The organism is Citrobacter sp. Marseille-Q3906 (genome assembly GCF_916618775.1).
GTDB lineage: Bacteria > Pseudomonadota > Gammaproteobacteria > Enterobacterales > Enterobacteriaceae > Citrobacter > Citrobacter murliniae.
Genome location: NZ_CAKAKA010000002.1, coordinates 2,473,312 through 2,588,654, shown reverse-complemented (window position 1 = coordinate 2,588,654; position 115,343 = coordinate 2,473,312). Strand labels below are relative to the sequence as shown.

At 50.3% G+C, this 115,343-nt stretch carries 106 protein-coding genes and 7 tRNA genes (2 of these 113 only partly in view); 68 read left to right on the top strand and 45 right to left on the bottom strand.

The genetic code is table 11. The features are described 5' to 3' along the window. Together pdxK and LG384_RS16610 are read left to right on the top strand one after the other, a co-directional pair. A protein-coding gene (gene pdxK, locus LG384_RS16615; protein ID WP_048220855.1) for a pyridoxine/pyridoxal/pyridoxamine kinase crosses the window boundary here: on the top strand, positions 1-382 show its end. It extends 485 nt beyond the left edge of the window; only the last 382 of its 867 coding nucleotides appear in the window; its start codon lies beyond the left edge, outside the window; the stop codon is at positions 380-382. Then, entirely contained in the window at positions 379-618 is a 240-nt protein-coding gene (locus tag LG384_RS16610) for a hypothetical protein (RefSeq protein WP_048220856.1), read from the top strand. The genes pdxK and LG384_RS16610 overlap by 4 nt, the downstream gene beginning before the upstream one ends. Positions 619-679: 61 nt before the next feature. Here the strand turns inward: LG384_RS16610 and crr are convergent, their stop codons facing one another. From crr to cysZ, 5 genes are all read right to left on the bottom strand, one after another. After that, positions 680-1,189, bottom strand: a complete 510-nt coding sequence (gene crr / locus LG384_RS16605; protein ID WP_000522253.1) for a PTS glucose transporter subunit IIA — start codon at positions 1,187-1,189, stop codon at positions 680-682. Between the two features lie 40 nt (positions 1,190-1,229). Beyond that, on the bottom strand, positions 1,230-2,957 hold the full coding sequence (gene ptsI / locus LG384_RS16600) for a phosphoenolpyruvate-protein phosphotransferase PtsI (RefSeq protein WP_045445911.1): 1,728 nt from the start codon (positions 2,955-2,957) through the stop codon (positions 1,230-1,232). Between the two features lie 45 nt (positions 2,958-3,002). Next, positions 3,003-3,260 carry a phosphocarrier protein Hpr gene (ptsH, locus tag LG384_RS16595; RefSeq protein ID WP_002913505.1) on the bottom strand — a complete coding sequence of 86 codons (258 nt, stop codon included), beginning with the start codon at positions 3,258-3,260 and terminating at the stop codon, positions 3,003-3,005. 383 nt (positions 3,261-3,643) lie between these two features. Continuing rightward, complete coding sequence (gene cysK / locus LG384_RS16590; RefSeq protein ID WP_045445901.1) at positions 3,644-4,615, bottom strand: cysteine synthase A; 972 nt, start codon at positions 4,613-4,615, stop codon at positions 3,644-3,646. Between the two features lie 163 nt (positions 4,616-4,778). Next, positions 4,779-5,540 carry a sulfate transporter CysZ gene (gene cysZ, locus LG384_RS16585; protein ID WP_045445898.1) on the bottom strand — a complete coding sequence of 254 codons (762 nt, stop codon included), beginning with the start codon at positions 5,538-5,540 and terminating at the stop codon, positions 4,779-4,781. A gap of 231 nt (positions 5,541-5,771) precedes the next feature. Between cysZ and zipA the strand changes: the two genes are divergently transcribed. From zipA to LG384_RS16570, 3 genes are all read left to right on the top strand, one after another. Further along, positions 5,772-6,758, top strand: coding sequence for a cell division protein ZipA (gene zipA, locus LG384_RS16580; RefSeq protein WP_048220858.1), 987 nt, complete (start codon positions 5,772-5,774; stop codon positions 6,756-6,758). A 71-nt stretch (positions 6,759-6,829) separates the two neighbouring features. Beyond that, a complete protein-coding gene (ligA, locus tag LG384_RS16575) occupies positions 6,830-8,845 on the top strand; it encodes an NAD-dependent DNA ligase LigA (RefSeq protein WP_048220859.1) in 2,016 nt (671 codons plus the stop codon). Between the two features lies 1 nt (position 8,846). Beyond that, complete coding sequence (locus LG384_RS16570) at positions 8,847-9,065, top strand: DUF3820 family protein (RefSeq protein WP_045445890.1); 219 nt, start codon at positions 8,847-8,849, stop codon at positions 9,063-9,065. On the opposite strand, the gene LG384_RS16565 is transcribed toward LG384_RS16570, so the two are convergent. Beyond that, positions 9,062-10,060 (bottom strand): bile acid:sodium symporter family protein, encoded by a 999-nt coding sequence (locus LG384_RS16565; RefSeq protein ID WP_045445888.1) that lies wholly within the window; start codon positions 10,058-10,060, stop codon positions 9,062-9,064. The two genes, LG384_RS16570 and LG384_RS16565, sit on opposite strands and share 4 nt — an antisense overlap. A gap of 89 nt (positions 10,061-10,149) precedes the next feature. On the opposite strand from LG384_RS16565, the gene LG384_RS16560 reads away from it, so the two are divergent. The 4 genes from LG384_RS16560 (at position 10,150) to LG384_RS16545 (ending at position 14,428) form a co-directional block, all read left to right on the top strand. Continuing rightward, positions 10,150-11,076 carry a LysR family transcriptional regulator gene (locus tag LG384_RS16560; protein ID WP_048220860.1) on the top strand — a complete coding sequence of 309 codons (927 nt, stop codon included), beginning with the start codon at positions 10,150-10,152 and terminating at the stop codon, positions 11,074-11,076. Positions 11,077-11,295: 219 nt separating this feature from the next. Then, positions 11,296-12,129, top strand: a complete 834-nt coding sequence (xapA, locus tag LG384_RS16555) for a xanthosine phosphorylase (protein ID WP_045445882.1) — start codon at positions 11,296-11,298, stop codon at positions 12,127-12,129. 60 nt (positions 12,130-12,189) lie between these two features. Next, the gene (locus LG384_RS16550) at positions 12,190-13,446 is read left to right on the top strand and encodes a nucleoside permease (RefSeq protein ID WP_225761244.1); all 1,257 of its coding nucleotides are present in this window, start codon (positions 12,190-12,192) and stop codon (positions 13,444-13,446) included. A 97-nt stretch (positions 13,447-13,543) separates the two neighbouring features. Then, complete coding sequence (locus LG384_RS16545) at positions 13,544-14,428, top strand: LysR family transcriptional regulator (RefSeq protein ID WP_045445875.1); 885 nt, start codon at positions 13,544-13,546, stop codon at positions 14,426-14,428. 200 nt (positions 14,429-14,628) lie between these two features. Here LG384_RS16545 and LG384_RS16540 read toward each other — a convergent pair. From LG384_RS16540 to LG384_RS16525, 4 genes are all read right to left on the bottom strand, one after another. Further along, positions 14,629-14,704 (bottom strand) — tRNA-Lys (locus tag LG384_RS16540). 4 nt (positions 14,705-14,708) lie between these two features. Continuing rightward, positions 14,709-14,784 (bottom strand) — tRNA-Val (locus tag LG384_RS16535). 46 nt (positions 14,785-14,830) lie between these two features. Continuing rightward, a tRNA-Val gene (locus tag LG384_RS16530) sits at positions 14,831-14,906 on the bottom strand. 46 nt (positions 14,907-14,952) lie between these two features. After that, positions 14,953-15,028: transfer RNA gene (locus LG384_RS16525), tRNA-Val, on the bottom strand. 257 nt (positions 15,029-15,285) lie between these two features. On the opposite strand from LG384_RS16525, the gene gltX reads away from it, so the two are divergent. Continuing rightward, positions 15,286-16,701 (top strand): glutamate--tRNA ligase, encoded by a 1,416-nt coding sequence (gene gltX / locus LG384_RS16520; protein WP_045445872.1) that lies wholly within the window; start codon positions 15,286-15,288, stop codon positions 16,699-16,701. Between the two features lie 56 nt (positions 16,702-16,757). On the opposite strand, the gene LG384_RS16515 is transcribed toward gltX, so the two are convergent. Together LG384_RS16515 and LG384_RS16510 are read right to left on the bottom strand one after the other, a co-directional pair. Further along, the gene (locus LG384_RS16515; RefSeq protein WP_045445869.1) at positions 16,758-17,150 is read right to left on the bottom strand and encodes a YfeC-like transcriptional regulator; all 393 of its coding nucleotides are present in this window, start codon (positions 17,148-17,150) and stop codon (positions 16,758-16,760) included. Position 17,151: 1 nt separating this feature from the next. Further along, the gene (locus tag LG384_RS16510; RefSeq protein WP_045445867.1) at positions 17,152-17,514 is read right to left on the bottom strand and encodes a YfeC-like transcriptional regulator; all 363 of its coding nucleotides are present in this window, start codon (positions 17,512-17,514) and stop codon (positions 17,152-17,154) included. A 221-nt stretch (positions 17,515-17,735) separates the two neighbouring features. Between LG384_RS16510 and LG384_RS16505 the strand changes: the two genes are divergently transcribed. Both LG384_RS16505 and LG384_RS16500 read left to right on the top strand, forming a co-directional pair. Next, positions 17,736-17,811, top strand: a tRNA-Ala gene (locus LG384_RS16505). 38 nt (positions 17,812-17,849) lie between these two features. After that, positions 17,850-17,925: transfer RNA gene (locus LG384_RS16500), tRNA-Ala, on the top strand. Between the two features lie 140 nt (positions 17,926-18,065). Here the strand turns inward: LG384_RS16500 and nupC are convergent. Further along, positions 18,066-19,268 carry a nucleoside permease NupC gene (gene nupC / locus LG384_RS16495; protein ID WP_045445864.1) on the bottom strand — a complete coding sequence of 401 codons (1,203 nt, stop codon included), beginning with the start codon at positions 19,266-19,268 and terminating at the stop codon, positions 18,066-18,068. 344 nt (positions 19,269-19,612) lie between these two features. On the opposite strand from nupC, the gene LG384_RS16490 reads away from it, so the two are divergent. After that, complete coding sequence (locus LG384_RS16490) at positions 19,613-20,851, top strand: Nramp family divalent metal transporter (protein WP_048220863.1); 1,239 nt, start codon at positions 19,613-19,615, stop codon at positions 20,849-20,851. Positions 20,852-20,900: 49 nt separating this feature from the next. On the opposite strand, the gene LG384_RS16485 is transcribed toward LG384_RS16490, so the two are convergent. The 6 genes from LG384_RS16485 to mgrA all read right to left on the bottom strand — a co-directional run bounded on the left by LG384_RS16485 (position 20,901) and on the right by mgrA (position 27,458). After that, complete coding sequence (locus LG384_RS16485) at positions 20,901-21,893, bottom strand: ABC transporter permease (protein ID WP_045445858.1); 993 nt, start codon at positions 21,891-21,893, stop codon at positions 20,901-20,903. Positions 21,894-21,906: 13 nt separating this feature from the next. Next, positions 21,907-23,433 (bottom strand): sugar ABC transporter ATP-binding protein, encoded by a 1,527-nt coding sequence (locus LG384_RS16480; RefSeq protein WP_225761243.1) that lies wholly within the window; start codon positions 23,431-23,433, stop codon positions 21,907-21,909. Positions 23,434-23,514: 81 nt separating this feature from the next. Further along, positions 23,515-24,465 (bottom strand): sugar ABC transporter substrate-binding protein, encoded by a 951-nt coding sequence (locus tag LG384_RS16475; protein WP_225761314.1) that lies wholly within the window; start codon positions 24,463-24,465, stop codon positions 23,515-23,517. 57 nt (positions 24,466-24,522) lie between these two features. After that, the gene (locus tag LG384_RS16470; protein ID WP_045445849.1) at positions 24,523-25,728 is read right to left on the bottom strand and encodes a PfkB family carbohydrate kinase; all 1,206 of its coding nucleotides are present in this window, start codon (positions 25,726-25,728) and stop codon (positions 24,523-24,525) included. 276 nt (positions 25,729-26,004) lie between these two features. Further along, positions 26,005-26,331: a DUF2502 domain-containing protein YpeC gene (gene ypeC / locus LG384_RS16465; RefSeq protein WP_045445847.1), complete on the bottom strand. Its 327-nt coding sequence runs from the start codon at positions 26,329-26,331 to the stop codon at positions 26,005-26,007. A 128-nt stretch (positions 26,332-26,459) separates the two neighbouring features. Further along, positions 26,460-27,458 carry an L-glyceraldehyde 3-phosphate reductase gene (gene mgrA / locus LG384_RS16460; protein WP_225761242.1) on the bottom strand — a complete coding sequence of 333 codons (999 nt, stop codon included), beginning with the start codon at positions 27,456-27,458 and terminating at the stop codon, positions 26,460-26,462. Between the two features lie 181 nt (positions 27,459-27,639). Here mgrA and LG384_RS16455 point away from each other — a divergent pair, with 181 nt between their 5' ends. Further along, a complete protein-coding gene (locus LG384_RS16455; RefSeq protein WP_225761241.1) occupies positions 27,640-29,292 on the top strand; it encodes an alpha-keto acid decarboxylase family protein in 1,653 nt (550 codons plus the stop codon). On the opposite strand, the gene LG384_RS16450 is transcribed toward LG384_RS16455, so the two are convergent. Further along, a complete protein-coding gene (locus LG384_RS16450) occupies positions 29,293-30,528 on the bottom strand; it encodes an ion channel protein (protein WP_045445838.1) in 1,236 nt (411 codons plus the stop codon). A 204-nt stretch (positions 30,529-30,732) separates the two neighbouring features. Here LG384_RS16450 and glk point away from each other — a divergent pair, with 204 nt between their 5' ends. From glk to LG384_RS16395, 11 genes are all read left to right on the top strand, one after another. Further along, complete coding sequence (gene glk / locus LG384_RS16445) at positions 30,733-31,698, top strand: glucokinase (protein WP_045445835.1); 966 nt, start codon at positions 30,733-30,735, stop codon at positions 31,696-31,698. 190 nt (positions 31,699-31,888) lie between these two features. Continuing rightward, a complete protein-coding gene (locus tag LG384_RS16440) occupies positions 31,889-32,215 on the top strand; it encodes a PTS fructose transporter subunit IIB (RefSeq protein ID WP_045445832.1) in 327 nt (108 codons plus the stop codon). 19 nt (positions 32,216-32,234) lie between these two features. Next, the gene (locus LG384_RS16435) at positions 32,235-33,482 is read left to right on the top strand and encodes a PTS fructose transporter subunit IIC (RefSeq protein WP_225761240.1); all 1,248 of its coding nucleotides are present in this window, start codon (positions 32,235-32,237) and stop codon (positions 33,480-33,482) included. Between the two features lie 17 nt (positions 33,483-33,499). Beyond that, positions 33,500-34,582 carry an aminopeptidase gene (gene ypdF, locus LG384_RS16430; protein ID WP_045445826.1) on the top strand — a complete coding sequence of 361 codons (1,083 nt, stop codon included), beginning with the start codon at positions 33,500-33,502 and terminating at the stop codon, positions 34,580-34,582. Further along, positions 34,582-35,622, top strand: a complete 1,041-nt coding sequence (gene ypdE / locus LG384_RS16425; RefSeq protein ID WP_225761239.1) for an aminopeptidase — start codon at positions 34,582-34,584, stop codon at positions 35,620-35,622. The genes ypdF and ypdE overlap by 1 nt, the downstream gene beginning before the upstream one ends. Positions 35,623-35,645: 23 nt before the next feature. Further along, positions 35,646-38,141 carry a phosphoenolpyruvate--protein phosphotransferase gene (gene ptsP, locus LG384_RS16420; protein ID WP_225761238.1) on the top strand — a complete coding sequence of 832 codons (2,496 nt, stop codon included), beginning with the start codon at positions 35,646-35,648 and terminating at the stop codon, positions 38,139-38,141. Between the two features lie 287 nt (positions 38,142-38,428). Continuing rightward, positions 38,429-41,479, top strand: coding sequence for a formate dehydrogenase-N subunit alpha (fdnG, locus tag LG384_RS16415; RefSeq protein WP_225761237.1), 3,051 nt, complete (start codon positions 38,429-38,431; stop codon positions 41,477-41,479). Between the two features lie 12 nt (positions 41,480-41,491). Further along, positions 41,492-42,376, top strand: a complete 885-nt coding sequence (gene fdxH, locus LG384_RS16410) for a formate dehydrogenase subunit beta (protein ID WP_225761236.1) — start codon at positions 41,492-41,494, stop codon at positions 42,374-42,376. Next, positions 42,369-43,016 carry a formate dehydrogenase-N subunit gamma gene (gene fdnI / locus LG384_RS16405; RefSeq protein WP_225761235.1) on the top strand — a complete coding sequence of 216 codons (648 nt, stop codon included), beginning with the start codon at positions 42,369-42,371 and terminating at the stop codon, positions 43,014-43,016. Before fdxH ends, fdnI begins: the two co-directional genes overlap by 8 nt. 785 nt (positions 43,017-43,801) lie before the next feature. Next, complete coding sequence (locus tag LG384_RS16400; protein WP_225761234.1) at positions 43,802-44,290, top strand: TrmO family methyltransferase; 489 nt, start codon at positions 43,802-43,804, stop codon at positions 44,288-44,290. 69 nt (positions 44,291-44,359) lie between these two features. Continuing rightward, a complete protein-coding gene (locus LG384_RS16395; RefSeq protein WP_045445807.1) occupies positions 44,360-44,956 on the top strand; it encodes a dienelactone hydrolase family protein in 597 nt (198 codons plus the stop codon). A 30-nt stretch (positions 44,957-44,986) separates the two neighbouring features. On the opposite strand, the gene LG384_RS16390 is transcribed toward LG384_RS16395, so the two are convergent. From LG384_RS16390 to LG384_RS16380, 3 genes are read right to left on the bottom strand one after another with little or no spacing between them, the layout of a single operon-like run. Then, the gene (locus tag LG384_RS16390; RefSeq protein ID WP_048220876.1) at positions 44,987-45,841 is read right to left on the bottom strand and encodes an AraC family transcriptional regulator; all 855 of its coding nucleotides are present in this window, start codon (positions 45,839-45,841) and stop codon (positions 44,987-44,989) included. 24 nt (positions 45,842-45,865) lie between these two features. Continuing rightward, positions 45,866-46,600, bottom strand: coding sequence for a two-component system response regulator YpdB (gene ypdB / locus LG384_RS16385; RefSeq protein ID WP_045445801.1), 735 nt, complete (start codon positions 46,598-46,600; stop codon positions 45,866-45,868). A gap of 14 nt (positions 46,601-46,614) precedes the next feature. After that, complete coding sequence (locus LG384_RS16380) at positions 46,615-48,312, bottom strand: sensor histidine kinase (protein ID WP_136345336.1); 1,698 nt, start codon at positions 48,310-48,312, stop codon at positions 46,615-46,617. 388 nt (positions 48,313-48,700) lie between these two features. On the opposite strand from LG384_RS16380, the gene alaC reads away from it, so the two are divergent. Further along, positions 48,701-49,939: an alanine transaminase gene (alaC, locus tag LG384_RS16375; RefSeq protein ID WP_045449736.1), complete on the top strand. Its 1,239-nt coding sequence runs from the start codon at positions 48,701-48,703 to the stop codon at positions 49,937-49,939. Between the two features lie 66 nt (positions 49,940-50,005). Here the strand turns inward: alaC and ypdK are convergent, their stop codons facing one another. Continuing rightward, entirely contained in the window at positions 50,006-50,077 is a 72-nt protein-coding gene (ypdK, locus tag LG384_RS16370; protein ID WP_010723117.1) for a membrane protein YpdK, read from the bottom strand. Between the two features lie 357 nt (positions 50,078-50,434). Between ypdK and LG384_RS16365 the strand changes: the two genes are divergently transcribed. Next, positions 50,435-51,034 carry a lysozyme inhibitor LprI family protein gene (locus LG384_RS16365; protein WP_048220877.1) on the top strand — a complete coding sequence of 200 codons (600 nt, stop codon included), beginning with the start codon at positions 50,435-50,437 and terminating at the stop codon, positions 51,032-51,034. 41 nt (positions 51,035-51,075) lie between these two features. Here LG384_RS16365 and lpxP read toward each other — a convergent pair whose 3' ends face one another. Next, on the bottom strand, positions 51,076-51,996 hold the full coding sequence (gene lpxP, locus LG384_RS16360; RefSeq protein ID WP_045445791.1) for a kdo(2)-lipid IV(A) palmitoleoyltransferase: 921 nt from the start codon (positions 51,994-51,996) through the stop codon (positions 51,076-51,078). Between the two features lie 439 nt (positions 51,997-52,435). Between lpxP and LG384_RS16355 the strand changes: the two genes are divergently transcribed. Further along, positions 52,436-52,678, top strand: coding sequence for a YfdY family protein (locus LG384_RS16355; RefSeq protein WP_048220878.1), 243 nt, complete (start codon positions 52,436-52,438; stop codon positions 52,676-52,678). A gap of 117 nt (positions 52,679-52,795) precedes the next feature. Here the strand turns inward: LG384_RS16355 and pgtP are convergent, their stop codons facing one another. After that, positions 52,796-54,187, bottom strand: a complete 1,392-nt coding sequence (gene pgtP / locus LG384_RS16350) for a phosphoglycerate transporter PgtP (protein WP_045445785.1) — start codon at positions 54,185-54,187, stop codon at positions 52,796-52,798. A gap of 461 nt (positions 54,188-54,648) precedes the next feature. Between pgtP and pgtC the strand changes: the two genes are divergently transcribed. The 3 genes from pgtC to pgtA are packed head-to-tail and all read left to right on the top strand — an operon-like array spanning position 54,649 to position 59,046. Beyond that, complete coding sequence (pgtC, locus tag LG384_RS16345) at positions 54,649-55,803, top strand: phosphoglycerate transport regulator PgtC (RefSeq protein WP_190284579.1); 1,155 nt, start codon at positions 54,649-54,651, stop codon at positions 55,801-55,803. A gap of 11 nt (positions 55,804-55,814) precedes the next feature. Continuing rightward, entirely contained in the window at positions 55,815-57,809 is a 1,995-nt protein-coding gene (pgtB, locus tag LG384_RS16340) for a two-component system sensor histidine kinase PgtB (RefSeq protein WP_167493947.1), read from the top strand. Further along, complete coding sequence (gene pgtA / locus LG384_RS16335) at positions 57,799-59,046, top strand: two-component system response regulator PgtA (protein WP_200010254.1); 1,248 nt, start codon at positions 57,799-57,801, stop codon at positions 59,044-59,046. Before pgtB ends, pgtA begins: the two co-directional genes overlap by 11 nt. A gap of 115 nt (positions 59,047-59,161) precedes the next feature. Here pgtA and LG384_RS16330 read toward each other — a convergent pair whose 3' ends face one another. From LG384_RS16330 to LG384_RS16275, 12 genes are all read right to left on the bottom strand, one after another. Further along, positions 59,162-59,701, bottom strand: a complete 540-nt coding sequence (locus LG384_RS16330; protein ID WP_048220880.1) for a DUF2058 domain-containing protein — start codon at positions 59,699-59,701, stop codon at positions 59,162-59,164. A gap of 293 nt (positions 59,702-59,994) precedes the next feature. After that, positions 59,995-60,501: a 4-hydroxyphenylacetate 3-monooxygenase reductase subunit gene (locus LG384_RS16325; protein ID WP_225761233.1), complete on the bottom strand. Its 507-nt coding sequence runs from the start codon at positions 60,499-60,501 to the stop codon at positions 59,995-59,997. Positions 60,502-60,520: 19 nt separating this feature from the next. Then, entirely contained in the window at positions 60,521-62,083 is a 1,563-nt protein-coding gene (gene hpaB / locus LG384_RS16320; RefSeq protein ID WP_045445771.1) for a 4-hydroxyphenylacetate 3-monooxygenase, oxygenase component, read from the bottom strand. Positions 62,084-62,257: 174 nt separating this feature from the next. After that, complete coding sequence (gene hpaA, locus LG384_RS16315; protein WP_045445768.1) at positions 62,258-63,148, bottom strand: 4-hydroxyphenylacetate catabolism regulatory protein HpaA; 891 nt, start codon at positions 63,146-63,148, stop codon at positions 62,258-62,260. 9 nt (positions 63,149-63,157) lie between these two features. Next, entirely contained in the window at positions 63,158-64,534 is a 1,377-nt protein-coding gene (gene hpaX / locus LG384_RS16310) for a 4-hydroxyphenylacetate permease (RefSeq protein WP_045445765.1), read from the bottom strand. 68 nt (positions 64,535-64,602) lie between these two features. Beyond that, the gene (gene hpaI, locus LG384_RS16305) at positions 64,603-65,394 is read right to left on the bottom strand and encodes a 4-hydroxy-2-oxoheptanedioate aldolase (RefSeq protein WP_045445762.1); all 792 of its coding nucleotides are present in this window, start codon (positions 65,392-65,394) and stop codon (positions 64,603-64,605) included. Positions 65,395-65,404: 10 nt separating this feature from the next. Then, on the bottom strand, positions 65,405-66,208 hold the full coding sequence (gene hpaH / locus LG384_RS16300; protein ID WP_045445759.1) for a 2-oxo-hept-4-ene-1,7-dioate hydratase: 804 nt from the start codon (positions 66,206-66,208) through the stop codon (positions 65,405-65,407). Positions 66,209-66,352: 144 nt separating this feature from the next. Next, entirely contained in the window at positions 66,353-66,733 is a 381-nt protein-coding gene (locus LG384_RS16295) for a 5-carboxymethyl-2-hydroxymuconate Delta-isomerase (protein ID WP_225761232.1), read from the bottom strand. A 12-nt stretch (positions 66,734-66,745) separates the two neighbouring features. Continuing rightward, complete coding sequence (gene hpaD, locus LG384_RS16290; protein ID WP_225761231.1) at positions 66,746-67,603, bottom strand: 3,4-dihydroxyphenylacetate 2,3-dioxygenase; 858 nt, start codon at positions 67,601-67,603, stop codon at positions 66,746-66,748. Between the two features lies 1 nt (position 67,604). Continuing rightward, complete coding sequence (gene hpaE, locus LG384_RS16285; protein ID WP_225761230.1) at positions 67,605-69,071, bottom strand: 5-carboxymethyl-2-hydroxymuconate semialdehyde dehydrogenase; 1,467 nt, start codon at positions 69,069-69,071, stop codon at positions 67,605-67,607. After that, positions 69,068-69,832: a fumarylacetoacetate hydrolase family protein gene (locus LG384_RS16280; RefSeq protein WP_045445747.1), complete on the bottom strand. Its 765-nt coding sequence runs from the start codon at positions 69,830-69,832 to the stop codon at positions 69,068-69,070. The genes hpaE and LG384_RS16280 overlap by 4 nt, the downstream gene beginning before the upstream one ends. After that, complete coding sequence (locus tag LG384_RS16275) at positions 69,829-70,461, bottom strand: fumarylacetoacetate hydrolase family protein (RefSeq protein WP_225761229.1); 633 nt, start codon at positions 70,459-70,461, stop codon at positions 69,829-69,831. The genes LG384_RS16280 and LG384_RS16275 overlap by 4 nt, the downstream gene beginning before the upstream one ends. A 283-nt stretch (positions 70,462-70,744) precedes the next feature. Between LG384_RS16275 and hpaR the strand changes: the two genes are divergently transcribed. From hpaR to LG384_RS16220, 11 genes are all read left to right on the top strand, one after another. Beyond that, a complete protein-coding gene (gene hpaR / locus LG384_RS16270) occupies positions 70,745-71,209 on the top strand; it encodes a homoprotocatechuate degradation operon regulator HpaR (RefSeq protein ID WP_225761228.1) in 465 nt (154 codons plus the stop codon). Between the two features lie 474 nt (positions 71,210-71,683). Beyond that, a complete protein-coding gene (locus LG384_RS16265; protein WP_031602044.1) occupies positions 71,684-71,911 on the top strand; it encodes an AlpA family transcriptional regulator in 228 nt (75 codons plus the stop codon). A 17-nt stretch (positions 71,912-71,928) separates the two neighbouring features. Then, positions 71,929-72,789, top strand: a complete 861-nt coding sequence (locus LG384_RS16260) for a hypothetical protein (RefSeq protein WP_052892888.1) — start codon at positions 71,929-71,931, stop codon at positions 72,787-72,789. Positions 72,790-72,811: 22 nt separating this feature from the next. Continuing rightward, positions 72,812-73,816, top strand: coding sequence for a P2 family phage major capsid protein (locus LG384_RS16255; RefSeq protein ID WP_052892887.1), 1,005 nt, complete (start codon positions 72,812-72,814; stop codon positions 73,814-73,816). A gap of 87 nt (positions 73,817-73,903) precedes the next feature. Beyond that, positions 73,904-74,476 (top strand): host cell division inhibitor Icd-like protein, encoded by a 573-nt coding sequence (locus tag LG384_RS16250; RefSeq protein WP_077764170.1) that lies wholly within the window; start codon positions 73,904-73,906, stop codon positions 74,474-74,476. Continuing rightward, positions 74,473-74,709, top strand: a complete 237-nt coding sequence (locus tag LG384_RS16245; RefSeq protein WP_003838756.1) for a hypothetical protein — start codon at positions 74,473-74,475, stop codon at positions 74,707-74,709. Before LG384_RS16250 ends, LG384_RS16245 begins: the two co-directional genes overlap by 4 nt. Beyond that, positions 74,702-75,112, top strand: a complete 411-nt coding sequence (locus LG384_RS16240; RefSeq protein ID WP_031602040.1) for a hypothetical protein — start codon at positions 74,702-74,704, stop codon at positions 75,110-75,112. The genes LG384_RS16245 and LG384_RS16240 overlap by 8 nt, the downstream gene beginning before the upstream one ends. Beyond that, on the top strand, positions 75,109-77,796 hold the full coding sequence (locus LG384_RS16235) for a DUF927 domain-containing protein (RefSeq protein ID WP_052892886.1): 2,688 nt from the start codon (positions 75,109-75,111) through the stop codon (positions 77,794-77,796). The genes LG384_RS16240 and LG384_RS16235 overlap by 4 nt, the downstream gene beginning before the upstream one ends. A gap of 282 nt (positions 77,797-78,078) precedes the next feature. Beyond that, positions 78,079-78,351 carry an ogr/Delta-like zinc finger family protein gene (locus LG384_RS16230; RefSeq protein ID WP_000783295.1) on the top strand — a complete coding sequence of 91 codons (273 nt, stop codon included), beginning with the start codon at positions 78,079-78,081 and terminating at the stop codon, positions 78,349-78,351. 814 nt (positions 78,352-79,165) lie between these two features. After that, entirely contained in the window at positions 79,166-80,146 is a 981-nt protein-coding gene (locus LG384_RS16225; RefSeq protein WP_052892885.1) for a DNA-processing protein DprA, read from the top strand. A gap of 10 nt (positions 80,147-80,156) precedes the next feature. After that, positions 80,157-81,386 carry an HAD family hydrolase gene (locus tag LG384_RS16220; protein ID WP_052892884.1) on the top strand — a complete coding sequence of 410 codons (1,230 nt, stop codon included), beginning with the start codon at positions 80,157-80,159 and terminating at the stop codon, positions 81,384-81,386. On the opposite strand, the gene LG384_RS16215 is transcribed toward LG384_RS16220, so the two are convergent. From LG384_RS16215 to LG384_RS16205, 3 genes are all read right to left on the bottom strand, one after another. Then, positions 81,387-82,553, bottom strand: coding sequence for a tyrosine-type recombinase/integrase (locus LG384_RS16215; RefSeq protein ID WP_052892883.1), 1,167 nt, complete (start codon positions 82,551-82,553; stop codon positions 81,387-81,389). It abuts the gene before it with no gap. 160 nt (positions 82,554-82,713) lie between these two features. Then, positions 82,714-82,788, bottom strand: a tRNA-Arg gene (locus LG384_RS16210). A gap of 74 nt (positions 82,789-82,862) precedes the next feature. Then, positions 82,863-83,804: a formate/nitrite transporter family protein gene (locus LG384_RS16205; protein WP_225761227.1), complete on the bottom strand. Its 942-nt coding sequence runs from the start codon at positions 83,802-83,804 to the stop codon at positions 82,863-82,865. A 285-nt stretch (positions 83,805-84,089) separates the two neighbouring features. On the opposite strand from LG384_RS16205, the gene mlaA reads away from it, so the two are divergent. Then, positions 84,090-84,845 (top strand): phospholipid-binding lipoprotein MlaA, encoded by a 756-nt coding sequence (gene mlaA / locus LG384_RS16200; RefSeq protein WP_045445738.1) that lies wholly within the window; start codon positions 84,090-84,092, stop codon positions 84,843-84,845. Positions 84,846-84,903: 58 nt separating this feature from the next. Here the strand turns inward: mlaA and fadL are convergent, their stop codons facing one another. Further along, entirely contained in the window at positions 84,904-86,184 is a 1,281-nt protein-coding gene (fadL, locus tag LG384_RS16195; protein ID WP_045445736.1) for a long-chain fatty acid transporter FadL, read from the bottom strand. A 371-nt stretch (positions 86,185-86,555) separates the two neighbouring features. On the opposite strand from fadL, the gene LG384_RS16190 reads away from it, so the two are divergent. From LG384_RS16190 to sixA, 4 genes are all read left to right on the top strand, one after another. Continuing rightward, complete coding sequence (locus LG384_RS16190; RefSeq protein WP_045445733.1) at positions 86,556-86,840, top strand: YfcZ/YiiS family protein; 285 nt, start codon at positions 86,556-86,558, stop codon at positions 86,838-86,840. A 176-nt stretch (positions 86,841-87,016) separates the two neighbouring features. Then, entirely contained in the window at positions 87,017-88,327 is a 1,311-nt protein-coding gene (gene fadI / locus LG384_RS16185; protein WP_045445730.1) for an acetyl-CoA C-acyltransferase FadI, read from the top strand. Next, a complete protein-coding gene (fadJ, locus tag LG384_RS16180) occupies positions 88,327-90,474 on the top strand; it encodes a fatty acid oxidation complex subunit alpha FadJ (RefSeq protein ID WP_225761226.1) in 2,148 nt (715 codons plus the stop codon). Before fadI ends, fadJ begins: the two co-directional genes overlap by 1 nt. A gap of 208 nt (positions 90,475-90,682) precedes the next feature. Further along, positions 90,683-91,168, top strand: a complete 486-nt coding sequence (gene sixA, locus LG384_RS16175; RefSeq protein ID WP_045445723.1) for a phosphohistidine phosphatase SixA — start codon at positions 90,683-90,685, stop codon at positions 91,166-91,168. Positions 91,169-91,264: 96 nt separating this feature from the next. Here the strand turns inward: sixA and smrB are convergent, their stop codons facing one another. Continuing rightward, a complete protein-coding gene (gene smrB / locus LG384_RS16170) occupies positions 91,265-91,816 on the bottom strand; it encodes an endonuclease SmrB (protein ID WP_225761225.1) in 552 nt (183 codons plus the stop codon). A 166-nt stretch (positions 91,817-91,982) separates the two neighbouring features. Here smrB and prmB point away from each other — a divergent pair, with 166 nt between their 5' ends. The 6 genes from prmB to LG384_RS16140 are packed head-to-tail and all read left to right on the top strand — an operon-like array spanning position 91,983 to position 96,535. Continuing rightward, the gene (prmB, locus tag LG384_RS16165; protein WP_200010225.1) at positions 91,983-92,915 is read left to right on the top strand and encodes a 50S ribosomal protein L3 N(5)-glutamine methyltransferase; all 933 of its coding nucleotides are present in this window, start codon (positions 91,983-91,985) and stop codon (positions 92,913-92,915) included. 38 nt (positions 92,916-92,953) lie between these two features. Next, positions 92,954-94,039 carry a chorismate synthase gene (gene aroC, locus LG384_RS16160; RefSeq protein ID WP_045445717.1) on the top strand — a complete coding sequence of 362 codons (1,086 nt, stop codon included), beginning with the start codon at positions 92,954-92,956 and terminating at the stop codon, positions 94,037-94,039. Between the two features lie 3 nt (positions 94,040-94,042). Further along, positions 94,043-94,867, top strand: coding sequence for a penicillin-insensitive murein endopeptidase (mepA, locus tag LG384_RS16155; protein ID WP_045445715.1), 825 nt, complete (start codon positions 94,043-94,045; stop codon positions 94,865-94,867). Next, positions 94,867-95,676 carry a sulfite exporter TauE/SafE family protein gene (locus LG384_RS16150; protein ID WP_045445713.1) on the top strand — a complete coding sequence of 270 codons (810 nt, stop codon included), beginning with the start codon at positions 94,867-94,869 and terminating at the stop codon, positions 95,674-95,676. The genes mepA and LG384_RS16150 overlap by 1 nt, the downstream gene beginning before the upstream one ends. After that, positions 95,676-96,224 (top strand): elongation factor P hydroxylase, encoded by a 549-nt coding sequence (locus tag LG384_RS16145; protein WP_045445711.1) that lies wholly within the window; start codon positions 95,676-95,678, stop codon positions 96,222-96,224. The genes LG384_RS16150 and LG384_RS16145 overlap by 1 nt, the downstream gene beginning before the upstream one ends. A 32-nt stretch (positions 96,225-96,256) precedes the next feature. Next, positions 96,257-96,535: a YfcL family protein gene (locus tag LG384_RS16140; protein ID WP_045445709.1), complete on the top strand. Its 279-nt coding sequence runs from the start codon at positions 96,257-96,259 to the stop codon at positions 96,533-96,535. A gap of 60 nt (positions 96,536-96,595) precedes the next feature. Here LG384_RS16140 and mnmC read toward each other — a convergent pair whose 3' ends face one another. Continuing rightward, positions 96,596-98,599, bottom strand: a complete 2,004-nt coding sequence (mnmC, locus tag LG384_RS16135; RefSeq protein WP_225761224.1) for a bifunctional tRNA (5-methylaminomethyl-2-thiouridine)(34)-methyltransferase MnmD/FAD-dependent 5-carboxymethylaminomethyl-2-thiouridine(34) oxidoreductase MnmC — start codon at positions 98,597-98,599, stop codon at positions 96,596-96,598. A 159-nt stretch (positions 98,600-98,758) separates the two neighbouring features. Here mnmC and fabB point away from each other — a divergent pair, with 159 nt between their 5' ends. Continuing rightward, complete coding sequence (fabB, locus tag LG384_RS16130) at positions 98,759-99,979, top strand: beta-ketoacyl-ACP synthase I (RefSeq protein ID WP_045445705.1); 1,221 nt, start codon at positions 98,759-98,761, stop codon at positions 99,977-99,979. A 240-nt stretch (positions 99,980-100,219) separates the two neighbouring features. Next, positions 100,220-101,398, top strand: a complete 1,179-nt coding sequence (locus tag LG384_RS16125; RefSeq protein WP_045445703.1) for an MFS transporter — start codon at positions 100,220-100,222, stop codon at positions 101,396-101,398. On the opposite strand, the gene flk is transcribed toward LG384_RS16125, so the two are convergent. Continuing rightward, positions 101,395-102,396: a flagella biosynthesis regulator Flk gene (flk, locus tag LG384_RS16120; RefSeq protein ID WP_048222582.1), complete on the bottom strand. Its 1,002-nt coding sequence runs from the start codon at positions 102,394-102,396 to the stop codon at positions 101,395-101,397. The genes LG384_RS16125 and flk overlap by 4 nt on opposite strands. Before the next feature lie 108 nt (positions 102,397-102,504). Here flk and pdxB point away from each other — a divergent pair, with 108 nt between their 5' ends. The 13 genes from pdxB to LG384_RS16055 form a co-directional block, all read left to right on the top strand. Beyond that, positions 102,505-103,641 (top strand): 4-phosphoerythronate dehydrogenase PdxB, encoded by a 1,137-nt coding sequence (gene pdxB, locus LG384_RS16115; protein ID WP_225761223.1) that lies wholly within the window; start codon positions 102,505-102,507, stop codon positions 103,639-103,641. A 67-nt stretch (positions 103,642-103,708) separates the two neighbouring features. Further along, the gene (locus LG384_RS16110; protein WP_045445697.1) at positions 103,709-104,722 is read left to right on the top strand and encodes an aspartate-semialdehyde dehydrogenase; all 1,014 of its coding nucleotides are present in this window, start codon (positions 103,709-103,711) and stop codon (positions 104,720-104,722) included. Then, complete coding sequence (gene truA / locus LG384_RS16105) at positions 104,722-105,534, top strand: tRNA pseudouridine(38-40) synthase TruA (protein ID WP_045445694.1); 813 nt, start codon at positions 104,722-104,724, stop codon at positions 105,532-105,534. Before LG384_RS16110 ends, truA begins: the two co-directional genes overlap by 1 nt. Before the next feature lie 23 nt (positions 105,535-105,557). Further along, positions 105,558-106,217 carry a DedA family protein gene (locus LG384_RS16100; protein ID WP_045445690.1) on the top strand — a complete coding sequence of 220 codons (660 nt, stop codon included), beginning with the start codon at positions 105,558-105,560 and terminating at the stop codon, positions 106,215-106,217. 149 nt (positions 106,218-106,366) lie between these two features. Beyond that, the gene (gene accD, locus LG384_RS16095) at positions 106,367-107,281 is read left to right on the top strand and encodes an acetyl-CoA carboxylase, carboxyltransferase subunit beta (protein ID WP_045445687.1); all 915 of its coding nucleotides are present in this window, start codon (positions 106,367-106,369) and stop codon (positions 107,279-107,281) included. A 191-nt stretch (positions 107,282-107,472) separates the two neighbouring features. Next, on the top strand, positions 107,473-108,741 hold the full coding sequence (gene folC / locus LG384_RS16090) for a bifunctional tetrahydrofolate synthase/dihydrofolate synthase (protein ID WP_048220975.1): 1,269 nt from the start codon (positions 107,473-107,475) through the stop codon (positions 108,739-108,741). After that, complete coding sequence (dedD, locus tag LG384_RS16085) at positions 108,731-109,423, top strand: cell division protein DedD (RefSeq protein ID WP_225761222.1); 693 nt, start codon at positions 108,731-108,733, stop codon at positions 109,421-109,423. Before folC ends, dedD begins: the two co-directional genes overlap by 11 nt. A gap of 269 nt (positions 109,424-109,692) precedes the next feature. Further along, entirely contained in the window at positions 109,693-110,181 is a 489-nt protein-coding gene (cvpA, locus tag LG384_RS16080) for a colicin V production protein (RefSeq protein ID WP_045445679.1), read from the top strand. 35 nt (positions 110,182-110,216) lie between these two features. Then, positions 110,217-111,734, top strand: coding sequence for an amidophosphoribosyltransferase (purF, locus tag LG384_RS16075; RefSeq protein WP_045445676.1), 1,518 nt, complete (start codon positions 110,217-110,219; stop codon positions 111,732-111,734). 95 nt (positions 111,735-111,829) lie between these two features. Beyond that, positions 111,830-112,399, top strand: coding sequence for a UbiX family flavin prenyltransferase (locus LG384_RS16070; protein WP_045445673.1), 570 nt, complete (start codon positions 111,830-111,832; stop codon positions 112,397-112,399). A gap of 287 nt (positions 112,400-112,686) precedes the next feature. Next, a complete protein-coding gene (argT, locus tag LG384_RS16065) occupies positions 112,687-113,469 on the top strand; it encodes a lysine/arginine/ornithine ABC transporter substrate-binding protein ArgT (protein WP_225761221.1) in 783 nt (260 codons plus the stop codon). A 246-nt stretch (positions 113,470-113,715) separates the two neighbouring features. Next, entirely contained in the window at positions 113,716-114,498 is a 783-nt protein-coding gene (gene hisJ / locus LG384_RS16060) for a histidine ABC transporter substrate-binding protein HisJ (protein ID WP_045445667.1), read from the top strand. Between the two features lie 187 nt (positions 114,499-114,685). Beyond that, positions 114,686-115,343, top strand: the 5' portion of a protein-coding gene (locus LG384_RS16055; RefSeq protein ID WP_045445664.1) for a histidine ABC transporter permease HisQ. It continues 29 nt past the right edge of the window; the window shows 658 of its 687 coding nt (coding positions 1-658); the start codon lies at positions 114,686-114,688; its stop codon lies off the right edge, out of view.

Sequence of the window (115,343 nt, the reverse complement as noted above, 5' to 3'; positions counted from 1 at the left end):
GCCAAATGTGTTTGAGCTGCAAATGTTGAGTGGAAAACCGTGTCGTACGCTGGATGAAGCGATAACTGCGGCAAAATCTTTGCTCACCGAGACGCTAAAATGGGTTGTGATCACCAGCGCACCGGGCGAAACCCCGGAGGTTATCAATGTTGCAGTGGTAACGGCTGATACGGTGGAAGTGTTAACCCACCCCAGAGTAAAGACGGATCTAAAGGGAACTGGCGATTTGTTTTGCGCTGAACTGGTGAGCGGTATTGTTTTAGGGAAACCCCTCACCGCTGCGACACACGATGCCGCACAGCGCGTACTGGAAGTGATGACATGGACGCAACGGTGCGGTTGTGACGAATTAATTCTGCCACCAGCAGGGGAGGCGCGATGAAGAGTTATCGGCTGGTGGTTCGCCAGCATGGACGTATGATTGGACATTTTGATACCAGCGGGACGGAAGCACTGGAAAATATTTGTGTGGCTCGTGCAATGTTCGGTATTGCTGGTGGGTATGATTGCGAATTGCTGGTGTCAGATTCAGAAAGACGCATGCTGGAAAGTGGTCCGGAAGGGATGAAAATCCTGATGCGCGAGGCGTGTTACCGACCGGTGACCTCTGTATTGTAATGCCGGATGAAGTGTATAAAAAAATGGCGCCATCAGGCGCCATTCTTCACTGCCGTAAGAATTACTTCTTGATGCGGATAACCGGGGTTTCACCCACGGTTACGCTACCGGACAGTTTGATCAGTTCTTTGATTTCGTCCATGTTGGAGATAACAACCGGAGTCAGGGTAGACTTGGCTTTCTCTTCCAGCAGAGGCAGATCGAATTCAATAACCGGGTCGCCCACTTTAACGCGTTGACCTTCTTCAGCGATACGCTTGAAGCCTTCGCCTTTCAGTTCAACGGTATCGATACCGAAGTGAACGAACAGCTCAATGCCGCTATCAGATTCGATAGAGAACGCATGGTTGGTTTCAAAGATTTTGCCGATGGTGCCGTCTACCGGGGCAACCATTTTATTACCGGTTGGTTTGATAGCGATGCCATCACCAACGATTTTTTCAGCAAAAACTACATCCGGCACGTCTTCGATGTTGACGATCTCGCCAGAGAGCGGAGCAACAATCTCAATAGTTCCGGTGTCTTTCTTATCATCAGAAACCAGAGATTTCAGTTTATCGAACAAACCCATGATCTTCTCCTAAGCAGTAAATTGGGCCGCATCTCGTGGATTAGCAGATTGTTTTTTCTTCAATGAACTTGTTAACTAAAGCCATTAACTCGTCCGTTGTCGGTTGAGCAAGAGCCTGCTCTGCTAACACCTTCGCATCTTCGAAGTTCGTGTTACGGATAATCTTCTTAATGCGCGGGATAGAAATGGCGCTCATAGAGAATTCGTCCAGACCCATCCCCAGCAACAGAAGTGTAGCACGTTCGTCGCCTGCAAGCTCACCACACATGCCGGTCCATTTGCCTTCAGCATGAGAAGCATCAATAACTTGCTTGATCAGCGTCAGAACAGATGGCGACATCGGTTGGTAAAGGTGTGAAATCATATCATTACCACGGTCAACTGCCAGGGTGTACTGCGTTAAATCATTGGTGCCGATACTAAAGAAATCAACTTCTTTGGCTAAATGACGCGCAATCGTTGCCGCAGCTGGTGTTTCCACCATTACGCCAATCTCGATGCTTTCGTCAAATGCTTTACCTTCGTCGCGCAGTTCCTGTTTATAGATTTCAATCTCTTTACGCAGTGCACGCACTTCTTCAACAGAGATGATCATCGGGAACATGATGCGCAGTTTACCGAAAGCAGAAGCACGCAGGATAGCGCGAACCTGGTCACGCAGGATCTCTTTACGATCCATAGCGATACGCACGGCACGCCAGCCCAGGAATGGGTTCTCTTCTTTCGGGAAGTTCATGTACGGCAGTTCTTTATCACCGCCAATGTCCATGGTACGTACGATGACAGCCTGAGAGCCACATGCTTCTGCAACGGCTTTATACGCGGCAAACTGTTCTTCTTCAGTCGGCAGCGAGTCACGGTCCATGAACAGGAATTCGGTACGATACAGACCAACACCTTCAGCGCCATTACGCTCAGCGCCTTCAACGTCACGAACGGTACCGATATTGGCGCAAACTTCCACCTGATGTCCATCCAGCGTGATAGCTGGCAGATCTTTCAGCTTAGCGAGTTCCGCTTTTTCGGTCGCCACCTGCTCCTGAACGGCACGCAGTTGCTCGATAACGTCGTTAGTTGGATTGACGTAAACCTGGTTGTTTACGGCATCCAGAATCAGATAGTCGTCGTTTTTAACCTGAGAGGTAACACTACCGGTACCCACGATGGCAGGCAGTTCGAGGGAACGCGCCATAATTGAGGTGTGGGAAGTACGGCCACCTGCGTCAGTAATGAAACCCAGCACCTTGTTCAGGTTCAGCTGTGCGGTTTCTGACGGAGTCAGATCGGCGGCAACCAGGATAACTTCTTCCTGAATGGCGCTCAGGTCGATAATTGCCAGACCCAGGATGTTACGCAGCAGGCGTTTACCGATATCACGTACGTCAGCCGCACGTTCTTTCAGGTATTCATCATCCAGCTCTTCCAGGGCTGTGGCCTGACCTTCGATAATTTCATGCGCAGCTGCGTCAGCCGTCATGTGCTTATCTTTAATCAGGGCTATGATTTCCTGCTCCAGCTCCTCATCTTCGAGCAGCATGATATGCCCTTCAAAGATGGCTTCTTTTTCTTCACCGAACGTTTCACCAGCTTTAGTTTTGATCGCTTCCAGTTGCGCAGATGCCTTGGCACGACCGCTCAGAAAACGTTCAACTTCCTGATCAACCTTGTCGGCAGAAATTTTTTTCCGGTCAATGACGATCTCGTCTTCTTTCAGCAGCAGTGCCTTGCCAAAAGCGATACCCGGGGATGCTAAAATGCCTGAAATCATAACCCTACCTTACTTGTGACTGATATTGAAAAGAACTCGTTGAACTTACTCGAGTTCAGCCATCAGTTTAACCAGATGCTCAACTGCTTTCTGCTCGTCTTCGCCTTCTGCGGAAAGGGTAACAACGGTGCCCTGAGTCAGGCCCAGAGTCTGCAGTTTAAACAGGCTTTTTGCGCTGGCGCTTTTGCCGTTGGAAGTCACAGTAATTTCAGAAGTAAAGCCTTTTGCTTCTTTAACAAACTGAGCAGCAGGGCGAGTATGCAGACCGTTCGGAGCGGTAATGGTAACTTCTTGCTGGAACATTATATTTCCCCAACTTATAGGTTTAGTGTTGTGGAACTAAAGTCTAGCCTGGCGGTTCAACTTTAGCCTGTATTGTTAGCGTCGGCGTAAACAGGACGCGACACAAAAGGAGTTCGGTGCAATCCGTTGCTGGCAACTTCTTGCCGCTGACGTTTCGTTCGTCATTAAACATTATGCCGCGAAAGGAAGAGTTGAACCAAATCATAAAATCGATTCAGCTAGCGCTTTTCCTGTAACGATTAATTTCGCGCATCAAAATAATTAGTTTGGTTAAATACCAGTTCCGGCAGGCTGAATCAATGCCAGGTGGGTTGAAACTTTGAAGCAGGCCACAAAAAAGCACCCAAAAGGGTGCTTTTTTACGCGTTTTTAACATGCTGGCATTACTGTTGCAGTTCTTTCTCAGTAAAGAGATCGGCAAACAGTGCAGTGCTCAGATAACGCTCACCCGATGACGGTAGAATAACCACTATATTCTTATTGGTAAAGGCTTCATCTTCCTGGAGCTTAAGTGCAGCAGCAACCGCAGCACCCGAAGAGATACCTGCCAGAATACCTTCTTCTTCCATCAGGCGGCGCGCTGTAGAGATGGCTTCTTCATTAGTGATCGCCACGACTTTATCGATTAGCTTCAGGTCAAGGTTACCCGGAATGAAGCCTGCGCCAATACCCTGAATTTTGTGCGGACCAGGTTTAAGTTCTTCACCTGCCAGAGCCTGGGCGATAACTGGAGAATCTGTAGGTTCAACAGCAACGGTGATGAGGTCCGTTTTGCCCTTGGTCCCTTTAATGTAGCGTGTTACCCCGGTCAATGTACCGCCGGTACCCACGCCAGAGATAAACACATCAACCTGACCATCGGTGTCTTCCCAGATTTCCGGGCCGGTGGTTTTTTCATGGATTTCCGGGTTTGCCGGGTTGCTGAACTGCTGAAGCAACAGGAATTTTTCCGGATCGCTGGCGACAATTTCTTCCGCTTTCTGAATGGCGCCTTTCATACCTTTTGCGCCTTCGGTCAGTACCAGGTTCGCACCCAGTGCTTTCAGCAGCTTACGACGCTCAATGCTCATGGTTTCCGGCATCGTCAGAGTCAGTTTGTAACCGCGAGCGGCGGCGACATAGGCCAGCGCAATCCCGGTATTACCACTGGTTGGTTCGACCAGCTCAACGCCCGGTTTCAGTACCCCGCGTTTTTCGGCATCCCAAATCATATTGGCACCGATACGGCATTTGACACTAAAGCTTGGGTTACGTGATTCCACCTTCGCCAGAATGCGTCCGTTACCGATACGGTTCAGTCGAACCAGCGGCGTATGACCGATAGTCAGCGAGTTGTCTTCAAAAATCTTACTCATGGCCTGTCCTTAACTGTATGAAATTGGGATACCGCTTCAGCATACCTGTTGAAAAAGTATGGGGAAGTAAGGAATTCGCATATCTATATGCTGATGAGAAATAATGCGTTCCAGTATGGAATAAGAGTGGATCTAAGCCACTCGTGTTTTACACATATTTGCATTATTTCCATAACGCGTGTTTATCACGATAGCAATCTACCCACATCGCCGTGGCTCCACAAACCGCGACTGGCATGATCACCAGATTCAGTACCGGGATCAGTGTGAACAGACTGGTCAGCGCGCCAAACTGCATATTAGTGACTTTGCGCGTGCGCAGGGCGGTGCGCATCTCTTTGAAAGGAACTTTGTGGTTATCAAAAGGATAGTCGCAGTACTGAATAGCCAGCATCCACGCGCTGAACAAAAACCACAGCACCGGCGCGACAGTCTGACCAATCCCGGGAATGAAATAGAGAAGCAGAAGCACAACGGCGCGCGGAAGATACCATGCCAGCTTTTGCCATTCGCGTTTCATAATGCGCGGCACATCTTTCATTATGCCGAGCACCCCGGTGTCTGGCGGGGTTGCGCCGGTCAGGCGCGCTTCCAGTTGTTCTGCCAGCAATCCGTTAAAGGGGGCGGCGATCCAGTTAGCAATCGTGGAGAAAAAGTAGCCAAATACCAACAGTACGGAAATGGTCACAATAGGCCAGAGTAAATAACTGAGCCACTGTAGCCACTGCGGGACATGGCTCATCAGTGCGGGGATCCAGCTATCCAGTTGCGTAAATAACCACCAGAATGCTCCCCCCATCAGCAGAATATTCACCAGCAAAGGCAGGAGAACAAAACGACGGATCCCCGGTTGGGTGATGAGTTTCCATCCCTGAGAAAAGTAATAAAAACCGCTGCGTGATATAACTGCAGATGATGAAACCATAGTCAGGACGTACTCCGTATTATATAAACCCTGGGTAAACTTTACCTATCTTACTCGGTTGTTGAGCGTAGACCAGTTCGGAAATGTTCGAAAAAACAGCAAAAAGCACGATTTTGTTCATCTTTATGCTGTGAAAGTTGAGAGCGCACTTGCACTTGGCGTAATCGACAAATACTCTTAGTAAGTAAATGTTTGCCGTGGTGGCAAGGTGTTAGAACAACAGAGAATATAATGATGCAGGATTTGCGTCTGATATTAATCATTGTTGGCGCGATCGCCATAATCGCTTTACTGGTACATGGTTTCTGGACTAGCCGTAAAGAGCGGTCTTCTATATTCCGCGATCGCCCACTTAAACGCATGAAGTCTAAACGTGACGATGAGGATTCGTTCGACGATAACGTCGAGGAAGACGAAGGTGTGGGCGAAGTTCGCGTTCATCGTGTAAATCATGCTCCCGGCAACGCTCAGGAACATGGGGTTCCTCCTCAGCCGCCGCAACACCAGTACCAGCCGCCTTATGCGTCTGCTCAGCCGCGTCAACCCGCGCAGCAGCCCGCTGAAGCGCCGGTGCCGCCGCCGCATGTTCAGCATCCGCCGCAGCCTGTACAACAGCAACAGCCTGTACAACACCAGCCGGTTCAGCCTCAGCCAGTGGCCCCGCAGGTTCAGCAACCCGTGCAGCAAGCCCCGCAACCTGCACCGCAGACCTTCCAGCCTGTGGAGCCAGCCGTGGAGCATCAACCGCAGCCTGAACCCGTTGTTGAAAAAGAGCCTGTTGCTGAAAAACCGCAGCGTAAAGAAGCGGTCATCATTATGAACGTCGCGGCTCATCATGGCAGCGAGCTTAATGGTGAAGTGCTGCTCAACAGCATTCAGCAGGCCGGCTTCAAGTTTGGCGATATGAATATTTTCCATCGTCATCTGAGCCCGGACGGCAGCGGTCCGTCGCTGTTCAGCCTTGCGAATATGGTGAACCCCGGAACGTTTGATCCTGAAATGACCGGCGATTTTACCACCCCTGGCGTCACCATCTTTATGCAGGTGCCTTCTTATGGGGACGAGCTGCAAAACTTTAAGCTGATGTTGCAGTCCGCACAGCACATTGCTGATGAAGTCGGCGGTGTGGTGCTTGATGATCAGCGTCGAATGATGACGCCGCAGAAACTGCGTGAGTATCAGGACCGCATCCGCGAAGTTAAAGAATCACACGCCTGATCTTCTTCTGGCGTGACATCTCCTTTCTGAACCCCCGCCTGTCGGGGGTTTTTTATCATTGATGGTGCGATATGGAATCAATCGAACAACAACTGACAGAACTGCGAACCACGCTTCGCCATCATGAGTATCTTTACCATGTGATGGACGCGCCGGAAATTCCCGATGCGGAATATGACCGCTTGATGCGTGAACTGCGTGAACTGGAAGCGCAGCATCCGGAGCTGGTTACGCCCGACTCGCCAACTCAACGCGTAGGAGCAGCCCCGCTGGCGGCGTTTAGCCAGATACGCCATGAAGTCCCAATGCTGTCGCTGGATAACGTCTTTGATGAAGAGAGTTTTCTGGCCTTCAATAAACGCGTGCAGGACAGGCTGAAGAGTACCGACAAACTGACCTGGTGCTGCGAGCTGAAGCTGGACGGTCTGGCGGTAAGTATCTTGTATGAAAATGGTGTGCTGGTGAGTGCTGCGACACGCGGTGATGGTACGACTGGCGAAGATATTACCTCTAATGTGCGCACCATTCGCGCTATCCCGCTAAAATTGCGTGGCGAAAATATTCCAGCCCGTCTGGAAGTGCGTGGTGAGGTGTTCCTGCCACAGGCCGGGTTTGAAAAAATCAATGAAGAAGCGCGTCGTACTGGCAATAAAGTGTTTGCTAACCCGCGTAATGCGGCGGCGGGTTCGTTGCGCCAGCTTGATCCACGTATTACGGCGAAGCGACCACTTACTTTCTTCTGTTATGGCGTCGGCGTGCTTGAAGGAGGCGAACTGCCTGATACCCATCTGGGCCGCTTGTTGCAATTTAAAGCATGGGGGCTTCCGGTCAGCGACAGAGTGACGCTATGCGATTCACCAGAAGCTGTTCTGGCGTTCTACCACAAGGTGGAGGAGGACCGTCCGTCGCTTGGTTTTGACATTGACGGTGTGGTCATTAAGGTCAACTCAATGGCGCTGCAGGAGCAACTGGGCTTCGTTGCCCGCGCACCGCGCTGGGCTGTGGCGTTTAAATTCCCTGCGCAGGAACAGATGACCTTTGTGCGCGATGTCGAATTCCAGGTTGGACGTACCGGTGCGATTACGCCCGTTGCCCGTCTTGAGCCAGTACAGGTCGCCGGCGTGCTGGTCAGTAACGCCACACTACATAATGCCGATGAAATCGAGCGTCTTGGTTTGCGCATCGGTGACAAAGTAGTGATTCGCCGTGCAGGTGATGTGATCCCGCAGGTCGTGAACGTGGTACTTTCCGAGCGCCCGGAAGAGACGCGTGAAATAGAATTCCCTACCCAATGCCCGGTATGTGGATCTGACGTTGAGCGTGTTGAAGGTGAGGCTGTTACCCGCTGCACCGGTGGTTTAATTTGTGGTGCACAGCGTAAAGAATCTCTCAAACATTTTGTTTCGCGCCGGGCGCTGGATGTTGACGGCATGGGCGATAAAATTATCGACCAACTGGTTGAGAAAGAGTATGTCCATACGCCAGCCGATCTGTTCCAGTTAACTGCTGGTAAGCTGACCGGACTGGATCGTATGGGGCCAAAGTCGGCGCAAAATGTGGTGAATGCACTGGAGAAAGCGAAAGAAACGACGTTTGCCCGTTTCCTCTATGCGCTTGGTATTCGTGAGGTTGGTGAAGCGACTGCTGCGGGACTGGCTGCTTATTTCGGTACCCTGGATGCGCTGGAAGCAGCGTCCATTGACGAACTGCAAAAAGTACCGGATGTTGGCATCGTGGTGGCCACGCACGTGTTTAACTTCTTTGCGGAAGAGAGTAACCGCGAGGTCATTGGCCAACTGCTGGCACAAGGCATTCACTGGCCCGCTCCTGTTGTTATCAATGCAGAGGAGATAGACAGTCCCTTCGCCGGTAAGACGGTGGTGCTGACCGGAAGTCTGAGCCAGATGTCTCGTGATGATGCTAAAGCCAGACTGAGCGAACTCGGTGCGAAAGTTGCGGGAAGCGTATCGAAGAAAACCGACCTGGTGATTGCTGGCGAAGCGGCAGGATCGAAGCTGGCGAAGGCCCAGGAACTGGGCATTGCCGTGATTGATGAAGCCGAAATGATTCGTTTACTGGGTGCCTGAAATGGAAAAAGAGCAGCTGATTGACATCGCCAATACCGTGATGCCCTTTGGTAAATACAAAGGGCGGCGATTGATTGATGTGCCGGAAGAGTATCTGTTGTGGTTTGCCCGTAAGGATGAGTTTCCACCGGGCAAACTGGGTGAACTGATGCAAATCACGCTGCTGATTAAAACTGAGGGGCTGACGCAGTTGGTGCAGCCCCTGAAACGTCCGCTTTAAGCCTTTGCTGCGCGGCTTTCCCGCTGCGCCTGTAATTCGTCAGTTTGTCGTTTATAGCGACGCGCCAGCACGGCACACACCATGAGCTGAATTTGATGGAAGATCATCAACGGCAGCACCATCATTCCTATCACTGACGTCGGGAACAGGATATTCGCCATCGGGATCCCGTTCGCCAGGCTCTTTTTCGATCCGCAGAAAACAATGGTGATTTCATCGGCTTTGTTGAAGCCGCATTTACGCGCAACAAAGACGTTGATGCCAATCACAATTGCCAGCAATACGATGCTGACCACAACGATAAACAGCAGTGAGCCGACTCCAACTTTGTGCCAGATACCGTTAACGACCGCTTCGCTGAATGCAGAGTAAACCACCAGCAGAATGGAGGACTGGTCGGTTTTAGCGATCCATTTTTTATGGCGTGACACCCAGGCACCAATCCATGGACGCGAGAGATGTCCCAGTACGAAAGGTAACAGCAATTGCAGCATGATCTTACCAACTTGCTCCAGGCTGCCTTCTGCACCATGCATATTCATTACCAGGCCTACCAGTAACGGAGAGAGGAAAATACCCAACAGACTGGAGGCCGAGGCGGAGCAAACTGCGGCAGCTACGTTACCGCCTGCCAGCGATGTAAAGGCGATAGCCGACTGCACTGTGGCCGGCAAAATGCACAGATACAGGAAGCCTGTGTATAGCATCGGATCAACGTTGACCGGTGCCCACCAGGCGAACAAGACACCCAGCACAGGGAAGACCACAAAGGTGCTGCACATTACCCACAGATGTAAACGCCAGTGGCTACCGCCCGCAATAATGGCTTCACGCGAAAGCTTTGCTCCGTGCATAAAAAACAGCAGGGCAATAGCGGCGGTGGTTAGACCTTCAAAGAAGGGCACAAAACCGCCTTCGGCTGGAAAAAAGGATGCCAGTAAAACGACCGTAATAAGCGTCAGGGTGAACGGATCAAGGATACGAAAAAGTTTCATAAAAGCTCCTGGGATTCGGTATCAACATTTTGCGTTTTTCTGTTTGAGAAATAAAATTGATTTATTGCATCCATATATGAATTGAATAAATGAATTACTCACTACGTCAGCTACGCATCTTTGTCACCGTCGCTCAGGCTAAAAGCTTCAGTCGGGCGGGGGAAATTATTGGCTTAAGTCAGTCGGCGGTCAGCCACAGCGTTAAAGAGCTGGAAGGGCAGACAGGTGTCAGGCTATTGGATCGCACAACACGAGAGGTTGTGTTGACGGAAGCCGGGCAACAGCTGGCGACACGACTGGAGCGCATCCTGGATGAGCTGCACAGCACGCTGCGCGAAGCCGGACGTATGGGGCAGCAGTTGAGTGGTAAAGTTCGGGTTGCCGCCAGCCAGACCATCTCTGCGCATTTAATTCCACAGTGCATTGCTGAAAGCCACCGGCGCTACCCTGATATCCAGTTTGTTCTGCACGATCGCCCACAGCAATGGGTGATGGAAAGCATTCGGCAGGGCGATGTTGATTTTGGGATCGTTATCGATCCTGGTGCGGCGAGCGATCTTCAGTGTGAGTCGATCCTCTCCGAGCCCTTCTTTCTCTTGTGTCACCGCGAACATCCATTTGCAGCGCAGGATTATGTGCCCTGGCAGGCGTTACAGGGCGCGAAGCTTGTATTACAGGATTATGCGTCCGGTAGCCGGCCATTGATTGATGCAGCGCTGGCCCATTTTTCCATAGATGCCAATATTGTGCAGGAGATTGGCCATCCGGCGACGCTCTTTCCGATGGTCGAAGCGGGGATTGGTATTAGTGTGTTGCCCGCGCTGGCGTTACCCTTGCCGCAGGGGAGTCATCTGCAGGTCAAACGTTTGACACCCGTGGTTGAACGACAGTTGATGCTGGCTCGACGCAAAAATCGGTCGTTATCGACCGCCGCTCAGGCTTTGTGGGACGTGGTACGTACACAGGCCAGTGAACTAACCGCGGGTCGAGTCCGCGATCCGCTCTATCAGATATAAACCTCACCTTATAAAAGGGCTGCTGTTGCTCGTGCTTGAGCGCTGTCTGCCATTTCTGGCGGGGAAATAATGTGAGTTCGCACCGATTTAGCCCACGTTATCAATACAGATTTGCTATCGATAGTCGGGGAAAAGTGTATTGGTAATCGATTGCGTAGTCTCGCTATAACATCACAGCACCCTACGATATTTTCGATTACTCAGTTTTAAGGATATCCCATGAACGCCTCACTTTTTTCACAGAATCCCTGGTATAGCGCCGATATCATTCGTGGTTACAAACCTGATTTCACGCCGCGCGTGGCTTTTATCCTCGGTTCTGGCCTTGGCGCGCTGGCAGATCAAATTGAGGACGCGGTGGCGATCTCTTACGAGAAGCTGCCGGGATTCCCGGTTAGTACCGTACATGGCCATGCTGGTGAGCTGGTGCTGGGGAATCTGGCGGGGATTCCCGTTGCGTGTATGAAAGGGCGTGGGCACTTCTACGAAGGTCGCGGCATGACGGTGATGACCGATGCTATTCGCACTCTGAAACTGCTTGGTTGCGAACTGTTGTTTTGCACTAATGCCGCAGGTTCTCTTCGTCCCGAAGTAGGACCAGGTAGTCTGGTTGCGCTTAGCGATCACATCAATACTATGCCGGGTACGCCAATGGTTGGGCTTAACGATGAGCGTTTTGGAGAGCGCTTCTTCTCGCTGGCGAATGCATATGACGCAGACTATCGTGCAATCCTGCAAACCGTCGCGACAGAAGAGGGTTTCCCGCTTAGTGAAGGCGTATTTGTTTCCTATCCGGGACCAAACTTTGAAACAGCAGCAGAAATTCGCATGATGCAAATCATTGGAGGTCATGTCGTCGGGATGTCAGTCGTGCCCGAAGTTATCACTGCGCGTCACTGTGGCCTGAAAGTGGTTGCGGTTGCAGCCATTACGAATCTGGCTGAAGGACTGGGGGATGTGAAATTATCTCACGCGCAGACACTGGCTGCCGCTGAGCTATCCCGGCAGAACTTCATCAATCTGATCTGCGGTTTCTTACGCAAACTGGCCTGAATAAATAATAAAAATGACCCCGCTTGCGGGGTCTTACTTTGAGTGGCAAGGAACGGAAATATGGGTATCGCATCTCGCTTAAAGCTCATGTCGTTTTTGCAATACTTCATCTGGGGAAGCTGGCTAGTGACCCTGGGTTCTTACATGATTAACACCCTGGATTTCACTGGGGCTAATGTCGGTATGGTCTACAGTTCGAAAGGGTTGGCTGCGATTATTATGCCAGGCATTATGGGGATTATCGCTGATAAATGGCTTCGTGCAGAACGTGCCTACATGCTTTGCCATCTGGTTTGCGCAGGTGTGTTGTTATACGCGACAACCGTGACTGACCCTGAGACCATGTTCTGGGTTATGTTAGCTAACGCGATGGCTTATATGCCGACGATTGCGTTATCGAACAGCGTTTCATACTCCTGCCTTGCACAGTCAGGTCAGGATCCAGTAACCGCTTTCCCGCCGATTCGCGTATTTGGCACTATTGGTTTTATTGTTGCCATGTGGACAGTAAGTTTGATGGGCCTGGAACTCAGTAGTGCACAACTGTATATCGCGGCTGGTGCATCGTTGTTGCTGGCAATGTACGCTTTTACATTACCGAAAATTCCTGTTGCAGAGAAGAAAACCGCCACGACGCTCGCCGGTAAATTGGGGCTGGATGCTTTCGTCCTGTTTAAAAATCCGCGAATGGCGATTTTCTTTTTGTTTGCGATGATGCTTGGCGCTGTGCTGCAAATCACTAATGTTTTTGGCAATCCATTCCTGCATGATTTTGCTCGTAGCCCCGAGTTTGCTGACAGCTTTGTCGTTAAGTATCCGTCTATTTTGCTTTCGGTTTCACAGATGGCGGAAGTGGGTTTTATCCTCACCATCCCGTACTTCCTGAAACGCTTTGGCATTAAAACGGTGATGTTGATGAGTATGCTGGCGTGGACGCTGCGCTTTGGTTTCTTTGCTTTTGGCGATCCGTCACCGTTTGGTTTTGTTCTACTGCTGATGTCGATGATCGTGTACGGCTGTGCGTTCGATTTCTTCAACATCTCAGGATCAGTGTTCGTTGAGCAGGAGGTGAGTTCCAATATTCGTGCCAGTGCGCAGGGCCTGTTTATGACAATGGTGAACGGTGTTGGGGCGTGGGTTGGCTCAATCCTGAGCGGTATGGCAGTGGATTATTTCTCTGTTGATGGTATCAAGGATTGGCAGACTATCTGGCTGGTATTTGCTGCTTATTCTCTGCTATTAGCTGTTATCTTTGCGTTGTTCTTCCGCTATAAACATCAGCCGGAAAAACCAGTGCAGAAATCGCTGGCACATTGACCATCATAACGGCAGGCGCTCATGCCTGCCGTTTCATGTTCTGCGATGCAATGTGGTAACTTTGCGCATTATCCTTCGCTTCAGGAGCGCATTACACATGGAACGCACGCACCGTATCGATCTGAAGTTACTGCGTTATTTTCTTGCTGTCGCAGAAGAACTGCATTTTGGACGTGCTGCTGCTCGCCTGAATATGTCACAACCTCCGCTCAGTACTCATATTAAAGAGCTGGAACAGCAACTTGGTACGCTTTTATTTATCCGCCATTCCCGGAGTGTGGCGTTAACCCATGCCGGAAAAATTTTGATGGAAGAGTCACGCCGTCTGTTATCCAGTGCGAATCAGGCGCTGGCAAGAGTTGAACAGATTGGTCGTGGCGAGGCAGGGCGGATCGAGCTCGGCGTTATTGGCACCGCAATGTGGGGAAAAATGCGTCCGGTGATGCGGTGTTTTTTGAAGGATAACCCTAACGTCGAAGTACTGTTTCGTGAAAACATGCCTGCAATGCAAATGACCATGCTGGAGCGGCGTGAACTGGATGCGGGTGTTTGGCGGATGGCAACTGAGCCTTCTCCCGGATTTACCAGCCTGCGTTTACATGAATCTTCTTTTCTGGTGGCTATGCCGGAAGAGCATCCACTTACTGCTTATGATGCAGTACCGCTGGAAGCGCTGCGTAACGAATATTTTGTCACTATGCCTTCAGTTCATACTGACTGGGCATTTCTGCAACGTGTTTGCCAGAGTGCTGGATTCTCTCCGATGATAATTCGTGAAGTGCGGGAACCGCAAACGGTGCTGGCGATGATTAGCATGGGAATTGGTATTACGTTAATTGCAGATAGCTACGCTCAGATGAACTGGCCGGGTGTTGTATTTCGGGCGTTAGAAGAACGTATTCCGGCAGATTTGTATATTGTGTATGACCAACAACAAGCGACGCCTGCGCTGGAGAAACTGGTGGGGGCACTGACGATGTGATATTTCTGCCGGATGGTAGTACGAATGTCTTATCCGGCTTAAAACATATCATTTAGTAGGGATGACTCGCTTCGCTCACCCTCCGGGCCGTCGCCGAAAACGGCTCCGTTGTCTCACTACGTGAGACCCGAACCTGCTGCAGGTTCGAATCTTATAAATCGCAGATAGCAAAAAGGCGCCTTTAGGGCGCCTTTTTACATTGGTGGGGCGTGCAGGATTCGAACCTGCGACCAATTGATTAAAAGTCAACTGCTCTACCAACTGAGCTAACGCCCCGAAGTGGTGGGTGATGACGGGATCGAACCGCCGACCCCCTCCTTGTAAGGGAGGTGCTCTCCCAGCTGAGCTAATCACCCACTTCGGTACTTCATTTTGTTGTAAGAAATCCAGCTGGCGAGAAAGTGGTGGGTGATGACGGGATCGAACCGCCGACCCCCTCCTTGTAAGGGAGGTGCTCTCCCAGCTGAGCTAATCACCCACTTCTCAATTTCTTACATTACACGGCGGAGACTACATAAAGTAGTTGGTGGGTGATGACGGGTTCGAACCGCCGACCCCCTCCTTGTAAGGGAGGTGCTCTCCCAGCTGAGCTAATCACCCCCGCTGTGTGGAGTCGCATTATAGGGAGAGTTGAAAATGAGTCAACGCATTTTCAAAAGAAATTGTTCGTTCGTCGTAAATTTAAACAAAACGATCGCAAAACAGGCCATGCGGCATGATTTGTATACGAAAATGGTAAAGCGTGATGTTCCAACCTGATCAACATTGAGGAATCAGACCACGGTGATAGAATACCACCCTGATAATCTTCCCAGGTTTGCCGGTTGTCGGCATCTTTATAAACGTAAGGCCATTTCATGAAAATCAAAACTCGCTTCGCGCCAAGCCCGACAGGTTACCTGCACGTCGGCGGTGCGCGTACTGCTCTTTATTCCTGGCTTTTTGCACGTAACCATGGCGGTGAGTTTGTGCTGCGTATTGAAGACACCGATCTCGAACGCTCCACACCGGAAGCTATCGAAGCCATTATGGATGGCATGAACTGGCTGAACCTTGAGTGGGATGAAGGTCCGTACTTCCAGACCAAACGTTTTGATCGCTACAACGCAGTTATCGATGAGATGCTGGAAGCGGGTACAGCCTATAAATGCTACTGCTCCAGAGAGCGTCTGGAGCAACTGCGTGAAGAGCAGATGGCGAAAGGTGAAAAGCCGCGTTACGACGGTCGCTGCCGTCATGGTCACGAACATCATGCGGACGATGAGCCTTGCGTGGTACGTTTTGCTAACCCGCAGGACGGTTCCGTTATTTTTGACGACCAGATCCGTGGGCCGATCGAATTCAGTAACCAGGAGCTGGACGATCTGATCATTCGCCGTACCGACGGTTCTCCGACTTATAACTTCTGTGTTGTGGTCGATGACTGGGATATGGAAATCACCCACGTTATTCGTGGTGAAGACCATATCAACAACACCCCGCGTCAGATCAACATCCTGAAAGCGCTGAACGCGCCAGTGCCGGTTTACGCACACGTTTCGATGATCAACGGCGACGACGGTAAAAAGCTCTCCAAACGTCACGGAGCAGTCAGCGTAATGCAGTATCGCGATGATGGCTACCTGCCGGAAGCGCTGCTGAACTACCTGGTGCGTCTGGGCTGGTCCAGCGGCGATCAGGAAATCTTTACCCGCGAAGAGATGATCAAGCTGTTCTCCCTTGGCGCGGTGAGCAAGTCTGCGAGTGCATTCAACACTGAGAAACTGCAGTGGCTGAACCATCACTATATTAACGCCCTGGCTCCGGAATATGTGGCAACGCATCTGCAATGGCACATTGAGCAGGAAAATATCGACACTCGCGTTGGTCCGCAACTTTCCGAACTGGTGAAACTGCTGGGTGAGCGTTGCAAAACACTGAAAGAGATGGCGCAGAGCTGCCGCTATTTCTACGAAGACTTTGCCGAGTTCGATGCTGATGCGGCGAAGAAACACCTGCGTCCGGTTGCACGTCAGCCACTGGAAGTGGTTCGCGACAAGCTGGCTGAAATTAGCGAATGGACGGCAGAAAATGTCCACCACGCGATTCAGGCAACCGCTGATGAGCTGGAAGTGGGTATGGGTAAAGTGGGTATGCCACTGCGCGTTGCAGTAACCGGCGCAGGCCAGTCTCCGGCGTTAGACGTAACGGTGCATGCGATTGGAAAATCTCGCAGCATTGAACGTATTAACAAAGCCCTGGCGTTTATTGCTGAGCGTGAAAGTCAGCAGTAAGGCGGGTTGATACATAGAAAAACGGCAGGAAAATATCCTGCCGTTTTTTTTTGTGCTTATTCCGATTCATCAATGCCGAGACGGGCGAGAAAACTGCGGATGCCTTCACGTGAAAGAAAAAGCGCCAGCTTTTCTTGTTCCGTCGGGGACATGTTTTCTACTGCACCAATTATCTGGCGAAATGCAGGGCTGCGAGTAACGTGTGTGTATTCAGCAATGGGTTCTTCTGCCTGATAAAACTCAGGGACTTTGCGAAATGCAGGAATATTGAGAAGAAATTCTCGCACACCGCCATCAATATGAATAAGCCTTGCGCGGCCACCCTTCACGCCGGGAAACTTTTCGGTTTTCCAGTTTTGTTCTCTGATCCAGCGATTGACGGTTTGTTTGGCGACCCCGAGACATTCAGCCAGTTCTTCGGTGGTCATTTTGCTGCGTAATTTTTTCATATTATTTACTGTCGCGGATCCCTAAGCGTTGTAATAAACCCGTAATGCCTTCACGCAGGATCAGTGACGTAAACATTTTCTGTTCTGATGGCGTCATTTCTTTAGCCAGCCTTATCAGCAGTGCTTCGATAGAGGTGTCACCTGATAAAGATAAATTATCTGATAAGCCTTCAGCTGAACGCTCGGCACTGCGGATGTATTCACGAACTTGTTCGGTAACGTGAACCAGACGGGCTTTACCACCCTGAACGCCTGGTTTGGGTGATGTAGCCCAGCCTTCCTTGCGCACCCATTTATTGATGGTTTGTCGGCTGTAACCGGTCAGATTAGCAAGTTCTTCTGGCGTCATCCGTTCCTTGAACATAACGATTCCCTGAATAGTCGTGGGGTTAATTAGTGGTTCATTTTATAGCACCATTTTAGTCGAAACCGTGACGCGTTTAACTACTGAATGCGAGTTGTTGCGCAATGTTCTTCATTTGACTGCTTTTTCAGCGATTGAATTCTGTGAATTGATTTTGCCGTTGACACATGCGAAGGGAATTCATATGATGCCGCCCGTCAACTCGACAAGCTTTACGTGACGGGGCTATAGCTCAGCTGGGAGAGCGCTTGCATGGCATGCAAGAGGTCAGCGGTTCGATCCCGCTTAGCTCCACCAAATTTAATCCCAATAAGTTTGGTACGTAAAAGCATCGTGGGGCTATAGCTCAGCTGGGAGAGCGCCTGCATGGCATGCAGGAGGTCAGCGGTTCGATCCCGCTTAGCTCCACCAAAATTGAAACCCTCGCTGAAAAGCGGGGGTTTTTTGTTTCTACTTCCAGCCCGATTTCTCTTTTTTCCATTCAGATTGCTGAGTAACAGGCATAAAAAAGCCGGGGAGAATCTCCCCGGCTTTGTCACTGCGTGGCTGTTTTACAGCACCAGTGCTGCGATGGAAGCGGACAGTACGCTCACCAGCGTGGAGCCGTATACCAGTTTCAGACCAAAGCGAGAGACCACGTTGCCTTGCTCTTCGTTCAGGCCTTTGATTGCGCCTGCGATAATACCGATTGAAGAGAAGTTAGCGAAGGATACCAGGAACACAGAGAGGATGCCTTCAGCGCGCGGAGAGAGCGTTGAAGCGATTTTCTGCAGGTCCATCATCGCAACGAATTCGTTAGAAACCAGTTTAGTCGCCATGATACTACCTACCTGCAGTGCTTCGCTGGACGGAACACCCATTACCCATGCGATAGGGTAGAAGATGTAGCCCAGGATACCCTGGAAGGAGATGCTGTAGCCAAACCAACCGGTAACGGTGGCGAACAGGGCGTTCAGAGCTGCAATCAGCGCGATGAAACCAATCAGCATTGCTGCAACGATAATCGCCACTTTGAAGCCCGCCAGAATGTATTCCCCCAGCATTTCGAAGAAGCTCTGCCCTTCGTGCAGGTTGGACATCTGGATATCTTCTTCACTGGCATCAACACGGTAAGGGTTGATCAGCGACAGTACGATAAAGGTGCTGAACATGTTCAGAACCAGCGCCGCAACGACGTATTTCGGTTCCAGCATGGTCATGTACGCGCCCACGATAGACATGGAAACGGTAGACATCGCCGTTGCAGCCATGGTGTACATGCGGTTGCGTGACATTTTGCCCAGGATATCTTTATAGGCAATAAAGTTTTCAGACTGACCCAGGATCAGGGAGCTGACGGCGTTGAAGGATTCCAGCTTGCCCATACCGTTCACTTTGGATAACAGGAAACCAATAGCGCGGATGATAACTGGCAGAACACGGATATGCTGCAAAATACCGATCAAGGCGGAAATGAAGACGATCGGGCAAAGCACTTTCAGGAAGAAGAATGCCAGACCTTTGTCGTTCATATTGCCAAAGACAAAGTTTGTCCCTTCATTAGCGAATCCGAGCAGTTTTTCAAACATTTCGGAGAAGCCTCTCACGAAGCCCAGGCCGACATCAGAGTTCAGGAAGAACCATGCCAGTAACACTTCGATAACAAGCAATTGAATAACATAACGAATGCGGATTTTTTTACGGTCACTGCTTGCCAGCAGTGCGAGTACCGCAACGACGGCAAGGGCCAGGACAAAATGAAGAACGCGGTCCATATTTGCTCCAAATATGAGGCAGGTTTAGTTTCCGTGCACATTCTATGTAACAACACCAAAGAAAACGAGATCAAACACACACTATAATAAGGACCTGTGACGAGATTCAAAATTAGTGATCCGCGATACACTTCCGTTATGTTTAGTATGGAAGTGAAAAGTTATGTCATTGTGCTAATCTCATAACAATAATTAAACATCTCGCCGGTATTTCCAGATTTCTTATCAACCCATAGACCAACGCTATCAGAGAAATCAATTCAACCCATCAAAATGAATTTGATAATCATTCTCAATAAGCGTAGCTTAAAACATAGCAAAGGCTATGTTTCTGAGGCACTAAAATGACGAACGATCGCGTTGAGAGTAGCAGTGGACGGGCAGCGCGCAAGTTGAAGCTCGCATTAATGGGACCTGCGTTCATCGCGGCTATCGGGTATATCGACCCGGGTAACTTTGCTACGAATATCCAGGCAGGTGCCAGCTTTGGCTATAAACTGCTGTGGGTCGTTGTCTGGGCAAACCTGATGGCAATGTTGATTCAGGTGCTATCAGCTAAGCTGGGCATTGCCACTGGCAAAAATCTGGCGGAGCAAATTCGCGATCATTATCCGCGCCCCGTGGTCTGGTTCTACTGGGTGCAGGCTGAAATTATCGCCATGGCGACAGACCTGGCCGAATTTATTGGGGCTGCAATTGGCTTCAAGCTGATCCTTGGTGTTTCTCTGTTGCAGGGGGCTGTGCTTACTGGGATTGCGACTTTTTTGATCCTGATGCTGCAACGTCGTGGGCAAAAGCCGCTGGAGAAAGTGATTGGCGGATTATTATTGTTCGTTGCTGCGGCTTACATTGTAGAACTGGTTTTTTCTCAGCCGAACCTGGCACAGCTGAGTAAGGGAATGATTATCCCCAGCCTGCCCAATTCTGAAGCGGTATTTCTGGCGGCCGGTGTGCTCGGCGCCACCATTATGCCGCACGTTATTTATCTGCACTCATCCTTAACCCAGCATCTGCATGGTGGGACACGCCAGCAGCGATACACGGCAACCAAATGGGATGTGGCTATCGCCATGACAATTGCCGGATTTGTGAATCTGGCGATGATGGCGACGGCGGCAGCGGCATTTCACTTTAGCGGGCATACCGGTATTGCTGACCTCGATCAGGCCTACCTGACGCTTGAACCGTTGTTGAGTCACGCTGCGGCGACGGTCTTTGGTTTGAGTCTGGTGGCTGCTGGGCTTTCCTCTACGGTTGTCGGAACACTGGCGGGACAAGTTGTGATGCAAGGGTTTATTCGCTTTCACATTCCGCTTTGGGTACGCCGCACCGTCACCATGATGCCGTCGTTTATCGTTATCCTGATGGGACTTGATCCTACCCGTATTCTGGTGATGAGCCAGGTATTGCTCAGTTTTGGGATTGCACTGGCTCTGGTGCCGCTGCTGATATTTACCAGCGACAGTAAACTGATGGGCGATTTGGTTAACCGCCGTTGGGTAAAACAGGTTGGCTGGGTGATTGTGCTGCTGGTTGTGGCACTGAATATCTGGCTGCTGATAGGGACCGCGATCGGATTGTAGCGGTTATCATTTCCTTCGGTTACCCGGTCGCGCCGGGTAACCATCTCGCTTATTTTTTATTTAAATGGCTACGATAGGTATCAAGTACCACTGCAACGATAATAACGGCTCCTGTGATAAAACGTTTTGTGGGCTCGCTGGCGCCAACTTGCGCCAGCCCTGCTGCCAGTACGGAAATAATCAACGCGCCAAGAAAAGTACAGATAATCGAGCCGCGTCCCCCCATCAGACTCGTGCCTCCAATCACGACAGCAGCAATAACCTGTAGCTCCATCCCCACGCCACTATTCGGGTCTGCCGCCTCGAGACGGGCCACCTGAAAGAGTGATGCCAGACCAGATAATCCACCCATCAGGGCAAAGACTGCGATCTTGTAGGGCCCGGGATTGATGCCTGATAACCGGACAGCTTCTTCATTGGTACCAATGCCAATTAAATGGCGGCCAAAAACGGTTCGGGTCAGTACCAAATGTCCGACAATAATGACGACGATCGCGATAATAAAAGAAGGGGAGACGCCAAAGAGAATCGGGTCGGCTAAATAATCATAAATAGAACCGATATAGGCAGTTCGGGAGTCAGTTAACTGGTATGCCGCCCCGCGGGCCATTTCCAGTACGCCCAGTGAGACGATAAAGGCTGGAATACGCCAGGCAACGGTAATCAGTCCCGTCAGTGCTCCAACTAATGTAGCGAGTGCTATGCCAGAAAGCGCGGCCAGCCATGGCGACCATTGGAAATTTAAATAGGTGACGCTGACTACCGCTGCGGCAAGAGCCAGCAACGAGCCAACCGAAAGGTCGATACCGGCAATAATTAAGATAAACGTCATCCCTACCGACATGACGATTAAATCGGGGATCTGATTCGCAATAGTACTAAAGGTATTCATACTCAGAAAATGTGTACTGAGGCATGAAAACAGGACTATCATCGCCAATAATGCTCCGAGCAGCCCGATGTAGCTACTTAATCCTTTCCATGACGTCTGGGCCTTACCTTTCTCTGCTGCTGCTTGTTTTGTCGCAAAGTTGTTTTTCATTTTTTATCCCCGGCTACTCGCTGACGGTATTTTCTGCATGTTGATATGCAGAAAATGCTGCCGCTAAAATGCGATCCTGGCTCCAGTCATCACGCGTAAATGTGTTCACTAACTTGCCATCGGAAATTACCGCAATACGATCGCAAACGAGCATGAGTTCGCGCAGATCACTGGAAACGACAACAACGCCTTTTCCCTTAGACGTCAACGTATTCAGCAACTGGTAAATATCCTGTTTAGCGCCGACATCAATACCGCGAGTGGGCTCATCAAATAGGACAACTTCGCAGTCTCGTTCCAGCCATCGGCTAATCAAAACTTTTTGCTGGTTGCCGCCCGATAAACTCTCCACTGCCTGTGCTGTGTTTGTTGTACGAACAGCTAAACTTTTGATGTGTTTATTTGCTAACGTGGTTTCACTCAATGCGTTAACGACCGACAGATGACTTATTTTGTCGCTGTTGCCCAATGAAATATTTGCTGCAACCGACTGGGGTAATAAAAGCCCTTCACCTTTACGATCTTCCGTGACTAATGCGATACCGTGTCGAATAGCCTCAGCAGGAGAACGGATCGCTACGGGCTTTAATGGGGAGCCAATCAGCAAGGTGCCACTGTCGATTTTATCAGCGCCGAAAATAGCACGCAGAAGCTCTGTTCTGCCGGAGCCGACCAGACCGCTGATCCCTAACACCTCACCGCTGTACAATGTAAATGACGTATCCCGAATGATTTTCCCACGCTTAAAATTTTCCACTTTCAGGATGGGATGACCTGCCTGACGTCCACTTAAATCAAATGAACTTTCTAAGTCGCGCCCGACCATCAGCGAAACAAGCTGATCGCTGGTATAACGTTTGATATCGTCCACGCAAACCAAATGGCCATCTCGGAGTACGGCAATATCGTCAGCAATTATCGCTAACTCATCGAGACGGTGAGAAATATAAATGATTGAAACCCCACGGGCTTTAAACAGCGCTATCTGTTTAAACAGGAGTTCAACTTCACGACTACTGAGCATGGCCGTCGGTTCATCCAGAATAAGCACCCGACTTTCACCAATTAAGTTTCGTGCGATTTCGATCATCTGTTGATGACCAATACCCAATTCACCTACCAGCGTATTAGGATCGACAGATTGAAGTCCAACCATTGCCATCACCGGGCGAGCCATTTCTGTTAACTTTTTCCGATCGATCCAGCCGAACCGATGGGGAAGTTGTTCGAGAAACAGGTTTTCCGCGACCGACAATGTAGGCAACAAATTGAGTTCTTGCATAACCATGCGAACACCCAACTTTTCTGCTTCTTTTCGGGTAGCGGGGGCGTAAGGTTGACCCTGATAAATCATCTGCCCGGTAGTTGCGCTAGTTAGTCCGCCAATAATTTTTGATAATGTACTTTTCCCGGCACCGTTTTCTCCCGTCAGGGCCAATACTTTTCCTGGATATAATGCTAGCGTCACATCTACCAGGACAGGTTCACTATAGGTTTTACCTACTCCCTGTATTGTGAGGATCTCTTGCCCACTTTTCATATTCTGGCCTTATCCGGTAAGCCGCTCTGATACCCAAATAATTGCAATACCACAGCGGCACACTGTTTTACGGTTATTAACTTATTGTTTAACGATAAGTTTTATTGGCGTTTCAACGTTGCTGGAGAGCTCACTCTGTTTTTTGCCATTTTTTAACGCATCAAGTGCGGCATCAATTCCAAATACGGCTTGTTGCGAAGCAAATTGATCTGCGGTTGCTAAAACACGGCCATCATTTAACATAGGCTTAATCGCTTCGATATTGTCATAACCAACCACCAGAACCTGGCCTTTTTTCCCGGCAGAGCGAATTGCAGAAACTGCGCCTAATGCCATATTGTCGTTATCTGCCAACAGTGCTTTGATATCGGGGTATTCACTCAGCATTGCAGCGGCCACTGCATTAGCGTTGTTAATTTCCCATTGACCAGATTGAACGGAAACCACTTTCATTCCGCCTTGCGCCATTGCGTTCTGGAAGCCGAGGGTACGTTGCTGAGAGTTACTGGAGGTTGGGATGCCTTCAATAATACCGACCTGATCGCCTGGTTTAAGGTGCTTCGCTAAATAATCACCAATTTCTTTTGCGCCTTTTTGGTTATCCGGGCCAACAAAAGGAATGTTGAGATTTTTGTCTTTGAGTACACCGTCATCAAATTTATTATCAATGTTGATGACAATGATACCTGCATCAATCGCTTTTTTAATGACAGGCACAAGGGCTTTAGAGTCTGATGGCGCAATGATGATAGCATCGGCTTTAGAGACGATCATTTGCTCTACGATCTGGATTTGATTTGCCGTATCCGTTTCGTTTTTGATGCCGTTAGAAATCAAGTCAAACTTGTCGGCGTTTTTTTTCTGATAATCTTTTGCTCCTGTTTCCATTGTCAGGAAAAACTCATTTGCCAGTGATTTCATGACCAGCGCGACTTTAGGTTTATGTGTCTGCGTATCGGCGGCAAAAGCAGGTACGGTGAAGGTGGCGGAAAGCGCTAAGCCGACAGTTGCACCGATCACACGATAAAACATTTTATTTTTCATGAAATTATCCTATAGGTGTAGGGGGCTGAATAATGCTCTAGACAGTTACTGCATACGATGATAAACGAGCGAATTACTGGGCATGTTTGATGCACCTTTACGTTCAACTTTCAACGATGCAAACGCAGAAGCATATTGCGCTGCATTGATGAGTCCTTTACCGTTTGCAATACATGCAGCCAGTGCCCCGGTAAAGGCATCGCCTGCTCCACTGGTATCGACAACGGCTGATTTATAGGCCGGAATATGAGTATAAGTTTTGCCATCAAAGATCAGACAACCGTCGCTACCTAACGTGATAATGACGCATTTTGCGCCCTGGATATGAATGCTTTTGGCGGCATTTTTTGCTGAATAAATATCAACTATGTTGATACCTGACAACGCTTCAGCTTCAATTTTATTCGGTGTGATAATATCGATTAAATGCAATATTTCTTTGATCTCGGAAACATAGGGTGCGGGATTCAGAACAACCAGAGATTTTCCGAGTTTTGCCTGCATGACGGCAAAGCGAGTGATAGGAAAATTATTTTCCAGTTGGGTTAAAAAAACTTTGCAATTACGAATGGTATCAATATCCAATAAAATATCTTCCTGAGTGAATGTTTCATTGGCCCCAAGATCGATACTGATCATATTGTCTCCAGTGGCACCTGAAACCCAAACCATTGCAATTCCAGTGGAGGACATTTCATTTTCAAAAAAAGAGAAAGATGAAATTTCAGTGTTCGTTAAGTATCTTTTTGCTTTTTTCGAAAACTCATCTGTACCTAATTTAACAGTAAGATGAACATTGTTATTGATTTTGGCTGCAGCAACCGCCTGGTTTGTACCTTTCCCTCCGGCATAAAAATGGGTTGCAGAGGCGCGTATGGTCTGGCCAATCTGAGGGAACGTTGAAGTTTCAGAGACAATATCTATATTAAATGAACCCAGTATGTAAATGCTTTCATCAATATAGTTATTTTGTTTGGTACGGGTAGAAATCGTTGTGATTTCCTTATGGCTTTTGAACCCGTTCAATATTGTATTTGTGAAAGATTGTTCAAATAAAGATTCATCAGGTGTGTTGTTTAATTGCGCGCCGCCATGGAATAATGAAAAAAGAGTATTCTGACTTAACTCATTTAAGTCATTACGGATCGTGCGAGTCGTAACTGATAATTCCTTTGCTAATTCGCTAACATAAACCTTTTTATCGGTTACCAGCTTAACCCGAATGGCCTTTTGTCTTTCTTGTTTTTTCATTGGCGCTCACCCCAGGTTTTATATTATTAAATTAATGTTAACGTTTATCGCGTAAAGTTCAAAAAAAACACGATTAATCGGAATTTTTTTTTCCGATTTTGTGAATTTGTGAAATGAACCGGAAAGATGGAGGACGCTCTGGGGGGGTTATTGTGGCTGTACGTAATCCAGCGTTTAGGAAAGTGTTACGCAAAAAGGGTCCATGTACAAACATGAACCCTATGTATATCGATGGTTTGTGTGAATACTGCCCCGGATGATGGGGGATTTGTTACATTAATGATGGTGTTTGTGGCCTCGCCCGCGACCACGATGGTCATCACGATCGTTCCAGCCTTCACGATAACCGCGCTCGTAAGCTTTGCGTTTATCCCAGCCACGATGGTAGCCATTGTCATGACGCCACCAACGATTTTTGCGCCACTCATAATTATGGTGCCAGTAATCCCGGTCGCGCCAGCGCCCGCCGTCCCAGTAGTTGCCGTAATTGTCGCGATCGCCAATTTGTAATTTAATCGACGGTAGCAGGGTGATTTCGCCAGCGTTTGCGGCCAGCGGTGCAAAAGCCATTAAGACTGCCGCCAGAATCAGTGACCTGAACATTCTTTCTCTCCTTCACGATCGAGCCGTAGCCGGCCTGTTAACGCAATATTACGGGGCAGTAAAGCCCCGTTTCATCGCCTTAACTCTTAAATCCTGAGAGAGAGCACTTTTTGTTAATAAATGTGTCTTTATTTCAACCGACCCAGAATGGCATCAATCTCTGCACATTCTGCCGGTGAGAAATGACGGTTTGCCAGCATGCCGACAGCGTCTTCAATTTGCGCCGGTTTGCTGGCACCAATCAGCACTGAGGTGACTTTGTCTTCCCGTAACACCCAGGCCAGCGCCATCTGGGAGAGCTTTTGTCCTCGCCGCTCAGCCAGTTCATTCAACAAACGAACTTTGTTTAATTTTTCCGCAGTAATTTGGTCCGGATTAAGAAAACGGCTGCCGCTTGCTGCACGAGAATCCGCAGGAATACCGTTCAGGTAGCGATCGGTTAATTGTCCACCTGCCAGCGGTGAGAAGGCGATACTGCCAACTCCTTTCTCCTGCAGCAGTGAGAGTAAACCTCCTTCAACCCAGCGTTCAAACATGGAATATTTGGGCTGGTGGATAAGGCATGGAGTCCCTAAATCGTCGAGGATTTCAATGGCCTGTCTGGCAAGGTCGGCAGGATAGTTAGACAGCCCGACATACAGCGCTTTGCCCTGACGGACAATATGATCCAGTGCCTTCATGGTTTCTGTAAGCGGTGTTTCAGGATCGGGACGATGGTGATAGAAGATATCAACATATTCCAGACCCATGCGTTTCAGGCTTTGGTCGAGGCTGGCTATCAGATATTTACGCGAACCCCAGTCGCCGTAGGGACCATCCCACATGGTGTAGCCTGCTTTGGTGGAAATGATGAGTTCATCCCGCCACGGCAAAAAATCTTCCTGCAGAATGCGTCCGAAATTTCGCTCAGCCGAGCCTGGTGGTGGCCCGTAGTTATTGGCGAGATCAAAATGGGTGATCCCCAGATCGAAAGCGCGCTGTAACAGGCTCCGGCTGTTCTCGACTTGCGTGGTGTCACCAAAATTGTGCCACAGGCCAAGAGAGATAACCGGTAGTTTTAACCCGCTTTGACCGCAGCGGCGGTACTCCATTGTCTGATAGCGATTTTCATCAGCGCGATAAACCATGTAGCCCCCATTCCAGATAGTGAGAGTTTCAGTGTATACGTTTACACAAGTCAGGCCTCAATGAAATTTCACAGCAGAAACTGTAAATTCAGCTTTCCACCCCCTTCACGGCGAGTTTTCTGGACAGGTATCACAGTTCTTCGATACTCAACATGAGGTTACCGTCAGAAGGATAGCTGTCATGCAAACCCCGTATTCAGTTGCTGATTATCTGCTGGACAGGCTGGCAGGTTGTGGAATTGGCCACCTTTTTGGTGTGCCGGGTGATTATAATTTGCAGTTTCTGGACCATGTGATTGAACATCCCAGCGTGCGCTGGGTCGGGTGCGCGAACGAATTGAATGCGGCTTATGCTGCGGATGGATATGCCCGGGTGGCGGGGGCAGGAGCGCTTCTCACTACCTTTGGCGTTGGGGAATTAAGCGCAATCAATGGATTAGCCGGAAGCTATGCAGAATATGTTCCTGTACTGCATATTGTGGGGGCTCCGTGTAGCAGTGCTCAGCGGCGTGGGGAACTGATGCATCACACCCTTGGTGACGGTGATTTTCAGCATTTTTACCGTATGCACCAGGCGATTACCTCTGCCAGTGCGGTGCTGGATGCACAAAACGCCTGCTATGAAATTGACCGGGTTCTGCGGGCAATGTTGTCCGAGCGCAGACCAGGTTATCTGATGCTACCTGCTGATATTGCCAAACACCCCGCCACGCCACCGCAAGATATCCTCATTATTCCCCTGAACGAACCGGAAAGCAGCGTGGCTGCCGCGTTTCGTTTTCAGGCCCGCGAACGGTTAATCGACAGTCCGCGGGTGGCGCTGCTGGCTGATTTTCTCGCGCTGCGTTTTGGTTTACAGCCGGTTTTACAGCGCTGGATGGCGGAAACGCCGATGGCCCACGCCACACTATTGATGGGCAAAGGGCTTTTTGATGAGCGTCATCCGGCGTTTGTTGGCACTTACAGCGCTGGGGCCAGCAATGATTATGTACGCCAGGCGATAGAGGATGCCGACACGATCATCTGTGTTGGCACTCAGTTTGTTGACACGTTGACTGCCGGTTTTACGCAACGGCTACCGCAGGAACGCACTATTGAGGTCCAGCCTCATGCTTCGCGCGTAGGAACAAGCTGGTTTAACGTCCCCATGGAACAGGCGGTCACCACGCTACGAGAATTATGCCTGGAATTGTCATTCTCTCTCCCACCTGAACGTCCTCCTGTTAATCGTATTCCGGTTGAAAAGGGGCCGCTGACACAGGAAAACTTCTGGCATACGGTGCAGCATTATCTGGCACCTGACGACATTATCCTCGTAGATCAGGGGACTGCCGCATTTGGTGCTGCGGCGCTCTCGTTACCTTCCGGGGCGGAGGTGCTGGTACAACCGTTGTGGGGCTCTATTGGCTATGCTTTACCTGCCACATTCGGTGCACAAATGGCTTGCCCGGACCGCCGGGTGATCCTGATTATTGGTGATGGTGCGGCGCAACTGACAATTCAGGAACTGGGGTCAATGCTCAGAGAGGGTCAGTCACCCGTTGTTTTACTGCTCAATAACGACGGTTATACCGTAGAGCGTGCTATTCACGGGGCGAATCAGCGTTACAACGATATTGCCGGCTGGAGCTGGACGCAGGTGCCGCAGGCTCTGAGTCGGGAATGTCAGGCGGAATGCTGGCGCGTGGCGCAGGCTGTACAGTTGGAGGAAGTTCTGGCTCGGCTGGCATCACCGCAACGGCTTTCGTTGATTGAAGTGGTGTTGCCGAAAGCCGATCTGCCTGAACTGTTGCGCACGGTGACCCGTGCGCTGGAAGCCCGTAACGGCGGATAGCTATTTATCCGGGCGATTGGCGATCATCATCGGTTTACCTGCCAACAGCAACCAGGCGGGAAGCATAACGATACACAACAGCGGCAGCAGGGTGGTGTCTGGCACCACCACTGCGGCCATAAACAGACTCAGCCAGGCATCGCGTGTGACAACCAAGACCAGCCCCAGAATGGCACAGGAGACGGTGATTGCTGCCGGTACGGTTTCAACATGGGCGTGTAGCATAAGTCCCAGCGCCACACCCACGAATACCGCCGGGAAAATACGCCCACCGCGAAAACCGCTGGCGGCGGCAACCACCAGCGCGGCCAGTTTAATCACCGCGAGCATAAAATAGTCTGAGGCACCCAGAGTCTGGCTAAACGCCATTTGCTGCATTTCATCCAGCCCCTTAAACAAAGTAAGTGGCCCACCAATAACGCCTAATATGCCGAGGATAAATCCCCCAACACCGAGGATCAGCACCGGGTGTTTCAATTGATGCATCAACTGGTGCAAACGTGGCAAACACCAGACCGCCACCATACCTGCCGCAATAGCAATGGCGGCGACAATGGCACCGCTAAAAATATCGGTCAGATGCATCTGTGAGTAGTGTTCAATGGGCAACGAAAAATGAGGATGAAAGAACAGGCTGGTTGTCAGTGATCCCGCTGCTGCGGCCAGCAATGGCGCAAACAGACGATCCCACAAGGGAACATCGTTAGAGTTGTTCAATGTTTGCGAGAACACCAGCGCTGCGGCGACAGGGGTGCCAAACAGCGCGCCAATGGTGCCAGCAGAAGCGAGAATGGTCCAGTCCAGCTTATCAACACGGGGAAACAGCCGAACGCCAATGGCCACTGCCAGCGCGATATTCACGGTCATAATCGGATGCTCTGGCCCCAGACTGACCCCGCCCGCGAGGCCGAGGATCAGTGCGGCCAGCAGGCCCGGCAGTGCTGAAGTTGATACTGGCATACCGATCAGTGGTTCACAGGCCGGATCCGGGCCTGCATGACCCTGGCTGTAGCGAATCACTAAGCCGACCATTATCCCGGTAAGCGTAAGCATGCCGATGATCCAAACCGGAGAGTCATTGGCAATGCCAATACTGACGGGCAGACGCTCCCATAAAAATTGCTGTAAAACAGAGGCCACTTTCATTACTGCGATCAACACCAGACTGGAGGCGATGCCAATAATCAGCGCGGGGGTTGATAATAACAGCATCGTTCTGGCACGCGGATGGAGCATTTTCTATTCCTTCAAACAGAGTCATAGAGGTAGTTTGCACAGCCTGCCTTGTGGCATTGCTGCAAATGGTGCTGAAACGATAAAGTAATTATGTGACCTGGATCGATTTTCCACGGGCATCAGCCTTTGGGGCGTTGTTGTTATGCCCCCATGAATTTACAGTGTGCTAAAGATTTATTCTGACTTTAGCGGAGCAGTAGAAGAATGACAAAATATGCTTTAGTAGGTGATGTCGGCGGCACTAACGCGCGTCTTGCTCTGTGTGACATTGCCAGTGGTGAGATTTCGCAGGCAAAGACCTATTCCGGGCTGGATTACCCAAGCCTTGAAGCCGTTGTGCGTGTGTACCTGGATGAGCATAGCGTTAGCGTTGAAGACGGGTGTATTGCCATTGCCTGCCCGATCACCGGTGACTGGGTGGCAATGACCAACCATACCTGGGCATTTTCTATTGCTGAAATGAAAAAGAATCTTGGCTTCAGTCATCTGGAAATCATCAACGATTTCACCGCTGTATCGATGGCGATCCCCATGTTGAAAAAAGAGCACTTGATTCAGTTTGGTGGTGCAGAGCCTGTCGAAGGGAAACCTATTGCGGTTTATGGTGCGGGTACTGGCTTAGGCGTTGCGCATCTGGTGCACGTGGATAAACGCTGGGTGAGCCTGCCGGGAGAAGGGGGGCATGTGGATTTCGCCCCTAATAGTGAAGAAGAAGGCATTATTCTGGAAGTGCTGCGCGCAGAGATTGGTCATGTCTCAGCGGAACGCGTGCTGTCCGGCCCTGGGCTGGTGAATTTGTACCGCGCTATTGTGAAGTCAGATGGGCGCCTGCCGGAAAACCTGCAGCCGAAAGATATCACTGAACGTGCATTGGCCGATTCCTGTATCGACTGTCGCCGCGCGCTGTCGCTATTTTGCGTCATTATGGGGCGATTTGGCGGCGATCTGGCACTAACGCTGGGCACCTTTGGCGGTGTCTATATTGCCGGTGGCATCGTGCCGCGCTTCCTCGAGTTCTTTAAAGCGTCTGGTTTTCGCGGCGGCTTTGAAGATAAAGGGCGGTTTAAATCCTATGTTCAGGACATTCCGGTGTATCTGATTGTACATGATAATCCAGGACTGCTTGGCTCAGGTGCGCATTTGCGCCAGACTTTAGGGCATGTTCTGTAACTACACTGCTATACCCTGCGAAACCGCGCTAATCACGCGGTTTTTTTTCGTCTGTTGCCAGCCATTCCGACGCTCGTCACATTTCCGAATTGCGGGATTATTTATCCAGTAGAAGCATTATTTATCTGGTAACGGTCGTTGCTTTCCTGCATCCATAATTTCACTCGTTAACTATTACGAGGAGTCTGTTATGAGTAAAAAACTGATTGCAGTCTGTGCATGCCCGATGGGGCTGGCTCACACCTTTATGGCAGCTCAGGCGCTGGAAGAAGCGGCGGTTGAAGCGGGATACGAAGTGAAAATTGAAACGCAGGGCGCAGATGGCATTCAAAACCGCCTGACGGCGCAGGACATTGCCGAAGCGACGTTAATTATCCACTCCGTTGCCGTCACACCGGAAGATAACGAGCGGTTTGAAACACGCGATGTGTACGAAATTACTTTGCAGGACGCAATAAAAAACGCTGCTGGCATCATTAAAGAGATCGAAGAAATGGTTGCCGCAGAACAACAATAATTGTCGAAGGGAAACACGTATGGCCATTAAAAAACGCAGTGCAACCGTTGTGCCTGGCGCATCTGGTGCGGCAGCGGTAATAAAAAATCCTCAGGCCTCCCGCAATAGCTTTTGGGGCGAACTCCCGCAGCATGTAATGTCGGGTATTTCGCGTATGGTACCCACGTTAATCATGGGTGGGGTGATCCTCGCTTTCTCTCAACTGATTGCCTATAGCTGGCTAAAAATTCCTGCTGATACCGGCATCATGGATGCGCTGAATAGTGGAAGGTTCGACGGTTTTAATCTTTCATTACTGAAGTTTGCCTGGCTGTCACAGTCTTTTGGCGGCGTGTTGTTTGGTTTTGCTATACCCATGTTTGCAGCGTTCGTTGCTAACTCTATCGGCGGTAAGCTGGCGTTTCCGGCAGGATTCATCGGCGGGCTGATGTCTACTCAGCCCACGCAGGTGCTGAATTTTGACCCAACCACTCTGCAATGGGCGACGGCCGCTCCGGTACCTTCGACCTTTATCGGAGCGCTGATTATCTCGATTGTTGCCGGATATCTGGTGAAGTGGATGAACCAGAAAATCCAGCTTCCTGATTTTCTGCTGGCGTTCAAAACCACCTTTTTATTGCCGATTCTCTCCGCGATTTTCGTCATGCTGGCGATGTATTACGTGATAACTCCGTTCGGAGGTTGGATTAACGGTGGTATCCGTACTCTGCTGACGGCCGCGGGAGAGAAAGGTACGCTGATGTATGCGATGGGCATCTCCGCAGCGACTGCAATTGACCTCGGTGGCCCTATCAATAAGGCCGCAGGATTTGTTGCCTTTAGCTTTACCACCGATCACGTCCTGCCGGTGACTGCACGCTCTATTGCGATTGTCATTCCACCTATTGGTCTTGGGCTGGCAACGCTTATCGACCGCCGTTTAACCGGTAAACGACTGTTTAGTGCGCAGCTTTACCCGCAGGGGAAAACGGCGATGTTCCTTGCGTTTATGGGCATTAGCGAAGGCGCGATCCCCTTTGCGCTGGAAAGCCCTGTTACGGCGATCCCTTCATATATGGTTGGAGCAATTGTCGGCTCGACGTCTGCTGTCTGGCTGGGCGCGGTACAGTGGTTCCCTGAATCCGCCATCTGGGCATGGCCTCTGGTTACTAATCTCGGCGTCTATATGGCGGGGATCTTATTAGGGGCGGTTATTACGGCGCTAATGGTCGTGTTCCTGCGCCACATGATGTATCGCAAAGGCAAACTGCTGATTGAAAGCCTCTGAATATAAGGATTGTCATCATGAGTTTACTTGCCTCATTGCGCGAATGGCTAACGGCGCAAAGGTTGGACGCCGTGCTGCTTTCATCGCGGCAGAATAAACAGCCGCATCTGGGTATCTCCAGCAGTTCTGGGTTTGTGCTTATCAGCCATAAAAAAGCACATATTCTGGTGGATTCCCGTTACTACACCGATATCGCGGCGCGTACATGTGGCTACCAGCTCCATTTACTGGATGGGGCGCAGACGCTGTATTCGCGGGTGAATCAAATCATTGATGACGAAAACCTGGATACGCTGGGCTTCGAAGGAGAGCAGGTTAGCTGGCAAACGGCGCACATGTGGTCAGGTAAATTGCGCGCCCGACTGGTGAGCGTGGTACCGGATGTTCTTCGGCAGGTTAAAACGGCACAGGAGATTGCCTGTATCCGCGAGGCCTGCCGGATTGCCGATCTCGGTGCTGAACACATTCGTCGTTTTATTCAGCCAGGCCTCAGTGAACGAGCCATTGCCGCTGAGCTGGAATGGTATATGCGCACACTTGGTGCGGAAAAGATCTCTTTTGACACCATTGTCGCCAGCGGTTGGCGCGGCGCGTTGCCACATGGAAAAGCCAGCGACAAGCTTGTCGAAGCGGGCGAATTTATCACGCTGGATTTTGGCGCACAGTACCAGGGATATTGTTCGGATATGACGCGAACGTTTCGCGTCCCTGGTGCGGGACCGGCAGAAGAAAGCGCTCTGTTTCCCGTTTATCAAATTGTTCTGGCCGCACACCGTGCAGCGGTGGCGGCAATTCGCCCAGGAGTGCACTGCCATGAGGTGGATGCCGCCGCTCGCCAGGTCATTACCGACGCGGGGTATGGTGATTACTTTGGCCATAACACCGGACACGCTATCGGTATTGAGGTCCATGAAAACCCTCGCTTCTCCCCGACAGATACGACTTCACTGGCGGTTGGCATGTTGCTTACCGTTGAGCCGGGTATCTACCTGCCGGGGCAAGGGGGAGTGCGTATTGAGGATGTTGTGCTGGTTACGCCAGACGGCGGTGAGGTGCTCTACAGCATGTCGAAAACATTGTTACATACGGGAGAGGCGTAATGGATTTATCGCTGCTGAAAGCGCTGAGTGAGGCGGATGCCATCGCGTCTTCAGAACAAGAGGTTCGTCAGATCTTACTTGATGAGGCTGATCGTCTGCATAAAGAGGTGCGCATTGATGGCCTTGGCTCGGTACTGATTCGACTCAATGAATCGACAGGTCCGAAAGTGATGATTTGCGCGCATATGGATGAAGTGGGATTTATTGTACGCAGTATCTCCAGCGAAGGGGCGATTGATGTTTTACCGGTAGGAAATGTGCGGATGGCGGCCAGGCAACTGCAACTGGTGCGGATTACCACCCGAGAGGAGAGCAAAATCCCTGGGCTGCTTGACGGAGAACGTAGTGGCAATGATGTTAGCGCGATGCGGGTGGATATTGGCGCGCGCTCATATGACGAGGTCATTCAGGCTGGCGTCCGTCCGGGCGATCGCGTCACTTTTGACACTACTTTCCAGGTTTTGCCACACCAGCGGGTAATGGGAAAAGCCTTTGATGATCGGCTCGGGTGTTATCTGCTGATAGCGCTGTTACGTGAATGGCATGGCGCTGAACTGCCTTGTGAAGTCTGGCTGGTGGCCAGCTCCAGTGAAGAGGTTGGGTTACGTGGAGGGCAAACGGCGGCGCGTGCGGTTGCACCGGACATAGCCATTGTGCTGGACACGGCCTGCTGGGCAAAAAACTTTGATTATGGTGCGGCGAATCATCGACAGCTCGGCAAAGGGCCGATGCTGGTGCTGAGCGATAAGTCACTTATTGCCCCACCAAAACTGACAGCATGGGTTGAAAGCGTCGCTTATGAAACGGGTATACCGCTACAGCTGGATATGTTCAGTAACGGTGGCACCGACGGTGGGGCTGTTCATGTCAGCGGCACAGGGATCCCGACGGTTGTGCTGGGGCCAGCTACACGCCATGGGCACTGCGCTGCGTCGATTGCAGATTGCCGTGACATCAGCCAAACGCAACAACTGCTGTCGGCTCTTATTTCACATCTTACGCGCGAAACCGTTGTTCATCTGACGGATTTCAGGTGCTGATTTTGCGCTAACCAGGAGTTGTTATGCTCACGATTCAATTTTTTTGCCCGTTACCCAATGGCCTGCATGCACGTCCGGCATGGGAGCTAAAAGAGCACTGTAGCCAGTGGCAAAGTGAGGTGATATTTATCAATCATCGCCAGAATACCCGGGCAGATGCGAAAAGTTCGCTGGCACTGATTGGCACCGGAACGCTGTTTAACGACAGTTGCAGTTTAACCATTACCGGTAGCGATGAAGAACAGGCCAGGCGGGCGCTGGAAGAGTATCTCCAGCACCGGTTTATTGACAGTGACAGTGTCCAGCCCACGTTCTCAGAGCTGGCAGCTCATCCGTTGCCACGTTCGCTGATCCGCCTTAACCCGGATTTGCTGTATGGCAATGTGCTGGCTGGTGGCGTAGGGGCTGGTTCGTTAACACTTTGGCAGCGCGATAATCTGGAAGTCTATCGGGCAATAGCGGCGAGCGCTGAGGATAATACCCGGCTGGAGCATAGCCTGGTGACGCTGGCTGAACAGCTTAATCAGCAGCTGCGAGAGCGTGACGGTGAGAGTAAAACCATACTGAGCGCACACCTGTCCTTGATTCAGGATGATGGTTTTGCCGGCAATATCCGTCGCCTGATGCTTGAGCAGCATCTGGGATTAGGTGCGGCGATTATCGCCAATATGGAACAGGTGTGTGACAAGCTGTCAGCCTCCGGCAATGACTACCTGCGTGAACGGGTCAGCGATATCCGTGATATCAGCGAGCAGTTGCTGCACATCACCTGGCCCGAAAGACGTCCGCGTAATGCACTGATTTTGGAACAACCGACAATACTGATTGCCGAAGACCTGACCCCCAGTCAGTTTTTAAGCCTCAATTTGCAGCATCTGTCCGGCATGATCCTTGAGAAAACGGGCCGCACATCGCATACACTGATTCTGGCTCGCGCGTCGGCGATCCCTGTGCTCAGCGGCCTGCCTCTGGAGGCGATTAGCCGCTATACGGGTCAGCATGCGGTACTGGATGCCCGCTGCGGTGTACTGGCGATTAACCCAAACGATGCTGAGCGTGGGTATTATGGGATTGCACAAAAGCTGGCGGATGAATGCCAGCGGAGGCAGGCGCTTGATGCCGCACAGCCTGCGTTCACCAAAGATAATCAGCGCATTGATGTTGCAGCGAATATCGGTACTGCGCTGGAAGCGCCAGGAGCGTTTGCTAATGGTGCGGAGGGTATTGGGCTGTTTCGTACTGAAATGCTGTTTATGGACAGAGACAGCGCGCCTGACGAGCAGGAGCAGTTTGAAGCCTACCAGCAGGTGTTACTGGCCGCTGGCGACAAACCGGTCATTTTTCGCACCATGGATATTGGTGGCGATAAAAATATCCGTTATCTCAATATTCCTCAGGAAGACAATCCGTTCCTTGGTTATCGCGCGGTGCGAATTTATCCCGAATTTGCCGGATTGTTCCGTACTCAACTACGCGCCATTTTTCGTGCAGCGGCCTTTGGTAACGCGCAACTGATGATTCCGATGGTGCACAGTCTTGACCAGATCCTGTGGGTGAAAAGTGAACTGCAAAAAGCGATAGCTGAGTTGAAACTTGAGGGATTACGCCATGCCCCGGCCATTCCGTTGGGGATTATGGTTGAAGTGCCGTCAGTGTGTTACATCATCGATCACTTCTGTGACGAAGTCGATTTCTTCAGCATCGGCTCAAACGACATGACCCAGTATCTGTACGCGGTCGATCGTAATAACCCGCGAGTTTCGCCGTTGTATAACCCGATTACGCCGTCGTTTCTGCGGATGCTGCAGCAAATCGTCAGCGTGGCGCACGATCGCGGCAAATGGGTGGGGATCTGTGGTGAGCTAGGCGGAGAAGGGCGCTATTTACCGCTGTTGCTGGGTTTAGGACTCGACGAATTGAGTATGAGTAGCCCGCGTATTCCGGCCGTGAAAAGCCAGCTACGTGAACTGGACAGCCAGGCGTGCCGGGAGCTCGCTCTGCGGGCCTGCGAATGTCGCAGCGCGCAGGAGATCGAAGCGTTGCTGAATCAGTTTGCACCGCAAAAAGATGTCCGCCCGTTGCTGGCGCTGGAGAACATTTTTGTAGGCGAACCACTGAGCAATAAAGAACAGGCGATTCAGTTCCTGTGCGGCAATCTCGGCGTAAATGGGCGAACGGAACACCCGTTTGAGCTTGAAGAGGATGTCTGGCAGCGGGAAGAGATTGTCACGACCGCCGTTGGTTTTGGCGTGGCTATTCCACATACAAAATCCCAGTGGATCCGTCACTCCAGCATCAGCATTGTCCGGCTTGCGCAGCCGGTCGACTGGCAGTCGGAGATGGGGGACGTTGAACTGGTGATCATGCTAACGCTGGGAGCCGATGAGGGTATTAACCACGTGAAGGTCTTTTCGCAGCTGGCGCGCAAGCTGGTAAATAAGCAGTTTCGCCAGTCACTGTTTGCAGCGCAAGATGCCGAAAGCATTCTGGCCTTGCTGGAGGCCGAATTGACGTTTTGAGTTTGTGATAAATGCCGGGTAGAGACGCAAACGACGTCGAATCCGGTCTACAGACGGGTACGTTTGCAGGCCGGATTCAGCAGGCAGTGGCACATGAAATAGCGTTTAACGACCCATTGATCACATTTCCGCCTTTCAGATACCCAAACGCAGTAAACCATTTCCATTCTACCGCCGATAGTGGCTTCTCTTGCTTGTTATAACCATATAATAACAATGGTCTATACGGCATATTAACCTTATAATAATCATCCCTTTTCATGTCTTAAGTTTAAGCTGGAGGACACATGGAGTTAAGCCGGAGGCAGTTCTTTCGAATCTGCGCGGGCGGTATGGCAGGAACCACTGTTGCATCCCTCGGATTTTTATCATCTTTTTCCGTTCACGCGGAAACCCGTCAATATAAACTCTTAAAAGCAAAAGAGACGCGGAATAACTGTACATACTGTTCAGTGGGCTGCGGCATGTTGATGTACAGCCTTGGCGATACGGCCAAAAATGTCAAAGAAAGCATCTACCATATTGAGGGCGATCCGGATCATCCTGTAAGTCGCGGCTCCTTGTGCCCGAAAGGTGCGGGCGTTCTGGATTATATTCATAGCGAAACGCGCCTGCAGTATCCTGAATATCGTGCACCGGGCTCTGATAAATGGCAGCGAATCAGCTGGGAAGATGCGATTAATCGAATTGCTCGATTAATGAAAGATGACCGTGACGCAAACTTTATTGAGAAAAACCCCCAGGGTGTGACCGTTAACCGCTGGACCACAACCGGTATGTTGTGCTCCTCGGCGGCAAGTAATGAAACCGGAATTCTCGACGGCAAATTTACCCGTAGCCTGGGAATGGTGGCTATCGATTGCCAGGCCCGGCTGTGCCACGGCCCAACCGTGTCTGCGTTGGCACCGACCTTTGGTCGTGGAGCGATGACCAATAACTGGGTCGATATTAAAAATGCCAACGTGGTGCTGATTATGGGGGGCAACGCCGCCGAAGCACATCCGGTTGGTTTTAAATGGGTGATAGAAGCACAAACTAAAAACGACGCTACGGTCGTGGTGGTTGACCCGCGCTTTAACCGTAGCGCCGCTATTGCCGATCTTTATGCGCCGATCCGTGCAGGGTCCGACACTGCATTCCTGCTTGGCGTGATTCGTTATCTGCTGGAAAATGATCGCGTGCAACATGAGTATGTGCGGCACTACACCAACGCCAGTTTGCTCATCCGCGATGACTATCAGTTCAACGATGGCCTTTTTAGCGGCTATGATGCGAAAAAAAGGCAGTACGACAAGTCCAGCTGGTTCTATCAACTGGATGAACAGGGCAATGCCCTGCGCGATGAAACGCTGACTCACCCACGCAGCGTGTGGAATTTGCTGAAAAATCACGTCGACCGCTACACACCTGAAATGGTTAACCGACTGTGCGGTACGTCGGTGGCAGATTTCAACCGAATCTGTGAAATCCTCGCCAGTACCAGCGTTCCGAATCGCACCGCGACAATCCTGTATGCGTTGGGCTGGACGCACCATTCCGCCGGAGCGCAAATTATCCGCGCAGCAGCGATGCTTCAGTTGTTGCTGGGCAATATCGGTATGGCGGGCGGCGGGGTCAACGCTTTGCGCGGCCACTCGAATATTCAGGGGTACACCGACCTCGGGTTGCTCTCCACTAACCCTCCTGGCTATATGCCGCTACCTTCCGCAAAACAACCTGACTACCAGACCTATATCTCGCAGGGTACCCCGCCTGCGCTTGGCGTGAATGAAGTGAATTACTGGAAAAATACACCAAAATTCTTCGTCAGCATGATGAAAAGTTTCTGGGGCGATCGCGCTACTGCTGAGAATAACTGGGGCTATGACTGGCTACCGAAATGGGATCGTCTATATGACGTGATGACCCAGGCTGAGCTGATGCTGGAAGGCAAGATTAACGGCTACATCGTACAAGGTTTCAACCCGCTGGCGGCGTTTCCTGATAAAAACAAATCCTCCCGTGCGCTTGCGAAACTGAAATATATGGTGGTTATCGACCCACTGGCGACCGAATCGTCGAACTTCTGGCAGCATCACGGTGAGATGAATGACGTGAAGCCGGAAGATATCCAGACTGAAGTCTTCCGGTTGCCATCATCCTGCTTTGCGGAGGAGGACGGTTCTATTGCCAACTCCGGGCGCTGGCTACAGTGGCACTGGGCGGCAGCAGAGCCGCCTGGCGAAGCATTGCATGATGCAAAAATCCTCGGGCGCCTGTTTATGCGCTTGCGTGAACTTTATCAGCAAGAGGGCGGAGCCAATCCCGAACCGTTGCTGAACATGAGCTGGGACTATAAAGATCCGTACGACCCGCATCCGGAAGAAGTTGCCCGCGAGGGAAATGGGATGGCACTTCAGGATCTCTATGATGATAAAGGGCAACTCATCGCTAAAAAAGGCCAGCAGCTCAGCAGCTTTGCGCAGCTTCGCGATGATGGCTCTACCAGTAGTTTCTGCTGGGTGTACTGCGGAAGCTGGACGGAGCAGGGCAACCAGATGGCTAACCGTGATAACAGCGATCCATATGGTTTGGGCTGTACCCCTGGCTGGGCATGGTCGTGGCCAGCGAACCGCCGTATTCTTTACAACCGTGCGTCTGCCGATCCCGCTGGAAAACCGTGGGATGCAAAGCGTACGTTGCTGCACTGGGATGGCAAAAAGTGGGCAGGTATGGACGTTGCCGATTACAGTCAGGCCGAACCGGGCAGCAATGTCGGGCCGTTTATTATGAATCAGGAAGGCGTCGCGCGTCTGTTTTCTATAGACAAAATGAACGATGGGCCGTTCCCGGAACATTACGAACCCATTGAGTCACCTATTGGCACCAATCCGCTGCATCCTGAGGTTATCTCCAGCCCGGTTGCGCGTATCTACCGTGGCGATATCGACAATATGGGTAAAGCTGACGCCTTCCCGTATGTCGCCACGACTTATTCCATTACTGAACTTTTCCGCCACTGGACCAAGCATGCATTGCTGAATGCTATCGCCCAGCCTGACCAGTTCATCGAAATTGGTGAAACGCTGGCGAGCAAAAAAGGCATTGCAGCGGGTGATACTGTGAAAGTGATGTCAAAACGAGGCTTTATCAAAGCGAAGGCGGTGGTAACTAAACGCCTGCAAACGCTGACGATAGATGGTAAGCAGGTCGATACCGTTGGTATCCCTTGCCACTGGGGATTTGAAGGTGCAACGCGCAAAGGTTTCCTCGCCAACACGTTAACGCCATCTGTTGGTGATGCCAACTCGCAAACGCCGGAATATAAAGCGTTTCTGGTCAACATCGAGAGGGCATAAGGGAAAGAACTCATGGCTATGCAATCACAAGATATTATCAAACGCTCGGCGACCAATAGCATCACGCCGCCGCCGCACGCACGCGATTACCGTGCAGAAGTAGCAAAATTAATTGATGTCACCACCTGCATTGGCTGCAAAGGCTGTCAGGTAGCCTGCTCAGAATGGAACGATATCCGCGATGAAGTGGGCTATTGCAACGGCGTCTATGACAATCCAACTGATCTCAGCGCCAAGTCATGGACGGTGATGCGCTTTAGCGAAACCACTCATAACGACAAGCTGGAATGGTTGATTCGCAAAGATGGTTGTATGCATTGCGAGGATCCAGGATGCCTGAAAGCATGTCCGTCTGCCGGAGCTATCATTCAGTATGCTAACGGAATTGTCGACTTTCAGTCTGAGCACTGTATTGGTTGCGGCTACTGCATTGCCGGCTGCCCGTTTAACATTCCGCGACTCAATCCAGAGGATAATCGCGTCTACAAATGCACACTGTGTGTCGACAGGGTTAGTGTCGGTCAGGAGCCAGCCTGCGTGAAAACCTGTCCAACCGGCGCTATCCAGTTTGGTACCAAAAAAGAGATGCTCAATGTGGCAGAAACCCGCGTGATGCAGCTTAAAAAACGTGGTTATGCCCAGGCGGGGGTATACAACCCACAATCCGTGGGCGGCACTCATGTGATGTACGTTCTGCACCATGCAGACCATCCTTCGCTCTACCACAATCTGCCGGATGACCCGAAAATTGCCGCGCCGGTGAACCTTTGGAAAGGTATTCTCAAACCACTCTCCGCTGCTGGATTTATCGCCACTTTTGCTGGACTGATTTACCACTACATAGGTGTCGGACCGAACAAAGAGGCTGATGATGAGGAGGATAGTGGTCATGAGTAAAAGCAAAATGATACTTCGTACTAAATTTATCGACCGTGCCTGCCACTGGACGGTAGTAATTAGCTTCTTCCTGGTATCACTCTCTGGTGTTGCGCTGTTTTTCCCGACGTTGCAATGGCTCACCGAAACCTTTGGTACGCCGCAAATGGGCAGGATCCTACATCCATTCTTTGGAGTGGTGATTTTTATCGTGCTGATGTTTATGTTCGTTCGCTTTGTACATCACAACATCCCCGATAAACAGGATCTTCCCTGGATTAAAGGTATTGTTGAAGTACTGAAGGGGAATGAACATAAAGTCGCTGATGTCGGCAAATATAATGCCGGTCAGAAAATGATGTTCTGGAGCATAATGAGTCTGATCTTTGTGCTGTTGGCCACTGGGGTTATTATCTGGCGGCCCTACTTTGCCCACTATTTCCCGATTAACGTTGTTCGCTGGAGCTTACTTATTCACGCTACTGCAGCTATCGTTCTGATCCACGCTATTCTAATCCACATGTATATGGCATTTTGGGTGAAAGGATCTATAGAAGGCATGATCGAAGGAAAAGTCAGCCGACGTTGGGCGAAGAAGCACCATCCACGCTGGTATCGTGAGATAGAGCGTTCAGAGAACCAAAGTGAAGGTACAAAATAGAGCCAGTCACTATTTTTAGTGGTTTTTTCATCAGTATCGTTTATTTATAAACCGTAAACAGCCAAAATTACATTGGCTGTTTACGGTATTGGTTAACAACACTGCAAGCATTGCAGTGTCTGATTCTCATCATATCCATTAATAGATGGATTAATCATGTCAATAGATACTTGATTATTGACCAAGTAAGATACAGATAGAATGCGATCTGTATTGATTGTAATGACCATCGAAAATAACGCCACTGGTAACGCTCTCTGGCGTCGGCTGCCGCGATTGCAGCTACAGAACTTTGTTTTTTTCTTCGTCTTAATAGAAGAGTGCGGAACCAAAGTATCAGAAGGAGTACAAGAAATATTTTTGTAAGCAATGTGCTGTATGTATTGAGATAATTTTCCAAAACACAATTGATATTATTCATTCTTATCTTCCATTTCCTCAACTGGTCGTAGTGGTTATAACAAGCAATGACTTACAAAGCTACTCTAAAGAAAAGTTACTGACGACATTCTCAACTGATTATTTTTATGAAAGCATGACATGCTGATGTTAGCTATGCATCTAATTCTTCTTTTTGCCATCATTATTGATGGCATCTTCCAATAAATTCCTGAAATTCGTCAAAATAAAGTTGAATGATTGTGCTTACATAACCTGGGTAAAAAGATATGGATCAAAAGCTAAACGATCTCGAAAAAAGTCCTTTAAGTATAAAAAAAGTACTGCCACTATGGGTATGGATGTTGTGATGTTTTCGTAAACCAATGCTAAAAATGGAGCTTGATATGGCAAACCTTAGATTGGATACAATTGGAGTCATCAGCATTGAAAATGGCACAGTGGAGTTGGTACTGGAACATAAGTATATTCCTGCCCTCGTTGGCCTTGATGGGTTTAGTCACATACAGGTCCTATGGTGGCTATCCTCCTGTGACAATCCTATGGACCGAAGTAAAATGACAGAGCATCAGCCCTATAAAAATGGTCCTGATGTATTAGGAACATTTGCAACACGGTCTCCTTATCGTCCAAACCCTGTCGCACTCGATTGTTCACAAGTGACATATATAGATCATGATAAAGGAGTCATTGGTTTAGCATGGCTGGATGCTTTTAATGGTTCTCCGATACTGGATATCAAACCTTATATACCGGGTATTGATAGAGTCGAAATTCCAAACGTCCCAGAGTGGTGTCGTCACTGGCCACGCTCATATGAAGAATCAGGTGATTATGACTGGGAAAATGTATTTACATCTGACAAGTCATGCTGAAATCTCACCCAATACCCGACTTTAAACTGCAGTTGAGAATCTTTAGCTAAGAATAGGTAGTGAGGGGTAATGTTAAAATTCATTAAAAAACAAAAAAATGCCATCGTTGTTTTGCATGAGATATATGGTGTTAACGATCATATAAAAAAGGTATGTAATGAGTATCATAACAAAGGATTTGATGTTTATTGCCCCTCTCTACTGGAAAATAAAGCACCTTTTTTATACTCACAACAAGATGAAGCTTACAGATACTTTATAAACCATTCTGGGTTTAATCCTTCAGGAGTCGTTTCTTTGCTCAGTACGATTCGCCCATGCTACAGGAAAATCATAGTAATAGGCTTCAGCGTGGGGGCCACAATTGCCTGGTTATCTGCTGAAAGTAAATTGTGTGATGGTGTTGTTTGTTACTATGGCTCTCGCATCAGGGACTATGCTGATATTATTCCACCTTGTCCTTGTTTGGTTATTTTTGCTGAGTTTGAACAGTCTTTTGATCCTGTTTTAGTGCAACGTCAACTGAGCGATAAAGCATCCGTCACATGTCATATACTCAACAGCCACCATGGCTTTAGTGATCCTTACGGGGAAAACTTTGACTGCAGGAACGCGGAAATTGCCAGAGATCTGGTTGCTGATTTTATCAGCAGAATTGTACAGTGAACTTCTTTCAACATTTAATTCGTACCCGAACTACTGAAAACGCGCGCTGTATTCTCCTGGAGTTATGCCAAACTGACGCCGGAACAGGCGGCAAAAATAGTCACTGTCATGATATCCGCACCTCTGTGCCACTTCGCTAATTGGCAGATGATACTTCTGTAAGATGATGCGTGCCTTCGCCATTCTGACCCAGCGGAGATACTCGACAAATCCCATCGTGCCGTGCTGGGTAAACAGCTTGGATAAGTGATTCGGAGTGATGTTGAAAAATTGTGCCACGCTTTCCCGGGTCAACTGTTGAGTATAGTTGTCCTGTACCCAGTTACACATGCTGTGATAGAGAAATTCTGAGCGCGGTCGCTGTGTGTCCGGCCGGGTATTGACCACGCTTCGGCACAGATGCAGCAAGCTGAGCACCAGGGGCTGAATGATATCCTGTGCCTGAGGAGAGCGGCTCAAATGGGTTAATGCAGTAAGCATTGCATCACCTTCACCACGCTGTGGATGTGGCAACTCAATGCGGCGAATCGGACGCAAATGTGAGGCGGTGCGGTTGTCGTAAAAAGACAACCCCAGCCACGCCGGAGAAAACACCAGACTCAACAACATAACCGGTTTATCGCTTCCGGGTAAATTGGCCGCTCTGGCAGGGATAAACAACATGTCGCCTTCCGGCAGACTGTGCTGTTTTTTTTCCAGTTGATTGCTGTACTCCCCACGTAGCACGATATCGAGGCGCGGGAGGTCAATGCACAAACTGCTGGTCGGTAAATTGGCTGGCTGAGTGGCAAACCACACGCGACCCAACCGCTGTGGGTTTAACACCAGGCCGCTGAACAGATCGGCAAAAAACTGTTGGTCTGCGGGCAAGCCTGGTTCTTTCATCACTCTATCTCTGTAGGATAAGCGCTATAAATGCATTAACTGTCTGAACTCTTTCACTTTACTCCGACTGACCGGGATTTCAAATTCCAGATCTTTTAACCGCAGAATGTAGGTGTTATTGAACCACGGTTCGATCTCGCGAATTTTGTTGAGGTTTACGCAGAAGGAACGGTGACAGCGGAAAAAATGTGAAGCGGGCAGTTTGCTGCAAAATTCGGTGATGTTCATCGGCATGACATACGATTCGCGCCGTGTATAGACAAAGGTCATCTTTTCATGGGCTTCAGCGTAATAAATGTCGTTGATTGGAGTCACGATGATCCGCTCATCTTTGATCAGGTTGATCGTGTCATTTTCACGTGTTACGGGACTGGTGAGCGTCGTACCTGCTTGCTGTTGCTGCCAGGCCGCCTCCAGCTTTTGTAGCATGCCAACGATCCGCGATTCCTGGTATGGTTTCAGAATGTAGTCAAACGCTTCAAGCTCAAACGCTTCAACGGCATGCTCTTTCCAGGCGGTAATAAACACAATAAAGGGTTTATGCGCGAACTGGCTGATATTTTGCGCAAGTAGTACGCCATCCAGCGAGGGAATATTGATATCCAGAAAAATAGCGTCGACGCGGTTATGCTGCAGATATTTCAGCACGTCCAGACCATCGTCAAACGTCCCGACAATCTCCATCTGGCTGTGCTCTTTTATCAGCCAGCTAAGTTCCTGTTGGGCCAGGAATTCATCTTCAACAATGATGACTTTCACAACTTCACTCCTGGTTAAAGCAATAAGGTAGCCGGTGCTGCGGCGGGCGAGTGTTGATTGGGCACATAGAACGCTATTTCTGTGCCTGGTTCCAGGCGGCGGATATGTAATCCTTCGCCGTAGAGCAGCTTCACGCGGTGATGTACATTCAACAGACCAATTTTATTGCCCGGCATTTCGTTGGATTCGACCCGTTCAATAACTTTCGGATCAATACCATGGCCTGTATCCCTGACGGCGATCCGGACCCGATTACCGCACTCTGCGACGCTGATAGTAACCACGCCTTTCCCCTTGCAGGGTTGAATGCCATGGACGATGGCGTTTTCTACCAACGGCTGAATCAGTAGGCTGGGGATATAGCAGCTGACCTCTTCATCAATATCATAAATAACAGTCAGCTTGTCGCCAAAACGGGCCTGCTCGATGGCGATGTAATCTTTGATTTGATACAGCTCTTTTTTGATATCAATCTGCTCATCGTCTTTTAATTCAATATTATAGCGAAGATAACGTGACAAATTAAAAATGAGCTGGCGTGCGGTGTCCGGATTTAACCGCACGGATGAGGAAATAGCGTTTAGCGCATTAAACAGGAAATGGGGATTGATTTTACTTTGCAACGCCCGTAGCTCTGCCTTATTTGCCATTTCGCGCAGTTGCTCTGCACGGGATACTTCGAGTTGAGTGGAGATGATTTGCGACAGACCGATTGCCATCTCCTGTAACGAGGAGGTGATCTGGTGAGCGTGACAGTAGTAGATCTTCAGCGTGCCGGTCACAACACCTTTTTCCCATAAAGGGATCACCAGCATGGAGTGTATTTCTGGTGTACGATGTGCTTCATCATTGTTTTTTATGATGATTTTTCCGTAATTTATCGCCTGTTGAGTGGTGGGGCTGACGAAATCATCATTGTCGCGATAGTTTAGTTCCCCAACACCAACGTAGGCCAGAACGTGCTGGGTATTGGTAATTGCGACCGCATCTGCATGAATGTCATGGCGAATAATTTCGCACACCTGACGTAACGATTCGCTGTTCACATGACGAAAGAGTGGCAGGGTTTTGTTAGCGATATCCAGTGCCAGCTTGGCCTGCTTTGCGGCGCTGGCCTCTTTCTCTCCTTCAACGCTTTGTACCAGCATGACAATAAAGCCAATGCAGACGCTGCCAAGGATCATTGGGATACCGATTTTTGAGACAATATCCAGCCCCAGTTCGGTGGTGGGGGCCCATGCGACGACCAGGATCATGGTCAGCGTTTCGCACAGCATCCCGCCTAAAATACCTGCGCGCCAGTGCTGCGCTTTGGGGATCTTACGGTTGATCCAGCCAGCAATACAGCCCGCCAGAATACTGGTAATAAAGCACGGAAGGGCGGTTACGCCGCCAATATCGATCAGGTAGCGATGAATACCCGCGATAACACCTGTAATGATGCCGACCCATGGACCGAACAGAATTCCCCCTGACATTACAGCGATAATACGTACGTTAACCAGAGAACCTTCTACCGGTACGCCGGACCAGGTACTGAACAGGGCAAACATGGAGAAAATCGCGGTAACGGCGAGTAGCTCTTTCGGGGAGTGTGCAGACTTGTGCAACAGTTCGCGGAACAGGCGGATACGAATCAGGAAAAACAGACAAAACAGCATCAGCGCTGCCCGATCAAAGACCGCCAGCAGCATATTGAATATTTCGTGCACGGGTGACTCTTGCGAAAGGATTAAACCTCTATGATAGGTAACCTGAGGCTGGATGACCAGCATACCTGTAAGACCCGTCTAATGAGGAAAAACCATAATATTAAAAGGGGATTGTAAAGAAGAGGTGAGTTTACAATACATATCGAGGATTGGTTGATTTACGAGGTAAAATTTATAACATCAAAATGTTAATGGATGGTGATTTTGTCAATCAGTCAAAACTGTCCATTTCCCTTTTTATTTTTTCAGTTCCTCTTTTACGTCAGTAAAAAATATTTTTGTTTGCCTCTCGACAGATGGAATTTATTCAGGCTATTTTCTAAACGTGCCACCATCGTGGCAGCGTCGCTCGGACGGTCCGGGCGCTAACGTTAATCCTGAGGATATTATGGCTGACTCCCGCCCTGAACGTCGCTTTACGCGTATTGATCGCCTTCCCCCTTACGTTTTCAACATCACTGCTGAACTGAAGATGGCTGCGCGTCGGCGTGGCGAAGATATTATCGATTTCAGCATGGGGAATCCGGATGGGGCTACGCCTCCTCACATTGTCGAAAAATTGTGCACCGTGGCTCAGCGCCCGGATACGCACGGTTATTCAACTTCTCGTGGTATTCCACGGCTGCGTCGGGCGATTTCCCGCTGGTATCAGGAACGCTATGACGTTGATATCGATCCTGAGTCCGAAGCCATTGTGACCATTGGCTCCAAAGAAGGGCTGGCGCATCTTATGCTGGCGACACTGGATCACGGTGATACAGTTCTGGTACCAAACCCAAGTTACCCAATCCATATTTATGGTGCCGTGATTGCCGGAGCACAGGTGCGTTCTGTGCCGTTGGTGGAAGGGGTCGACTTCTTTAATGAGCTGGAGCGTGCGATCCGCGAAAGCTACCCGAAACCGAAGATGATGATTCTGGGTTTCCCGTCCAACCCGACTGCGCAGTGCGTGGAGCTGGAGTTCTTCGAAAAAGTGGTTGCACTGGCTAAACGTTACGACGTGCTGGTGGTTCACGACCTGGCCTATGCTGATATTGTTTATGATGGCTGGAAAGCGCCGTCGATCATGCAGGTTCCGGGGGCGCGTGACGTAGCGGTTGAGTTTTTCACTTTGTCGAAAAGCTATAACATGGCGGGCTGGCGCATTGGTTTTATGGTTGGCAACAAAACGCTGGTTAACGCGCTGGCACGCATTAAGAGCTATCATGATTATGGCACGTTCACGCCGTTACAGGTTGCGGCGATTGCAGCGCTGGAAGGCGACCAGCAGTGTGTGCGTGATATCGCTGAGCAGTATAAGCGGCGCCGTGACGTACTGGTCAAAGGGCTGCACGAAGCTGGCTGGATGGTAGAAATGCCAAAAGCGTCGATGTACGTCTGGGCGAAAATCCCGGAGCAATATGCCGCCATGGGGTCACTGGAATTTGCCAAGAAACTACTGAACGAAGCAAAAGTATGTGTTTCTCCGGGGATTGGCTTTGGCGACTATGGCGATACTCACGTGCGTTTTGCATTGATTGAAAACCGAGATCGTATTCGCCAGGCGATCAGAGGAATTAAAGCGATGTTCCGTGCGGATGGCTTACTGCCTGCCGGTACGAAATCAGCAACTGAAAACGCTGACTAAAGATCGCTCAGATACAAAAGCAAACAGGAGCCTGATGGCTCCTGTTTTTTTGCTGCATCTTTTTATTTAGATCATCAGGGCAAAAGTACCGGCCCAAACGATGACCATAAATGAAATGCCCATAAAGAAATATTTCACTTTTCATCTCTCCGCGTACCAAAAGCACGCCTAAATGAACATACACTTACCTGACAGAGAGCTGATGCCACTGTGAGCAAACCAGAGAATACCCCTCGTTTTCTACGCTGCATCACCTCAGAATTCTGAGCTTTAATGCTCCAGACGGCGCTAATGTACGCCTAAAAATGAGGTGAGACAAGAGGCATTTTTTTATTTAATTTTAGTAACTTACGAGTGTCGTGATTCGGCGACAGTTTGATTTCTATCTGTAATGAATTGCTATTGGGCGACGCAATGTTTACTCAGATAATTCTCATATCCCCATGATATAAATGCGGATATTTTTTGCGAAAATTTCGATAAGAAAGGTTAGATATGACCAGACTAATGATGTTAGCACTCATTATTACGCCACTGACGTCGATGGCAGCGGCTCCGCTGGCACTGAATTTCAGCTGTGCAAGTATTGGTGGCGTGAATAGTGACGGTACAGGTAATGTTTGGATTAACGGCGAAAAAGCGATCGTTAAAACATTCAATGAAAATTACTGGGAGGCAAAAAGCGGTAAAAATACCGTCTCCATTTCCCGTAAAGATGACGGGAACCCGGATGTTTCCTGGACTGGTCCTAATCGTAAACACGGGGTCTGTCTGCCGGAAGATAATAAGAGTTATGCTCCGGTAAAAAAATCATCTAATGCTGGCCCGACCTTTTCATGTTCTGCAGTCGACAAGGGAAGCATGGAAGAGATTATTTGCCACAGCCCGTCACTTTCCGCGATGGATGTGAAGTTGAATGCTGTATACCAGCAGGCGCTGGTTAAATCGAAGAATGATCCGATGTTGAAAGCGGAGCAGCGCGGTTGGATAAAAGGACGCAACGAGTGCTGGAAAGAGCAGGATAAGCCTGCCTGTCTCTCCCGCGAATATAGCCAGCGGATGTCTGAATTACAGAACAAATGGGGTGTCAGGTAATTCCGTCGCAGAAAAAAAGAAAGGCCGAACGGCCTTTCTTTTTAGATATATAACGAAGCTTCGCCCATGGGCCTTGTTTTGAAACGACGGTGGATCCAGAGATACTGCTCGGGTGCTCGCATGATCTCTTTTTCGATAATCTTGTTCATATAAGCCGCCGCCAGGTTCTCATCAGCCGGGTAGCCTTCCATCTCTGGCGTAATAAACAGACGGTAACCGGAGTTATCCTTTTTTCTCACCATCGTGACAGTCAGCATTGCGGCACCGGACAACCGTGACAGTACATAGGTACCATTGGTCGTTGCTACATCTTTCACCGCGAAGAATGGGGCGAACGAACTTCCTTTGCGACCGTAATCCTGATCGGGAGCAAACCATACGGCCTCTCCTTTTTTCAGTGCACCGACAATGCCTCGCAGATTATTTCTGCCGATCATGGCTTTGTTTGAGCGCATACGTCCACGAGTTTGTATCCACTCCATTAACTTATTGTTGTGTGGGCGATAGGTTGCCATCATCGGTTGGCAAAGTCCCATTACGCGACCACCCAGCTCCAGCGACATAAAGTGTACGCCTACTACCATCACGCCACGGTTTTGAGTTTGAGCACGTTTCAGGTTATCCAGCCCTTCAACGTCAAACCATTTACGTACCCGGCTGTCAGGCCAAAACCAGGCCATACCTGTTTCAAGCAAAGCCATCCCGAGTGAGCGAAAGTTTTCTTCGACCAGTTTATCTCTCTCTTGCTGGGATAAATTCGGGAAACAGAGTTCGAGATTTTTACGTGCAATAGATTCACGACGTTTTAAAAACGGGCGTGCAAGCGTACCGGTGCGAGTGCCCAGAAAGCACAAAACCGGATAGGGGAGTTGCACCAGTAACCAGAGCACACCGACACCAAACCATGTGAGCCAGTAACGCGGATGCAAAAACGCGCGTGAAAATTTACATTGGGGGAACATAAGCACCTGCTGTTGATACGAAAATGTTGTATCGCGAAGATTCTTTATCTACAGCGGTACACTCTGATACTGATCGTTAGGCCACCATGAGCGACGATGGTTCCTGTAAAGAGTGTAAAACTGAGTCAGGACAAAACCACGGGGAGCATTAATGATCGGACGTATAATGTACCACCTGGAGATTAATGTCAGCCAGAGATAAATAATCAAGAAGAGTAAATGTTTTCAGGTGGACAAGAAGAACAATGAAGCCAGATATAATACGTTGTTTTTATGATGGTTAAATAAAATACGATAAAACTCCATTCAACAAGGGATGATGCAATCATTGTTACATAATTGTTGCCTGAATTGCGTGCTGATAGGAATTGTCTTAGAATATAAATACAAGGAGCGTAAGGACTTACGTGAAGTTTTACGGCAGACAGGAGGTACCGCTATGCTCTATTTCTGGACCTTTCTCGTATTGTGTATTCTGAGCGTCAGCTGCTACATCTGGCAGGTTATGGGCGTTTGGGCGTCAATCAGTTCTTTTATCGGTATGGCCATCCTTTCGGCATTAATATATTTCGTTACCATGTGGTTGACTACCGGTGATGAAATGGTCACTGGGTTATTTCTTTTTCTTGCCCCAACATGTGGTCTGATCATTCGCTTTATGGTGGGAGACAGTAAGCATTAGCTTGATGCGACACGATTGAAAATAAAATTAGTATCACGTTGATGGTTTTTCTGATCTTTCATGCGATGATTCTTAAGTGCCAGCATTGCTGGCACTTTTTTGCCGATCTAAAGTGGATTAGCGGGCATCAGCAAGCTGTAATGACGCTTCTTCTTGCTGGGCATTTTTTCGCTGTTGCTCCAGCTCTAGCGCACCGCGGTGAGACAGATAGCAGAACAGGATGCAGCACACTATCCCGCCCATCAGCAGATAAAAACCACCATGCCAGCCCATTTTGTCAACCATCACACCAAACAGGCTGGTTCCCAGTGAAGCGCCAAAAATGTAGCTCATAAATCCGCGTAATCCTACGGCAGAGCCAACTGCGAAGCTGGGGACGATTTCCATGGTTTGCACGGATGCCAGGAACTGTGGAACATAAATCAGGCAACCAACAATTGCGGCAAAAATGGTTACCATCAGCAGGGATTCGCTTTTCCAGTAGCCGATCAGACAGACGAATATCAGCGCCATACAAATCATTGCCAACGGCATACGACGACCTTTAAACAGTTTATCGGTGAGCCAGCCTGCCAGTAGCGTGGAAGGAATTGCTGCCCATTCGAAAAACAGAAAAGCAACGCTCATTTGTTCTTTCGAAAAATGTTTTTCGGTTAACAGATAAATAGGCAGCCAACTGATCATGCCAAAGCGCACCATGTAGACAAACACGTCAACCAGTGAAACATACCAGGCATTCTTATTACGCAGAACATAGGTACAGAAGATCTGGAAGGCGCTCATATTTTCCGGAGCCTGGGTAACGTGCCGGGTATTGAGCACCACTTTTTCTTCCGGCATCATTTGTTCCAGCGTTGGCAAACCTTCTTCACGCGGTGAACCTTTTCCCAGCATCAGAACAATAAAGGCAAACAGTACAGCAATGCAGGCAGGGACGATATAACTGGCGCTTTGCCAGTGTTCGCTGCCCAGAATGGCAAAGGCTGCGCCAACAATAGGCGCGACAATACCACCGCCAACGTTGTGAGAGATATTCCAGAATGCGCCAACGCGTCCACGTTCTTTACGCGGGAACCAGTTTGCGATGGTAATAAACGATGGGCCAACACCCATCCCCTGGAATAATCCGTTGAAGACAACCAGCGCGGCAAAAATCCAGAATCCGGTGCTGAATCCCAACCCTACATTCACAATCGCGCACAGTATCAGGCCGCATGCCATGAAGACCTTAGGACTGGCCTTATCAGCCAGGCTACTCATAATGCCTTTACTGATCCCGTAAGCAATAAGCATGCAACTGCTGAGTAAACCAATCTGCGTTGCGCTGAGATCCAGATGCTCTTTCAGATATGGAGTGGAGAGCGTGAAGTTATTACGTACAATATAGTACGCAAGATAACCGAGAAATACGCTAAGTAGAGCTTGCATTCGGTATCGACTATATGTCTCGTGGATTTTTTCCGTCGGGACTTTATTTGCCGATGGCCCTGTCTTGAATATTGAAAACATATCATCACCTAAATTTATATTGATGTGAATATCAGGGAGGTTCGGCAAGAAGAGTGAAATAGATGATGAAGAAACTCAAGTTGATGAAATGTGTCAATATTGACTCATTTTGTTGGGAATGCGACTGGATTTGACCCATTTAAATTAAGTGGTCTTTATTTTTGTTATTTTCGGTTGGTTTTTATTATCAGCGTGTGCGGGTATTAACAAAATTGACAGGTGTTTTAAGGTATTCTTTGCTCATGTTTTAGCTTACTGATTGGTTATTTTGATAACAATCTTATCCTCCCTTCGCGGTGCTATCAAACGGGTAACTTTTGTCTCAATATTATTTTTCGAATATGTTGGTATTTATGAACGGGATCACAAACAGGTTTTTCTGTCGGGGATGGATTTTTGCCATCTCGCTCTTTTTTATACCGTTGTTGGCGGCCAGCCTTGCGCAGGGGAAAGAGCTGGTAATGGCGACAACGTTCTCGCCAGGGGCCACGGCCTGGATTATCCAGCGCTGGCAAACGGAGCCTGGGTCGGTGATGATTCGTACGCTCAACCGGACCAGTTCCTCTCTTGAGCAACTGCTTGATACCGCGAATGCGGAAAATGTCGATCTTATTTTGACTTCATCTCCCATGCTTTTGCAGCATCTTCAGGAACATCAAAAGCTTGCACCTTTTGATAATGCGCTACCAGAAAGCCAGCGGCTGGTACCAGAGTCGATCCGCTCAACGTCCGTGGCGGTGGCAATATCGGGCTTTGGTCTGCTGATTAACCGTTCTGCGCTGGCTGCGCGACACCTGCCGCCCCCGACTGACTGGGGGGACTTAACGCACCCCAGATATCAGGGGGCATTGCTGATGAGTAGCCCGTCGCGCTCCGATACCAATCACCTGATGATAGAATCACTGCTTCAGCAAAAAGGGTGGGAGCAGGGGTGGGCGACGTTGCTGGCAAGTGCCGGAAATCTGGTGACAATTTCGTCACGGAGTTTTGGTGTCGCAGACAAAATTAAGAGCGGACTGGGCGTCGCTGGGCCGGTCATTGATAACTACGCTAATTTGCTGCTTAACGATCCGCATCTGGCCTTTACCTATTTCCCGCATTCTGCGGTTTCGCCTACTTACGTGGCCGTGCTGAAGAACAGTCAGCACGCGAATGAAGCACGCCGCTTCATTCGCTATCTATTGAGTCCAGAAGGACAAAGGATCCTCGCGGATGCCAATACGGGGAAATATCCGGTAACGCAGCTGGCTGCTGATAACCCGCGCGCGAGTCAGCAGGCGTTCCTGTTGAATCAGTCACCGTTAAATTATCGTCTTATCCTGAAACGACAACAGCTGGTACAGCGGATGTTTGATACCGCTATTAGTTTCCGTCTCGCGCAACTGAAGGATGCCTGGCGGGCGTTATACAGTGCGGAAGCGCGCCTGAAACACCCGCTACCTGAAATTAGAGCGTTGTTGACCAGTGTTCCGATCGATCCGCAGAGTAGCGAAGATGAAGCATGGCTTGCCCGGTTTGATAATAAAAGCTTTGCGGAACAGCAGATGATGGAGTGGCAACTCTGGTTTCTTAAAAATCAGCGTCAGGCCATATCGAAACTGGAAGAATTAAAATGAAAACCGGCTCGATATTACAACGCCTTCGCCAGCTCAGCATCAGCAGCAGTCTGCGAGGCGCTTTCCTGACAGGAGCGCTGCTGACGTTAAGCGTGAGCTGTGTCAGTTTGTATTCCTGGCACGAGCAGAGTTCGCAGATCCGCTATTCGCTTAATGACTATTTTCCGCGTGTCCATTCCGCTTTTTTGATTGAAGGGAATCTCAATCTGGTGGTTGATCAGCTTAATGAGTTCCTGCTGGCACCCAACACAACGGTAAGACTACAACTGCGCAACCAGATAATTCAGCATCTGGATAAGATTGAGGCGTTGAGCCAGGGGTTACAGTCAGAGGAGCAACAGCAACTGGTCGTTATTTTGCAGGACAGCCGTGCTTTGATGGCGGAGCTGGACAGGGTGCTCTACAACATGTTCCTGGTTCGCGAAAAAGTTAGCGAACTTTCCGCGCGCATTGACTGGCTGCATGATGATTTTACGACGGAGCTGAATTCCTTGGTGCAGGATTTTACCTGGCAGCAAGGAACACTGCTGGATCAGATTGAAGCGAAGAACGGTGATGAGGCTCAATATCTGAAACGCGCCAGGGAAGTGCAAAATGAACAACAGCAGGTTTACACACTGGCGAGAATTGAGAATCAAATCGTTGATGATTTGCGCGACAGGCTGAATGAGCTGAAATCAGGTAGCGATGATGGAATGCTGGTGGAGACTCACATTCGCTATCTGGAGAATCTGAAGAAAACGGCAGATGAAAATATTCGAACCCTTGATGACTGGCCCAGTACGATAACGTTGCGGCAAACTATCGATGAATTGCTGGAGATCGGGATGATGAAAAATAAAATGCCCGATACCATGCGCGACTATGTCGCCGCGCAGAAAGCACTCGTGGATGCCAGTCACGCTAGAGAAGCTACGCTCGGACGCTTCAGAACGCTGCTTGAAGCACAACTGGGTAGCAGCCATCAGCAAATGCAGATGTTTAACCAGCGGCTGGAGCAGATTGTTCGCGTCAGCGGTGGAATTATTCTGCTGGCGACTCTTCTGGCGCTGCTGCTGGCCTGGGGATTAAACCACTATTTTATCCGCTCGCGACTGGTGAAGCGTTTTACTGCGCTCAATCAGGCTGTGGTGCAAATAGGTCTGGGTAGAACCGATGCGACCATCCCGGTTTATGGGCGTGATGAGTTAGGACGCATCGCGCGTTTACTGCGTCACACGCTAGGTCAGCTTGGTACGCAAAAAAGGCAGCTTGAGCAGGAAGTCGCGGAGCGTAAGGAGATTGAGTCCGATTTACGCGCGACGCAGGACGAGCTTATTCAGACGGCAAAACTGGCGGTGGTCGGCCAGACTATGACCACGCTGGCGCATGAGATTAACCAACCGCTGAACGCGCTGTCGATGTATCTGTTTACCGCGGGAAGGGCTATCGAACAAGGTCAGTTAGCCCAGGCAAGGAGCACCTTAACCAAAGCAGAAGGGCTGATTACCCGTATTGATGCCATTATCCGCTCACTGCGGCAGTTTGCGCGGCGGGCTGAACCGGGAGCGCCGCTACATCCGGTCGATTTGCGCCAAAATCTCAGTGCAGCCTGGGAGCTGTTAGCTATGCGGCATAAGCCACAGCAGGGCACGCTTACACTGCCTGAAGAAACCATATGGGTACTGGGTGATGAAGTGAGAATTCAGCAAGTGCTGGTTAACGTGCTGGCAAATGCGCTGGATGCCTGCCCGATAGCCGCCGAAATTGAGGTGTCCTGGCAAGTGCAGGGCGACACGCTGAGCGTAATTATCAGTGATAATGGTCCCGGCTGGCCTGCGGCGTTGCTGCCGTCTCTTTTGAAGCCGTTCACCACCAGTAAGGATGTTGGACTCGGGATTGGCTTATCGATTTGTGTATCGTTGATGACGCAGATGAAAGGCGAGTTGCGCCTGGCGTCGACGTTGAGGCGCAATGCCTGCGTAGTACTGCAATTCAACCTGACGGATATAAAAGATGTTGAGTGATGAATATTCTGTTCTGCTAATTGATGATGATGCCGATGTACTTGACGCTTACACGCTGTTGCTTGAACAGGCGGGTTACCGCGTACAAGCCTGTAATAATCCCTTTGACGCAAGAAATTGGGTACCGGCTGACTGGCCTGGGGTCGTATTAAGTGATGTGTGTATGCCGGGGTGTTCCGGGATCGATCTGATGACCTTATTTCATCAGGATGATAATCAACTGCCAATTCTGTTGATCACCGGACATGGCGATGTGCCGATGGCGGTGGATGCGGTGAAAAAAGGCGCATGGGATTTCCTGCAAAAACCGATCGATCCCGGCAAACTGCTGGTGCAGGTCGAGGAGGCCTTGCGGCACCGTCAATCGGTGATTGCCCGTCGTCACTATTGCCAGCAAAAGCTACAGGTTGAACTGGTCGGGTACAGTGACTGGGCAAATCAGTATCGGCAGCGTTTACAACAACTGGCAGAAACAGATATTGCCGTTTGGTTTTATGGTGAGCCTGGTACGGGTCGCCTGACGGGTGCACGGTATTTGCATCAACTGGGGCGTAACGCCCAGGGACCATTTATTCGGGAAGAGCTGACATCCGGGAAAGCGGATCAACTTAATGAACTCATCGCCAGGGCGCAGGGAGGGACGCTGGTATTGAGCCATCTTGAGTGTCTGACGCGCGAACAACAACACCATTTGGTTCACCTGCAAAGTCAGGATCAGCGTCCTTTTCGCTTAATTGGCATTGGGGCGACATCGCTGGTAGAACTGGCAGCAACAAACCAAATTGTCGCGGAGCTCTATTATTGTTTTGCCATGACGCAAATTGGTTGCCAGCCACTGTCATTGCGCCCGGACGATATCGAGCCATTGTTTCGCCACTACCTGCATAAAGCCTGCCTGCGGCTGAACCATCCTGTTCCACAGGTAGACACCGAGCTATTGAAAACTATGCGGCGTCGAGCATGGCTAAGTAATGTCCGGGAACTGGCGAATGCCGCGGAGCTTTTTGCCGTTGGATTGCTCCCACTGGCAGAAACCGCCAATCCGCAGATGCACATGTCTGAACCGACACCCCTGGACCGTCGGATCGAAGAGTACGAACGGCAAATAATAACCGAAGCGTTAAATATTCATCAGGGGCGAATTAATGAGGTGGCAGAGTATCTGCAAATACCGCGTAAGAAACTGTATTTGCGGATGAGGAAATATGGACTTAGCAAAGAACACTATAAGTTTTAACGTATTGTTGGTTTGACCTGCCGGTCTCTGGTTCTATCTTCTGGCATATTTTGGTGATCGTTTTAATGATCACCAAAATATGCCAGATTTGCGAATTAATATCTGAGTATTGGGTTTACCACATCAAATCATCAGGCACGACAAAATCAGCGTACGGATCGTCCTCGTCTTTCGCTTCCTGGCTCAATTCGCAATTTAATACAATGTAGCTTGCATCGCGCTGCGCAATCTTATCAGCCACAACTGCTGGTATAATCGCGTATTCGCTATCGCGGTCACTTTCAGCAACCAGACGTGCAATGGCAAGACGTCCTTTGATCAACTGGGTTTGGGTAACCTTGTCAACATATATTTTTTTAATAAGATTATTATCGGTAAAGTTATAGCCAATATCGCCATGAGAAATGGTAATTCTGTTCATCTCAATTAGCTGCTTAATCTGCGCTTTATATTCTTTAGATAAGGCAGCTTGTTTTTGCTGTTCACTAAGCTGTTTATCACGCTCAATTTGCGCTTTTTTATTTTCTTCTACCGCTTCTCTGGCTTCGCGAGCCTGAACACGCGATTTTTTAGCCGTTCTTTGCACTTTCGCCATTTTTTTGCTGGTGACTAAGCCAGCTTTCAGCATCTGCTCTTGTAGGGTGAGTTTTGTCATGTTCGTTTCTGAATCCAATAAAATCGTTGTCAGGATTATAACCTCAACGTTCGACGGGATGCCAGATGCGGTAGCTTCGCCAGTCCGCTTCTGAAGCGGAGGCCAGAGCCAGGTAACCTGCAGATCTTCTCACCTCAATCCCATTTGCCGGAGTACGCTGTCAGGTATGAGGGCGAGTAGGCGTAATTATGTGATTGAGATGACTGGGAACTGAGTGATAAATAAGGCGTGGGGTTTGTGAAGGATGCCATACAGTACCCTCTCCCGGTGGGAGAGGGCTAAGGCGGCGGAAACTACACCACCATTTCCATCTTCACCGGATGGAAACGGCGTTTAAAGTAAATCAGACCGTGTCCTTGCTGGCCCAGGGTAATGTTCCTGATTTCCACCAGATAGACCAGATGGCTGCCGATGGTCTGCACCTGGCTAATCTCACCCTCGAGGCTCGCCAGCGAGCCTTTCAGAACCGGCTGGCCCAGTGTGCCTTTCTGCCAGCATGAAAGGTTGAAACGGTCTTCCATCGCCATACCGGTCATCCCGGCGAAGTGGCGGGCCATCACTTCCTGTTCGTGGTTCAGCACGTTGATACACAGCTTACCGTTGCCCTGAAACACCGGGTTCATCGCGCTATTGCCGTTGATACAGACCATTAGTGATGGTGGCGTATCGGTCACCGAACAGACCGCTGTGGCGGTGATACCGCAACGGCCCGCCTCGCCTTCGGTGGTGATGACGTTAACGGCGGCCGACAGACTGGCCATGGCATCACGAAAACGCAGACGTTGTTCATCTAATTGCATTGTGACCTCCCGCTGCTGGTTACTTCAGCAGTTTATCCAGCATATTGATATCGGTATTGTTGTGCAGGTGTGGTACTGTCCAGCCGTTCTGGTCGTATTCAGACAGGCAGCGGTCCACCATCGCCATCATTTTGTCCATGTTGCCGGAGCTTTGGGCCTGACGCAGGCACTGCAGACGAATTTCATCCTGGCTGCCGGAGTAGTTGATTTCATACAGCTCATGCCGACCGCCAAATTCGCTGCCAATAGCGTCCCACATCAGTTTGAGGATCTTAATGCGCTCGACGTGATCCATGCCGTTCGAACCGCGCACGTATTTTGCCAGGTATTCGTTTATCTGTGGGTTGTTGAGATCACGTACGCTGGACGGCAGGTAGATCAGACCGCTGGTTACGCTGCGTTCAATAATGTTTTTGATTTTGGCGTAGGCCATCGGCGCCATCACCCGATAGGTTTGCAGCGCAGCATGATCCGGCAGATACGCGCCATTGACCCACGGCGTTGCTTCGGCGCACATCGAATCGCTCAGCGCCCAGAACATATTGCGCCAGGCTACCACTTCGCCAAGCTCGGCTTGTACGCCACGGAACTCCAGGGTACCGGTGCACTCCAGCGAGCGCTTCAGCAGGGCGGTGATAAAATCAAGTTTCACCGCCAGGCGTACGCAGGCCTGTAACGGATACATACGCGCGAAGCCACCTTCCATCGTCCAGCGACGGCAGCGGTCAAAATCGCGATAAATAAGTACGTTTTCCCATGGGATAAGCACGTTATCCATCACCAGGATCGCATCGTTTTCGTCGAAGCGGCTGGAGAGGGGATAATCGTATGGCGATCCGGTTGCTCCGGCCACCAGCTCATAGGAGGCGCGGGAGATAAGCTTGACCCCTTCAGCATCCATTGGCGCGACGAACATCAGCGCGAAGTCTGGGTTTTCGCCCATCACCTGTGCAGATCCGAAGCCAATCATGTTGTAGTGAGTCAGCGCTGAGTTGGTGGCCACGACTTTCGCGCCGCTGACGATGATTCCGGCGTCGGTCTCTTTCTCCAGCTTGATGTAGACGTCTTTCACTTCGTCGGCTGGCTTATGGCGGTCGATAGGCGGGTTGACGATGGCATGGTTAAAGTACAGGCCGGTTTCCTGAATACGGGTGTACCAGTTGCGGGCGTTCTGTTCAAACTGCCCATAAAATCCTGGGTTCGCGCCTAGCGCACAGCCAAATGCGGCTTTGTAGTCCGGGGTGCGGCCCATCCAGCCGTAGCTCAGACGTGACCATTCGGCGATGGCGTCGCGCTGCTGGCGCAGATCGTCGGCGCTTTTCGCGACGCGGAAGAACTTGTGGGTGTAGCCGCCGCTGCCTGTATCGGTACCCCAGCACAGGGTGTCCTGTAACTCGGGTTTATGCAGCGCATCGTACATCTGGGCAACGGAAGCGGCGGCGTTGCGGAAAGCTGGATGTGTGGTCACATCTTTAACGCGTTCGCCGTAGATATAGATTTCGCGACCGTCCTGCAAGCTCTTCAAATACTCTTCACCGGTTAACGGGCGTTTAACGTCTGCACGGAAATTTTCAGGTTTCATAGGGGACCTCTTCAGTATTAATCGGAGTGTTAAATTTATGTTTTATTTTTGTTGCTCAATTAAGGCGGTTAACGAGGTTTTCGTGAAGAGACTTTTAAGTCAACAGTGGGTACTTTTCAGGTGAGATAGCGTTCTGTGATCCGGGGGTCGTTTAGTTTGTTAGGGCGAGGGGAATCACGACACCGGTATTTTTTTTGTTCTGAACGCGCTTGGTGAACAGCCGACAAGACGGTTGAAAAAACGGGCGAAATAAGCCGGGTCTTTAAAACCCAACTGCCAGGCTATCTCGTTTACCGCGCTATCGGAAAACAGCAGCAGCCGCTTGGCCTCGCGCAGCTGCCTGTCGAAAATCAGTCGCTTGGGCGGGCGATTAGCGAAGCGTCGGCAGATATCGGTCAGCCTTGATTCGGTAAGATGCAGCTCACAGGCGTAGGCTGGAACCGTCCAGTGCTGGTGATAATGGGTATCGATAAGCTGGTTAAAACGCTGGAATAGTTTTAGCTCGCCGCGCATCCCGCTGGCGGCATGATCGTCAAGTTTCGCATTACGTAATAGCAGGGTGAACACCGCCTGCGCCAGCAGCGTCAGAGTGTGTTCACGTCCCGGCAGTTGCGAGGTTGATTCGCGTTCAATCAACCGCCAGTAGTGCGCCAGTGCCGCCAGCTCGTCGGGCTTATCGGCCAGCGACAGGCAGATACCCGGCAGGCCGAAAGCTTCCCGCGTGCCGGGGTAAAGTACTTCCAGAAGCGGCCAGACCAGATCCTCCCGCATTGTCAGCACGTGACCGTCGCTATCAGGCTCGGTGATAAAGGCGTGCGGCACCGAGGGCGGCGTCAGGACAAACAGCGGTGCCTGAACCGAGTAACGATGATCGTCGAGCTGCAGTTCAATCTGCCCGGTATCGAGGAAGTGCATCTGAAAATACTGGTCATGACGGTGCGCTTGCATATCGCGGCCGAAGAACTCGGCCATGCGGGCAAACGACTGATAATGCACATCTTCCGTCCCCAGACTCTCATCGTACTCTTTGTTGATATCGATATTGGCGACAGGGCTCTGGCACATAGTGGCTCCTTACGGCGTCGCGCGAGGACGCGATTCTTTCATCGGAATAAGCCAGATAATCACCGAGCCAATGACCAGCAGGGCGGCAACGAACCACAAGCCGCTGCTGAAGCTGCCGGTAACATCCTTCAGCCAGCCGATCATCAACGGGCTGATTGCCGATCCGATATTGCCGGTAGCGTTGATTACCGCGATACCGATAGCTCTGGCGCGCAGGCTGATCGACTGATCCGGAGTGGTCCAAAAAATGGCCATTGCGCTAAACGATCCGGTAGAAGCCATCACGATCCCCAGCAATTGGATCAGGTTGTGATCGGTGGCAGAAGCTAACAGCCAGCCCGCAGCGGCAAACAGAAACGGCAGGGCGGTATGATGCTTACGTTCTCGATGTTTATCGGAGTGGCGGCTCCAGTAGATCATCCCGAGGATAGTACAAATCTGCGGGATCGCCGCCAGCAGGCCGATGGTGATATTGCTGCTGCTTTCGTTAAAGCTTTTCAGGATCTGAGGTGTCCAGATACTGATGGCGCTGAGCGTATTGGTCAGACAGAAGTAGGCTAACGTATACATCAACACGATTGGCGTAAACACCTCCCGCCACAGGCTGCGCTGCTGCATGGCGTGATGACTGATCGCCCCTTCCGGTTGTACCAACGTGAGTCGATCGTTATCCATCATCTCCTGCAGGCACTTTTTGTCCTCTGACGTCAGCCATTTTGCCTTCGACGGTGAATCATCAAGCCAGAACCAGACCATAATACCGAGCAGCACTGACGGGAAGCCTTCCAACAGGAACAGCCACTGCCAGCCGCGCAGATCGAGCATACCGTCCATCGACAGAATATAACCGGAGACGATTGACCCCAGTGCGGTGGTGACCGGCATGGCAATCATAAACAGCGCGTTGGCGCGAGCGCGGAAGAAGGCCGGGAACCAGAATGTCAGGTACAGCAGAATACCGGGAAGGAAACCGGCCTCGGTTATCCCCACCAGCATACGCAGGAGATAGAGACTGTTCGGGCCGGTGGCAAACATGGTGGCGGTGGAGGCGATGCCCCACAGCACCATAATAGTGGCAATCCAGCGGCGAGCGCCGACGATGCTAAGCATCACGTTGCTGGGGATGCCGAAAATCACGTAGGTGACATAAAACAGGGTGGTAGCAAGGCCAAACATGGTGGCGTTAAGGCCCAAATCCTGCCCCATGGTTAATCCGGCAAATCCAATATTGATGCGATCTAAAAATGAAAAGATAAACAGCACGAACAAAAATACGATCAGGCGGCGAAACAATTTGTTAATAACCGACTGCTGTTGCGCAGTCAGCTGCTTGTGCTGATTTGCCGGATCAAACTTTTCCGGGATGGCAGATGATGTGTCGCTCATTATCATTTTCCTCTAATGGGAATTTTGTAGGGTACTGCGGGTTGCCGGGGGCGCTGTGCCACCTGGCATTAGTAGACGCCTGATGAACCTGGCGCGTTTATTTCCAATCCGAATCGCATAGCGAGGGCTTCTGCGCCACGTGCCAGCAGGGTGGTATCGACACCGATGGCTACAAACAGTGCGCCAAGCTCCAGATAGCGCTTTGCCAGCTGTTCATTGGCCATCAGGATCCCTGGTGCTTTACCCGCAGCGCGAATTTGTGCGATAGCGTGTTCAATGGCTGCCTGTACTTCCGGATGCTGCGGATTGCCGCTGAAACCCATATCGGCGCTAAGATCTGCCGGGCCGATAAACACGCCATCGACATCGTCAACGTCGAGAATCTGCGGCAGGTTTTTCAGCGCTTCACGGGTTTCGATTTGCACCAGTACGCACATCGCGTCGTTGGCCTGATGGATGTAATCCGGGATGCGGTTCCAGCGCGAAGCGCGGGCGAGCGCGCTGCCGACGCCGCGAATGCCAGCGGGCGGATAGCGGGTGGCTTTCACCGCCAGCCGGGCTTCGTCGGCGTTCTGTACCATCGGTATCAGCAGGGTTTGCGCACCGATATCCAAGAGTTGTTTAATCTGTACCGGGTCGTTCCACGATGGTCGCACCACCGGTTGGCTGGGGTAGGGAGCGATCGCCTGAAGCTGGCTCAATACCGTTTGCACGTTATTCGGTGCATGTTCGCCATCGATCAACAGCCAATCGAATCCGGCCCCGGCCAGTAGTTCAGCGCTGTAGCTGCTGGTTAGCCCCAGCCACAGGCCAATCTGCGGACGGCCCGCTTTTAAGGCTTCTTTAAAAGCGTTATTCATTATGTTCCCCTTAAACAAAGCGGCAGCTAATCGCGCCCATGTTGCCGTAGTCGACGTGGAAGGTATCGCCCTTGCGCGCGGGTACCGGACGAGTGAAGGAGCCGCCGAGAATAACCTGCCCGGCTTCCAACTGGACGTCGTACGGTGCCAGCTTATTCGCCAGCCAGGCCACGCCGTTGGCCGGGTGATTCAACACTCCAGCAGCGACGCCGGTCTCTTCGATCACGCCGTTGCGATAGAGCAGGGCGGAGATCCAACGCAGATCCAGCTCGTCGGGTTTAATGGGGCGACCACCGAGGATCACCCCGGCGTTGGCAGCGTTATCGGAAATCGTGTCAAAGACTTTGCGTGGACGCTGGGTTTCCGGGTCGATGTTGTGGCAGCGGGCGTCGATCAGCTCCAGCGCAGGGATCACATAGTCGGTAGCGTTGTAGACGTCGAACAGGGTGCAGTTTGGCCCGCGCAATGGTTTTGCCAGCACGAAGGCCAGTTCGACTTCGATGCGTGGGACGATAAAGCGGTCAGTAGGAATATCGCTGCCGTCGTGGAAAAACATATCATCCAGCAGTGCGCCGTAGTCCGGTTCGCTAATCTGTGAGCTGGCTTGCATCGCTTTTGAAGTCAGGCCGATTTTATGCCCTTTCAGCACGCGACCTTCGGCGATTTTCATGTTTACCCATTCGCGCTGCACAGCGTAGGCGTCTTCAATGGTGATCGTCGGGTGATCCAGCGAGATAGCACGGATCTGTTCGCGCTGTTTTTCCGCCTGGTTTAGCCGTTGGGCGATTAGAGTATGGGTATGTTTATCAAGCATAATTGCTTCCTGTTACGTCATTCGGTGCTGCTGCGCCGGATAAGACGCAGGTGTGTCTTATCCGGCTTACGGTTTGATATTGCTTCGTATTTTTTTGCCTTTTGCAGGCCCGGTAAGCGCAGCCCCACCGGGCGAAAAGGCATACTATTTAAACAATGCGTGTACGTTATTTTGTTTGTAATTCAGTGTCGGGTGCAGCTCGCTGATTTCAAACGACAGCGCCAGGTAGCGGCTCTCCATCAGCGTGGCGAAATGGGCCTTAATCAGCGAAAACAACATATCGCCCACGTCCTGACGGCTTTCCAGGCTGCGTCCGGAGCCGATTTTTAGCGTCATGTGTACAAAGGCGTAATCATGCAGACCGTCTGCCATTTGCCAGGTATCCAGCCAGATGGCGCGGCTGCGAATGCCGCCGATGGGAAAGATGCCGGTCGCCGCCAGCGCTTCGTTCACTTTGCCGAACAGTCCCGGTAAGTTGGCCTGTTCGCGGATGTTATCGGTACATTCGGCGATAAAATGCGGCATTCTGAATCCTCCTTATGCCTGTTCGGGCAGTGGGAATACGGCGTTGACCTGGCCGGTACCGGAGCTGGCGAATAACTCGGTAATAAACTCTACTTTGCCGTCATAGCTGTCCCAGCCCAGCAGACCGAGCAGCATCACCGTGTCGTGCATATTGCCTTCGCCGTAGCAGTAGTCGGCGTACTCCGGCAGCATGTCGCAGAACTCTTTGAATTTGCCCTCGCGCCACAGCCTGATTACGCGCTCGTCCATCTGGTGGTCGAACTCACGGGTATAGCTGTTCATTCCTTCTTCGGCGCGCTGGTCATCGATAAAGCGGTGTGACAGTGAGCCGCTGGCCAGAACTGCCACGGTGCCGTCATATTTCTCAATCGCTTTCAGAATGGCTTCGCCCAGTTTGCGGCTGTCGGCGAAATCGTGGACGGTGCAGAACGCGGAGATCGACACTACTTTGAAATGTTTATCACTGTTCATGTAGCGCATCGGAACCAGCGTGCCGTACTCCAGCTTAAGGCTTGGGATGTTGTGCGCTTTGGCACGCACGCCGAGCTTGACCGCTTCGTCGGCGATAAGGTGGCCCAACGCCGGGTTGCCGTCGTAATCGTAAGTCATGTCGCGGATAAAATGCGGCAGTTCGTTACTGGTGTAGACGCCCTGAAAATGGTCAGCACAGTTAATGTGGTAGGCGCTGTTGACCAGCCAGTGGGTATCAAAAACGATGATTGTATCGACGCCCAGCTCACGACACCGCTTGCCGATTTCCTTGTGCCCATCGATAGCTCCCTGACGGCAGCCGTGGTTTTTACCCGGCAGTTCAGAGAGATACATTGACGGCACGTGAGTGATTTTTGCTGCTAATGCTAACTTTCCCATATCAGACTCCCCATTTTGGGATCGGATGGTCGCCCATCGAGATGCAGACGTTTTTCATTTCAGCGAACACTTCAAAGCTATATTCGCCGCCTTCGCGGCCGGTGCCGGAAGCCTTCACGCCGCCAAACGGCTGACGCAGGTCGCGGACGTTCTGGGTGTTGACGAACACCATTCCGGCTTCGATGCCGCGTGCCAGACGCAGCACTTTGCTGACGTCCTGGGTCCAGATATAAGAGGCGAGGCCGTACTCCACATCGTTGGCCAGGCGCAGACCGTCCGCCTCGTCTTTAAACGGCAGCAGACAGGCTACCGGGCCAAAAATCTCTTCCTGTGCCACGCGCATGCGGTTGTCGACGTCCGCCAGCACAGTTGGTCGCAGGAAGTTGCCGTTTTTCAGATGTGCAGGCAGGTCAGTGGGTTTATCCGGGCCTCCTGCCAGCAGGGTCGCCCCTTCTTCAATACCAAGGCGGATATAGCCGGAGACTTTCTCCCAGTGCTGCTGGCTAATCAGTGCGCCCACCTGGGTGTTCGGATCGTTCGGGTCGCCGACGCGCAGACGTCTTGCGCGTTCGGCAAAGCGTTTAACGAACTCGGAGTAGATGCTCTGCTGAATGAAGATACGCGAGCCGGCGGTGCAGCGTTCACCGTTGATCGAGAAGATAGTGAACAGTGCGGCGTCGAGTGCACGCTCAATATCAGCATCTTCAAAAATCAGCACCGGCGATTTCCCACCCAATTCCATGGAATATTTTTTCAGCCCGGCATTTTTCATGATATTGCGACCGGTGGCGGTTCCGCCGGTAAACGACACCGCGCGTACGTCGTGGTGGCGAACCAGCGCATCGCCCGCCGTTGCACCATAGCCCTGAACCACGTTCAGTACGCCCGCCGGAATACCGGCTTCCAGCGCCAACTGGCCCAGGCGGTCTGCGGTCAGCGGTGATAACTCAGACATCTTCAGCACTGCGGTATTGCCCAGCGCCAGGCACGGCGCGACCTTCCAGGTGGCGGTCATAAACGGCACGTTCCAGGGTGACACCAGCGCGCAGACGCCGACCGGTTGCACGAGCGTGTAGTTCAGCATCTTGTCGTCGACCGGATAGGTCTTGCCGTTCATCTGCTGGCATACCTCGGCGAAGAACTCGAAGTTATGCGACGCCCGCGGGATCAGTACGTTTTTGGTCTGGTGGATAGGCAAACCGGTATCGGCGGTTTCCATGGCAGCGATCTCCGGCACGTTCTGGTCGATCAGATCGCCCAGACGACGCATCAGACGCGCACGCTCTTTCATTGGCAGGTTGGCCCATTTCGGAAATGCCTCTTTTGCCGCCGCAACTGCCTGATTCACCTCGTCCGCACCGCCGGAGGCCACTTCCGCCAGCACCTCACCGGTCGCCGGGTTAGTGGTGTGGAAATATTCGGTGGCCGCGACATTTTTGCCGTTGATCCAGTGGTTAATCTTTTTCATGACAGCTTCTCCTCATATGTCTGCTGGCTGATGATGTGGTTGACCAGGTGGCCGACGCCCTCCACTTCGACGATCACTTCATCACCCGGTACTACGTCCGACAGTCCTTTCGGGGTGCCGGTAGCGATCATGTCGCCAGGTTGCAGGGTCATAAACTCGCTCAGGTAAGCGATCAGAAATGGAATGCTGAAGATCAGATCGGCGGTGGTGCCTTGCTGGCGCAGTTCACCGTTGACCCAGGTGCGCAGTGCCAGATTATGTGGGTCTGGAATATCCGCTTTATCGACGATCCAGGGACCTATCGGCGTCAGGGTATCGCGGCTTTTTACCCGTAAATTGGGGCGATAGTAGTTTTCCAGATAGTCGCGGATGGCGTAGTCATTGCATACGGTGTATCCGGCGACGTACTCCATGGCGTCGGCTTCACTGACTTTACGCGCAGTTTTGCCGATCACCACGACCAGTTCAGCCTCGTAGTGCATGTACTCGACGTTATCCGGGCGCACCGACTCCTGCTGGTGGCCGATAAAGGTGTTTGGCGCTTTGATAAACACCAATGGTTCGGTTGGTGGCTTAAACTCCAGCTCGCTGGCGTGATCGGCGTAGTTCAGACCCAGCGCGAACAGCGTGCCGTCGGCGGGGGGGAGCCAGCGGAATTCGCCCTCATTTAGCAGCTTGCCGTTCTCTAACTGTACCTGGCCGCGTTCATCAACCTGAACATCGTGATGTTGTCCCTGCCACTCAATACGTGCTTGTTTCATGCCAGCTCTCCTTCAGCAACCACCGGGTTTTCCAGCGTCGGGAAGCCTTCGGCGAGAATGCGCACGCGATCGCCGGGTCTCAGCGTTACGCGGTTGTGCGGGGTCCCGATCAGAATAGCGTCGCCGGGTTTAAGGGTGGCGAATTCGCTCAGGGCGCTCAGTAGCTCGGCAGAGGAGCGCTGGAGGTCTGCGGTGTTCCAGCTATCTGCTTCGCGACCGTTGATTTCAGTGATGATGGTCAGTTCATCGACGTTACTCGGCGTAGCGAGAGCGCCAATCGGACAGAAACCATCGCGGCATTTGGCTTTAATTGCCGGGCGATAGAAGCTCTCTTCCGGCAGGCTGACGTCATTAGCCAGCGCGTATCCTGCAATATAAGCAGCAGCTTCTTCTGCGGCTACTTTGTGGGCGGTTTTGCCGACAATCAGCGCCACGGTCGCACCGCTCTGTACTGTTTCATCCTTCGGGTAGGGGATGGTCTCGCCGTTACCGATAACGGTGTTGCGCGGTTTGATAAACCAGACCGGGGTCTTCGGCAGCGTTTTGTAGGGAGCCTGCTGAAACGCATTGCGCCAGGCATCAAGCTGGCTGCGATGGTTAAGGGCTACGGCGAAGATGGTACCTTTCATTTACCACTCCTCTGGTATGGATTCAGGAATCAAAGAAAATTCATTAATATGTTAACGATTATCTTTTATGCTTTGTGGAAAGGTTTGGCAAACAGAAGTGAATGTTTTGTGAGCGGATTAACAATAAATTTACACAAATAAAATTTATTCCATATAAATCAATGGATAAATTATTTTGTGTGCTGTGTTGTACTTTTCAGGGACAGAAGCTGGTTGCGATCTGGTGCAATTAACGCTATTTATTAACTTATTAACAAACAGGTATGAGGTTCAGAGGTAAGTGATGCATGATTCATTAACTATCGCGCTGCTGCAGGCGCGGGAAGCGGCGATGACACACTTTCGCCCCATCGTTAAACGCCATAATCTTACCGAGCAGCAGTGGCGTATCGTGCGTATCCTTGCCGAAAACCCGTCGATGGATTTTCACGATCTGGCCTTTCGCGCTTGTATTTTACGCCCGAGCCTGACCGGTATTCTGACCCGCATGGAACGCGATGGTCTGGTGTTGCGCTTAAAGCCGGTGAACGATCAGCGCAAGCTGTACATTTCGCTCACGCCTGCGGGTTCGACGCTGTATGAAAGTGCGAGGTCCGAGGTGGAAGAGGCCTATCGCCTGATCGAAGCTGAATTTACTGTCGAAAAAATGCGACAACTTACCGCGCTACTGCAAGAGTTTATTACGCTGGGTAATGGGACTGGGGGAGATAGTGAAGAGGAGTCTCTGGTGTCCCCTGCAGGAATGTGATTGATGAGTTAATGAGTTGATTTTTATGAACATATAAATACTGAAATTAAAATTCTATACACTTAGTTATACACATAAGAAAAATTAGTGCTTTTTATGGACTAGGCGTATTTTCCCAGCCCAGCCCAGCCCAGCCCAGCCCAGCCCAGCCCAGCCCAGCCCAGCCCAGCCCAGCCCAGCCCAGCCCAGCCCAGCCCAGCCCAGCCCAGCCAATGTAGCCTTTTATTTACAAATTGTTACATATATTGTTCATCAAATTTCATTATTATCAGGGATTAACAAGCACTGGCAAAGGTTGTCACTCAGTAATATTCCCTAACATTCACTATTATTCACCATTATTCACCATTCAAATTATTTGAATAAGTTTGAAAGTGTCATTCTTTACGTATTAATTCTTCTGTGCAAGTATATATACACCCAATAGAGACTAATTAAGTCTTAGTATAAATATCTAATGTGAAGGACATAGCCATGAGCTTATTGCCTCGGGAAAACGCACCCCAAAAAAACTATAGACTTCTGAGAATATCAGAAGTGATTAATTTGACTGGCTTACCCAAGTCAACAATTTATCTAAAGATAAAGAATGATGAATTTCCGAACCAAGTTTCTATCGGTTCTCGTTCTGTTGCATGGGTGGAGCATGAAGTTAATGAATGGATAGAGAAGAATATTCTCAATAGAAAATTAAACTCCTAAATTGAGGTGGCAATTATATGATTGACAATGTTTTTAAGAAAAAACTGGCATCAATTAAGAACGAACATGTGTCGGTGTTAGACAGTTACAAAGTAAGCCCATTTAAAGAAACTCATAGCGACATAGCCTGTATTGTGCGTATTATCGAAATCTATTCACTGAATAAGCTGCGCGCTAAAGGTGAAAAGCTGTATTCACTTACGGGGTTAACAGTACCTGATACGGAAGCTGTGGCGAATGAGATCAACCTGCTCCTAAGCCGTTATGCCCAGTTGTGTCGTCAGGAAGAGGAAGAGTTATCTTTCCGGCAGCGTGAAGTGACAAATGTGGAAGTTGCATGGAAAAGTACATTCTCAAAAAACGGCGTCAGTAGCATTGCTGAAGCCAAAACGAATAAAACGGGGCATGCTGAACGCGCGGATGCTGAACGGTGTTACCATCAGGCTATTTCCCGGCTGAATGAGCAACATAGCCGGCTGAGCACAATCAAGCTTTTACCAGGCGTACTGGCTGATGAAGTTAACTACATTGGTAAGGGAGTTGAGAAGCGTTTACTGAACATATTTCCTCAATCCGGCCAGATCCCTGCTGATTTTATTTCTGTGTTTAATGATAGTGACGTTGTCCGTGATATTAAATTTATTACAGATGCACTCAAATCTTTGTCTGATTCTGTGAATGAAATTATTAGCCGTTGTAGCGTTCCAACTGATCGTTATGTATTAAATAACGGTGGAATGGCAAGAGCTATGGCTTACAGGGAGTACTATCGAGCAGATAATTATGTATTACGTTCAGTCGTAAGTGACCGGGATTATGTTGAGCATGTAATGAAATACAATCGGGTTACTGAGTACAAAAATAAAATCTTTTCTTAAATACTAAAAAAGGTAAAAAACTATGTATGCCTTCAAAACTGAAAGGCCGGACGCAGCACGTCGTTATCATAATAAATTCGTTACTGGCACTAACTATCAGGAGGAATCAAAAAGACGCTTTGCATTAAGCGAACCCACTGAAAATATACTGCGTACCTCAATTCTGGAATCCGGGTGGCTTATTAAAAATATCACGCTACGTGATGTTAACGCCGTGTCAGGTAATGCCGTCAATATTGGTGCCAGTGAACTGCATACCGGACGTGTGGATGGTGGCCGTTTCCACAAAAAAATGGCAGTCAATGGTACGGAGTTCTTTCTGACAGAGACGGATACCTGCGCCCGGATCAGCTATTCCGATATGTCTCATATTTACCATACCGGCGTGCCGGATGAGTTTGAGAAAACGGTTGAGAGCTTTTTTGCCCAGGCATATGCGCTGGACATGCTGCGGGTCGGTTTCAATGGTGTGTCGATTGCAAATACTACAAACCCGGAAATCAATAAAAAAGGAGAGGATGTCAATATTGGCTGGCATGCACTGGCGAAAGCCTACGGGAACGGGAAGCAAATCATCTCTGAGCCTGTCACTTTGGGAGAGTCTGGCACCTGGAAAAATATTGATGCGCTGGGCAACCATCTGATTACAGAGCTTATTGCTGAGCAGTTTCGTGAAGATCCCCGTCTGGTTGTACTGGTTGGGGCAGAGCTGGCAGCACATCAACGCCTGAAGTTATTTAATGCCGCAGACCGCCCGGCTGATGTGAATGCAGCACAGATGGCTACAAGTTCTGTTGCTGGCCGCTTTGCGTTTATTCCCCCGTTTATGCCGGGTAAGCGTCTGGCAGTAACAACGCTGGATAATCTGCATATTTACACTCAGGCGATAACACGCTGGTTTCGTGCTGAGTTTGATGATGAAAACAGCGAATACGTGCATTCCTACCTGCGCAATGAAGGCTATGCACTCGGTGAACCTGAACTGTACGCGGCTGTCGATGAGAGCGCCCTGACGTTTGCGGATTGACTTAGCGACAGAAAGACCCGCTCAGAGGCGGGTCTCGTTTTCAGCATCAGGAAAAATGAAGAACTATTTTTTAGCAGAGGCTTAAGCATGCCAGCGTTAATTAATCCAGGCAATGATCAGTTTTCGGTTATAAATTTCTTGCCTCACCAGGAATGCGCGGGATATAGTTTAAAGGTTGCCGCAAAATCGGCAGCCGGGCGTGGAAACCCGAGTAATCTAACGGCGACACCAGACGCGCCATGCGTCTTTTTTTGTGTCTTTGCCTTTGTGCACCTGTTACCTGTACAGCGGTTTCTTTACTGTTGTAGCTATCGTGTAATGGTGGCTCAGGCGGGGCTGACCTCGGTCAGGCCGGTATCCGTTAGAGCCGGTATTTCCACCCCCGTCTGGGCTACCACCCATGAGCGTGGAAACTCCGGTGGTAGCGTTACCCGCTATCTAACGGAGGTTGCCATTATGGCTACAGTCCCTGCTTTATCTCACCCTGAATTTACCTTTGTCTTTCTGGCTGTCCGCCGTACAGACCGTGATGCCCGTCCACGTCCTGTGCGTGTAATCGCAGACTGCGAGCATGCTGCACGCCTTAAACTTGCCACTGAATTTATCCTGAGCTTTGCTGCCCGTATCCCTGTGAAAAACGCCGGGGAGGTGGTTGCATGAAATCCATGAATTTTAAGCAAGGCTGCATATTGAGTGAACTGGGGGAGAGTCGTCTGTTACGGGCGGCGCTGGCCAGTGAGTTTCTTGCAGAGGTTCTGTCCGTTCCCACAGTGAATGGAGCGAGAACTGTTTCAGCAGAAGGCGCTGCGGCTTTAGTGGCCTGTATTGCCGAACAACTGGATGGCGTTGTTAAGGAAACCAGCACAATTAAGGGAGTGATGCGCGATGAATAATAATCAAAATTTAAAGGCGCATGCTTTACGAACAGCAGTTTTACGGTACTACATTGCTGATGCATTCATTTCCTTAATGGAGCGTGTTCATAATGAACCTGTTTATATTGAAGATGGCGAACGAATAGAACTCACCCACGAAAAAGTGGTGAGTAATATTATTTACCATATTGAAATGCCGTGGGTGAATGAGTTTGGGGCTGATGCAGGCTGCATACTGGCCGCAGAAAAACTGGAAAAAATGCTTAAACCGGGCTTTATGTCAGAAAATATTCGCCTGTCAGTTTTTGGTGTCACAGAGATGCGTGAGGTTTACCGGGATATTATTTTCGGTGCACCTGATGGCGAACTACCCGAAGGTTTTGAATTTGTGAAGCCGGAAGGTCAGGAGGTGCTGCAGTGAAAACACCGTCTGTATCCACGATTTCCGGGGCTGCAATTGGGCGCTGGCCTTATATCCTGTCAGCATTAGGTATCAAAGTACCGTCCGCAGGACATCATGGGGCTTGCCCTGCCTGTGGTGGCAAAGATCGCTTTCGGCTGGACGATAAAGCGGGGCGTGGGACGTGGTTTTGTAATCAGTGTGGTCATGGCGATGGTCTTGATCTGGTTCGTCTGGTGACAGGAAGGAAGATAAAAGAAGTCACCGGGATGGTATCTGAGGCGCTTGCATTACCCGAAATACAGGAGAAGCCCGCTTTGCCAGCCAGGAAAAAGGCCGCAGGAAAAGAAGCTGGCGCGGAGCGATATACCAGACTCAGGCAGCAGTCCTGCAATGGTGAGCCGGTTTATCTGACAAACAAGGGCTTACACGGGTATTCACTTCCCTTGCTGTCACAGCCTTTGAATCTGGCCGGAATAACATTTTCCTCCGGTTCATTACTGCTGCCGTTGACGGATATTTCCGGGAATATTACCGGTGGTCAGCTTATCAATCCTGACGGGGATAAAAGTCTGCTGCCCGGTAGCCAGCTGTCTGGCGCATTCATTGCCCTGACCGATATACCTGCTGAAACACCTGAACAGGTGATTATCACTGAGGGTTTTGCCACGGCGCTTACCGTCAGTCTGCTGACTGAAGGATGGATCGTGGCGGCTGTTGCTGCCACCAATTTACTGAAGGTGACGGAGCAGATCCGGAAACGCTGGCCAGAAACCCGGATCATTCTGGCTGGCGATAATGATCTGGCTGATGGGAAAGAAAACACCGGGCGTATTCAGGCAGAGAAAGCCGCCAAAGCAGTGGATGGCTGGGTAACGCTCCCTCCGGTACGCCATAAGGCTGACTGGGATGATTATCGGCAGGAAGTGGGGAAAGAACGGGCGAGAGATGCCTTTCGCGAAGAAATGACGTTGCATGGCAAAGGGCAGACCCGTTTACCTGAAGGATTCCGGCTGACAAAAGAATACTTGTGGTACGACAAGCTGGTTAATAAATCTGATGGTGATACGGAGATACGAAATATCAAAATTTGCAGTCCGTTACGGGTGACGGCAATCACCAGTGATGCTGATGGAAGTAATTACGGGCGTTTGCTGGAATGGGAAGATACCAATGGAAACAGCCGTAAATGGGCAATGCCGATGGAGATGCTGGGTGGCAGCGGGGAAGAGCTGCGCCGCGTTCTGCTGGTTAACGGGCTTTCTTACATCAACATTAACGGTATGGCCAGAGCATTCCTGATGGAATATATCTCGCTGTGTAAACCGGACAGAAAAGTAACCTGTGTGAATAAAACGGGCTGGCACGGCGGAGTTTACGTTCTCCAGGATGAAGTGATAGGGCGCGAAGCCCAGTCAGTCATCTTACAAACATCGAGTGTGCAGGGGCGTGATTTTCGTGTCAGCGGCACATCAGAGGACTGGCGTGAAAATATAGGCCGTTACTGCATAAAGAATGCCCGTCTTGCCTTTGCGGTGAGTCTGGCATTTGCTGCCCCCCTTCTGAAACTGGTTGGTATCGGCGGTGGAGGTTATCACCTCAAAGGGGAATCAACAGACGGTAAAACCACGACGATGAAAGTGGCTGCATCAGTATGTGGTGGAACAGATTTCTGGCATACGTGGCGGGCGACGGGGAATGCTTTAGAAGGAACGGCGAGCCGCCGCAATGATGCCACGCTGATGCTGGATGAAATCCGGGAGGTTGACGGCAGGGAGGCGGGGAATATCGCTTATATGCTGGCTAACGGGCAGGGCAAAGCCAGAGCCAGAACAGATGGTTCGGTAAGGGAAACCAACCGCTGGAATCTGTTGTTTCTGTCCACCGGGGAACTGTCACTGGTGGAACATGCGGCAAGCGCCGGGGAACGTACGTATGCCGGGGTTGAGGTCAGAATGATCCAGATCCCAAGTGATTCAGGCAAATATGGCGTGTTTGAAGAACTTCATGGCTTCAGTAGCGGGAAAACCCTGGCTGAGCATCTTGAGCAGCACGTAGCGCATTATCATGGTGCACCATTCCGCGACTGGCTGCATTGCCTGACCGCTGATCTGCCGGAACTGACCAGTCAGGCGAAAGCCTTATTGAAAGAGTATACCCGAAGGCTGACGCCGGAAAATGCCGGGAATCAGGTTGGCCGGGCTGTTACCCGTTTTGCTCTGGTTGCGATGGCCGGGGAGCTGGCCACAAAAGCGGGCATCACAGGATGGCCGGAGGGAGAGGCCTTTCGTGCCGCTCAAAGCTGTCTGGCTGCATGGATGGCTGACCGGGGCCATACAGCTAATCAGGAAGATAAAGCGGCACTTGAACAGGTACGGGACTTCATGACGCGTAATCAGTTCAGTCGGTTTGCTGACTGGAATGACGACAGGAACCGGCCTGTTTCAATGATGGGATTCAGAAAAGTCGATAAAGGAGACAACGTGACAGAGCCGGTTGTGACGTTCTACGTTCTTCCGTCAGGCTGGAAGGAGATCTGTAAGGGATTTGATTCGCGTAAGGTGGCCAGGTTGTGTGTGGACGCGGGCTGGCTGAAACCCGGTGAAGATGGCCGGACGCAAAACAGCATTCGCCTGCCAGAAATAGGGGTTAAACGTGTGTACCAGTTCAATACACAGGTACTGGGAAGCGCCGAACCTGAGTAATTATCGCGTGAGTCTTATTTTTATGAGGTAACACAGGTAACAGAGGTAACACCCGCTACTGATGCGGTTCTTCAATGTTACCAGTCAAAAATACTGACTGGTAACAGAGGTAACAAAAAATGGTGTGTTACCACGCGTTACCTCTTGATTTTGCTAACTGGTAACAGATTAAATCCTTTTAAATCAATAGCGTTACGCGTGTTACCAGTGTTACACGTTCAGAACAAGAGGAAGGGACTCAAATCCCTTCTTCTGGCGGGCAACAGTATAGGGCACAGAACGATGAAGATGATGAGAATGTACTGCCCCACATGTCAGGCAGTAGCGCGGATAGGTAAAACAAACAGGAAACACCCACAACTGTATGATGTGTACTGCTATTGCTCTAATGTGGAGTGCGGTCACTCGTTTGTGATGAATGTTGCTTTCTCCCATTCCGTTAGTCCAAGCGCGCTGAACGGGCAGGGGAGGGTTAAAGAGCTAATTGATGCCATTCCACCCGAGGAGCGGGAAAAGGCTTTAAAGTTGCTGCTGGCTGCGCAAAAGAATGGGTAAAGTATGCGTCGGGAATGGCCGATCCGTTCCCGAAACCTGAACACAGGATTTCAGTTAATTAGGATATAAAGTTATTATTTTTCATATGGTTATATTTTTCGCGTTTTACGAGACTTCATAAAATCACACACCTAAAATAAATTATTCATTTAATATCATAGTGTTGCGTATTCAGACCACAGACACGACGGACAGTAAAACTGAAAAAAGCTGAATTTTTTTTCATTCTTTTCAGTTCCTGTATCGCAGTATATCCCCAGCACTGGCGCGGACTGGCGGTGTCGTTTGTAAAAAATCCTGACTGAAAAATTTTAGTGATATGAAAACCGCAGGCGGGTGCGGTGTAGTGCCGTTTTTGTCAACCAACGGAAGATTTCATTGAAGATGCAGTATACTTCTCAGTTATATGAAAAAAGATTGCTTGATGCCTTTACACTGACGAGTCCAGTTGTTCGGTTAAGCGCTGCGGTCAGTTGCTCTAAGCGGTGGCCCTCAAAAAATCTCTTTTTGATGGATTGGAGCGTAGATAGTAAGTTGTATAGATTTGGTTTACGAGTTAAAGCGGAACACACTAAATAGGTGCGCCAAATAGTGCTCCACTTTCGTTCAACCCATGTAGGGTACGGCGTTGGGGTCTCTAACCGCACTGCATCGGGTGTCCTTACACAACTTGTCATGCCAGTAAATAGCAGGTGTAGCGGCATTAGACTCAGCTATTTAGACTTCCAAATTGATAATTTAAATGATATCAATAGGAAATCGGTAACTTTTAACTGTGTAAGTTATAGATGTAATCTATAAGGCAAGAAGAACTATGGAAGATAAAGATTACACTGACGTAAGAGAATTTTGGAAGAATGAGATAATAGCTTTCTTAGCACTTACATGCTTGAAAGGTGTAGGCTATTGGACATTAAGAAAAATTTATGAGTCTAAATTAGGCTTCAAAAATCTATTGAAAGATAGTTCTGCTGATGCGTTAGCTAGTTATTTAAGGGTGGCTCTTCCTAAAGATATTTCTTGGGAGCATTTTCAGAAAGAATTATGGGCTAAAGGAATTGAACGTGCAAGGGATCTAAATAAAAGAGGTATAAATTTATATTTCTATGACCAGGTTACATTTCCTAGTTCTCTAAAAAACATACCTGAACCTCCATTTTGGATTTTTGTTCACGGCAACAAGGAAGTTTTAAATAAGAAATCTTTCGCTATTGTTGGTACAAGAAAGCCTACTGATGACGGGATATTTTTAGTGAAATTAATTGTTTCCAGACTCTGCAATAATGATATTGCAACAGTTAGTGGTTTGGCTACGGGGATTGATCAGTCCTGCCATTTAGAATCAATAAGATATGGTATTCCAACAATAGCTGTGTTAGGTAATGGACTTTTCGTAGAATATCCAAAAGGTTCTAAATTATTATACGATAATATTATATTAAATGGTGGTGCTGTTGTAAGTGAATATTTGCCTGAGCAAAACTATAGCGCAGAGAATTTTGTACGACGCAATAGAATTCAGGCCGCATTATCGTCGGCCCTTATACCCGTTGAATGGAAAATTAAAAGTGGTACTGCGCATACAGTTGAATATGCTTTCAAATATGCTAAAAAAATCGCCACCCCTTATTTGCCAAAAACTTACAATGTCAGGCCAGAATTAAAGTTTGCAGAGGAAAATAGAAATTCAAAATCATTTGAGGTTCCGATCAAGCTAGAAGCAATGATTGACTATATTTTAAATGATCAGTGTATTGAAAGCACTCAGCCATATCAGCAGGATTTAGATATCTAAGGAAGAAAAAATGAGCAAAATTAAAGGTGTCATACTTAGCGTTGAAGATATTTTAGTGCCTCAAGGGAAAGTAGATACGGCTATTTTTTCTGAGGTTGAAAAGCTAATTAGCTATTTCAAAAAGAAAGGTATCGAATTTGTTGTTTTCACAAACAGAGCTTGGACTATAGGCGCTGATAGAAAACCGTTAGAAGATGTTTTACGTAAACACTGGGGAGACTTTAAGTATTTCTGTAGGGCTAAAGACAGAAATGTTCCAGGTAAGCCTAAAGCAGAGGCAACAAAATTTGTTCTAGAAACCATGGGGTGGAAAAGCACTGAAACGCTATATATTGGCGCTTCTTTAAACGATATGCAGACTGCTGTTAATGGCGAGTTGTTATTTTTACGAGCTACATGGTGGGCTGACAAAACTGACTATGGCTTCGAATTTTCCACCCCTAAAGACATTGCCCGCTTTATTGATACTTTTTGTCTTAGAGATCATTTATGGTGTCACGAAATTCATGATGGCGATTTTAATTTTTATGCTTTAGCTCCGTTCAGCACTATGAAGGAAGAATATACATTATATTCTGAGGATGCACGAGCAGCTGCAAAGCATGGCTTAGGTCATCCTGATTTCTGGACGGGTGCTTTAATATCAAGTCTTTATTTTAGTGGGATACACAAAGAGATAAACTATGTAAGTGTTTATCCGGGGCATAAGGCTGGGTATGGCAATAATATAATGGATGAAGCAATTTCAATTTTTGGTAAATGCTTTAGAAAAGCATATATACCCGATTTGATTATTCGTCATACAACTTCTCAAAAATCTCAAAAGGCGAGAAATGAAGGGATATCGATTGATCATTGCAATCAGCTTAATACCATACATTTGAATTCTCAACCTCATAGAAATCCAACGACTTTATATAAAAAACCACCTTTGGGGGAAGGGAAAACTGTACTTCTTATTGATGATATTACGACGCGTGGATTCAGCTTTGAATCCGCAAGGGCATATATTGAACGGACTGGAGCAAAAGTGATAATGGTATCATGGCTTAAAACTATAAATACTGACATTTCTGTCTTAGGCCAGTTACCTAAATTTGACCCCTATAAGCCTAATCATTTTGAGAAGGTTCCCTTGGCAAAAACTCATACATATAAAGATAATATTGTTGATATTTTAGCTCCAACAGAGTTGACTAGGTTGTTTTCAGCCTACAGAACTTGGGATTGGCCTGAATGATTAATCAAAAATAAGGTCAGAATAGTATTGGAGCATTTTTTTTCTCCCTGAAATGTATTGCGCATGATTGTAAGTTCCTCGTATAGAGTTCTTATCAACATGCGCAAGTTGCACTTCAATCCAGGCGCTTTCAAAACCATGTTCATGCAAAATAGTACTCATGGTATGCCTGAAGCCGTGACCCGTTAACCGACCATGATAGCCCAGTAGTTTTATCACTTTGTTGATACTGGCTTCGCTCATTGGTTTCCTGACATCGTTTCGTCCAGGGAAAACGAGGTTGTAATTCCCAGTTATTTCTTGCAGCTTTTTCAGGATGCTGATCGCCTTAGTAGATAACGGAACCAGATGGGGGCGGCGTTTCTTCATCCGTTCTTTGGGGATCTCCCATAAGGCATTATCTAAATCAAACTCAGCCCATTCCGCTGCACGTAGTTCAATTGTTCGCACGCCTGTTAGCATCAACAGCTGCGTGGCGTATTTGGTGACTAAACTGCCCTGATAGTTATCCAGAGCATTGACGAACTCGGGCAACTCGCTTTCAGTCAGGAACGGGAAGTGTTGAGTTTTAGGTTTGTTGAGTGCGATAGCTAAATCGGGTGCAAAATTATACTTTGCTCTACCAGTGGCAACAGCATAACGAAGCACTTCACCACAACGGCGGCGGATCTTGCTGGTTTGCTCTAGCGCACCTCTTTTCTCTATTTTCTGCAGGACGGTTAGCAGCTCTAGTGGTTCAATCTGCTCAATTGGACGCTGGCCGATAAAAGGAAAAATATCCTTTTCCATACAATTGAGAACCTCTTTTGCATACCCCTCTGACCAAGTGGCTTTTTTCGATGAGTGCCATTCTCTGGCCACAGACTCAAAGCTGTTCTCATGCGCGAACTGCAAAGCAATCTTATCTGCCTTTCTTGCTTCACTTGGGTTGATCCCTTTGGCCAACATCGAACGCGCTTCATCACGTTTGGTACGTGCCTGTGCCAATGACACATCGCCATATACGCCAAAGGAAATCATCTTTGGCTTACCAGCAAAGCGATAGCGAAAACGCCAGCCTTTACTGCCAGTTGTGTCGATGAGGAGTGATAACCCCATACCATCATTAAGTGTATAGGGTTTATCCTTTGGTTTTGCTCGTTTTATTTGGATGTCAGATAGCAGCATGTGTATAGAAAAAAGATCGAACTCAGTTATACACAATGTTATACGCAAAAATGTATAGATTCCATTAGAAATAATGGCACTTTACTGGACGAATAAAATAAGAGGTTTGGATTAAAATTAATGAGTTATGTACTGTATTGGACTTTGTGAGAAGTGTTCATGGTGTCCCCTGCAGGAATCGAACCTGCAACTAGCCCTTAGGAGGGGCTCGTTATATCCATTTAACTAAGGGGACGAAGCGGCACGAGTATAGCGTTTTTTACTTCCAACGGTAAGTCTCAGGCCGCCCGACTGCTCAAACAGTCGCCATTAAGACTGTTTTTTCTGGTTTTTCTGCTGTTGCTCTCGCTGTTTGGCCTGCATTCGGGCCTCTTCCTTTCGCTTATTGCTCATGTCATTGCGAATCTGTGCGTGGCTCATTAGTGCGAAGATAAATGTCCCGCCACAGATATTTCCGGCAAGCGTCGGTAAGGCGAAGGGCCAGACGAAGTCTCCCCAGTGCAGCGTACCGTTAAAGACCAGATAAAGGATTTCAACTGAGCCAACGACGATGTGCGTGGTATCACCCAGTGCAATAAGCCAGGTCATCAGGATAATGACCACAATCTTTGCCGCTCCTGCTGCGGGGAACATCCAGACCATCGTTGCAATTAGCCAGCCGGAAATAATTGCGTTAGCAAACATCTCTCCGGGGCTGTTTTTCATCACATCCATACCAATTTTGACGAAGGCATCGCGGGTGGTTTCATCAAAAATTGGCATATATTCAAACGCCCACGCCGCAATCCCTGTGCCGAGAATATTACCTAGTAGCACTACGCCCCACAGGCGCATCAACAGGCCAAAATTACCGATGGTGGGATTTTGCATTACCGGTAATACGGCAGTAACGGTATTCTCGGTAAAGAGCTGCTGGCGAGCCATAATTACGATGATAAACCCGAAGGTATAGCCCAGGTTCTCCAGTAAAAATCCACCGGGAACGCCCTCAAGCTGTACGTGAAAAATACCCTTTGCCAGTAATGAGGCGCCCATCGACAACCCGGCCGCAATAGCTGACCACAGCAGCGCCATCGCGTCACGTTCCATCTCTTTTTCTCCGTCCTGGCGGATATGCTCGTGAATTGCCATTGCGCGGGAGGGAAGTCGATCCTCATCGAGTTCGATTTTCTTGCCACTCATTTTTTCTTCGCTTTCAACTTCGAGTTCGTCACTGTGTCGATCGATTTTTTCTTTTTCGATGTCATTCATACCAGGATCCTGAAAAAGCACGTATAGCTAAAGCGTAGCGGTTTTATCCTGTTATTCGCGGGAGAAAATCTGAAATCGCAAAAATGGTAACGTTTGTTTTTATCGGGTTCGATAGAATAGAAGGCCCGGTGTCTGTGTTACCAGGCTATGATCAAATCAGTAAGACAGGGTATATAGACATCGTTTGACGTGCTGTTACAATCGCTCACATCTATACAGGCGGATACGTTATCGTTCCGTCACGGATGGCAATCAGCGATAGCCATAATATACAGGGAGACACTTATGAAGCTTCGCCTGTCGGCGCTTGCGCTGGGAACCACACTTTTGGTGGGGTGTGCGAGCTCCGGTACAGAACAGCAAGGGCGCTCGGATCCGTTTGAAGGGTTCAACCGCACCATGTACAACTTCAACTTTAATGTGTTGGATCCGTATGTTGTTAGACCGGTGGCAGTCGCCTGGCGTGATTATGTTCCTCAGCCGGCACGAAATGGTTTAAGCAACTTTACTGGCAACCTTGAAGAACCAGCCGTAATGGTCAACTATTTCCTGCAAGGCGACCCCTATCAGGGAATGGTGCATTTTACCCGTTTCTTCCTGAATACCTTGTTAGGTATGGGTGGGTTTATTGATGTTGCGGGTATGGCGAATCCAAAACTGCAGCGCGTTGAACCACATCGTTTCGGTAGTACATTAGGCCACTATGACGTCGGTTACGGACCGTATATGCAGCTTCCGTTCTACGGAAGTTTCACCGTTCGTGATGATGGTGGTGATATGGTCGATACCCTGTATCCGGTACTGTCCTGGCTGACCTGGCCGCTGTCGGTGGGTAAATGGACAATCGAAGGGATTGAAACCCGCGCGCAACTGCTCGATTCCGACGGCCTGCTGCGCCAGTCTTCTGATCCTTACATCATGGTGCGTGAAGCTTACTTCCAGCGTCATGACTTTATCGCTAACGGTGGGAAACTCAAACCAGAAGAAAACCCGAACGCGAAAGACATTCAGGATGACTTAAAAGACATTGATTCCGAGTAGGAATGAGACAAATAAAAAGGTGAGCTAAAAAGCTCACCTTTTTTACGTCTGAAGAGAATCAGAATGCGTAGTTGAAGTTGGTACCAAACAGCCAGGCTTTACCTTCAGAGTCGAAAGTATACGGGCCTTCTTTGACGGTCACTTTCTGTCCGTGCATATAAGAAACGCCGACGTCGATAGAGGCATCGTCATTGAATGCATAAGTCGTTCCCGCACTCAGCCACAGGCGATCCTGGTCTGGAATGGAGATGGAACGCTTGCTCGCAGGAACCGGGCTATCGTCATAGGCAATACCGGTACGGAAGGTCCAGCTTTTATCCATATAGTATGTGGTACCCAGCGCGATGCGGTAAGAATCTTTAAAGCCTTCTTCTTTATAGAACAGGGTCTGTCCATTTGAACCTGTCGCTTTCAGTTCCTGGAACTGACTCCAACTGGTATAAGCCATGCTGTAGTGGATAGCCCACTGTGGTGCGACACGGTTGTAGCCAGACAGTTCCCACATTTCCGGCAGGTTAAGTGTCAGAGAGCCTGGGACGGTAGCATTGGTTGTTCCCCATGGGAACGCGGTGCCTGCACCAGGTAAAGCATTTGCCTGGGTGCGGATGCCGCTTTTGTAATCGCCATCGAAATCAATTTTGACTTCAGAGCGATACGTTAAACCGTAGCGGTTATTTTTATCCAGCTCATACAAGATGCCGGCGTTCCAGCCATAACCCCATTCGTCCCCTTTCAGGCTGGCAATTTTGTTGCTGACCTTCGGCAATGCGGCGGTCTGCTCACCGGAATAACGTTCAATTTTTGCGTCGGCATACACGGCATTAAAGCCGACACCGAAACTCCAGCTATCATTCAGACGGTAGGCACCACTCAGGTTAAGGTTGACCGTTTTCAGGTCGGTCTTCCCACCGTATTCACCAACGATATAGCTGTCGTTAAATTCAGTCGCCAGGCCGTAGTTTGATGTAACAGAAGCCCCCCAACCAAACTGTTCGTTAATAGGCATCACAAAGTGAGCATTGGGGACCCAAGCCGTAGGGGCGATATTATCCGCGTCGGTACTACGACCGGTGTACGGTGATTTACCTGAAATATTAACGTCAGGATCGATATACACCGCACCCGCTGAGAAAGTGGGGCGATCGAACATCATAATCAGTGCCGGGTTACGACTGGCGTTGCCTGCATCATCTGCGATAGCGCCTTCACCCGAATATGCCCGGCCAAGGCCAGAGGAAGAAAATTCGTTTAACTGAAAGCCTGCAGACCAGGCCTGTGTGGAGATAATTGCCACTGCGACTGCGAGAGCAGACTTTGTAAACAGGGTTTTCTGGCTCATGACCATAACCTCATCGATTTATTTTTATACAAACAATGTTACATGCCGTAACAGGAGCGCGAAGTGTAGGGTCTGAGGTACTACTTAGAAATCAGACCAGTGGCGTGAGTATAGGTCTGACCAGATAGAATGTTGCAAGTATGTTTATAAAATTTTTCAATTATGATCTTAAAAACGCGATCCAGCTGGCAAAAATGCGGAGATGCGCACTCACCTGTTTGGGCGATTTTTGTTTTAGATCATTTTTAAGTGTGATTTCGGTCACTTATCTCATTTCGCACAATTAACGACTGGAGAGGTGAATAATGGGAGCGTAAAATATCCCCATCGTTTATCTGGCACCTCAGGTGCGAATACAGAGGAAATCTACAATGAGTAAATGCAGTGCTGATGAAACCCCGGTTTGCTGCTGTATGGATGTTGGCACCATCATGGACAACTCCGATTGCACCGCGTCATACAGCCGTGTTTTCGCGAATCGCGCTCAGGCAGAAGAAACGCTGGCCGCTCTGACCGAGAAGGCCCGTGGTGTAGAATCTGAACCTTGCCAAATCACCTCTACTTTTACTGAAGAGGCTGAAGGTGTACGTCTGGATATCGATTTTGTCTTCGCCTGTGAGGCCGAAACCCTGATCTTCCAGCTGGGTCTGCGTTAATCCCTTCTTCAAATGCCCTTGTCACCTCCAGACAAGGGCATTTTCGTAACAACCAGTGATTATTCACTGTGTCATAGCTCCCACTTTCTTTTCTCTCCGCTTGGCTAAATGTAAAAAATTGGTTAAGACTGTGATCAGGTCAGACCACTTATTTTTATTTTTTACAGGGGAGTGTTATGAGTCAGGCTTTACCGCTGGTTACCCGTCAGGGCGATCGCATCGCCATTGTAAGCGGGCTGCGCACGCCATTTGCCCGTCAGGCGACTGCGTTTCATGGCATTCCCGCCGTTGATTTGGGGAAAATGGTCGTAGGTGAGCTGCTGGCACGTAGCGAAATACCTGCAGATGTCATTGAGCAACTGGTTTTTGGTCAGGTAGTACAAATGCCTGAAGCGCCCAATATTGCCAGGGAAATCGTGCTGGGCACCGGAATGAATGTTCATACGGATGCTTATAGCGTAAGCAGAGCCTGTGCTACCAGTTTCCAGGCGGTGGCGAATGTCGCGGAAAGTCTGATGGCGGGCACGATTCGTGCGGGAATTGCCGGCGGCGCGGACTCCTCGTCAGTCCTGCCTATTGGCGTGAGTAAAAAGCTGGCGCGGGTGCTGGTGGATGTCAATAAAGCCCGAACCACCGGTCAGCGCCTTAAACTCTTTTCCCGACTGCGTTTGCGTGATCTGATGCCGGTTCCACCAGCTGTCGCTGAGTATTCCACTGGCTTACGCATGGGGGACACGGCTGAACAAATGGCAAAAACCTATGGCATTACGCGTGAGCAACAGGATGCATTGGCGCATCGTTCCCATCAGCGAGCTGCTCAGGCCTGGGCGGAAGGTAAGCTGGCGGAGGAAGTGATGACCGCCTATGTCCCACCGTTTAAAGATCCCATTTCAGAAGATAACAACGTTCGTGGTAACTCTACACTGGCGGATTACGCGAAATTGCGCCCCGCGTTTGACAGAAAACATGGCAGCGTAACGGCAGCAAACAGTACGCCGCTGACTGACGGTGCGGCCGCCGTGATTTTGATGACGGAATCGAGGGCAAAAGAGCTGGGTCTGGTGCCACTGGGCTATTTGCGCAGTTTTGCCTTCACTGCCATCGATGTCTGGCAGGACATGCTGCTTGGTCCGGCATGGTCAACGCCACTGGCTCTGGAGCGGGCGGGTCTGACAATGGCCGACCTGACGCTTATCGACATGCACGAAGCTTTTGCCGCTCAAACACTGGCGAATATCCAGCTTCTGGGTAGTGAACGTTTTGCCCGGGAAGTACTGGGTCGATCGCATGCGACAGGTGAAGTGGATGACAGCAAATTTAATGTACTGGGCGGCTCTATTGCTTACGGGCACCCCTTTGCCGCCACCGGTGCACGGATGATCACCCAAACCCTCCATGAGTTACGACGTCGTGGCGGTGGATTTGGTTTAGTGACCGCGTGTGCGGCAGGTGGTCTGGGTGCAGCAATGGTTCTGGAGGCAGAATAATGGAAATGACATCGGCTTTTACGCTACATGTACGTCTGGATAACGTGGCGGTTGTCTCCATTGATGTGCCCGGAGAAAAAATGAATACCCTGAAAGCTGAGTTTGCTACTCAGGTTAGGGCCATCCTGAAACAAATTCGCGAAAACAAAGATCTGCGCGGTGTCGTGTTCATTTCAGCGAAACCCGATAATTTTATCGCCGGGGCGGATATCAACATGATTGGTAACTGCCGCAGCGCGCAGGAAGCTGAAACACTGGCCCGTCAGGGGCAGCAGATTATGGCGGAAATTAATGCGTTGCCGATCCCGGTTATCGCCGCCATTCACGGTGCGTGTCTTGGGGGCGGACTCGAGATGGCTCTGGCGTGCCACAGTCGCATCTGTACTGATGACGCAAAAACTGTACTGGGGCTGCCAGAAGTTCAACTGGGTTTGCTGCCGGGTTCTGGCGGTACGCAGCGATTACCACGTCTGATTGGCGTAAGCACCGCGCTGGACATGATCCTGACGGGTAAACAGTTACGTGCAAAACAGGCGCTGAAAGTTGGATTAGTGGATGAAGTCGTGCCGCAGACTATTCTGCTTGAAGCGGCCGTTGAACGGGCTAAAAAGGACAGTCTGGCGCACCGAAACTTGCCTGTGCGCGAACGAATTTTAGCTGGGCCGTTGGGTCGGACGCTGCTGTTTCGTATGGTAAGTAAAAAAACGGCGCAAAAAACGTCAGGCAACTACCCCGCGACGGATCGAATCCTCGAGGTAATAGAAATTGGCCTGGCTCAGGGGAGCAGTAGCGGGTACGACGCTGAAGCCCGTGCGTTTGGTGAGCTGGCGATGACGTCGCAGTCACAGGCATTGCGTAATATCTTTTTTGCTAACACTGAAGTGAAAAAAGATCCTGGTAGCGATGCCCGGCCCGGCCCGTTGAACAGTGTTGGGATCCTGGGAGGCGGTCTGATGGGCGGTGGTATTGCGTACGTGACAGCCTGTAAGGGCGGTTTGCCAGTGCGCATTAAAGATATCAATACTAAAGGAATCAATCACGCCCTGAAGTACAGCTGGGATCAACTTGATACAAAAGTTCGCCGCCGGCATATCAAAGCGGGTGAACGTGACAAACAGTTGGCGCTGATTTCGGGTTCAACCGATTTTCACGGTTTTGCTCATCGCGATGTTGTTATTGAGGCCGTGTTTGAAGATCTGTTGTTAAAACAACAGATGGTGGAAGAAGTTGAGAAGAATTGTGCCCCTCATACCATTTTTGCCTCTAACACTTCATCTTTACCGATTGGCGACATTGCTGCAAATGCTGCCAGGCCGGAGCAGGTTATTGGCTTGCACTTCTTCAGCCCGGTGGAAAAAATGCCGCTGGTGGAGGTCATTCCGCATGCCACGACCTCTGAGCAGACGATTGCCACGACCGTTAAATTAGCGAAAAAACAGGGCAAAACGCCGATTGTGGTTCAAGACAAGGCCGGGTTTTACGTTAACCGTATTTTAGCGCCTTATATCAACGAAGCGATTCGTATGCTGACCGAAGGTGAGCGTGTCGATAATATTGACGCCGCGCTGGTGAAATTTGGTTTCCCGGTAGGACCAATCCAACTTTTGGATGAGGTCGGAATAGATACAGGCACTAAAATTATACCAGTGCTGGAAGCTGCTTACGGTGAACGTTTTAGCGCACCTGCAAATGTTGTCGCTTCAATTTTGAATGACGATCGCAAAGGTAGAAAAAATGGTAGAGGTTTCTATCTTTATGGTGCGAAAGGGCGTAAAAGCAAAAAACAGGTTGACCCTGCGATTTATGCGCTTATTGGTGCGCAGGGGCAGAGTCGACATACCGCCTCGCAAATTGCAGAGCGATGCGTCATGTTAATGCTCAACGAGGCAGCGCGCTGTTTCGGTGAGGGGATTATCCGCAGTGCGCGTGATGGTGACATCGGCGCTGTATTTGGTATTGGATTCCCGCCATTCCTCGGCGGCCCGTTCCGGTATATGGACTCTCTCGGGGCGGGTGAAGTGGTTGCAACTCTGCAACGGTTGGCTACGCAATATGGCTCCCGGTTTACACCGTGTGAGCAGTTATTGCAGATGGCGGAACGTGGTGAAGGTTTCTGGAAGTATGGGGAAACTGACCTGAATACTTGAGGTCAAAGGTAGGATGAATCCGCACTGAATGTATGGGTCGTGCTCAAAATGTAAACAAAGATTGACTATACTTACGCCGTTGAGGTAAAAAACAGCGTTTCATTCAGTGAATGGATAAGGCACAATGCCGGCCACCACATAGTTGCGACGGCCAATAGGGGCTTTGCGTCAACGTGTTGGTGATTCTGGTTAACAAAAGCGGTGCAATATGCAAGTTTTTATCATGCGTCACGGCGACGCGGCCCTCGATGCCGCCAGTGATTCGGTTCGTCCCTTAACCTCCTGTGGTTGTGACGAATCTCGCCTGATGGCGAACTGGCTGAAAGGTCAAAAAGTGGATATCGAACGTGTTCTGGTGAGCCCGTTTCTACGAGCCGAACAGACGCTGGATGTGGTAGGGGAGTGTATGAACCTGCCAGCTAGTGTGGATGTTTTGCCGGAGCTGACTCCCTGTGGCGATGTCGGTCTGGTCAGCGCCTATTTGCAGGCACTGGCCAACGAAGGTATCGCAACGGCGCTGGTGATCTCTCACTTGCCTTTAGTGGGATACCTCGTGTCTGAGCTTTGCCCTGGTGAAACACCGCCGATGTTTACCACATCTGCGATTGCCAGCGTAACGCTTGATGAGAGCGGTAAAGGCATTTTCAACTGGCAAATGAGCCCGTGTAATTTGAAAATGGCAAAAGCGATTTAACCGAAGTCGTGTCAGGTGTCGTAAGCCGCATAAGGCGAAGTCGCCATCTGGAAAAATAAAAAGAGCCGCAGATGCGGCTCTTTCTGTTTCTGTTGGTCAGGGAAGTTCTGGCGGCAACCACTCTTCCACTTCAATCAGTACCAGTAGTGCGGCATCACCGCCATACTCTTTTGGCGCCTGATGGAAGGCCATTACATGCGGGTGTTGCGCCAGCCATAGTGGCGTTTGCTGCTTAAGAATGTGCTTGCCGTGACCGTGCATTACGCAGGCGCAAAACACATGTTCACGACGACAGGCGGCAATAAGCGCGCCTAACTCCTGCTTAGCCTGCTGCTGCGTCAGTCCGTGTAAATCTAAAAACAGCTCCGGGGAGTAATCGCCACGGCGCATTTTCTTCAGCTCAAAATGGCTGACATCGGCACGCAGGTACCTCACCGGACCGTCCGTATTCAGCAGCGGTTGAAACTCATCAGAGAAATAGTGGCTGGCATCAGCCTGTTCCTGCAGCAGTCTCTTGACCGGAACTTCGGTAATTTTTTTACGTTGTGGCCGATGGACTATAGTGTCCTGCTTTATTTGGCGAGTGCCGGTCATCAGCTGGCGAAACAGCGCCTGATCCTCCTCGCTAAGCGATGTTTTCTTTTTCATTCGAGAGTCTCATCTTTTATTTTTCGTTAGTTTAACCCGACTCGACAGGCATCCGATCGCTTAAAACGCAATTTTAACGCTCAGGCTCTGTGTGAATGCTGATTTATCGCCGTCTTCGTGGCAAACTAGCCGCCGAATTTAATGCGAGCATGCCCTGGAGGAATACGTGGATAAAATTTTCGTTGATGAAGCAGTGAGTGAACTGCATACCATTCAGGACATGTTGCGCTGGGCGGTCAGCCGTTTTAGCGCGGCGAATATCTGGTATGGCCATGGCACGGATAATCCATGGGATGAGGCGGTACAGCTGGTGCTGCCGTCTCTTTACCTGCCGCTGGATATTCCTGAAGATATGCGTACTGCGCGTCTGACTTCCAGCGAGCGCCACCGTATTGTTGAGCGTGTTATTCGTCGCGTCAACGAACGTATCCCGGTTGCTTACCTGACCAACAAAGCCTGGTTCTGTGGACATGAATTCTATGTCGATGAACGCGTGTTGGTCCCTCGCTCACCGATTGGCGAGCTTATCAACAATCGCTTTGCCGGTCTTATCAGCGAACAGCCGCAGCATATTCTGGATATGTGTACCGGCAGTGGTTGTATTGCTATCGCCTGTGCGTATGCCTTCCCGGAAGCTGAAGTGGATGCTGTGGACATTTCCACTGATGCGCTGGCAGTCACTGAACACAATATTGAAGAGCATGGCTTGATCCATCACGTCACGCCGATCCGTTCCGATCTGTTCCGCGACCTGTTGAAAGTCCAGTATGACCTGATTGTGACCAACCCACCGTATGTCGACGCAGAAGATATGTCCGATCTGCCTAACGAATATCGTCACGAGCCGGAGCTGGGTCTGGCATCCGGTAGTGATGGGCTGAAACTTACCCGTCGCATTCTGGGTAACGCCCCAGACTACCTGTCGGATAACGGTATTCTGATTTGTGAAGTCGGAAACAGCATGGTACATCTGATGGAACAATACCCGGATGTACCGTTTACCTGGCTGGAATTCGACAACGGTGGTGACGGCGTATTTATGCTGACTAAAGAGCAGCTGATTGCCGCTCGCGAACACTTCAGCATCTATAAAGATTAATACACGCGCACAAACACAACATTCATAACGGAGCCGTGATGGCAGGAAACACAATTGGACAACTCTTTCGCGTAACGACCTTCGGCGAATCACACGGGCTGGCGCTCGGTTGTATTGTTGATGGTGTTCCGCCTGGTATTTCTCTGACCGAAGCCGATCTGCAGCACGATCTCGACAGACGCCGTCCAGGAACTTCGCGTTACACGACCCAGCGCCGTGAGCCGGATCAGGTGAAAATCCTCTCTGGCGTGTTCGAAGGCGTAACCACCGGGACCAGCATCGGTTTGTTGATTGAAAATACCGATCAGCGTTCGCAGGACTACGGCGCGATTAAAGATGTTTTCCGTCCGGGTCATGCTGACTATACCTACGAGCAGAAATACGGTTTGCGTGATTACCGTGGCGGCGGGCGTTCATCCGCTCGCGAAACGGCGATGCGCGTGGCGGCCGGGGCTATAGCCAAAAAATACTTGGCGGAAAAATTTGGTGTCGAAATTCGCGGCTGTCTGACCCAGATGGGCGATATTCCCCTGGAGATTAAAGACTGGTCTCAGGTGGAACTTAACCCGTTCTTTTGCCCCGATCCGGATAAAATTGAAGCGCTGGATGAACTGATGCGCGCGCTTAAAAAAGAGGGTGATTCCATCGGGGCAAAAGTGACCGTTGTCGCCAGTGGTGTGCCAGCGGGCCTCGGTGAACCTGTTTTTGACCGCCTGGATGCAGACATCGCTCATGCGCTGATGAGCATTAACGCGGTAAAAGGCGTGGAGATTGGCGATGGTTTTGACGTTGTCGCACTGCGTGGTAGTCAGAACCGTGATGAAATCACCAAAGAAGGTTTCCAGAGCAACCATGCTGGTGGCATCCTGGGGGGGATCAGCAGCGGGCAACAAATTGTTGCACATATGGCGCTGAAACCGACTTCCAGTATTACCGTTCCTGGGCGCACTATTAACCGATTTGGCGAAGAAGTCGAAATGGTAACCAAAGGACGTCACGATCCGTGCGTTGGGATCCGCGCAGTGCCGATCGCAGAAGCGATGTTGGCGATTGTACTGATGGATCACCTGCTGCGTCAGCGGGCGCAAAATGCGGATGTGAAGACTGACATTCCACGCTGGTAAGACATGAAAAAAACGGCACTTGCGGCACTGGCTCTGTTCGCCAGCTCCGCCTGTCTGGCGGCGACGCCCTGGCAGAAAATTACCCACCCGGTTGCGGGTAGCGCACAGTCGATCGGTGCTTTCTCGAATGGTTGCATTGTCGGGGCAGATACACTGCCCGTGCAATCAGAACATTATCAGGTGATGCGCACCGATCAGCGGCGCTATTTCGGTCATCCTGATCTGGTGAGGTTTATTCAGCGTCTGAGTACCCAGGCCAATAATCTGGAGCTGGGCACGGTGTTAATTGGTGATATGGGAATGCCTGCTGGCGGACGTTTCAATGGTGGGCACGCCAGTCACCAGACAGGACTGGATGTCGATATTTTCCTGCAACTGCCAAAAACGCGCTGGACGCAGTCGCAACTGCTGCGACCACAGGCGCTGGATCTGGTCTCTCAGGACGGTAAACGTGTTGTATCGTCACTGTGGAAGCCGGAGATTTTCAGCCTGATCAGGCTGGCTGCAAAAGATAATGATGTAACGCGTATTTTCGTGAATCCGGCGATTAAACAGCAACTTTGTCTGGATGCGGGAACTGACCGGGACTGGTTGCGTAAAGTGCGACCGTGGTTCCAGCATCGTGCTCATATGCATGTGCGGTTACGTTGCCCTGCCGACAGTCTTGAGTGCGAAGACCAACCTTTACCTCCACCAGGTGATGGCTGTGGCGCGGAGCTGCAAAGCTGGTTCGAACCTCCTAAACCTGGAACAACAAAGCCTGAGAAGAAGACACCGCCTCCGTTGCCGCCTTCCTGCCAGGCGCTATTGGACGAGCATGTACTCTAATGGATATTTTCGCCGATCTGTTTATGGTGTCTCCGCTGCTGTTGGGCGTACTTTTTTTTGTGGCAATTCTGGCTGGATTTATTGACTCGCTGGCGGGGGGCGGTGGCTTACTCACTATCCCTGCGTTAATGGCGGCAGGCATGCCGCCGGCACAAGCGCTGGCAACTAATAAGCTTCAGGCCTGTGGGGGATCGATCTCCGCATCTCTCTATTTTATTCGTCGTGGCGTGGTCAATCTGGCGGAGCAGAAGCTCAATATCGCCATGACCTTTATCGGTTCAATGAGCGGCGCGTTGCTGGTTCAGCATATGCAGTCGGACATCTTGCGCCAAATCCTGCCGGTTCTGGTGCTCTGTATTGGCCTCTACTTTCTCATGATGCCTAAACTGGGCGAAGAAGACCGGCAGCGTCGGCTTTATGGCTTGCCGTTTGCACTGGTTGCCGGGGGCTGTGTCGGTTTTTATGATGGCTTCTTTGGGCCGGCAGCCGGGTCGTTTTACGCACTGTCCTTCGTCATGCTGTGTGGCTACAACCTGGCGAAGTCAACGGCGCATGCCAAAGTACTCAATGCCACCTCTAATCTCGGTGGGCTGTTACTGTTCGCCCTTGGTGGCAAAGTGATTTGGGCGACCGGTTTTGTGATGCTTATCGGCCAGTTTCTTGGTGCGCGGATGGGATCTCGACTGGTGCTTAGTAAGGGACAGAAACTCATTCGACCAATGATCGTCATTGTCTCTGCAGTGATGAGTGCCAAGCTAATTTACGATAATCATGGACAGGAGATTCTCCACTGGCTGGGGATGAACTAATGAACAATACCCATCACTACCAACAGTTAATTGATATTTTTAACGGCTGCTTTGCCGATGAATTTAATACCCGTCTGATTAAAGGCGACGATGAACCCATCTATCTTCCAGCTGATGCGGAATTACCGTATCACCGTATTGTTTTCGCCCATGGTTTTTACGCCAGCGCGTTACACGAAATTTCACACTGGTGTATTGCTGGAAAAGCGCGTCGTGAGCTGGTTGATTTTGGTTACTGGTACTGCCCGGACGGGCGGGATGCGAAAACACAGTGTCAGTTTGAAGATGTAGAAGTGAAGCCACAGGCATTTGACTGGTTGTTTTGCATGGCGGCGGGGTATCCGTTTAACGTCAGTTGCGACAACCTGGAAGGGGACTTTGAGCCGGATCGCGTGGTATTCCAGCGTCGTGTTCATGCCCAGGTGATGGAGTATCTGGAAAAGGGGATCCCCGAACGTCCGGCGCGCTTCATTAAAGCGTTACAAAATTATTATCACACGCCTGAACTTAAGGCGGAACAATTCCCGTGGCCCGAAGCGCTCAACTGAAGCCGATGCCACGTTTACAATGAGGAAAGAAGATGATCGCGGAGTTTGAATCACGCATTCTGGCATTAATCGACGATATGGTAGAGCACGCCAGCGATGATGAGCTTTTTGCCAGTGGGTATTTGCGTGGGCACCTGACGCTGGCCGTTGCTGAACTGGACGGTGGCGAGGACCATTCCGCTGAGGCATTGTACGCCAATGTCACCAGCAGCCTGGAAAAAGCTATCGGTGCTGGCGAACTCTCGCCTCGTGACCAGGCGCTAGTGAAAGAGATGTGGGATGCTCTGTTCCAGAAGGCCACAGTAAAATAATTTACGGTGGATTGTGCCGGATGCTGACGCAGGAGTGTCTAATCCGGCACAATCATTACCTTATGACTTTATTGCTTTTCCCTTCAATAATTTTCTCACCCATAAACGATTCGGATTTAACGCAGCCAGAGTTCCTGCATCCATCGGGATAGGTTCATGACTCATTTGCGCCGCAAGGATTTCTGCGCACAGCGGGGCGGTACACAGTCCTCGCGAACCCAGTGCGCCCAGCATAAATAAGTCAGGGTGAACTGGCGCACTCGCAGCAGTCTCTTTGTCTTCTGCAAGATGTGCGTACTGACTGAGTGTGGCGTGATAGTCCGGTACATTGCCGACCATCGGTAAGTGATCGCGTGTGGCGCAGCGAACGCCACAGCGGGCGGCATTGTCACTGATATCCACCTCTTTCACCCATCCGGCATTTGGCAAACAGTTGATTAAACGCTGGCGATTTTGTTGCTGATCGTCCTCGCGATAAACCGTCTCTTCACAACCGCGATGATAGCTCGCCCCGATACAATGATGCTGATTCACCGGATTTTGCGGTGTGAGATAGCCGTCGTAGCACAGCACCTGACGCAGAGCAGAGAGTGAAGGTGTGGTAGGAATATGGCTCACCTGACCGCCAACGGAATAAACCGGTAACGGCTGCGTCTGATTAAAGCGGTTAATGCGGTGGCCATTTGCCAGCACCACCGCTTCGTGCGTAGCGGTTTCGCCAGTAGCGAACTGCAACTGCCAGCTATCCGCCTGATGCGACAGTGAAACCAGATCGTGCTGGTAGTGCGTGCGTAATCCCAGCGTTGTGGCATAGTCCAGCACAGCAGCAGTTAACTGCGCAGGACACAGCCATCCTCCGGCAGGATACTGAATGCCATCACATTCGGTATCCACGCCCACCGTTTGCAGGATCTGTTTTGCATCAACTGCGACCGCGAGTGCGTCGGGTAAGTCAAGTGACAGCATTTGGGTGATTTTCTGTTGGCTTTTCTCATCCCAGGCTAACTGAGTCACCCCGCACCAGTCGTGTGCGAAATCTACGGGTAGCGCGTCATACAGACGTCGTGCGAAGGTAAAGGCAGCAGGGAAAAAAAGATTAATAGCCGCATCATGTTTATTGAGCAAAGGATAGAGCGCCCCCTGACGATTGCCAGAAGCGCCTTGTGCTGGTTTGTCGTCAGCACAATAGAGCGTCACTTGCCAGCCGCGACGCAACAGGGCCAGCGACAGCAAGGCGCTGGCAATACCTCCGCCAATAATAGCCGTTTCACGTTTTTTCGTACCTGTGCGTGCAAACCACGGCGCTGGGGAAGGGGGGGTAATATTTTGCTCCATAACCCCACATAACATTTCGCGTTTGCGACCGAAACCTTTGCATTTACGCATGCTGAAACCAGCTTCCTGCAACCCACGACGTACAAAACCAGCGGAGGTAAAGGTCGCCAGCGTGCCGCCAGGGCGAGCCAGTCTGGCCATTGCGTTAAACAGCGTTGGCGTCCACATATCAGGGTTTTTTGCCGGCGCGAACCCATCCAGAAACCAGGCATCGACCTGCTGATTCAATGATTCATCCAGGGTATTGATGAGTTCGTTAATATCGCCAAACCAGAGATCCAACGTAATTCGCCCCTCATCAAGAAGCAGCCGATGGCAACCCGCCAGTGGTAGTGGCCACTGCTCCTGTAACGCTGTTGCCCATGGTGCGAGTTCAGGCCAGTGTTGATGGGCTAAGGCCAGATCTTCACGCGTCAGAGGAAATTTTTCAAAACTGATGAAATGTAACCTTTCCAGGATAGCGTCAGGATGTGCGTCGCGAAAAGTGGCGAATGCCTGCCATAGCGTCAGGAAGTTAAGTCCGGTACCAAAACCACTTTCTGCTACTACAAATAATTGCCGTGAATGAGTGGGAAATCGTTCTGCGAGATGATTACCGCCGAGAAAAACATAACGAGTTTCTTCCAGCCCGTTATCGTTAGAAAAATAGACATCGTCAAAATCTCGGGAAACAGGTGTACCCTCAGCGTTGAATTCGAGGTCGGCAGGTTGTATAGCGTATTGTTTCACGTAAGTTACTCGTCTGGCAGGCTGTGTCCCGATCTTAACGATGAGTGCCTGACTGCGCAAATTTCCACATTAAATGGCTGATCGGACTTGTTCGGCGTACAAGTGTACGCTATTGTGCCACTCGAAACTTTAAAATAGTGCGAACTACAGAGGTATTGAATGAAACGTGCAGTGATTACTGGCTTGGGCATCGTTTCCAGCATCGGTAATAACCAGCAGGAAGTCCTGGCATCTCTGCGTGAAGGACGTTCAGGGATCACTTTCTCTCAGGAGCTGAAGGACTCCGGCATGCGTAGCCACGTTTGGGGCAACGTAAAACTGGATACCACTGGCCTCATTGACCGCAAAGTTGTGCGCTTTATGAGCGACGCATCCATCTATGCATTCCTTTCTATGGAGCAGGCAGTTGCTGATGCTGGCCTCTCTGCAGAAGTTTACCAGAACAACCCGCGCGTTGGCCTGATTGCAGGTTCTGGCGGCGGCTCCCCGCGTTTTCAGGTCTTCGGCGCTGACGCAATGCGTAGCCCGCGTGGTCTGAAAGCCGTTGGTCCGTATGTGGTGACTAAAGCGATGGCATCCGGCGTTTCTGCCTGCCTCGCAACACCGTTCAAAATCCACGGCGTAAACTACTCCATCAGCTCTGCCTGTGCGACGTCTGCACATTGTATCGGCAACGCTGTTGAACAAATTCAATTGGGCAAGCAGGACATCGTTTTTGCTGGCGGCGGCGAAGAGCTGTGCTGGGAAATGGCGTGCGAATTCGACGCAATGGGCGCGCTGTCTACCAAATACAACGACTCTCCGGACAAAGCGTCCCGTACTTATGATGCAAGCCGCGATGGTTTCGTTATCGCAGGCGGCGGCGGTATGGTTGTTGTCGAAGAGCTGGAACACGCTCTGGCTCGTGGCGCACACATCTACGCGGAAATCGTCGGTTACGGCGCAACTTCTGATGGCGCAGACATGGTTGCTCCGTCAGGTGAAGGCGCAGTGCGCTGCATGCAGATGGCGATGCACGGCGTTGATACACCAATCGACTACCTGAACTCACACGGTACTTCTACTCCGGTAGGCGACGTGAAAGAGCTGGGTGCAATCCGTGAAGTGTTCGGCGATCACAGCCCGGCAATCTCTGCAACCAAAGCAATGACCGGTCACTCTCTGGGGGCTGCGGGTGTGCAGGAAGCTATTTACTCTCTGCTGATGCTGGAACATGGCTTTATCGCGCCAAGCATCAACATTGAAGAGCTGGACGAACAAGCTGCTGGTCTGAACATCGTGACCAAGCCGACTGAGCAAGAACTGACTACCGTTATGTCCAACAGCTTCGGCTTTGGCGGGACTAACGCCACGCTGGTGATGCGTAAGCTGAAAGCGTAAGTCTGGTACTAACACCAGTCATTGCCTGATGACGTTTCGCTGATCGGGTTAAAAGGGAGCCAACAGGCTCCCTTTTTTATGGCATTGACAATGGGGGCAATTTACAGGCAGACTCCCCGCTCAACATTATCCTCATGATAATGCGTAAGCGTTTAACGTTATCCAACGCACCTTAATCCTGATAGTCAGGTAGAGGGGGCGTGGCATTTCCTCGCCTTACTCTGCATTCTGGAGTAACGCATGACAGCAGTAACCCAACAAGAAAAAACATCTTCGGCGAATGTTTCGCTATTTCGTATCGCTTTTGCAGTTTTCCTGACCTATATGACGGTCGGCCTGCCTTTGCCTGTCATCCCGCTGTTTGTCCACCATGAGTTGGGCTATGGCAACACCATGGTTGGCATTGCTGTGGGCGTTCAGTTTCTGGCGACGGTATTAACGCGTGGTTACGCGGGACGGTTAGCCGATCAGTATGGTGCCAAACGTTCTGCGCTACAGGGGATGTTTGCCTGTGCGCTGGCGGGCGCGGCGTGGCTATTGGCTGCGCTATTACCAGTCTCTGTTCCCGTTAAGTTCGCGTTGTTAATTGTGGGACGTCTGATCCTCGGTTTTGGTGAAAGCCAGTTACTTACCGGAACCCTGACCTGGGGGCTGGGGCTGGTTGGGCCAACGCGTTCTGGTAAGGTGATGTCGTGGAACGGGATGGCGATTTACGGCGCACTGGCCGCCGGTGCACCGTTGGGGCTGCTGATCCACAGCCACTTTGGTTTCGCCGCGCTGGCGGGAACCACGATGGCATTACCGCTGCTGGCATGGGCATTCAATGGTACCGTCCGTAAAGTGCCTGCTCACGCTGGAGAACGGCCTTCTTTGTGGAGCGTTGTGGGGCTTATCTGGAAACCTGGTGTGGGTCTGGCGCTACAGGGCGTTGGTTTTGCGGTGATTGGCACCTTTATCTCCCTCTATTTTGTCAGCAACGGCTGGACCATGGCAGGATTCACCCTGACCGCGTTTGGTGGTGCTTTTGTGCTGATGCGTATTCTGTTTGGCTGGATGCCGGACAGGTTTGGCGGGGTTAAGGTCGCGGTTGTCTCTTTGCTAGTTGAAACAGCGGGTCTGGTACTGCTGTGGCTGGCACCAACGGCCTGGTTTGCTTTGTTGGGGGCGGCATTAACCGGGGCAGGGTGTTCGCTCATTTTCCCGGCACTGGGTGTGGAGGTCGTGAAGCGTGTTCCTGCACAGGTTCGTGGTACGGCGCTGGGTGGTTACGCCGCATTCCAGGATATCTCCTACGGCGTAAGCGGTCCTTTAGCTGGGGTTCTGGCCACCGCTTATGGCTATCCCTCGGTATTTCTTGCCGGGGCGATTTCCGCGGTGGTCGGAATTGTCGTTACGCTGCTTACCTTGCGAAAAGGTTAAGTGACGAGCCAGAAAATGGCTAATGCAATCATCAACGCCACAAACATCAGTCCCGGTCGCGCCGACAGTGATTTAATGTTTTCAATCACCGGTGCGAACGGGCTGTAAATCGGCTGAAGATGTCGAGGATCGTTTAATTCTTTGTCCCGCTCTACGCGCCGCAAGAAGATCTGATTGAGCAAATCCTGTACCTGCACAGTGGTCAAAATTGTTTGCGGTTGGATCTGCCAGGTCTGCTGCGCGTAGTCTTTTATCGCCGCGAACTCATTCGGTTCCAGCGGTTGTTTCAACGCTGCCTGAAGCGTTTGCAACGTTGGTGCATTTTGCAGGCTTAGCGTCTGACGCGCTTGCAGCCAGGTCACCAGATGGGTGAACTGCTTCGCGGGGATCAGTTCTCCGCTTTTTACGCCGGACAGTTCCAGCATGGATTGCCAGATTAGCTTGCCGGATTCTCCGGTGGCCGCAGCCAGTTTTGTCACCAGTTGATTCAACGTGTTGTGCTCTGCCGGGAGCAAAGGGCGATCGGTTGCCGGGCGCTGTTGTGGCTGCGGGATCGAAAGTTGCCCCTGCTGTAACAGTGTCAGCACATTTTTTAACTGTTCTGGTGTGAGTTGACTGAGCGCTGTTTGTCCGTACTGCTGGCGAATAAAATCACTCACAGCCTGGCGATTATTCCCCTGACTCAGCAATTCTGTGAGCTGTGACAGTACCTGACGGTTAGCATGATTCTGCTGAGCAATGCCAAGCCGTTGGTTCAGGTTTTGCTCAGCGGCAGGAAAGTGACGCGACTGCAACGGTGTATCACTTTTGACCCCCAGATCGTGCTTCATTCCAGCCCATACCTCGGCACTTTGCTGCTGAGTGAGTGAAATTAAACGCGTGATAAGTCGTTCCAGCACAGTACGTTGCTGCGTGGATAACGGTTGCTCACCCGCAACGGCAGGGGCATTTGGGCCTTCACCGGGAGGGCGCGCGGGAGTACCAGAAATGGGCTGCATCATCTCTATTCCTTAAATCTGAGCTAACCAGGTCTCGCAGTATGCCTGGCGGCGAGATTATGGCACACTTGCCCGGTTAACTCTCGTTCTCAAACAGGTGCGAAAGACGTGAAAATCCTCGTTGATGAAAATATGCCCTATGCCCGCGAACTGTTCAGTCGTTTGGGGGAGGTCAAAGCGGTTCCCGGTCGCCCGATTCCCGTCTCAGAACTCGAAGATGCGGATGCCTTAATGGTGCGCTCGGTGACGAAAGTAAACGAATCACTGCTCAGCGGAAAACCCGTAAAATTTGTCGGGACGGCAACTGCAGGTACTGATCATGTGGATGAAGCCTGGCTTGCGCAGTCGGGGATCGGCTTTTCCGCAGCGCCTGGGTGCAATGCCATTGCAGTGGTTGAATATGTCTTTTCTGCGCTGTTGATGCTGGCGGAACGCGACAGTTTTGCATTACGCGATAGGACCGTAGGTATCGTGGGTGTCGGTAATGTGGGGGCGCGTTTGCAAGCGCGACTGGAAGCATTGGGAATTCGTACTTTGCTTTGCGATCCACCGCGTGCTGACCGGGGGGATGAGGGCGACTTTCGTTCGCTGGCGGAACTGGTTGAGCAAGCTGATGTACTGACTTTCCATACGCCGCTGTTTAAAGACGGTCCGTACAAAACGCTGCATCTGGCTGATGAGGCGCTCATAAGCCGACTCAAGCCGGGAACCATCCTGATTAATGCCTGCCGTGGGCCGGTCATTGATAATGGCGCATTACTGAATTGTCTGAATGCCGGGCAGTCGTTGAGCGTTGTGCTGGACGTCTGGGAAGGTGAGCCGGATCTGAATGTGGCGTTGCTGGAGAAAGCCGACATCGGCACGGCGCACATTGCCGGTTATACCCTTGAAGGAAAAGCGCGTGGGACCACGCAGGTCTTTGAGGCCTACAGCAAGTTTATTGGTCGCGAACAGCACGTAGCGCTGAACACCCTGTTACCCGCGCCGGAATTCGGTCGTATCACATTGCATGGTCCGTTAGATCAGCCAACGCTGAAAAGGCTGGTGCATTTAGTGTATGATGTGCGCCGCGATGATGCGCCGCTGCGTAAAGTCGCTGGAATTCCGGGTGAGTTTGATAAACTGCGTAAGAATTACCTTGAGCGCCGTGAATGGTCGTCTTTATACGTAATGTGTGATGACGCTGCTGCAGCTACCTTGTTGTGTAAGCTGGGTTTTAACGCTGTTCATCACCCGGCACATTAATGTCTTCTTAATGCTCCCTGTCGAATAATACGACAGGGACGCTTATGTATTTCTGGAGTAAATCACCATGTCTGAAGGCTGGAATATTGCCATTCTGGGCGCAACGGGCGCCGTCGGCGAAGCCCTGCTCGATACACTGGCTGAACGCCAGTTCCCGGTCGGTGAGATTTATGCGCTGGCACGTAACGAAAGCGCCGGTGAGCACCTGCGTTTTAATGGTAAATCGATCGTTGTTCAGGATGTTGCTGATTTTGACTGGACACAAGCGCAACTGGCATTTTTTGTTGCTGGGGTGGAGGCAACAGCCGCGTGGGTGGAAGAAGCAACCAACTCAGGTTGCCTGGTTATTGACAGTAGCGGGCTGTTTGCTCTTGAGCCGGATGTCCCGCTGGTCGTACCGGATGTTAACCCGTTCGTACTGGCGGATTATCGCAACCGCAATGTGATTGCCGTCCCGGATAGTCTGACCAGCCAGTTGCTGACTGCGCTGAAACCACTGATTGATGACGGTGGGCTTTCTCGTATAACGGTCACCAATATTATTTCAGCTTCTGCACGCGGTAAAAAGGCGGTGGATGCGCTGGCAGGGCAGAGTGCGAAGCTGCTCAACGGGATCCCTGTCGATGACGATGATTTCTTCGGGCGTCAACTGGCGTTCAATATGTTGCCATTACTGCCGGATCGTGAAGGCAGCGTGCGTGAAGAACGTCGGATCGTCGATGAAGTGCGGAAAATTATGCAGGACGATGGTCTGCTGGTCTCCGCAAGCATAGTGCAGTCGCCAGTGTTTTACGGCCATGCACAAATGGTGAACTTTGAAGCCCTGCGGCCGCTGGCGGCAGAAGAGGCTCGTGATGCGTTTACCCGCGGCGAAGACATCGTTCTGTCGGAAGAGACGGATTATCCTACTCAGGTTGGTGATGCTTCTGGTACTCCCCATCTTTCGGTCGGCTGCGTACATAACGATTATGGTATGCCGGAGCAGATTCAGTTCTGGTCTGTAGCCGATAATGTGCGCTTTGGTGGCGCGTTAATGTCGGTAAAAATTGCTGAAAAACTGGTGCAGGAGTATCTGTACTAATGTCTGACCTGCAACAACTGCCAACACATAAAATTGCGCTGGGTATAGAGTATGATGGCAGCAAATATTATGGCTGGCAGCGCCAGAACGAAGTGCGTAGCGTTCAGGAAAAATTGGAAAAAGCGCTCTCACAAGTCGCCAATGAACGCATTAATGTATTTTGTGCGGGGCGAACGGATGCAGGCGTTCATGGAACGGGGCAGGTGGTGCATTTTGAAACCACCGCGCAACGTAAAGATGCGGCATGGACACTGGGTGTAAATGCGAATTTACCTGGTGACATTGCCGTGCGCTGGGTGAAGGCTGTGCCGGATGATTTTCATGCACGATTTAGCGCCACGGCTCGCCGTTATCGCTACATCATCTACAATCATCGGTTACGCCCGGCGGTTCTGGGGAACGGTGTGACGCATTACTATGAACCGCTGGATGCTGAACGTATGCATCGTGCGGCTCAGTGTCTGATTGGTGAGAATGATTTCACTTCGTTTCGGGCAGTGCAGTGCCAGTCGCGCACACCGTGGCGCAACGTGATGCACATCAACGTCACGCGTCACGGCCCATATGTGGTGGTCGATATCAAAGCAAATGCCTTTGTACATCATATGGTCAGGAATATTGTCGGTAGCCTGATGGAAGTAGGTGCCCACAACCAGCCGGAGAGCTGGATAGCAGAGTTGTTAGCGGCGAAGGACAGAACGCTGGCAGCGGCAACGGCGAAGGCGGAAGGACTGTATCTGGTTGCGGTAGATTATCCAGATCGGTTTGACCTGCCTAAACCGCCAATGGGCCCGCTGTTCCTGGCGGACTAATTCGAGTCGTAAAAGGCATAAATATGGACCTGATTTACTTTCTGATCGATTTTATCCTGCACATAGATGTGCATTTGGCTGAACTGGTAGCGGAATACGGTGTTTGGGTTTATGCCATTCTGTTTCTGATTCTGTTTTGTGAAACCGGACTGGTAGTGACGCCGTTCCTGCCGGGCGATTCTCTGCTGTTTGTCGCCGGAGCGCTCTCTGCGTTGCCAACCAATGATTTGAATGTTCATCTGATGGTGGCGTTAATGATTGTGGCGGCGATTGTTGGCGATGCGGTGAACTACACTATCGGTCGACTGTTCGGCGAAAAACTTTTTAGCAATCCGAATTCCAAAATTTTTCGCCGCAGCTACCTGGATAAAACCCATGCGTTTTATGCACGTCATGGTGGCAAAACGATTATTTTGGCGCGTTTTGTCCCTATCGTGCGTACATTTGCGCCGTTTGTGGCAGGTATGGGGCATATGTCCTACCGCCATTTTGCAATGTATAACGTCGCAGGCGCGCTGCTGTGGGTATTGCTGTTTACCTATGCAGGCTATCTGTTTGGCGATCTGCCGGTGGTACAGGAGAACCTGAAATTATTGATTGTGGCGATTATCGTCCTCTCCGTATTGCCCGGCGTTATTGAAGTGATTCGTCACAAGCGTGCTGCGTCACGTGCTGCAAAATAGAAAGTAACTCAGCGGTTCGACCACTTTTTTATCCAAAGTTTCGGGCTGTTATGTTTTAATGTGCAACATTCATGGTCTGTTGGGGGCAAAAATGGCATTATGCGCCCCTTATAACAAAGCTGACTAAGGTTCAGGCAGAAAGGTCACCAATGAGCTGGATTGAACGAATTAAAAGCAACATTACTCCCACCCGCAAGGCAAGCATTCCTGAAGGGGTGTGGACCAAGTGTGATAGCTGCGGTCAGGTTTTATACCGTGCTGAGCTGGAACGTAATCTTGAGGTCTGTCCGAAGTGTGACCATCATATGCGCATGTCGGCGCGCAATCGCCTGCATAGCCTGTTAGATGAAGGTTCTCTTGTGGAGCTGGGTAGCGAGCTTGAGCCGAAAGACGTGCTGAAGTTTCGTGATTCCAAGAAATACAAAGACAGACTGGCTTCTGCGCAGAAAGAAACCGGCGAGAAAGATGCGCTGGTGGTAATGAAAGGTACACTTCACGGTATGCCGGTCGTTGCTGCAGCATTCGAATTCGCTTTTATGGGCGGTTCCATGGGGTCTGTGGTTGGTGCCCGTTTTGTCCGTGCCGTTGAACAGGCGCTGGAAGACAACTGCCCGCTGATCTGCTTCTCCGCTTCCGGCGGTGCGCGTATGCAGGAAGCGCTGATGTCACTGATGCAGATGGCAAAAACCTCTGCTGCACTGGCGAAAATGCAGGAACGTGGTTTACCGTACATCTCTGTACTGACCGACCCAACCATGGGTGGGGTTTCAGCAAGCTTCGCGATGTTGGGCGATCTCAACGTTGCTGAACCGAAAGCACTGATCGGCTTTGCTGGTCCGCGTGTTATCGAGCAAACCGTACGTGAGAAATTGCCGCCGGGATTCCAGCGCAGTGAGTTCCTGATTGAAAAAGGCGCTATCGATATGATCGTTCGCCGCCCGGAAATGCGCCTGAAACTGGCGAGCATCCTGGCGAAGCTAATGAATCTTCCTGCGCCGAATCCGGATGAGCCACGTGAAGGCGTGGTGGTACCTCCGGTACCCGATCAGGAATCAGAGGCCTGATAGTTTACTCTATGGATTTCGAGTTGCAGGAAGGCGGCAAGAGAGTGAATCCCGATGAACTTACACTGGTAAGTGATTCGGGTGAGCGAGTGCAGCCAATATCCCTGCAACTTGAAAGGCGACGAGTATAAAAGGGCAGGGCCGGTCGGCGCTGCCTTTTTCTTTTCTCACCGTAGCGAATTACATAAATCATGGACAATAAACGTATCCCTCAAGCCACGTCGCCCCTGGCGTCGTGGCTTTCTTATCTGGAAAACCTGCACAGTAAAACCATCGATTTGGGCCTTGAGCGTGTCAGCCAGGTTGCGGCGCGGCTGGGTATTCTTAAACCGGCTCCATTCATCTTCACGGTGGCGGGAACCAACGGTAAGGGTACAACCTGCCGCACGCTGGAGTCCGTACTGACGGCAGCCGGATATAAAGTCGGTGTGTACAGCTCTCCCCATCTGGTGCGCTACACAGAACGTGTTCGTGTGCAGGGAAATGAGTTACCGGAAGCGGCCCACACAGCCTCATTTGCTGAGATTGAAGCCGCACGCGGTGACATTTCCCTGACCTATTTTGAATATGGCACGCTGTCGGCGCTGTGGCTGTTCAAACAGGCACAGCTTGATGTGGTGATTCTGGAGGTTGGCCTGGGTGGGCGTCTGGATGCCACGAATATTGTCGATGCTGATGTCGCGGTGGTTACCAGTATTGCGCTCGACCATACTGACTGGCTGGGACCTGATCGTGAAAGTATTGGTCGTGAGAAGGCCGGCATTTTCCGTGCCGAAAAACCGGCTATTGTTGGCGAACCTGAAATGCCTTACACCATTGCAGATGTCGCGCAAGAGACCGGAGCGAATTTGCAACGATATGGCGTGGACTGGCGCTATGCTGTAACGGACAATGACTGGTCCTTTACGGACTGTCACGGTACGCTGGCGCACCTGCCGTTACCACAGGTTCCACAACCAAATGCCGCAACTGCACTGGCTGCCCTGCGGACAAGTGGACTTAATGTGAGCGAGCAGGCGATTCGTGAAGGTATCGAGTTGGCTATTTTGCCGGGACGCTTCCAGATTGTGAGCGAGTCGCCACGTGTTATTTTTGATGTCGCCCATAATCCTCATGCGGCGGAATATCTGACCGGGCGTCTGAAAAAGTTAGTGAAAAACGGGCGCGTACTGGCGGTTATCGGTATGCTACATGATAAAGATATTGCAGGTACGCTGGCCTGGTTGAAAAGCGTGGTTGACGCCTGGTATTGTGCTCCCCTGGAAGGTCCGCGGGGCGCGACAGCAGAACAACTGCTGGAGCATTTGGGCAAAGGCGAAGCCTATGGCAGCGTTGCTCAGGCATGGCATGCTGCGCTGGCAGATGCAAAACCAGAAGATACCGTGTTGGTGTGTGGATCGTTTCACACTGTCGCACATGTCATGGAAGTGATAGACGTGGGGAGAAGCGGTGGCGAGTAAGTTTCAGAATCGATTAGTTGGCACAATTGTGCTGGTGGCGCTTGGGGTGATTGTGCTTCCCGGGTTGCTTGACGGGCAAAAAAAACATTATCAGGATGAGTTTGCGGCGATCCCTCTGGTGCCTAAACCTGGCGATCGCGATGAGCCAGACATGATGCCTGCGGCAACGCAGGCGCTGCCGACGCAACCGCCAGAAGGCGCGGCAGAAGAGGTGCGTGCAGGTGATGCTGCTGCGCCGTCACTGGATCCGTCACGCCTGACTGCGGCAAACAGTGCGGAGTTTGATCCCATACCTGCGCCTGTCGAACAGCCGAAACCAAAACCGAAGCCGCAACCACAGCCTGTTGCACCTGCACCTGCACCTGCACCTGCACCTGCGCCAACGCCAACGCCAACGCCAACGCCGAAACCGGCAGTTGCGGAGACTCCGGCCCCAACCGGGAAAGCGTACGTCGTGCAACTCGGTGCGCTGAAAAACGCCGATAAGGTCAATGAGATCGTTGGTAAACTTCGGGGAGCTGGCTTCCGGGTATATACTTCCCCGTCAACGCCAGTACAGGGTAAAATAACCCGCATTCTTGTCGGGCCTGACGCCTCCAGAGATAAGCTGAAAAACTCGCTCGGCGAACTGCAAAAGATCTCCGGTTTGAGTGGGGTTGTGATGGGTTACACCCCGAACTAAATCGTGGCGCCAGCGTCGCTATCCTGCACGGGATTGTGCCTGATGGCGGTGTGCAGGCAGGCTTACAGTGTTGCTGTGTTGTGAGCCGGATAAGGTGCTTGCACCGCCATCCGGCAGTGCCCGAAGAGGCAAAAAGTTCGATGGCGTTGAAGATTTTTTCAGCGCCATTTTTATTTACGCGTGGAAAGGAAATCCCTACGCAAACGTTTTCTTTTTCTGTTAGAATGCGCCCCGAACAGGACGACAGGGCGTAAAATCGTGGGACACTTATGGTCTGGATTGATTACGCCATTATCGCGGTGATTGGTTTTTCCTGTCTGGTTAGCCTGATCCGTGGCTTTGTTCGTGAAGCATTATCGTTGGTGACTTGGGGTTGTGCTTTCTTTGTCGCCAGCCATTACTACACTTACCTGTCTGTCTGGTTTACGGGCTTTGAAGACGAACTGGTTCGAAATGGGATTGCTATCGCGATACTGTTTATCGCGACACTTATCGTCGGCGCTATCGTTAATTTTGTGATAGGCCAACTGGTGGAGAAAACAGGCCTGTCGGGTACCGACAGGGTGTTGGGGATCTGCTTTGGTGCTCTGCGAGGAGCGTTGATCGTCGCCGCCATTCTGTTTTTTCTCGATACGTTTACCGGTGTGTCGAAAAGTGAAGACTGGAGCAAGTCACAGTTGATCCCGCAGTTCAGTTTTATCATCAGATGGTTTTTTGACTATCTGCAAAGCTCGTCAAGTTTCTTGCCCAGACCCTAACGGTTCTGAGATGTGGCTTAACGAGGAAAAGACGTATGTGCGGTATTGTCGGTATCGCCGGTGTTATGCCGGTAAACCAGTCGATTTATGACGCGTTAACGGTGCTCCAGCATCGTGGTCAGGATGCCGCTGGCATCATCACCATTGATGCCAACAACTGCTTCCGTTTGCGAAAGGCAAACGGAATGGTGAGCGACATTTTTGAAGCTCGCCATATGCAGCGTTTGCAGGGCAATATGGGCATTGGCCATGTGCGTTACCCAACGGCTGGCAGCTCCAGCGCCTCCGAAGCTCAACCTTTTTACGTCAACTCACCATATGGCATTACGCTTGCCCACAATGGCAACCTGACCAATGCGCATGAGCTGCGTAAAAAGCTGTTTGAAGAAAAGCGTCGCCACATCAACACCACTTCAGATTCTGAAATTCTGCTGAATATTTTCGCCAGCGAGCTGGATAACTTCCGTCACTATCCGCTGGAAGCCGATAATATTTTTGCGGCTATCGCCGCAACTAACCGCCAGATCCGCGGCGCATATGCCTGCGTGGCGATGATTATCGGTCACGGGATGGTCGCTTTCCGCGATCCTAACGGTATTCGCCCACTGGTGCTTGGCAAACGCGATATTGGCGATGGTCGTACCGAATACATGGTTGCCTCCGAAAGCGTGGCGCTGGATACGCTTGGTTTTGAATTCCTGCGTGACGTTGCACCTGGCGAAGCGGTGTATATCACTGAAAAAGGCCAGTTGTTTACCCGTCAGTGTGCGGATAATCCGGTCAGTAATCCGTGTCTGTTCGAATACGTCTACTTTGCGCGTCCTGATTCTTTCATCGACAAAATTTCCGTCTACAGCGCCCGTGTGAATATGGGGACTAAGCTTGGCGAAAAAATTGCCCGCGAGTGGGAAGATCTGGATATTGACGTCGTCATCCCGATTCCGGAAACCTCTTGTGACATCGCGCTGGAAATAGCCCGTATTCTTGGCAAACCGTATCGCCAGGGTTTTGTGAAAAACCGCTATGTGGGGCGCACTTTTATCATGCCGGGTCAGCAGTTGCGCCGTAAATCTGTACGCCGTAAGCTGAATGCTAACCGTGCTGAATTCCGTGATAAGAACGTGTTGCTGGTGGATGATTCTATCGTGCGCGGCACCACCTCAGAACAGATTATCGAGATGGCGCGTGAAGCCGGGGCGAAGAAGGTGTACCTGGCCTCTGCCGCACCGGAAATCCGCTTTCCGAACGTCTACGGTATTGACATGCCAACGGCGACGGAGCTAATTGCTCACGGGCGCGAAGTGGACGAGATCCGCCAGATAATTGGTGCTGACGGTCTTATCTTCCAGGATCTGAACGATCTGATTGAAGCCGTGCGCGCTGAGAACCCGGATATTCAGCAGTTTGAATGCTCGGTGTTTAACGGTGTGTATGTCACTAAAGACGTCGACCAGAAGTACCTCGATTTTCTTGATTCCCTGCGTAATGATGACGCCAAAGCAGTACTGCGTCAGAACGAAGCTGAAAACCTCGAGATGCACAACGAAGGTTAATGCTCTACAGCAAGCAAGGGGGAGAAGTCCCCTTGCTTGCAACTCCCCGTAAAATCCTGCAAAGTCAGCCCTGAAACAAGAAAGGGCGGTTAAACATGAAACGACTCATCATAGGGATCAGCGGCGCTAGCGGCGCAATTTATGGCGTGCGCTTGTTGCAGGTGTTGCGTGACGTTGCTGATGTGGAAACCCATCTGGTGATGAGCCAGGCGGCGCGACAGACGCTGGCACTTGAAACGGACCTCTCTGTACGCGACGTGCAGGCATTAGCGAATGTAAATCATGATGCGCGTGATATCGCCGCCAGTATTTCATCCGGCTCGTACCAGACGGCTGGAATGGTTATCCTGCCATGTTCAATTAAAACGCTATCTGGCATTGTCCACAGCTACACCGATGGGCTGCTCACCCGTGCAGCTGATGTTGTGCTAAAAGAGCGCCGCCCTCTGGTGCTGTGCGTGCGTGAAACACCTCTGCATCTGGGACATCTGCGTCTCATGACGCAGGCGGCGGAAATTGGTGCTGTGATTATGCCGCCCGTACCGGCGTTTTACCATCGCCCTCAGACGCTTGATGACGTGATTAATCAAACGGTTAACCGTGTGTTAGACCAGTTTGATATCTCTCTCCCTCAGGACCTGTTTACCCGCTGGCAGGGGGCATAAGCTGCTCTGTCAGCGTGCAACTCTGTATTCGTTGCCCTGTTTCAGGGCAATTTTGTAACCGCGATCATATCCTCAACATTTAATTCGTTAAAACTCAACGAAACGCTGCGGTTCAACCGTCATACCTGCTATCTTCAAAATCAGGACAATATTGCAACGTTTTATTAACATATTTAACGTCGAATATCCTCATCGACGCGAAAATGGCATAAGACCTGCATGAAAAAGTCTGCAAACACACAACACAACGTAAAACATAATAAAATTACGCCACTTGAGGGTTATGTATGAAGAAGACGGTTCTTGCTTTGTCTTTGCTGGTAGGACTTTCCGCAACCGCGGCCAGCTACGCAGCACTTCCGCAGACAGTTCGTATTGGTACAGATACAACCTACGCCCCTTTTTCCTCTAAAGATGCGAAAGGGGATTTTGTCGGGTTTGATATCGATCTCGGAAATGAGATGTGTAAGCGTATGCAAATCAAATGTACCTGGGTTGCCAGTGACTTTGATGCGCTAATCCCATCGCTGAAAGCGAAAAAAATTGATGCCATCATCTCCTCGCTTTCTATCACCGAGAAACGCCAGCAAGAGATTGCTTTCTCAGACAAACTCTACGCAGCAGACTCACGTCTGATCGCGGCGAAAGGTTCTCCAATCCAGCCGACTCTGGATTCTCTGAAAGGTAAACACGTTGGGGTACTGCAAGGCTCCACCCAGGAAACCTATGCCAATGACACCTGGCGCAGCAAAGGCGTGGATGTAGTGGCATACGCGAACCAGGACCTTATCTATTCTGACCTGACAGCAGGGCGCCTCGATGCGGCATTGCAGGATGAAGTTGCTGCCAGCGAAGGCTTCCTGAAACAGCCAGCAGGTAAAGACTATGTGTTTGCTGGTCCTTCGGTAAAAGATAAAAAGTATTTCGGAGACGGAACCGGAATTGGTTTACGCAAAGATGACGTGGAACTGAAAGCTGCTTTTGATAAAGCGTTGGGTGAGCTGCGTCAGGATGGCACCTACGACAAAATGGCGAAAAAGTATTTTAACTTTAATGTCTACGGCGACTGATACGCTGAAACGGGAATTGATTGCACCATAGAGGCTAACCATTACGGTGCATAATAAATCCAGTGCACTGTTTTGGTGCTTTTATCGCTGTCTTAATGAGCATGATTGCATACTTAAGCGCTTTTCATGCAAAAAAATATTGCCGGCAAGGTAGAATGCTTTGCCTTGTCGGCCTGATTAATGGCACGATAACTGCACCTGGTCCTGTAAAGATCCCCTATAAAAGACAGTCTGTTGAGGATAGTTATGAAAAAACTGGTGTTGTCTCTTTCTCTGGTCCTGGCTTTCTCCAGTGCTACCGCAGCATTTGCAGCCATTCCGCAAAAAGTCCGTATCGGTACCGATCCTACTTATGCCCCGTTTGAATCGAAAAATGCGCAGGGTGAACTGGTTGGTTTTGATATTGATTTGGCAAAAGAACTCTGCAAACGCATTAATACACAATGTACCTTCGTGGAAAACCCGTTGGATGCGCTGATCCCTTCGTTAAAAGCGAAGAAAATCGACGCTATCATGTCTTCGCTTTCCATTACTGAAAAACGTCAGCAGGAAATTGCTTTTACCGACAAACTTTATGCAGCGGATTCTCGTCTGGTAGTTGCTAAAGATTCTGATATCCAGCCGACAATCGAGTCGCTGAAAGGCAAGCGTGTCGGTGTTCTGCAGGGCACTACCCAGGAAACATTCGGTAACGAGCACTGGGCGCCAAAAGGCATTGAAATTGTCTCCTATCAGGGGCAGGACAATATCTATTCTGACCTGACTGCCGGACGAATCGACGCCGCGTTCCAGGATGAAGTCGCTGCCAGTGAAGGCTTCCTGAAGCAACCTGTAGGTAAAGATTACAAATTCGGTGGCCCGTCTGTGAAAGATGAGAAACTGTTCGGCGTGGGTACCGGAATGGGGCTGCGCAAAGACGATAACGAACTGCGCGAAGCACTGAATAAAGCATTTGCAGAAATGCGTGCTGACGGTACTTACGAGAAACTGGCGAAAAAGTACTTTGATTTTGATGTTTACGGCGGTTAATCACCGCAGGTGCTGATAAAGCCCGTAGATTGTTGATCGACTTATTGCCTGATGGCGACTGCGCCTTATCAGACCTACGACGAAAGCATGTAGGCCTGATAAGCGAAGCGACATCAGGCATAAAACGTGTCGAGACAACATATCAAAAGAGGCTCATTACTTCACCACACACAACAGGACAGGCAGCATGTTGTATGGCTTTTCAGGTGTTATTTTACAGGGCGCGATTGTTACGCTCGAGCTGGCTCTCAGCTCAGTAGTGCTGGCGGTCCTGATAGGTCTTGTCGGCGCGGGAGCGAAGCTTTCGCAAAGTCGGGCAATGGGGCTAATTTTCGAAGGGTACACGACGTTAATACGTGGAGTACCCGATCTTGTCTTAATGCTGCTCATATTCTACGGGTTGCAGATTGCGCTTAACACCATAACCGACGCAATTGGTATCAGCCAGATTGATATCGATCCGATGGTGGCGGGTATTATCACGCTCGGTTTTATCTACGGGGCCTATTTTACCGAAACCTTTCGCGGTGCGTTTATGGCTGTACCCAGAGGCCATATTGAAGCGGCAACTGCATTCGGTTTTACCAGTTCACAGATATTCCGCCGCATTATGTTTCCGGCGATGATGCGCTATGCATTGCCGGGAATTGGTAATAACTGGCAGGTTATTCTTAAAGCCACGGCACTGGTTTCTCTGCTCGGACTTGAAGACGTGGTGAAAGCCACTCAGCTTGCGGGTAAGAGCACCTGGGAGCCGTTCTACTTTGCCGTGGTGTGCGGCGCTATCTATCTGGTGTTTACCACTGTTTCTAACGGTGTGCTGCTGTACCTTGAGCGCCGCTACT

What these genes read in the sequence shown, in the direction of transcription:
- ptsH (WP_002913505.1), bottom strand. Translation starts at nt 3,260, where the DNA reads ATGTTCCAGCAAGAAGTTACCATTACCGCTCCGAACGGTCTGCATACT.
- hpaA (WP_045445768.1), bottom strand. Translation starts at nt 63,148, where the DNA reads ATGTGCCAGAGCCCTGTCGCCAATATCGATATCAACAAAGAGTACGAT.
- hpaD (WP_225761231.1), bottom strand. Translation starts at nt 67,603, where the DNA reads ATGGGAAAGTTAGCATTAGCAGCAAAAATCACTCACGTGCCGTCAATG.
- ypdE (WP_225761239.1), top strand. Translation starts at nt 34,582, where the DNA reads ATGGATTTATCGCTGCTGAAAGCGCTGAGTGAGGCGGATGCCATCGCG.
- LG384_RS16215 (WP_052892883.1), bottom strand. Translation starts at nt 82,553, where the DNA reads ATGCTGCTATCTGACATCCAAATAAAACGAGCAAAACCAAAGGATAAA.
- hpaH (WP_045445759.1), bottom strand. Translation starts at nt 66,208, where the DNA reads ATGCTTGATAAACATACCCATACTCTAATCGCCCAACGGCTAAACCAG.
- LG384_RS16475 (WP_225761314.1), bottom strand. Translation starts at nt 24,465, where the DNA reads ATGTTTTATCGTGTGATCGGTGCAACTGTCGGCTTAGCGCTTTCCGCC.
- LG384_RS16190 (WP_045445733.1), top strand. Translation starts at nt 86,556, where the DNA reads ATGAGTAAATGCAGTGCTGATGAAACCCCGGTTTGCTGCTGTATGGAT.
- ptsP (WP_225761238.1), top strand. Translation starts at nt 35,646, where the DNA reads ATGCTCACGATTCAATTTTTTTGCCCGTTACCCAATGGCCTGCATGCA.
- fadL (WP_045445736.1), bottom strand. Translation starts at nt 86,184, where the DNA reads ATGAGCCAGAAAACCCTGTTTACAAAGTCTGCTCTCGCAGTCGCAGTG.
- LG384_RS16390 (WP_048220876.1), bottom strand. Translation starts at nt 45,841, where the DNA reads ATGAAAGAACCAGGCTTGCCCGCAGACCAACAGTTTTTTGCCGATCTG.
- LG384_RS16295 (WP_225761232.1), bottom strand. Translation starts at nt 66,733, where the DNA reads ATGCCGCATTTTATCGCCGAATGTACCGATAACATCCGCGAACAGGCC.
- LG384_RS16485 (WP_045445858.1), bottom strand. Translation starts at nt 21,893, where the DNA reads ATGAAAAACAACTTTGCGACAAAACAAGCAGCAGCAGAGAAAGGTAAG.
- hpaX (WP_045445765.1), bottom strand. Translation starts at nt 64,534, where the DNA reads ATGAGCGACACATCATCTGCCATCCCGGAAAAGTTTGATCCGGCAAAT.
- fdxH (WP_225761236.1), top strand. Translation starts at nt 41,492, where the DNA reads ATGGCTATGCAATCACAAGATATTATCAAACGCTCGGCGACCAATAGC.
- ptsI (WP_045445911.1), bottom strand. Translation starts at nt 2,957, where the DNA reads ATGATTTCAGGCATTTTAGCATCCCCGGGTATCGCTTTTGGCAAGGCA.
- pgtP (WP_045445785.1), bottom strand. Translation starts at nt 54,187, where the DNA reads ATGTTTTCAATATTCAAGACAGGGCCATCGGCAAATAAAGTCCCGACG.
- LG384_RS16355 (WP_048220878.1), top strand. Translation starts at nt 52,436, where the DNA reads ATGCTCTATTTCTGGACCTTTCTCGTATTGTGTATTCTGAGCGTCAGC.
- LG384_RS16280 (WP_045445747.1), bottom strand. Translation starts at nt 69,832, where the DNA reads ATGAAACAAGCACGTATTGAGTGGCAGGGACAACATCACGATGTTCAG.
- LG384_RS16140 (WP_045445709.1), top strand. Translation starts at nt 96,257, where the DNA reads ATGATCGCGGAGTTTGAATCACGCATTCTGGCATTAATCGACGATATG.
- sixA (WP_045445723.1), top strand. Translation starts at nt 90,683, where the DNA reads ATGCAAGTTTTTATCATGCGTCACGGCGACGCGGCCCTCGATGCCGCC.
- LG384_RS16110 (WP_045445697.1), top strand. Translation starts at nt 103,709, where the DNA reads ATGTCTGAAGGCTGGAATATTGCCATTCTGGGCGCAACGGGCGCCGTC.
- hpaR (WP_225761228.1), top strand. Translation starts at nt 70,745, where the DNA reads ATGCATGATTCATTAACTATCGCGCTGCTGCAGGCGCGGGAAGCGGCG.
- LG384_RS16145 (WP_045445711.1), top strand. Translation starts at nt 95,676, where the DNA reads ATGAACAATACCCATCACTACCAACAGTTAATTGATATTTTTAACGGC.
- aroC (WP_045445717.1), top strand. Translation starts at nt 92,954, where the DNA reads ATGGCAGGAAACACAATTGGACAACTCTTTCGCGTAACGACCTTCGGC.
- ligA (WP_048220859.1), top strand. Translation starts at nt 6,830, where the DNA reads ATGGAATCAATCGAACAACAACTGACAGAACTGCGAACCACGCTTCGC.
- LG384_RS16245 (WP_003838756.1), top strand. Translation starts at nt 74,473, where the DNA reads ATGAAATCCATGAATTTTAAGCAAGGCTGCATATTGAGTGAACTGGGG.
- argT (WP_225761221.1), top strand. Translation starts at nt 112,687, where the DNA reads ATGAAGAAGACGGTTCTTGCTTTGTCTTTGCTGGTAGGACTTTCCGCA.
- LG384_RS16565 (WP_045445888.1), bottom strand. Translation starts at nt 10,060, where the DNA reads ATGAAACTTTTTCGTATCCTTGATCCGTTCACCCTGACGCTTATTACG.
- glk (WP_045445835.1), top strand. Translation starts at nt 30,733, where the DNA reads ATGACAAAATATGCTTTAGTAGGTGATGTCGGCGGCACTAACGCGCGT.
- LG384_RS16070 (WP_045445673.1), top strand. Translation starts at nt 111,830, where the DNA reads ATGAAACGACTCATCATAGGGATCAGCGGCGCTAGCGGCGCAATTTAT.
- LG384_RS16125 (WP_045445703.1), top strand. Translation starts at nt 100,220, where the DNA reads ATGACAGCAGTAACCCAACAAGAAAAAACATCTTCGGCGAATGTTTCG.
- LG384_RS16260 (WP_052892888.1), top strand. Translation starts at nt 71,929, where the DNA reads ATGATTGACAATGTTTTTAAGAAAAAACTGGCATCAATTAAGAACGAA.
- hpaI (WP_045445762.1), bottom strand. Translation starts at nt 65,394, where the DNA reads ATGAATAACGCTTTTAAAGAAGCCTTAAAAGCGGGCCGTCCGCAGATT.
- nupC (WP_045445864.1), bottom strand. Translation starts at nt 19,268, where the DNA reads ATGGACCGCGTTCTTCATTTTGTCCTGGCCCTTGCCGTCGTTGCGGTA.
- ypeC (WP_045445847.1), bottom strand. Translation starts at nt 26,331, where the DNA reads ATGTTCAGGTCACTGATTCTGGCGGCAGTCTTAATGGCTTTTGCACCG.
- cysK (WP_045445901.1), bottom strand. Translation starts at nt 4,615, where the DNA reads ATGAGTAAGATTTTTGAAGACAACTCGCTGACTATCGGTCATACGCCG.
- LG384_RS16240 (WP_031602040.1), top strand. Translation starts at nt 74,702, where the DNA reads ATGAATAATAATCAAAATTTAAAGGCGCATGCTTTACGAACAGCAGTT.
- fdnG (WP_225761237.1), top strand. Translation starts at nt 38,429, where the DNA reads ATGGAGTTAAGCCGGAGGCAGTTCTTTCGAATCTGCGCGGGCGGTATG.
- LG384_RS16455 (WP_225761241.1), top strand. Translation starts at nt 27,640, where the DNA reads ATGCAAACCCCGTATTCAGTTGCTGATTATCTGCTGGACAGGCTGGCA.
- cysZ (WP_045445898.1), bottom strand. Translation starts at nt 5,540, where the DNA reads ATGGTTTCATCATCTGCAGTTATATCACGCAGCGGTTTTTATTACTTT.
- fabB (WP_045445705.1), top strand. Translation starts at nt 98,759, where the DNA reads ATGAAACGTGCAGTGATTACTGGCTTGGGCATCGTTTCCAGCATCGGT.
- mepA (WP_045445715.1), top strand. Translation starts at nt 94,043, where the DNA reads ATGAAAAAAACGGCACTTGCGGCACTGGCTCTGTTCGCCAGCTCCGCC.
- LG384_RS16220 (WP_052892884.1), top strand. Translation starts at nt 80,157, where the DNA reads ATGAGCAAAATTAAAGGTGTCATACTTAGCGTTGAAGATATTTTAGTG.
- LG384_RS16395 (WP_045445807.1), top strand. Translation starts at nt 44,360, where the DNA reads ATGTTAAAATTCATTAAAAAACAAAAAAATGCCATCGTTGTTTTGCAT.
- LG384_RS16205 (WP_225761227.1), bottom strand. Translation starts at nt 83,804, where the DNA reads ATGAATGACATCGAAAAAGAAAAAATCGATCGACACAGTGACGAACTC.
- fadJ (WP_225761226.1), top strand. Translation starts at nt 88,327, where the DNA reads ATGGAAATGACATCGGCTTTTACGCTACATGTACGTCTGGATAACGTG.
- LG384_RS16325 (WP_225761233.1), bottom strand. Translation starts at nt 60,501, where the DNA reads ATGCAATTAGATGAACAACGTCTGCGTTTTCGTGATGCCATGGCCAGT.
- LG384_RS16510 (WP_045445867.1), bottom strand. Translation starts at nt 17,514, where the DNA reads ATGTTCAAGGAACGGATGACGCCAGAAGAACTTGCTAATCTGACCGGT.
- ypdF (WP_045445826.1), top strand. Translation starts at nt 33,500, where the DNA reads ATGAGTTTACTTGCCTCATTGCGCGAATGGCTAACGGCGCAAAGGTTG.
- LG384_RS16265 (WP_031602044.1), top strand. Translation starts at nt 71,684, where the DNA reads ATGAGCTTATTGCCTCGGGAAAACGCACCCCAAAAAAACTATAGACTT.
- folC (WP_048220975.1), top strand. Translation starts at nt 107,473, where the DNA reads ATGGACAATAAACGTATCCCTCAAGCCACGTCGCCCCTGGCGTCGTGG.
- LG384_RS16550 (WP_225761244.1), top strand. Translation starts at nt 12,190, where the DNA reads ATGGGTATCGCATCTCGCTTAAAGCTCATGTCGTTTTTGCAATACTTC.
- LG384_RS16230 (WP_000783295.1), top strand. Translation starts at nt 78,079, where the DNA reads ATGAAGATGATGAGAATGTACTGCCCCACATGTCAGGCAGTAGCGCGG.
- LG384_RS16560 (WP_048220860.1), top strand. Translation starts at nt 10,150, where the DNA reads ATGAATTACTCACTACGTCAGCTACGCATCTTTGTCACCGTCGCTCAG.
- pgtA (WP_200010254.1), top strand. Translation starts at nt 57,799, where the DNA reads ATGTTGAGTGATGAATATTCTGTTCTGCTAATTGATGATGATGCCGAT.
- LG384_RS16330 (WP_048220880.1), bottom strand. Translation starts at nt 59,701, where the DNA reads ATGACAAAACTCACCCTACAAGAGCAGATGCTGAAAGCTGGCTTAGTC.
- alaC (WP_045449736.1), top strand. Translation starts at nt 48,701, where the DNA reads ATGGCTGACTCCCGCCCTGAACGTCGCTTTACGCGTATTGATCGCCTT.
- LG384_RS16250 (WP_077764170.1), top strand. Translation starts at nt 73,904, where the DNA reads ATGCCAGCGTTAATTAATCCAGGCAATGATCAGTTTTCGGTTATAAAT.
- LG384_RS16255 (WP_052892887.1), top strand. Translation starts at nt 72,812, where the DNA reads ATGTATGCCTTCAAAACTGAAAGGCCGGACGCAGCACGTCGTTATCAT.
- truA (WP_045445694.1), top strand. Translation starts at nt 104,722, where the DNA reads ATGTCTGACCTGCAACAACTGCCAACACATAAAATTGCGCTGGGTATA.
- hpaB (WP_045445771.1), bottom strand. Translation starts at nt 62,083, where the DNA reads ATGAAACCTGAAAATTTCCGTGCAGACGTTAAACGCCCGTTAACCGGT.
- LG384_RS16440 (WP_045445832.1), top strand. Translation starts at nt 31,889, where the DNA reads ATGAGTAAAAAACTGATTGCAGTCTGTGCATGCCCGATGGGGCTGGCT.
- mlaA (WP_045445738.1), top strand. Translation starts at nt 84,090, where the DNA reads ATGAAGCTTCGCCTGTCGGCGCTTGCGCTGGGAACCACACTTTTGGTG.
- LG384_RS16450 (WP_045445838.1), bottom strand. Translation starts at nt 30,528, where the DNA reads ATGCTCCATCCGCGTGCCAGAACGATGCTGTTATTATCAACCCCCGCG.
- mgrA (WP_225761242.1), bottom strand. Translation starts at nt 27,458, where the DNA reads ATGGTTTATCGCGCTGATGAAAATCGCTATCAGACAATGGAGTACCGC.
- LG384_RS16570 (WP_045445890.1), top strand. Translation starts at nt 8,847, where the DNA reads ATGGAAAAAGAGCAGCTGATTGACATCGCCAATACCGTGATGCCCTTT.
- hisJ (WP_045445667.1), top strand. Translation starts at nt 113,716, where the DNA reads ATGAAAAAACTGGTGTTGTCTCTTTCTCTGGTCCTGGCTTTCTCCAGT.
- LG384_RS16150 (WP_045445713.1), top strand. Translation starts at nt 94,867, where the DNA reads ATGGATATTTTCGCCGATCTGTTTATGGTGTCTCCGCTGCTGTTGGGC.
- smrB (WP_225761225.1), bottom strand. Translation starts at nt 91,816, where the DNA reads ATGAAAAAGAAAACATCGCTTAGCGAGGAGGATCAGGCGCTGTTTCGC.
- pgtC (WP_190284579.1), top strand. Translation starts at nt 54,649, where the DNA reads ATGGCGACAACGTTCTCGCCAGGGGCCACGGCCTGGATTATCCAGCGC.
- LG384_RS16610 (WP_048220856.1), top strand. Translation starts at nt 379, where the DNA reads ATGAAGAGTTATCGGCTGGTGGTTCGCCAGCATGGACGTATGATTGGA.
- purF (WP_045445676.1), top strand. Translation starts at nt 110,217, where the DNA reads ATGTGCGGTATTGTCGGTATCGCCGGTGTTATGCCGGTAAACCAGTCG.
- LG384_RS16435 (WP_225761240.1), top strand. Translation starts at nt 32,235, where the DNA reads ATGGCCATTAAAAAACGCAGTGCAACCGTTGTGCCTGGCGCATCTGGT.
- LG384_RS16275 (WP_225761229.1), bottom strand. Translation starts at nt 70,461, where the DNA reads ATGAAAGGTACCATCTTCGCCGTAGCCCTTAACCATCGCAGCCAGCTT.
- LG384_RS16480 (WP_225761243.1), bottom strand. Translation starts at nt 23,433, where the DNA reads ATGAAAAGTGGGCAAGAGATCCTCACAATACAGGGAGTAGGTAAAACC.
- accD (WP_045445687.1), top strand. Translation starts at nt 106,367, where the DNA reads ATGAGCTGGATTGAACGAATTAAAAGCAACATTACTCCCACCCGCAAG.
- xapA (WP_045445882.1), top strand. Translation starts at nt 11,296, where the DNA reads ATGAACGCCTCACTTTTTTCACAGAATCCCTGGTATAGCGCCGATATC.
- LG384_RS16365 (WP_048220877.1), top strand. Translation starts at nt 50,435, where the DNA reads ATGACCAGACTAATGATGTTAGCACTCATTATTACGCCACTGACGTCG.
- fadI (WP_045445730.1), top strand. Translation starts at nt 87,017, where the DNA reads ATGAGTCAGGCTTTACCGCTGGTTACCCGTCAGGGCGATCGCATCGCC.
- LG384_RS16100 (WP_045445690.1), top strand. Translation starts at nt 105,558, where the DNA reads ATGGACCTGATTTACTTTCTGATCGATTTTATCCTGCACATAGATGTG.
- zipA (WP_048220858.1), top strand. Translation starts at nt 5,772, where the DNA reads ATGATGCAGGATTTGCGTCTGATATTAATCATTGTTGGCGCGATCGCC.
- fdnI (WP_225761235.1), top strand. Translation starts at nt 42,369, where the DNA reads ATGAGTAAAAGCAAAATGATACTTCGTACTAAATTTATCGACCGTGCC.
- LG384_RS16225 (WP_052892885.1), top strand. Translation starts at nt 79,166, where the DNA reads ATGGAAGATAAAGATTACACTGACGTAAGAGAATTTTGGAAGAATGAG.
- hpaE (WP_225761230.1), bottom strand. Translation starts at nt 69,071, where the DNA reads ATGAAAAAGATTAACCACTGGATCAACGGCAAAAATGTCGCGGCCACC.
- flk (WP_048222582.1), bottom strand. Translation starts at nt 102,396, where the DNA reads ATGCAGCCCATTTCTGGTACTCCCGCGCGCCCTCCCGGTGAAGGCCCA.
- LG384_RS16470 (WP_045445849.1), bottom strand. Translation starts at nt 25,728, where the DNA reads ATGAAAAAACAAGAAAGACAAAAGGCCATTCGGGTTAAGCTGGTAACC.
- LG384_RS16490 (WP_048220863.1), top strand. Translation starts at nt 19,613, where the DNA reads ATGACGAACGATCGCGTTGAGAGTAGCAGTGGACGGGCAGCGCGCAAG.
- gltX (WP_045445872.1), top strand. Translation starts at nt 15,286, where the DNA reads ATGAAAATCAAAACTCGCTTCGCGCCAAGCCCGACAGGTTACCTGCAC.
- LG384_RS16545 (WP_045445875.1), top strand. Translation starts at nt 13,544, where the DNA reads ATGGAACGCACGCACCGTATCGATCTGAAGTTACTGCGTTATTTTCTT.
- crr (WP_000522253.1), bottom strand. Translation starts at nt 1,189, where the DNA reads ATGGGTTTGTTCGATAAACTGAAATCTCTGGTTTCTGATGATAAGAAA.
- lpxP (WP_045445791.1), bottom strand. Translation starts at nt 51,996, where the DNA reads ATGTTCCCCCAATGTAAATTTTCACGCGCGTTTTTGCATCCGCGTTAC.
- LG384_RS16515 (WP_045445869.1), bottom strand. Translation starts at nt 17,150, where the DNA reads ATGAAAAAATTACGCAGCAAAATGACCACCGAAGAACTGGCTGAATGT.
- cvpA (WP_045445679.1), top strand. Translation starts at nt 109,693, where the DNA reads ATGGTCTGGATTGATTACGCCATTATCGCGGTGATTGGTTTTTCCTGT.
- LG384_RS16400 (WP_225761234.1), top strand. Translation starts at nt 43,802, where the DNA reads ATGGCAAACCTTAGATTGGATACAATTGGAGTCATCAGCATTGAAAAT.